Annotated in this window: 87 protein-coding genes and 1 rRNA gene (1 of these 88 running past the window's edge); 54 read left to right on the plus strand and 34 right to left on the minus strand. The window is 46.0% G+C overall.

All coding sequences use genetic code 11. The features are described 5' to 3' along the window. Together DP923_RS04875 and DP923_RS04880 are read left to right on the plus strand one after the other, a co-directional pair. A protein-coding gene (locus DP923_RS04875) for an OmpP1/FadL family transporter (RefSeq protein ID WP_112304654.1) crosses the window boundary here: on the plus strand, positions 1 to 5 show its 3' portion. It extends 1,225 nt beyond the left edge of the window; only the last 5 of its 1,230 coding nucleotides appear in the window; its start codon lies beyond the left edge, outside the window; it ends in the stop codon at positions 3 to 5. Positions 6 to 24: 19 nt separating this feature from the next. After that, positions 25 to 1,443, plus strand: coding sequence for an SGNH/GDSL hydrolase family protein (locus DP923_RS04880; RefSeq protein ID WP_112304655.1), 1,419 nt, complete (start codon positions 25 to 27; stop codon positions 1,441 to 1,443). A 252-nt stretch (positions 1,444 to 1,695) separates the two neighbouring features. On the opposite strand, the gene polA is transcribed toward DP923_RS04880, so the two are convergent. Further along, a complete protein-coding gene (gene polA, locus DP923_RS04885) occupies positions 1,696 to 4,530 on the minus strand; it encodes a DNA polymerase I (protein ID WP_112304656.1) in 2,835 nt (944 codons plus the stop codon). 319 nt (positions 4,531 to 4,849) lie between these two features. On the opposite strand from polA, the gene DP923_RS04890 reads away from it, so the two are divergent. Beyond that, entirely contained in the window at positions 4,850 to 5,254 is a 405-nt protein-coding gene (locus DP923_RS04890) for a hypothetical protein (protein WP_112304657.1), read from the plus strand. A gap of 211 nt (positions 5,255 to 5,465) precedes the next feature. Beyond that, positions 5,466 to 6,851 (plus strand): sigma-54-dependent transcriptional regulator, encoded by a 1,386-nt coding sequence (locus DP923_RS04895; RefSeq protein WP_112304658.1) that lies wholly within the window; start codon positions 5,466 to 5,468, stop codon positions 6,849 to 6,851. 89 nt (positions 6,852 to 6,940) lie between these two features. Here DP923_RS04895 and DP923_RS04900 read toward each other — a convergent pair whose 3' ends face one another. The 4 genes from DP923_RS04900 to DP923_RS04915 all read right to left on the minus strand — a co-directional run bounded on the left by DP923_RS04900 (position 6,941) and on the right by DP923_RS04915 (position 11,670). Next, the gene (locus tag DP923_RS04900) at positions 6,941 to 9,568 is read right to left on the minus strand and encodes an ATP-binding protein (RefSeq protein WP_112304659.1); all 2,628 of its coding nucleotides are present in this window, start codon (positions 9,566 to 9,568) and stop codon (positions 6,941 to 6,943) included. 210 nt (positions 9,569 to 9,778) lie between these two features. Then, positions 9,779 to 10,564: a TPM domain-containing protein gene (locus DP923_RS04905; RefSeq protein WP_112304660.1), complete on the minus strand. Its 786-nt coding sequence runs from the start codon at positions 10,562 to 10,564 to the stop codon at positions 9,779 to 9,781. A gap of 5 nt (positions 10,565 to 10,569) precedes the next feature. After that, the gene (locus DP923_RS04910; protein WP_112304661.1) at positions 10,570 to 11,007 is read right to left on the minus strand and encodes a TPM domain-containing protein; all 438 of its coding nucleotides are present in this window, start codon (positions 11,005 to 11,007) and stop codon (positions 10,570 to 10,572) included. Between the two features lie 84 nt (positions 11,008 to 11,091). Further along, positions 11,092 to 11,670 carry a LemA family protein gene (locus tag DP923_RS04915; RefSeq protein WP_112304662.1) on the minus strand — a complete coding sequence of 193 codons (579 nt, stop codon included), beginning with the start codon at positions 11,668 to 11,670 and terminating at the stop codon, positions 11,092 to 11,094. 261 nt (positions 11,671 to 11,931) lie between these two features. Between DP923_RS04915 and DP923_RS04920 the strand changes: the two genes are divergently transcribed. From DP923_RS04920 to DP923_RS04935, 4 genes are all read left to right on the plus strand, one after another. Next, positions 11,932 to 12,933: a sugar nucleotidyltransferase gene (locus DP923_RS04920; RefSeq protein ID WP_112304663.1), complete on the plus strand. Its 1,002-nt coding sequence runs from the start codon at positions 11,932 to 11,934 to the stop codon at positions 12,931 to 12,933. 479 nt (positions 12,934 to 13,412) lie between these two features. Beyond that, the gene (locus DP923_RS04925; protein ID WP_112304664.1) at positions 13,413 to 15,605 is read left to right on the plus strand and encodes a prolyl oligopeptidase family serine peptidase; all 2,193 of its coding nucleotides are present in this window, start codon (positions 13,413 to 13,415) and stop codon (positions 15,603 to 15,605) included. A 185-nt stretch (positions 15,606 to 15,790) separates the two neighbouring features. Further along, positions 15,791 to 16,543 (plus strand): acyl-[acyl-carrier-protein] thioesterase, encoded by a 753-nt coding sequence (locus tag DP923_RS04930; RefSeq protein ID WP_112304665.1) that lies wholly within the window; start codon positions 15,791 to 15,793, stop codon positions 16,541 to 16,543. A gap of 26 nt (positions 16,544 to 16,569) precedes the next feature. Beyond that, entirely contained in the window at positions 16,570 to 17,043 is a 474-nt protein-coding gene (locus DP923_RS04935; RefSeq protein ID WP_112304666.1) for a GNAT family N-acetyltransferase, read from the plus strand. A 92-nt stretch (positions 17,044 to 17,135) separates the two neighbouring features. Here DP923_RS04935 and DP923_RS04940 read toward each other — a convergent pair whose 3' ends face one another. Together DP923_RS04940 and DP923_RS04945 are read right to left on the minus strand one after the other, a co-directional pair. After that, complete coding sequence (locus tag DP923_RS04940; RefSeq protein ID WP_112304667.1) at positions 17,136 to 17,471, minus strand: DUF4286 family protein; 336 nt, start codon at positions 17,469 to 17,471, stop codon at positions 17,136 to 17,138. A 182-nt stretch (positions 17,472 to 17,653) separates the two neighbouring features. After that, a complete protein-coding gene (locus DP923_RS04945) occupies positions 17,654 to 18,211 on the minus strand; it encodes a hypothetical protein (RefSeq protein ID WP_112304668.1) in 558 nt (185 codons plus the stop codon). 211 nt (positions 18,212 to 18,422) lie between these two features. Here DP923_RS04945 and DP923_RS04950 point away from each other — a divergent pair, with 211 nt between their 5' ends. Then, positions 18,423 to 19,058: a YdeI/OmpD-associated family protein gene (locus DP923_RS04950; protein WP_112304669.1), complete on the plus strand. Its 636-nt coding sequence runs from the start codon at positions 18,423 to 18,425 to the stop codon at positions 19,056 to 19,058. A gap of 56 nt (positions 19,059 to 19,114) precedes the next feature. On the opposite strand, the gene DP923_RS04955 is transcribed toward DP923_RS04950, so the two are convergent. From DP923_RS04955 to DP923_RS04970, 4 genes are all read right to left on the minus strand, one after another. Next, on the minus strand, positions 19,115 to 19,717 hold the full coding sequence (locus DP923_RS04955) for a hypothetical protein (protein ID WP_125047639.1): 603 nt from the start codon (positions 19,715 to 19,717) through the stop codon (positions 19,115 to 19,117). Positions 19,718 to 20,019: 302 nt separating this feature from the next. Beyond that, positions 20,020 to 20,589, minus strand: coding sequence for a hypothetical protein (locus DP923_RS04960; protein WP_112304671.1), 570 nt, complete (start codon positions 20,587 to 20,589; stop codon positions 20,020 to 20,022). A gap of 55 nt (positions 20,590 to 20,644) precedes the next feature. Continuing rightward, on the minus strand, positions 20,645 to 23,044 hold the full coding sequence (locus DP923_RS04965) for a TonB-dependent receptor (protein WP_112304672.1): 2,400 nt from the start codon (positions 23,042 to 23,044) through the stop codon (positions 20,645 to 20,647). A 151-nt stretch (positions 23,045 to 23,195) separates the two neighbouring features. After that, on the minus strand, positions 23,196 to 23,519 hold the full coding sequence (locus DP923_RS04970; RefSeq protein WP_112304673.1) for a hypothetical protein: 324 nt from the start codon (positions 23,517 to 23,519) through the stop codon (positions 23,196 to 23,198). A gap of 259 nt (positions 23,520 to 23,778) precedes the next feature. On the opposite strand from DP923_RS04970, the gene htpG reads away from it, so the two are divergent. Continuing rightward, positions 23,779 to 25,602 (plus strand): molecular chaperone HtpG, encoded by a 1,824-nt coding sequence (htpG, locus tag DP923_RS04975; RefSeq protein WP_112304674.1) that lies wholly within the window; start codon positions 23,779 to 23,781, stop codon positions 25,600 to 25,602. Positions 25,603 to 25,866: 264 nt separating this feature from the next. Continuing rightward, complete coding sequence (locus tag DP923_RS16650) at positions 25,867 to 26,787, plus strand: toxin-antitoxin system YwqK family antitoxin (RefSeq protein ID WP_165838146.1); 921 nt, start codon at positions 25,867 to 25,869, stop codon at positions 26,785 to 26,787. On the opposite strand, the gene DP923_RS04985 is transcribed toward DP923_RS16650, so the two are convergent. After that, positions 26,784 to 27,146, minus strand: a complete 363-nt coding sequence (locus tag DP923_RS04985; protein WP_112304675.1) for a YraN family protein — start codon at positions 27,144 to 27,146, stop codon at positions 26,784 to 26,786. The genes DP923_RS16650 and DP923_RS04985 overlap by 4 nt on opposite strands. A 64-nt stretch (positions 27,147 to 27,210) precedes the next feature. On the opposite strand from DP923_RS04985, the gene DP923_RS04990 reads away from it, so the two are divergent. From DP923_RS04990 to porN, 11 genes are all read left to right on the plus strand, one after another. Further along, positions 27,211 to 28,206, plus strand: a complete 996-nt coding sequence (locus DP923_RS04990) for a bifunctional phosphoglucose/phosphomannose isomerase (protein ID WP_112304676.1) — start codon at positions 27,211 to 27,213, stop codon at positions 28,204 to 28,206. 11 nt (positions 28,207 to 28,217) lie between these two features. Then, on the plus strand, positions 28,218 to 28,952 hold the full coding sequence (gene lipB, locus DP923_RS04995; protein ID WP_112304677.1) for a lipoyl(octanoyl) transferase LipB: 735 nt from the start codon (positions 28,218 to 28,220) through the stop codon (positions 28,950 to 28,952). Then, the gene (locus DP923_RS05000; protein ID WP_112304678.1) at positions 28,936 to 29,340 is read left to right on the plus strand and encodes a hypothetical protein; all 405 of its coding nucleotides are present in this window, start codon (positions 28,936 to 28,938) and stop codon (positions 29,338 to 29,340) included. The genes lipB and DP923_RS05000 overlap by 17 nt, the downstream gene beginning before the upstream one ends. Before the next feature lie 132 nt (positions 29,341 to 29,472). Beyond that, the gene (locus DP923_RS05005; RefSeq protein ID WP_165838147.1) at positions 29,473 to 30,528 is read left to right on the plus strand and encodes a glycosyltransferase family 4 protein; all 1,056 of its coding nucleotides are present in this window, start codon (positions 29,473 to 29,475) and stop codon (positions 30,526 to 30,528) included. Continuing rightward, positions 30,497 to 31,684 carry a DUF4271 domain-containing protein gene (locus DP923_RS05010; RefSeq protein WP_239020939.1) on the plus strand — a complete coding sequence of 396 codons (1,188 nt, stop codon included), beginning with the start codon at positions 30,497 to 30,499 and terminating at the stop codon, positions 31,682 to 31,684. Before DP923_RS05005 ends, DP923_RS05010 begins: the two co-directional genes overlap by 32 nt. Before the next feature lie 50 nt (positions 31,685 to 31,734). Beyond that, positions 31,735 to 32,538 carry a uroporphyrinogen-III synthase gene (locus DP923_RS05015; protein ID WP_112304679.1) on the plus strand — a complete coding sequence of 268 codons (804 nt, stop codon included), beginning with the start codon at positions 31,735 to 31,737 and terminating at the stop codon, positions 32,536 to 32,538. A gap of 197 nt (positions 32,539 to 32,735) precedes the next feature. After that, the gene (locus DP923_RS05020; protein WP_239020940.1) at positions 32,736 to 33,665 is read left to right on the plus strand and encodes a PorP/SprF family type IX secretion system membrane protein; all 930 of its coding nucleotides are present in this window, start codon (positions 32,736 to 32,738) and stop codon (positions 33,663 to 33,665) included. A 232-nt stretch (positions 33,666 to 33,897) separates the two neighbouring features. Beyond that, a complete protein-coding gene (gene porK, locus DP923_RS05025; RefSeq protein ID WP_112304681.1) occupies positions 33,898 to 34,917 on the plus strand; it encodes a T9SS ring complex lipoprotein PorK/GldK in 1,020 nt (339 codons plus the stop codon). An 84-nt stretch (positions 34,918 to 35,001) separates the two neighbouring features. Further along, positions 35,002 to 35,805 (plus strand): type IX secretion system motor protein PorL/GldL, encoded by an 804-nt coding sequence (gene porL / locus DP923_RS05030; protein WP_112304682.1) that lies wholly within the window; start codon positions 35,002 to 35,004, stop codon positions 35,803 to 35,805. 51 nt (positions 35,806 to 35,856) lie between these two features. Beyond that, positions 35,857 to 37,446 carry a type IX secretion system motor protein PorM/GldM gene (gene porM, locus DP923_RS05035; RefSeq protein WP_112304683.1) on the plus strand — a complete coding sequence of 530 codons (1,590 nt, stop codon included), beginning with the start codon at positions 35,857 to 35,859 and terminating at the stop codon, positions 37,444 to 37,446. Positions 37,447 to 37,469: 23 nt separating this feature from the next. Further along, positions 37,470 to 38,330 (plus strand): type IX secretion system ring subunit PorN/GldN, encoded by an 861-nt coding sequence (gene porN / locus DP923_RS05040; RefSeq protein WP_112304684.1) that lies wholly within the window; start codon positions 37,470 to 37,472, stop codon positions 38,328 to 38,330. Positions 38,331 to 38,601: 271 nt separating this feature from the next. On the opposite strand, the gene uvrC is transcribed toward porN, so the two are convergent. Genes uvrC through porW form a run of 3 tightly spaced genes read right to left on the minus strand, consistent with a single transcriptional unit; the run spans position 38,602 to position 45,655 of the window. Then, positions 38,602 to 40,410: an excinuclease ABC subunit UvrC gene (gene uvrC, locus DP923_RS05050; RefSeq protein WP_112304686.1), complete on the minus strand. Its 1,809-nt coding sequence runs from the start codon at positions 40,408 to 40,410 to the stop codon at positions 38,602 to 38,604. 12 nt (positions 40,411 to 40,422) lie between these two features. Then, the gene (locus DP923_RS05055) at positions 40,423 to 42,723 is read right to left on the minus strand and encodes a penicillin-binding protein 1A (protein ID WP_207801934.1); all 2,301 of its coding nucleotides are present in this window, start codon (positions 42,721 to 42,723) and stop codon (positions 40,423 to 40,425) included. A 4-nt stretch (positions 42,724 to 42,727) separates the two neighbouring features. Then, positions 42,728 to 45,655: a type IX secretion system periplasmic lipoprotein PorW/SprE gene (porW, locus tag DP923_RS05060; RefSeq protein ID WP_239020941.1), complete on the minus strand. Its 2,928-nt coding sequence runs from the start codon at positions 45,653 to 45,655 to the stop codon at positions 42,728 to 42,730. Positions 45,656 to 45,879: 224 nt separating this feature from the next. Between porW and DP923_RS05065 the strand changes: the two genes are divergently transcribed. The 11 genes from DP923_RS05065 (at position 45,880) to DP923_RS05115 (ending at position 55,241) form a co-directional block, all read left to right on the plus strand. Then, complete coding sequence (locus DP923_RS05065; RefSeq protein WP_112304687.1) at positions 45,880 to 46,119, plus strand: AtpZ/AtpI family protein; 240 nt, start codon at positions 45,880 to 45,882, stop codon at positions 46,117 to 46,119. A 6-nt stretch (positions 46,120 to 46,125) separates the two neighbouring features. Continuing rightward, positions 46,126 to 46,509 (plus strand): hypothetical protein, encoded by a 384-nt coding sequence (locus DP923_RS05070; RefSeq protein ID WP_112304827.1) that lies wholly within the window; start codon positions 46,126 to 46,128, stop codon positions 46,507 to 46,509. Positions 46,510 to 46,552: 43 nt separating this feature from the next. Continuing rightward, positions 46,553 to 47,593 carry a F0F1 ATP synthase subunit A gene (atpB, locus tag DP923_RS05075; RefSeq protein ID WP_112304688.1) on the plus strand — a complete coding sequence of 347 codons (1,041 nt, stop codon included), beginning with the start codon at positions 46,553 to 46,555 and terminating at the stop codon, positions 47,591 to 47,593. 36 nt (positions 47,594 to 47,629) lie between these two features. Next, a complete protein-coding gene (atpE, locus tag DP923_RS05080; RefSeq protein ID WP_112304689.1) occupies positions 47,630 to 47,887 on the plus strand; it encodes an ATP synthase F0 subunit C in 258 nt (85 codons plus the stop codon). A gap of 174 nt (positions 47,888 to 48,061) precedes the next feature. Further along, positions 48,062 to 48,556 (plus strand): F0F1 ATP synthase subunit B, encoded by a 495-nt coding sequence (locus DP923_RS05085; protein ID WP_112304690.1) that lies wholly within the window; start codon positions 48,062 to 48,064, stop codon positions 48,554 to 48,556. Between the two features lie 55 nt (positions 48,557 to 48,611). Next, positions 48,612 to 49,169, plus strand: coding sequence for an ATP synthase F1 subunit delta (atpH, locus tag DP923_RS05090; protein WP_112304691.1), 558 nt, complete (start codon positions 48,612 to 48,614; stop codon positions 49,167 to 49,169). A 2-nt stretch (positions 49,170 to 49,171) separates the two neighbouring features. Continuing rightward, the gene (gene atpA, locus DP923_RS05095; RefSeq protein WP_112304692.1) at positions 49,172 to 50,752 is read left to right on the plus strand and encodes a F0F1 ATP synthase subunit alpha; all 1,581 of its coding nucleotides are present in this window, start codon (positions 49,172 to 49,174) and stop codon (positions 50,750 to 50,752) included. 69 nt (positions 50,753 to 50,821) lie between these two features. Beyond that, positions 50,822 to 51,712, plus strand: coding sequence for an ATP synthase F1 subunit gamma (gene atpG / locus DP923_RS05100; RefSeq protein ID WP_112304693.1), 891 nt, complete (start codon positions 50,822 to 50,824; stop codon positions 51,710 to 51,712). Between the two features lie 162 nt (positions 51,713 to 51,874). Continuing rightward, the gene (pafA, locus tag DP923_RS05105) at positions 51,875 to 53,584 is read left to right on the plus strand and encodes an alkaline phosphatase PafA (protein ID WP_112304694.1); all 1,710 of its coding nucleotides are present in this window, start codon (positions 51,875 to 51,877) and stop codon (positions 53,582 to 53,584) included. Between the two features lie 72 nt (positions 53,585 to 53,656). Continuing rightward, positions 53,657 to 54,220, plus strand: a complete 564-nt coding sequence (locus DP923_RS05110) for an inorganic diphosphatase (protein ID WP_112304828.1) — start codon at positions 53,657 to 53,659, stop codon at positions 54,218 to 54,220. A 115-nt stretch (positions 54,221 to 54,335) separates the two neighbouring features. Further along, entirely contained in the window at positions 54,336 to 55,241 is a 906-nt protein-coding gene (locus DP923_RS05115; protein ID WP_112304695.1) for a UbiA prenyltransferase family protein, read from the plus strand. Here the strand turns inward: DP923_RS05115 and DP923_RS05120 are convergent. The 4 genes from DP923_RS05120 to DP923_RS05135 form a co-directional block, all read right to left on the minus strand. Further along, a complete protein-coding gene (locus DP923_RS05120; protein ID WP_112304696.1) occupies positions 55,231 to 56,748 on the minus strand; it encodes an NAD(P)H-hydrate dehydratase in 1,518 nt (505 codons plus the stop codon). The genes DP923_RS05115 and DP923_RS05120 overlap by 11 nt on opposite strands. A 104-nt stretch (positions 56,749 to 56,852) precedes the next feature. After that, positions 56,853 to 59,267 carry a DUF5686 and carboxypeptidase-like regulatory domain-containing protein gene (locus DP923_RS05125; protein ID WP_112304697.1) on the minus strand — a complete coding sequence of 805 codons (2,415 nt, stop codon included), beginning with the start codon at positions 59,265 to 59,267 and terminating at the stop codon, positions 56,853 to 56,855. 84 nt (positions 59,268 to 59,351) lie between these two features. Next, entirely contained in the window at positions 59,352 to 60,203 is an 852-nt protein-coding gene (locus DP923_RS05130; protein WP_112304698.1) for a phosphatase PAP2 family protein, read from the minus strand. A 132-nt stretch (positions 60,204 to 60,335) separates the two neighbouring features. Beyond that, on the minus strand, positions 60,336 to 61,541 hold the full coding sequence (locus DP923_RS05135; protein ID WP_112304699.1) for an NADH-quinone oxidoreductase subunit D: 1,206 nt from the start codon (positions 61,539 to 61,541) through the stop codon (positions 60,336 to 60,338). Positions 61,542 to 61,786: 245 nt separating this feature from the next. Between DP923_RS05135 and DP923_RS05140 the strand changes: the two genes are divergently transcribed. The 3 genes from DP923_RS05140 (at position 61,787) to DP923_RS05150 (ending at position 63,327) form a co-directional block, all read left to right on the plus strand. Then, positions 61,787 to 62,242 (plus strand): DinB family protein, encoded by a 456-nt coding sequence (locus tag DP923_RS05140; protein ID WP_112304700.1) that lies wholly within the window; start codon positions 61,787 to 61,789, stop codon positions 62,240 to 62,242. A gap of 94 nt (positions 62,243 to 62,336) precedes the next feature. After that, a complete protein-coding gene (locus DP923_RS05145; protein WP_112304701.1) occupies positions 62,337 to 62,525 on the plus strand; it encodes a hypothetical protein in 189 nt (62 codons plus the stop codon). 1 nt (position 62,526) lies between these two features. Then, entirely contained in the window at positions 62,527 to 63,327 is an 801-nt protein-coding gene (locus DP923_RS05150) for an SPFH domain-containing protein (RefSeq protein ID WP_112304702.1), read from the plus strand. 203 nt (positions 63,328 to 63,530) lie between these two features. Here the strand turns inward: DP923_RS05150 and DP923_RS05155 are convergent, their stop codons facing one another. The 3 genes from DP923_RS05155 to DP923_RS05165 all read right to left on the minus strand — a co-directional run bounded on the left by DP923_RS05155 (position 63,531) and on the right by DP923_RS05165 (position 65,308). After that, positions 63,531 to 64,127 (minus strand): NADH-quinone oxidoreductase subunit C, encoded by a 597-nt coding sequence (locus tag DP923_RS05155; RefSeq protein ID WP_112304703.1) that lies wholly within the window; start codon positions 64,125 to 64,127, stop codon positions 63,531 to 63,533. 24 nt (positions 64,128 to 64,151) lie between these two features. Then, positions 64,152 to 64,721, minus strand: a complete 570-nt coding sequence (gene nuoB / locus DP923_RS05160) for an NADH-quinone oxidoreductase subunit NuoB (RefSeq protein ID WP_112304704.1) — start codon at positions 64,719 to 64,721, stop codon at positions 64,152 to 64,154. Between the two features lie 98 nt (positions 64,722 to 64,819). Then, a complete protein-coding gene (locus DP923_RS05165; protein ID WP_112304705.1) occupies positions 64,820 to 65,308 on the minus strand; it encodes an NADH-quinone oxidoreductase subunit A in 489 nt (162 codons plus the stop codon). A gap of 142 nt (positions 65,309 to 65,450) precedes the next feature. On the opposite strand from DP923_RS05165, the gene DP923_RS05170 reads away from it, so the two are divergent. Further along, positions 65,451 to 66,866, plus strand: coding sequence for a thioredoxin-like domain-containing protein (locus DP923_RS05170; RefSeq protein ID WP_112304706.1), 1,416 nt, complete (start codon positions 65,451 to 65,453; stop codon positions 66,864 to 66,866). 179 nt (positions 66,867 to 67,045) lie between these two features. Here DP923_RS05170 and DP923_RS05175 read toward each other — a convergent pair whose 3' ends face one another. Continuing rightward, the gene (locus DP923_RS05175) at positions 67,046 to 67,678 is read right to left on the minus strand and encodes a YczE/YyaS/YitT family protein (RefSeq protein ID WP_112304707.1); all 633 of its coding nucleotides are present in this window, start codon (positions 67,676 to 67,678) and stop codon (positions 67,046 to 67,048) included. Between the two features lie 357 nt (positions 67,679 to 68,035). Between DP923_RS05175 and DP923_RS05180 the strand changes: the two genes are divergently transcribed. Beyond that, on the plus strand, positions 68,036 to 68,722 hold the full coding sequence (locus DP923_RS05180; protein ID WP_165838148.1) for a hypothetical protein: 687 nt from the start codon (positions 68,036 to 68,038) through the stop codon (positions 68,720 to 68,722). Positions 68,723 to 68,838: 116 nt separating this feature from the next. Here the strand turns inward: DP923_RS05180 and DP923_RS05185 are convergent, their stop codons facing one another. Continuing rightward, positions 68,839 to 69,126 carry an acylphosphatase gene (locus DP923_RS05185; protein ID WP_112304829.1) on the minus strand — a complete coding sequence of 96 codons (288 nt, stop codon included), beginning with the start codon at positions 69,124 to 69,126 and terminating at the stop codon, positions 68,839 to 68,841. Positions 69,127 to 69,395: 269 nt separating this feature from the next. Here DP923_RS05185 and sdaAA point away from each other — a divergent pair, with 269 nt between their 5' ends. Both sdaAA and DP923_RS05195 read left to right on the plus strand, forming a co-directional pair. Continuing rightward, positions 69,396 to 70,304, plus strand: coding sequence for an L-serine ammonia-lyase, iron-sulfur-dependent, subunit alpha (gene sdaAA, locus DP923_RS05190; protein WP_112304709.1), 909 nt, complete (start codon positions 69,396 to 69,398; stop codon positions 70,302 to 70,304). 162 nt (positions 70,305 to 70,466) lie between these two features. Then, entirely contained in the window at positions 70,467 to 71,723 is a 1,257-nt protein-coding gene (locus tag DP923_RS05195; protein ID WP_165838149.1) for a pyridoxal phosphate-dependent aminotransferase, read from the plus strand. A gap of 252 nt (positions 71,724 to 71,975) precedes the next feature. On the opposite strand, the gene DP923_RS05200 is transcribed toward DP923_RS05195, so the two are convergent. Continuing rightward, positions 71,976 to 72,434 carry an Lrp/AsnC ligand binding domain-containing protein gene (locus tag DP923_RS05200; RefSeq protein WP_112304710.1) on the minus strand — a complete coding sequence of 153 codons (459 nt, stop codon included), beginning with the start codon at positions 72,432 to 72,434 and terminating at the stop codon, positions 71,976 to 71,978. 159 nt (positions 72,435 to 72,593) lie between these two features. Between DP923_RS05200 and DP923_RS05205 the strand changes: the two genes are divergently transcribed. Next, positions 72,594 to 73,550, plus strand: coding sequence for an asparagine synthetase A (locus DP923_RS05205; protein ID WP_112304711.1), 957 nt, complete (start codon positions 72,594 to 72,596; stop codon positions 73,548 to 73,550). Between the two features lie 292 nt (positions 73,551 to 73,842). Here DP923_RS05205 and DP923_RS05215 read toward each other — a convergent pair whose 3' ends face one another. The 3 genes from DP923_RS05215 to ispF all read right to left on the minus strand — a co-directional run bounded on the left by DP923_RS05215 (position 73,843) and on the right by ispF (position 77,536). Next, a complete protein-coding gene (locus DP923_RS05215) occupies positions 73,843 to 75,213 on the minus strand; it encodes a LutB/LldF family L-lactate oxidation iron-sulfur protein (RefSeq protein WP_112304713.1) in 1,371 nt (456 codons plus the stop codon). 146 nt (positions 75,214 to 75,359) lie between these two features. After that, a complete protein-coding gene (locus DP923_RS05220; protein WP_112304714.1) occupies positions 75,360 to 77,015 on the minus strand; it encodes a M28 family peptidase in 1,656 nt (551 codons plus the stop codon). A 35-nt stretch (positions 77,016 to 77,050) separates the two neighbouring features. Then, positions 77,051 to 77,536 carry a 2-C-methyl-D-erythritol 2,4-cyclodiphosphate synthase gene (gene ispF, locus DP923_RS05225; RefSeq protein ID WP_112304715.1) on the minus strand — a complete coding sequence of 162 codons (486 nt, stop codon included), beginning with the start codon at positions 77,534 to 77,536 and terminating at the stop codon, positions 77,051 to 77,053. Between the two features lie 272 nt (positions 77,537 to 77,808). On the opposite strand from ispF, the gene DP923_RS05230 reads away from it, so the two are divergent. Beyond that, complete coding sequence (locus DP923_RS05230; RefSeq protein WP_112304716.1) at positions 77,809 to 78,564, plus strand: OBAP family protein; 756 nt, start codon at positions 77,809 to 77,811, stop codon at positions 78,562 to 78,564. Positions 78,565 to 79,077: 513 nt separating this feature from the next. Here the strand turns inward: DP923_RS05230 and DP923_RS05235 are convergent. The 4 genes from DP923_RS05235 to DP923_RS05250 all read right to left on the minus strand — a co-directional run bounded on the left by DP923_RS05235 (position 79,078) and on the right by DP923_RS05250 (position 83,029). Further along, entirely contained in the window at positions 79,078 to 80,178 is a 1,101-nt protein-coding gene (locus DP923_RS05235) for an alkene reductase (protein ID WP_112304717.1), read from the minus strand. A gap of 108 nt (positions 80,179 to 80,286) precedes the next feature. Further along, positions 80,287 to 81,105, minus strand: coding sequence for an aldo/keto reductase (locus DP923_RS05240; RefSeq protein WP_112304718.1), 819 nt, complete (start codon positions 81,103 to 81,105; stop codon positions 80,287 to 80,289). A 62-nt stretch (positions 81,106 to 81,167) separates the two neighbouring features. Continuing rightward, positions 81,168 to 81,617, minus strand: coding sequence for a MarR family winged helix-turn-helix transcriptional regulator (locus DP923_RS05245; RefSeq protein ID WP_112304719.1), 450 nt, complete (start codon positions 81,615 to 81,617; stop codon positions 81,168 to 81,170). Positions 81,618 to 81,766: 149 nt separating this feature from the next. Beyond that, positions 81,767 to 83,029, minus strand: coding sequence for a M16 family metallopeptidase (locus DP923_RS05250; RefSeq protein ID WP_112304720.1), 1,263 nt, complete (start codon positions 83,027 to 83,029; stop codon positions 81,767 to 81,769). A gap of 258 nt (positions 83,030 to 83,287) precedes the next feature. On the opposite strand from DP923_RS05250, the gene DP923_RS05255 reads away from it, so the two are divergent. From DP923_RS05255 to ytxJ, 4 genes are all read left to right on the plus strand, one after another. Further along, complete coding sequence (locus DP923_RS05255; protein WP_112304721.1) at positions 83,288 to 85,267, plus strand: alpha-ketoacid dehydrogenase subunit alpha/beta; 1,980 nt, start codon at positions 83,288 to 83,290, stop codon at positions 85,265 to 85,267. 118 nt (positions 85,268 to 85,385) lie between these two features. Further along, positions 85,386 to 85,595 (plus strand): hypothetical protein, encoded by a 210-nt coding sequence (locus tag DP923_RS05260; protein WP_112304722.1) that lies wholly within the window; start codon positions 85,386 to 85,388, stop codon positions 85,593 to 85,595. Between the two features lie 27 nt (positions 85,596 to 85,622). Then, positions 85,623 to 85,937, plus strand: coding sequence for a hypothetical protein (locus tag DP923_RS05265; RefSeq protein WP_112304723.1), 315 nt, complete (start codon positions 85,623 to 85,625; stop codon positions 85,935 to 85,937). Between the two features lie 10 nt (positions 85,938 to 85,947). Further along, positions 85,948 to 86,289, plus strand: a complete 342-nt coding sequence (ytxJ, locus tag DP923_RS05270; protein ID WP_112304724.1) for a bacillithiol system redox-active protein YtxJ — start codon at positions 85,948 to 85,950, stop codon at positions 86,287 to 86,289. Between the two features lie 64 nt (positions 86,290 to 86,353). Here the strand turns inward: ytxJ and DP923_RS05275 are convergent, their stop codons facing one another. Beyond that, positions 86,354 to 86,761 carry an OsmC family protein gene (locus DP923_RS05275; protein ID WP_112304725.1) on the minus strand — a complete coding sequence of 136 codons (408 nt, stop codon included), beginning with the start codon at positions 86,759 to 86,761 and terminating at the stop codon, positions 86,354 to 86,356. Between the two features lie 74 nt (positions 86,762 to 86,835). On the opposite strand from DP923_RS05275, the gene DP923_RS05280 reads away from it, so the two are divergent. The 6 genes from DP923_RS05280 to DP923_RS05305 all read left to right on the plus strand — a co-directional run bounded on the left by DP923_RS05280 (position 86,836) and on the right by DP923_RS05305 (position 97,344). Continuing rightward, on the plus strand, positions 86,836 to 87,576 hold the full coding sequence (locus DP923_RS05280) for a hypothetical protein (RefSeq protein WP_239020942.1): 741 nt from the start codon (positions 86,836 to 86,838) through the stop codon (positions 87,574 to 87,576). 119 nt (positions 87,577 to 87,695) lie between these two features. Continuing rightward, entirely contained in the window at positions 87,696 to 88,607 is a 912-nt protein-coding gene (lipA, locus tag DP923_RS05285) for a lipoyl synthase (protein ID WP_394341170.1), read from the plus strand. A 389-nt stretch (positions 88,608 to 88,996) separates the two neighbouring features. After that, positions 88,997 to 91,915, plus strand: a complete 2,919-nt coding sequence (locus DP923_RS05290; protein WP_112304727.1) for an ice-binding family protein — start codon at positions 88,997 to 88,999, stop codon at positions 91,913 to 91,915. Between the two features lie 33 nt (positions 91,916 to 91,948). Then, positions 91,949 to 92,884, plus strand: coding sequence for a PorP/SprF family type IX secretion system membrane protein (locus DP923_RS05295; protein WP_112304728.1), 936 nt, complete (start codon positions 91,949 to 91,951; stop codon positions 92,882 to 92,884). Positions 92,885 to 92,902: 18 nt separating this feature from the next. Next, positions 92,903 to 94,879 carry an OmpA family protein gene (locus tag DP923_RS05300; protein WP_112304729.1) on the plus strand — a complete coding sequence of 659 codons (1,977 nt, stop codon included), beginning with the start codon at positions 92,903 to 92,905 and terminating at the stop codon, positions 94,877 to 94,879. 164 nt (positions 94,880 to 95,043) lie between these two features. Next, entirely contained in the window at positions 95,044 to 97,344 is a 2,301-nt protein-coding gene (locus DP923_RS05305; RefSeq protein WP_112304730.1) for a TonB-dependent receptor, read from the plus strand. A 208-nt stretch (positions 97,345 to 97,552) separates the two neighbouring features. On the opposite strand, the gene gcvP is transcribed toward DP923_RS05305, so the two are convergent. Continuing rightward, complete coding sequence (gcvP, locus tag DP923_RS05310; protein WP_112304731.1) at positions 97,553 to 100,471, minus strand: aminomethyl-transferring glycine dehydrogenase; 2,919 nt, start codon at positions 100,469 to 100,471, stop codon at positions 97,553 to 97,555. Between the two features lie 240 nt (positions 100,472 to 100,711). Here gcvP and DP923_RS05315 point away from each other — a divergent pair, with 240 nt between their 5' ends. Together DP923_RS05315 and DP923_RS05325 are read left to right on the plus strand one after the other, a co-directional pair. After that, the gene (locus tag DP923_RS05315) at positions 100,712 to 101,947 is read left to right on the plus strand and encodes an NAD(P)-dependent oxidoreductase (RefSeq protein WP_112304732.1); all 1,236 of its coding nucleotides are present in this window, start codon (positions 100,712 to 100,714) and stop codon (positions 101,945 to 101,947) included. A gap of 881 nt (positions 101,948 to 102,828) precedes the next feature. Then, positions 102,829 to 103,428, plus strand: a 16S ribosomal RNA gene (locus DP923_RS05325); the annotation flags it as partial.

Here is a 103,428-nt window from a genome sequence, read left to right on the forward strand (position 1 = left end):
TTTAATTTTCTTTCTTAGCACAATATGAAAAAGATTTTCTATAGATCAAGTATGCTGGCGCTGTTTGCCGGTGTGCTTCTTACAAGCTGCGATCCTGAGATTGATGCGCCTGCATCCAGTGCCGGTTCAGCTGATTTTACAAAATACATTGCAGTAGGTAACTCGCTTACGGCAGGGTTTTCTGATAACGGCCTAAGCCTGGAAGGGCAGGTAAACTCATACCCTGCTATCCTTGCACAGCAGTTTAAAGCAATTGGTGGTGGCGATTTCGCTCAGCCTTTGTTTACAGAAGCACAACGCAACGGTTCAGGTTACATCAGGCTGGCAGGTTTTACAGCAACCGGCTCACCTATTACAGCACCTGTTACTGAAAATCTTGCACTGCGCGCGCCAAATTCATCGCTGCTTACAAAATATACAGAGCCGGTTAATAACTACGGTATACCAGGCATCAGGGTAGCAGATATCAATACACCAGGATACGGCAGTGCGGCGGGCAATCCATACTTTGAGCGCATTACACCAGACGCTCAGGCTATGCAAACTTACCTGCAGCGCGTGCAGCAATCAACAGACCATACTTTCTTCAGCCTTTGGTTAGGTAACAACGATATTTTAGGTTTCGCAACTGCAGGCGGTTTTGCTGGTGCAATTACTGAAACCGGTACGTTTAACGCTAACTACAGCGCCATGGTAGATGCTTTAACTGCAAAAGGTGCTAAAGGTATTGTAGCTACTATTCCTGATGTAACAGGTGTGCCATTCTTTACAACAGTTGGCCCACAAGTGAAGGCAGCGCTTACGGCAGCTAAATCAGCAGGTTTTGTTGCTTTTACAGGCAGCGCCACAAATGTTGATAATACCAAAAACAGAACACTGGTACCAACCGCTACTATCAAGGATGCAACAGGTGGTACAGTATTGTTTACGCTAACAGGCTCTGCTTATGCTGGCTTAATCGGCAGACCAACCGGTAAATACTGGAAAGACCTGGCGAAGCAGCAAAGCCCAAGCCCGGCTGCTGTAAACCTGGTATTAGCAGGTTTGTTAAGCAGATATGCGATTGATACAACAAAAGCCCTTGGTGCCCCTGAAAACCCATGGCCAAGTGCACTAATTGTTGATGCTACCGAATTAAAAGCGATAGAAGATGCTACTAAGACGTTCAACGATTTTATCAAAGCACAGGCAACTGCAAAGTCACTTGCTATTTTTGATGCAAACGCTTATTTCACTTCTATCCAGGGTGGTTTCTCAAGCTATGGCGTTGCATACTCGCCGGCATTTATCACAGGTAACCTGTTCTCGCTGGATGGCGTGCACCCTACACCACGTGGTTATGCTTTCATTGCCAACGAGATGATCAAGTCTATTAACGCAAAGTATAGCGCCAAACTACAGACAGTGGATGAGACACAATACAGAACAGTTGTATTCCCTTAACCTGCCTGAAGTATAAAGTACAAAAAAGCACCTCCCGCAAGAGAGGTGCTTTTTTTATGAGGCATTAGCTATAAGTATAAATGAAGAAGCTAGCTGGCATTTTCGCTTTTAGTATATAAATTCGCTATTGTTGGTGTTTTCACCGATAATCTAAACGCCGGCTTTTGTGCTTGCTGGTGAAAACACGCAGCAAGGGCATCCAAAATCAAGTTTCATTTAAAACGCTAAATAGCTTTCAAGTATAACATTTGATTAATGCGCCTCCAGCCAGTTCTCGCCTACGCCCAGGCCAACTTCCATTGGTACGCTTAACGGCAGTGCGTTAGTCATCAGCTCCACAATTTTAGGCGTTACGATCTCTATTTCATCCGTCGGTACATCAAACAGCAATTCATCATGCACCTGCAGGATCATGCGGGTTTTCAGGCCGGACTGCAGCAGGTAATCGTGTATGTTGATCATCGCTATTTTGATGATGTCGGCGGCAGTACCTTGTATGGGTGCGTTGATGGCGTTGCGTTCCGCGAAGGCGCGTATGGTCTGGTTACGGGAGTTGATATCGCGGAGGTAGCGGCGGCGGCCCAGTATGGTTTCGGCATATTCCTGTTCGCGGGCTTTGGCAATGGTAGTATCCATGTACGCCTTCACAGCCGGAAACTCCTGAAAGTATGCTTCTATAATATCGGCGGCTTCGCGGCGCGGAATACGTAAACGCTCGGCCAGGCCAAATGCTGAGATGCCGTAGATAATACCGAAGTTAATCGTTTTAGCTTTGCGGCGCATGTCGCTGTCCACCTGGTCGAGTGGCACGTGAAACACTTTGCTTGCCGTGGAAGCGTGAATATCAAGGCCATTCCGGAAGGCTTCTTTCATGGTCGGGTCATCGCTGAAATCAGCCATAATGCGCAACTCGATCTGAGAATAATCCGCAGAGATGATCTTATGCCCGGAGTTGCGTGGCACAAAAGCTTTGCGTATTTCGCGACCGCGCTCGGTGCGTATCGGGATGTTCTGGAGGTTCGGGTTGGTAGAGCTGAGGCGACCCGTAGCGGTTACAGCCTGGTTAAAGGAAGTATGCACGCGGTTATCCAGGCCGCAAACCAGCTGCGGTAGTGCATCTACGTATGTGGATTTCAGCTTGGTCAGTTGGCGGTGGTCCAGTATCAGTCTGACGATTTCGTGCTCGCCGGCCAGCTTCGATAAAATTTCTTCGCCGGTGGCATGCTGGCCTGTTTTTGTTTTTTTGAGTTTGGAGTTGCCTTGCAGCCCTAACTTATCGAACAGTACTTCGCCTAACTGCTTCGGAGAGCCGATGTTAAATTCCTGGCCGGCAATGTCAAAAATCTGACTCTCCAGAGTAGCAATTTCAAACTCCAGTTGCTTCGAAAAATCAGCCAGTGCGTTGGCATCTATACTTATACCTTCTTTCTCGATACCGGCCAACACCTGTACCAGCGGGTTTTCAACTTCCGTGAACAGCTTCATCAAACCCTGTTCCTGTAACAATGGCTCAAAGTATAACTTCAGGCGCAACGTAACATCAGCATCCTCGCAGGCATAATCTTTTATTTGCTCCGGCTTAAGGTCAGCCATGGTGAGCTGGTTCTTACCTTTTGCGCCTATTAAATCCGTTATCGGAATAGGTTTGTAGTTAAGGTAGGTTTCCGACAGCACATCCATGTTATGGCGCATTTCGGGCTCTAACAGGTAATGGGCCAGCATCGTATCGAAGATCGGGCCCTGCACTTGTACCCCGTAATTTTTCATCACCAGGATATCATACTTGATATTTTGCCCGATTTTGGAAATGGTCTGGCTCTCCAATATATCCTTAAATTCGGAAACGATGCGTTCAGCTTCGTCTTGGTTATCTGGCGGCACAGGTACATAATACGCTTCGCCTGGCATGTAACTGAACGACATGCCCACCAGCTTCGCCGTGATCGGGTCGATGCTGGATGTTTCGGTATCAAACGAGATCTCGTCCTGCTGCTTTAAGTAGCGCACCAGGCTTTGGCGCAATTCCGGTGTATCGATCAGGTGATAATCCTGGGTGGTGGTGGCAAAAGTGCGCAGCGTTTCTGTAACAGGTTCGCCTTCCGGAAGTATAACTTCCGCAGCTGGTGCACCAAATAGTGAAGTCTGAGATTGGTTAGTTGCTTTGCTGCCACGTACCGATCTTGCTGCTGGTGCAGGTACAGTACCCGCTTGCCCCAATACACGTTGCGCCAGTTGCCTGAACTCCAGTTCAGCGAAAAGCTCGGTTAGTTGTTCTTCATTCGGTTTATCGCAGCGCAGGGCATCCTCGCTAAAATCAAGTGGCACATCGCAATGGATGGTAGCCAGCTCTTTCGACATCAGGCCCTGGTCTGCAAAGTTGACGACGTTCTCTTTCTGCTTTCCTTTGAGCTGGTCGGCATTGGCGATCAGGTTCTCGACAGAGCCAAAGCGTTGGATCAAACTTTTCGCTGTTTTCTCGCCGATGCCTGGTATACCCGGTATGTTATCGACGGCATCGCCTTGCAAACCCAGTATATCAATAACCTGCTCAACGCGTTCGATTTCCCATTTCTCCAGTACCTTGTTCACATCCCATACATCTACAGCATTGCCCAGGAAAGCTGGCTTGTACAGAAACACATGCTCCGTTACCAGCTGGCAGTAATCCTTGTCGGGTGTCATCATGTACACATCAAATCCGGCTTTTTCGGCGCGGCAGGCCATGGTGCCAATAATATCATCAGCCTCGTAGCCATCCAGGATAAGCACCGGAATATTAAAGGCTTCTACAATTTTTTTGCAGTAAGGTATGGCAATCGAAATATCTTCGGGCATGGCCTGGCGGTTGCCTTTGTAGGCGGCAAAACTCTCGTGGCGGAATGTTTTCGCTGATGAATCGAAAGCTACGCCGATGTGGGTTGGCTTTTCTTTCTGCAGCACTTCTACCAGCGTGTTGGTAAAGCCCAGGGCAGCGCCGGTGTTAAGTCCTTTGGAATTGATGCGCGGGTTTTTACTGAAAGCAAAATGGGCGCGGTATATCAATGCGAGTGCATCTAATAAAAACAGTTTCTTACGGGGTTCGCTCATGTGCTAAAGATAATTAAAATTAAGAAAACAGCTTTGCTGTAAAGCCATACAAGTATACCGGAGGTTTACAGACTGATGGTTATACGGTAAAAAGCAGAACAGAAAACAAGTGTAGAATTTTGGGGCAGTATTGGGGCAGGCTGTGGAATATATCCCCGGATAAAGTATAAACATTGAGAAGTATAAAATTTGCGAAATAATGTTTAAACGTCTTTAAATTAGGTTTTTAAATATCTCGGCTAACTTTTGGCATAGTTCTGACAATAGGCACTGCACCGTTAGTACATTTTAAAACTATCAAACGCAACGTATAGAAATTATGAAAAAGTTAACTGTTATAGCATTCGCATTTGCCGCATTCGGACTTGTATCAACTGAAGCTAACGCACAGGCCGCTACTACTGGCGCATCTACACAGGCACCTGCTGCTACAACTACTACAACACAAACTACCACTACCAGCACTACAGCAGATAAACAGAAAATAGAAGAAACGCAGTTGCCGGAAGCCGTAAAAACATCTATGAAAGCAGAAGCTTTTAAAGACTGGACCGTAGCTGAAATTTATAAAGTTGCTCCGGATGCAAGTGCTGCAGGTGCAACTACAACCTACGAAATATATTTTACCAACGCCGAGCAAAAGCGTGCCATCGCCCGCTTCGACGAAACCGGTAAACCAATCCGTAAAGCTGATAACGCAGCTTCTACAGAAACACAGCAATAAGCATTGCTCGTCCCATCTTACCTTAAGACAAAAAAAGCCTCCGCTGACCCGGAGGCTTTTTTTATACTTATAACACAGTATGTTACGTTATGGATGTATATAGTCCCGTCAGTAATAACAGGTGCACACTACTTTTACTAAACAAAAAATAGAGGTTTACCGTTACATAGGTGCCCTTGACCCAACGTGCCTGGAATAGACACGAAATACTATGCCTAAGATACTGTTAATAGACGATGACCCGGCATTTTGCTTGATGCTCCGGTCTTTTTTGCAACGACAAAACTACCTGGTCGAAACGGCCCATACCGCAAACGATGGTTTGCGCCTGCTCAAATCCGTACAGTTCGACCTGATCCTGACTGACTTCCGGTTGCCTGATAAAGACGGGCTGGAATTGCTTTCTATGATTAAAGTACTTTCGGAAGACCTTCCTGTAATTTTAATGACGCATTATGCAGATGTGCGTACTGCCGTCCGGGCAATTAAAATGGGTGCCTTCGAATACATTACCAAACCAATCAACCCCGACGAAACACTGCTGGTTATACAGAATGCCCTGCGCCGCAAAGCTGCCGTTGCAACAATACCAGATGCAGAAACCGAACCGCTTAACGGGGCTAAGAAATACGTGCGTGGGCAGAGCCCGCAGGCCGAGCAGATAGAGGAGTTTATCTCGTTGGTAGCTCCAACCAATATGTCTGTTATTATTGAGGGCGAAAGCGGAACAGGCAAAGAGTATGTAGCCCGCACCATGCACCAGCGCAGCAAGCGCCACGATAAACCATTCATCGCTATAGATTGCGGAGCCCTTTCGAAAGAGCTGGCTGGCAGCGAACTGTTTGGCTACGTGAAAGGTGCTTTTACAGGCGCTCAGAAAGATAAAGAAGGCCAGTTTGAAGCTGCTAACGGTGGTACTTTGTTTTTGGATGAAGTAGGGAACCTGCCATATGAGATACAGGTAAAACTGCTGCGCGCGCTACAGGAACGTAAAGTGAAAAAAATAGGCAGTACTGCAGACCTGGATGTGGATGTACGCGTGCTGGCGGCAACAAACGAAGACCTGGTAAAAGCCGTAAGCCGCGGCGATTTCAGAGAAGACCTGTACCACCGCCTCAACGAGTTTAAGATCAATATTTCGCCGCTCCGCGACCGGGATGGCGATGCGCTTTTATTTGCAGCCTACTTTCTGCAGCAGGCTAATATTGAGCTCGAGAAAAATGTGCTTGGCTTTAGCCCGGAAGTAGAGGCTGTGATAGAACGCTATAACTGGCCGGGCAACCTGCGTGAGCTTAAAAACGTGATCAGGCGAGCGGTGCTGCTGGCCAAAACCGATAAATTAACGCTGCAGGAACTGCCGCCTGAAATTGTATTTACCAACCCGGTACTTGAGGCTGAAGTAGCGCCGCAGGAAAGTATAACGGTCAATCACGCCATTGTAACCGACCTTAAAAGTATAACCGGCCAAAGCGAGAAAGAGTTGATCATTGGGATGCTGGAGAAAGTAAAGTATAACAAATCCAGAGCGGCCCGCCTGCTGAACATCGACCGCAAAACGCTTTACAATAAGCTCAAATTATACAATATCGAATTATAATATAGCGTACCTCCAACTTAAAACAGCGGCCCTGCATCATACTTTAACTTGATGCAGGGCCGCTGTTTTTGATTTAAACAAAAGTAAACTTACGAAGCCGATGCCTTTACCATACTTTTAAGTTGAGCAATTTCCTCTTCCAGCGCTTCCAGAACTAAAAATGTATTGTCGTTTATACTTTCAGCTAATGCTTCCAGTTCTTCTTCGCTCTGGCCCGGCTGGTGCAGTTCCTGTTCGAGTTTACTCAAATAGGGTACCACAGAATCTGCCTTCAGGTGTTTAAAAGCAGTCAGCATTTTGTGGGCGACTTCGGCAGCAGCAGTCCAGTTTCCCATGTCTTTAGCATCCAGCAATTGTTCCAGGTTGGTATATTGATCCTGGCACATCACATCCAGCACTGCTACAAGTGTTTCTGTATCGGTTCCGGTAAACTTACGGATATCAGACAGGTTATAAAGCGCATTAGCCTGGTTTTGGGTTTTCTCAGCAAGTGGTGTGTATGGTTCTGTTGCTGGCTGTGGCTCCAGTATTTCGGCTAGTTTCTGATACAGTTCCTGTTCGGTAAAAGGTTTCAGCAAATGACCTGAAATAGGCGTGTTATGGAAAAAAGCGGCATCATTGCTCATGATATTGGCCGTAAGCGCGATGATCGGAACATGTTTGTCCTGCTTCCGGATCAGGCGTGCCAATGATTTTCCGCTCATGCCTGGCAATTGGATATCAGTCAGGATAATATCAAATCTATACTTGTTAACCAATGCCAGCGCTTCTGTAGCATCGCTTGCCAGATGTACTTTAATGCCCCACCTGCTTAAAATAAGATTGCTCAGCGTCTGGCTGAAGGTATCATCGTCTATTACCAAAGCAGTGTAGCCTGCAAAAGCCTGAGGTAAGGGCAGCTGTAGTTTTGGCGCAGCAGTAGCCGCCACAACGGTAGTCGCTTTTAGGAGTGGGAGCACAATATTAAACGTAGTGCCTTTGTTGTAAACGCTGTTTACGGCAAGCGTACCACCTTGCATTTCCACTAACTTCTGGCTGATAGATAGGCCCAGACCAGTGCCGCCATACTTCCGGAGTATCGAATCATCGGCCTGGTTAAACTCCCCGAACACATGCTGCATCCGCTCGGGTGCTATACCAATGCCTGTATCTGTAACAGCGATACTTAGCACCACACGGCTGCGCCGGATAGACTTAAGCATGAACTTTACCTGCACCTGGCCTTCGTGCGTGAACTTGATGGCATTATCCACCAGGTTAAACAAGATCTGCTTAATGCGGAGCGCATCGCCCGTTAAGGCATCCGGTAAATTATGATCGATAAAAACCTCGAAATGGATGTGCTTGCTTGTCGCCTTAATAAAGAAAGCCTGTTCTATATCGGTGGCCAGCTGTTTCAGACTGAACGTAACGGGCGTGATATCCAGTTTACCAGCTTCGATTTTAGACAGGTCGAGTACATCGTTTACAATGTGCAGCAAGTGGTGGCCGGCGCTGTCTATGGCGCGCAGGTGTTCGGTTTGTTCAGCCTCTAGTGGCGCGTGTTTCAGTTGCCGGGCAAAACCAAGTATAACATTTAGCGGCGTTCGCATTTCGTGGCTCATGTTGGCCACAAAAGCTTCTTTGGCACGCGCCAACTGAATGGCCTGCTTTCGGGCCCCGATCAGTTGAGATTTATACTTGTTGCTGCGCGTGATATCGCGAAGTATAAAAAGTATGAACGCTATGCCGCTCACCAACCCGAAAATACCAACCGCCAGTAAAACCGAAGATGTTTCCTTCGCCTCTTTGCGTGCCAGCCCAGAACGTTCGCGTACTTTTACCAGCTCATGCCGCTCCAGTTTATACACCATGTTACGGATCTGGTCCATTATTCTTTTATCCTGATGCAGCAGCGCCAGTTCTTTGCTGAGGAGTTCCTGTTCTTTGCGGTCGGCCTCGCGTTGTAGCCTGGATAATATCCGGCGGACATTTGCCAGATCGGCTACCTTTTCTTTGCTGCGTTGGTTTGTTTTAGAAGTATCGATGGTGGTTTCCTGGCGCACATCCAGCTTTGGAATGGGCACACGCGGCACTTGTTGGGCATTGTCGTTCTGGTTTCTGCGTTTCGAGAAAAGCCTGCCCAGCAAGGTCTTTTTTACTTCTTTGGATTCCGGGTTTTCTTCCACAAGCTCTTCTTCCGCTTCGCCGGCAGGCTTTGCCAGATCCGAAATGGTAGTTGTGGTATACTTTCGGATGGTATATGGCGCTGGTTTTTCGGAGGAGGTATACGCTATCCGGCGCAACGCTTCTTTTGATATATCCTGTGTTTTGTATTGCTTTTTGAGATCGGCGTACTGCAGCAGGCTTTGCTCTTTCCTGTCCAGCAGCACGCGTATGGAGTCTACTTCAGCCAGTTCGGTGGGGCTGGCCGTCATGATAATATGCAAGGTATCTACCTGCGCCCGTATAGTATCTAGATGCGAAAGATAAGCGTTAAAATGGCGTTCCTGGGAAGTAAGCGTGTAGGCTCTGATCGTACTTTCGGCGGTAGCCATGGTAGCCAGCGTGTGGCGCAGCGTGCGTAATTTGTTGTTAGGTTGCGATAGCACATCCAGCGAGTTAAGTAATTGGGTAAAACTGCTGTACGTCAGGTAGATCGCAAACACGACAATACCCAGGGCTGTGGCAAACCCTACCACAACTTTCGATTTGGTGCTATCTTTAAAAATGCGCATTTATTGTTTTCAGGATAGGCGTTTTGCGTGGTATCAGGGTTGTAACGCACAAACCCACGAAAGGATTGTGCTTACCCGTTTGGAAGTGCAATTTAAGAATAAATACTTGAAACAGTGTGCCTAAGGATTTGTTCATAAAAAGACAGAGGCCTTATCCGGAAGATAAAGCCTCTGCTGTTTCAGATAATGAAAAGTATAGCTTGAACAGGTTTACCAACTGCTGCTGGCACCGCCGCCGCCAAAAGAGCCACCGCCAAAACCTCCGAAGCCACCGCCTCCGCCACCACCGCCAAACATACCGCCACCCGAGCTGAACGAGCCAAAGCCACCTGGGATAAAGACAGGTCCGCCAAAAGTTCTGGAGTAGCCGCGCCCTCTTCCGCCACCACGGCCACCGCCGCCTCCCATCCTGGAAAGTATAAAAACGGCAAGTATAACAATCGCGATGATAAAAATGAGAGAGCTGCCGCCGCCTTCGCCTTCGTAGCTGGCCGATGGATCAGCTTGGTAGGCGCCGCTGGCGCGGGTAATGATAATGTCAACAGCTTCATTCAGGCCTTTAAAATACTCACCTTCCTTAAAGTTAGGTTTGATGGTATATTCGGTAATTTCTTTGGCTTTAGCATCTGTAATGATATGTTCCATGCCGTAACCGGTCCGGAGGGTAACCTGGCGCTCGTTTTCTGCTACAAGCAGCAGTATGCCGTTATCGTTCTTTTTGCCGCCAATACCCCAAAGCTCGCCTAACTGGTCGGCGTACTGCGCAATTTCATAATCCCCGATCGAGGAAATGGTAACCACTGCCACCTGCGTGGAGGTGGTATCGTTGTAGGCAACCAGCTTTTGTTCCAGGTAAGCTCTCTCCTCGTTTGTGAGCATGTTGGCCATGTCGTTTACAAGGCGCGGCGGGTTAGGGCGCGGCGGAAAGTCTTTGCTTTGTGCCAGGGCGGCTAAGCTGAGCAGGCAAAAGTATAAAAACAGGATGGAGTGCTTCATAAGGCTTATTTACCAAACGAGATATCGTCGCTCAGTTCGTTTGTATCGCTGTGCGCTTCGTAAGGGAAGTGTTTTTTTAGTTGCTCGCCTGCCATTTTTATACCCTTTGCCAGGCCATCGGCATAGCGTTTCTGTTTAAAATCGTTGATGGCTTCGTGTGTGATATCTTCCCAGAAATGGTCGGGCACAATGGCATTAATACCGGCATCGCCCAGTACGGCAAACTGGTGGTCATCCAGGGCAATATAAAAAAGCACGCCGTTGCGGAGTTTGGTCAGGTGCATGTGCAGGTCCGCAAAAACTTCGGTCGCTCTATCCAGTACGTTGCCTTTGCAGTTGCTTTCGATGTGCACACGTATCTCGCCTGATGTATTTAGCTCGGCTTCCTGAATGGCAGCTACAATCTGCTGTTCCTCTTCCGGAGTAAGTGATTCTTTGGGCATAGGCTTAATTGGTTACTAGATGATTGTTAATTGTTGTGTTCAGAAAAACAAGCAACAACTAACAATCAGCAATTAAATTATACTTTAGAACTGTACGGAAGGGGCTTTCTGAGAAGCAGCATCTGCTTCGAAATAGCCTTTCTTCTCGAAATCGAACCAACCGGCAATAAAGTTACGCGGGAACGACCGGATGTAAGAGTTATAATCCTGTACCGATTCGTTGAACTTGCGGCGCTCTACGGCGATGCGGTTCTCGGTGCCTTCCAGTTGCGATTGCAGCTCCAGGAAGTTCTGGTTGGCTTTCAGGTCAGGATAGCGCTCCACAGAAACAAGCAGGCGGCTGAGTGCCCCGCTCAGTTCGCCCTGCGCCTGCTGGAAGCGCTGGATATTTTCCGGCGTCAGGTTATCCGGCGTAATGTTCACGCTGGTAGCTTTGGCGCGCGCTTCGATAACCTGGGTAAGTGTTTCTTTTTCGAAATTAGCGGCTCCTTTTACAGTATTTACAAGATTAGGCACCAGGTCGGCGCGGCGCTGGTAGGCATTTTGTACGTTCGCCCAGGCAGCTTCCACATTTTCGTCTTTGGCCACCATATCGTTGTATCCGCACGAAGACTGCGACAAAAGCACAACAAAGCCAATCAGGTAAAAGAATAATTTTTTCATAGGGTTTTATAATGGTTAGTTTCTATACGTTAAAGATAGCCTTTACCGGCGATATCAGTACGAATTTAGCAAAGCATCGTTAAGTTGAAGTATAAATATCTCAAAATTACGCCCCGCTTCTCTATAACTTACTAACTGCCGCCTGAAGTATAAAGTATGTTGTGTGCTGCATTATACTTGTATTAAATAATATACGGCAAGGGTATAGGCGCTTTAATATAAGGGCCAAGTTTGATATATTGCATCAAAAGGAGATCGTATATGAAGGCAATTATCCCGGTAGCAGGTATCGGTTCCAGGCTCCGGCCACACACGTACACCCAACCCAAATCGCTGGTACCTGTAGCGGATAATACCATACTTGGCCACATTATAGAAAAGCTGCTGGCGGCCGGCATTACCGATTTTGTTTTTATCATTGGCTACCTCGGCGAAAAAATTGAACGCTACGTGCGCCAGCAGTATCCGCAGATAACGGTAAAATTTGTAGTACAGGAGCCGCGCGAAGGCCTGGGCCACGCGCTCTGGGTGGCACGGCATACTTATAAAGACGACGAAAGTATACTTATTATGCTGGGCGATGCCATAGTAGATGTAGACCTGCAGGCCATACTTGCTGCGTCCTATTCGGTGCTCGGTGTAAAAAAAGTAGCTAAACCATCGATGTTCGGGGTAACGGAAGTAGGCTCCGATGAATTTATAGTAAAGCTGGTAGAGAAGCCAAAAATCCCGAAATCGAACTTTGCGCTGGTTGGCCTGTACAAGATCAACAACCCAAAACGGCTTGTAGAGTCTTTGGAGTACCTGATTACCGAGGACATTCGCACTTTAAACGAGTACCACCTCACCGATGCGCTGATGCACATGATCAAGAATGGCGAGAAGATGGTGCCCTGGAACGTAGACCATTGGTTTGACTGCGGCCGAAAAGAAACTTTACTTGAAGCGAACGCCACCTTACTGAACCGCGCCAAGCTGCGCAATATTGATTACAGCAGTCAGTTTCCGGGTTGCATTATTATTCCGCCTGTTAGTATTGGCAAAGACTGCGCTATTTACAATTCCGTGATCGGGCCCAACATCTCCATTGGAGATAATGCTACGATCGAGAATTCCATACTTCGCAACTCCATTATCGGGTCTTATTCTGAGCTGCGCTATGCCGTGATGCACGATTCTATCATCGGATCCGATGCCAGCTTTAAAGGTTTCAGCCACAGCCTGAACATCGGGGATAGCACGGAGATTAACTTCGGGCAGTAACAAAGTATAAATCAAATATACTCGCTACCGCAAGTTTGAGCGAAGCGGTAACTTGTGGTTGAGTATGGCATAAGTTTTTAACTTTTTTGCTTTGTAAAAGCAAGACCTGCAACAGCTTATACTTTGGTAATGGTTTTAGCTATTATAATTCTGCCTCACCTACGCTGTCATCCTGAAAGGATCTTGTGTGTTACTTGCAACTCATTACTAAGATCCTTTCAGGATGACAAAATTCAATAGCTTTATTCTACAAGCGTACTTTTTCTGCTATCGCAGAAAGTAAGTTACAAACTTACTTCATGCTCAACCACAAGTTACGCTGCGCTCAAACTTGCGGTATATGTGCCAGTACGCGGTACTTATCCGAAATAGTGTAGCTGCCACTCTGCTTAAAGCGATGTTGCAAAGTATAGCCAGTTTCAGGATAATTCTTTAACTTGGGTTTTTGAGTGCACCACCTAAACACCTTACTAACTAACATGAAGAAAACAACCGTATTGCTACTGGCCGGTACCCTATCGGCCATGTCGGCTTGCAAAACAACCAAAACAGATACCACCGCCACAGGCATGAATACCGAAACTAATACTGAGGCCAAAGCAACTGCTGAAACCGCCTTAACTTACCCTGATACTAAAAAAGTAGACCACGTAGACGATTATCACGGCACAAAAGTAGCCGACCCGTACCGCTGGCTCGAAACGCACAACGAAGAAGTTGATAGCTGGATAACTGCCCAGAACACAGTAACACAATCATACTTAGGCGATATCGAGTTCAGAGATAAAATAAAGCAACGCCTGACTGAGATTTGGAATTACCCGAAGTATGGCGCTCCTTTCAAAGAGAACGGCAAATACTACTTCTATAAAAACGACGGCCTGCAGAACCAAAGCGTACTGTATGTACAGGAATCTTTGGAAGCTGAGCCAAAAGTATTTTTCGACCCGAACAAATTATCTACAGATGGTACGGTAGCGCTTACGGCATTCGATTTCTCGAAAGATGGCAAGTATGTAGCGTACGGCACCTCAAGCGGCGGCTCTGACTGGAACACCTACCACGTAATGGAAGCGGCTACCGGCAAAAAACTAGACGACCAGATTGACTGGGTGAAGTTTTCAGGGCCGAGCTGGTACAAGGATGGTTTCTTTTATAGCCGCTACGATGCGCCAACTGAAGGCAACAAACTGGCTAATAAAAACGAGTTCCATAAAGTATACTACCACAAAGTAGGCACGCCGCAAAGCCAGGATAAACTGATCTACGAAGACAAGAAATTTGCGCTGCGCAACTACTACGGCCAGACAACTGAAGACGAGCGCTTCCTGATTCTGAACGTATCGGAAGGTGCCAGCGGAGCCAACGCTTTATACTACAAAGACCTGTCTGATCCGAAATCTACCATCAAGCCGCTTATAACCAACTTCGAGTCGGAGTACAATGTAGTGGATAACATGGGCGATAAATTGCTGGTGCGCACTAACAAAAATGCGCCGCGCTACCGTTTGGTTCTGATCGACCCAAAAAAGCCGCAGGAAGCCAACTGGAAAGAAGTGATCCCGCATTCTGAAGATGTAATGACCGGCGTATCACTGGTTGGTGGCCGCATTGTAGCTTCTTTTATGAAAGATGCGAGCAGCCAGGTAACTGTTTTTGATACAAACGGCAAGCAACTGCATAATGTAGCGCTTCCGGGCATTGGCTCTGTTGGTGGCTTTAACGGCGAGAAAAACGACAAAGAAGTATTCTTTACCTTCACTTCGTTTACCTACCCGCCAACTATCTACCGCTACGATATTGCCAACAACAAAGTAAGCCTGTTCCGCAAAACCGAAGTAAATGTTGATACGGATGCTTATGAAACCAAGCAGGTATTTTATACTTCGAAGGATGGTACCAAAGTGCCGATGTTTATTGTGCACAAAAAAGGCCTGAAACTGGATGGCACCAACCCGACTTATCTGTACGCTTATGGTGGGTTTAATATTTCGCTTACCCCAAGCTTCAGCATTTCTAACATGCTGTGGCTGGAGAACGGCGGCGTGTACGCGATGCCTAACCTGCGCGGCGGTGGCGAGTACGGCGAAGAGTGGCACAAAGCCGGTGTAACGCCAAACAAGCAAAACGTATTCGATGACTTTATTGGCGCTGCCGAATACCTGATCAGCAACAAGTATACTTCCTCTGAGAAACTGGCTGTAGCTGGTGGCTCTAACGGTGGTTTGCTGGTAGGCGCTTTCATGACGCAACGCCCTGAACTGGCTAAAGTAGCGCTTCCGGCCGTTGGTGTAATGGATATGCTGCGTTTCCACAAATTCACGATTGGCTGGGCATGGGTACCGGAGTATGGTTCTTCAGATGATGCGGCACAGTTCAAAAACCTGCAGGCATTCTCGCCATTGCACAACATCAAAGAAGGCGTAAAATACCCGGCCACAATGGTGAAAACCGCAGACCACGACGACCGTGTAGTGCCTGCGCACTCGTTCAAGTTTATTTCTGAACTGCAGGCTAAAGGTGCACCGGGCAATCCATACTTAATCAGAGTAGATGTGCGTGCCGGCCACGGTGCTGGTAAGCCAACCTCACTGGTTATTCAGGAAGCTGCCGATACGTGGTCGTTTGTTTACAAGAATATGGGCGTTAATCCGTACCAAACGCAACAATAAGCTGTAAATTTATACTTTAAAAAGCCGCGCTGCCTTAGTTGGTAGCGCGGCTTTTTTTATACTTGCGAAGTATAAAATTTGATTAGAAACAGAAAGCACAGCTGGCAACAGATGTGCTTTTTTGTGTTTAAGGTAGTATGGAAACGGCCGTATACTTAATTTAGCGCTGTACCAACCCTACACCTATGAAAAAAGCAACAGCAGGAACATCGGCCTTTACAGTACGCTCCAACGAAGTAGATTATCATGGGCAGGCCACCTTGCCGGCTTTGGTAAGTTACATGCAGGAAGCCGCCTGGGTCAATACCGCCACGCTGGGTATATCGATGTATGAGTTGCTGGATCGCGGACTGACGTGGGTATTGCAGCGCCTGCGCATCGAAATGTTCCGGTACCCGGGCCACAAAGAAAGTATAACTGTAGAAACCTGGGCATCCGGGCGCGAACGCGTTTTCCTGCACCGCGATTTCAGGATTTATAGCGAAGCAGGCGAGCTACTGGGCCAGGCAACAAGCGTGTGGCTGGTGATGGATGTGGTAAAAAGACAAATGGTATCGGTACCGGATTTTATTATGCAGGTAGAAGTTGTGCCCGGCCAAGAGCCGCTGCCTTTTGCCAAAGGGAAGTTGCCCACCATAAGCGAAGCTGTTTATACCCTAGAAACACCCGTACGCTGGCACGACATCGACCTGAACAAGCACGTAACCAATACACGTTATCTGCAATGGGTACTCGAAACGCTGCCCGTAACCACACCCGACCAAAACCAACTACAGGAACTCGACATTATCTTTAAAGCTGAAAGTATAATGGGTGATGTGATTAAGGGCGAGGCTGCACCTGCAACCGAAAATGCAACGTACTTACATAAACTGACCAGCACAGCAACCGGCAAAGAACTGGTACAGGCACAAAGCAAATGGAGAGTTAGAAACTAAAAACAACTAAAGTATAAATTACACACATGGATATACAGATCAGGAAAGGAACAAAAGAAGATCTGCCGCAGGTGCGCGCACTGATTGTAGAGCTGGCAGATTACGAACGGGCCGTACATGAGGTAACCAACACACTGGCCGATATGCAACGCGATGGGTTTGGAGATCATCCGATCTTTCAGTTTTTTGTTGCCGAATCTGAAGAAGGTATCGTTGGGATTGCGCTTTACTATACTGCCTACTCTACCTGGAAAGGCAAAATGCTTTTTCTGGAAGACCTGGTGGTAACCGAAAGCCTGCGCGGAACCGGTATCGGTAAAAAGTTATTTGATGCCGTAGCCCGCGAAGCCAAGGAAACTGGTGCCAAACGCTTTAAATGGCAGGTACTGAACTGGAACGAATCAGCAATTGGGTTTTACAAAAAGATAGGCGCCAACCTGGACGAGGAATGGATTAACTGCAACATGACCGAGGAGCAGATACAGCGCTATACTTCCTGAAATATACATTAGCGCAGGTATAACGTATAAATCCGGAAGCAGAGGTAAATGTTTATTACCCTTGCTTCCGGATTTATACGTTATAAAACATTTTACCCGGCCTGCTCTGTGCGCTCTACATCAGAGGCAACAATTTCGAGTGTCGAGCTGAAGGTTACATATTGGTTGGCATACCGGGCATCGTGCCTGCTTTGGATAGCGTCTGCATGTTCGTTCTGGTATTCTTCTAGGTCTTCGAGGTTGCGGCATTTGTACTGCACCGCGTATGTTACACCACCGTTATCTATTTCATCTATCATCCGGCTGATCTGGTTGTGCAGAAAAAAGCCCGTTTTCATTACATCCGGAATGTGTACTTCCTGCATCCACTGCAGCCATTCGTCGGCCACACTGTTGTCTATATTTACCGTTACGTTATATATAATCATACCCGAAATTACGAAAATATGCCTTGCAGGTATACATCAGGCTCAAAAATTACCAATGCAGTATTTCGGGATGCAATCTAAGGTCCGTATAAAAGTATAAATCAAGTAGGTTAGGCTTACCTTAAAAGCAAGTATAGCCAGCCACATAAGCATGCAGCTGGCTATACTTGCTTTGAGGCTTGTTACTTACAGCTCCAATTACCGGCTTTGCCGGTTTGCAGCTCATTTGGTTTGGTAGTATGGTAAGCCAGCACAACAGGCTCAGCGCCGGTGGCGGCACTGTGCATCAGCTGCAATTCACCATCGTTTAACTGCAGGTGCAGCATATCAGATCCGGCATAAGTAGCTTTCAGGATTCCGGCATTCTCTTCAAAAGTATAGCTCTGGTTAGAGTTAATGCCTGTAGCAGTCAGCTCTTTAATACGGTACACTTTTGTGTGTGTGATGTCACCTGATTTGGTGAGCGCCATCTGGCGGCTGCTTTCTACTTTACCACCAATCCACAGGTTCTCACCCAGGCAGCTTGATGTTTCGGCAATCAGGTCGAAGTAAGCCTCATCTTCCGGAGCTTGTATGGCAGCTACTGTAACAGCATTAGGCTGTGTTGCAACTACAGGCTCCTGTTTCGCCATCGCTTTTTCATCTCTTTCTACGCGTGTAGAGCAGGCAGAAAACAGTGTTAAAAGGGTAAAGGCAGTGAGGGTTAATTCTTTGAAGTTTGGAGTAAAAAATCTTTTCATAGGCAATCAGGAAATTTTAGAGATGGATAGTTAAGTTTGTATACTGGATTAGGGTTAACAGGTTGTGTATGAGTGCATTTATTTATTAAATATCTTATGTTTTTAATTAAATAAAGTTTTTGCCGGCTGCGCATATAACTGCTGTTATACCTTTAGTTGACAGGTAACTTCCGGCTGGTTACTTTTGATAAACCAAGCGATAGTTTTAAAAATGGCCGAGCAGTGTTTAAGACAGAAATTGCAGCTAAAACCAGGTACAGAAGTGCTGGTGTTAAATGCCCCTGAAGAGGTAAAAGCTTTGCTTGAAAAGGAGAACCTGAACATTGTTACAAACCAATCAGAAGCTGCAAGGTATAAAGCGGTACAATTAGTTGTAAGATCGAAGGCAGAGCTAATTGCCTGGGCTCCAAAAACTGTGGCTGCCTTGCTGCCAGAAAGTATACTCTGGATCGCATATCCTAAAAAAGCAGCTGGTTTCGCTACCGATCTTACCCGCGACGAAGGCTGGGCTCTTATGCAGGAACTGGGTTTTGTGGCCGTACGGCAGATCTCTTTAGATGCGACCTGGTCTTCGGTTCGTTTCAGACAGCAGCACGAACAAAAAAAGCCTTCTGCCTTTGGCCTTGACTTGCCCGGAATCGACAGGATAGCAAAAACAGCTACCCTACCTCCGGATATGCAGGCAGCGCTTCAGGAAGCAGGTTTGCTGGAGCATTTTGAGAAACTGGCTTTTACGCACCGCAAAGAGTATGTAGTAGCCGTATTGCAAGCCAAGCGCCCCGAAACCAGGGCAAACCGTATCCTGAAAACGGTGCAGGCACTGGCAGCAAGTATAGCTGAAAAATAAAAAGGAGGCATACGTCTGGTATGCCTCCTTTTCAGAAGTTTATAAACCTGTAAAGGTTAGTCGATCACAACAGGAAATATTGCGAAAAAGTCAGTTGAACCCGTGTTAACAGTTGATGTAGCACTTTTAAGAATTACGCCATCTTTTTTCATGTGCTTCAACGTTATGCGTAATGTACCTTTACTTGGTGTTGCAGGCGTTGTTGCTTCGGCTGTAAAACCAACCGGAAGCCCATTTTTGTCTTGGTCAGTTTTTAAGAAACTAACTTTAAGTCCTTGAAGCGGTGAATAAAAGAACTCGTGGTAATCCTGTGTCTTCTTTGTGTTAGCAGAAAGATCTACCGGCGGAGACTGACTTTCATCTGTCATCATAACCTTAACATCGTAAACAACTCCCGGATCTAGATTAATATCGCCTTTTACGGTTCCTGGGATATTATCAGATTGATCATCATCACCATAAGCAGCAGTGATTGGTGTAGCAGTAGGCTGGCCTTTCGGTCTGAATTCGATTCTCAGCGAGTTGATAGAACCAGGGATAGTTGTTTCTTCTTCAACTGGTGCTGGCTCGTCTTCGTCGTTGCTATCGCAAGATGATATTCCTACAGCTAAAGCGCCCATAAACAAAAAGGCGAAGTAAGGTCTAAATAATTTTTGCATAATGTCAGAGTGTTTGAACTGAACCCTATTACGCTACACTGATGCAAAAGTTCCTATATAGTTTTATTAAGTTTTAAGAAATAGTTATAAGTTATACTTTGTTATGTCTGAAAAGTACAATGTCAGCCGGTTTTAAGAACGTTATAACACAGGTTTACAGATATTGGATTAGGTATAGCGTGCTATATCTGACAAAGTAAAAAACGAGTAACAACTACTTTATAACCATATTAGTTAAAAAAGCAGCTAGTACTCGTTTTAAAGTAAGCCCTTAGAAAAAGGCAATAGACTGGGGGCGGAAATTAATTTACTACAACAGGAAAATTACCGATAAAATCTGTTTCTCCCTTTGTCTGATCCGGAGTTGTACTCTTAATGCCGGGCTGGTGTTTAAGCGTTACGCGAAGGTTACCAGTCTTATTAAGTGCAGGCGTTTTAATAGTTGCTGTTAAGCCAACAGTGCGGCCTTTGCTGTCTCTGTCGGTTTTTTCTATAACAAGGCCCAGCGCGTTGTTTACATCTTCATAAAACAACTCGTGGTCATCGCCTTCTTCGCGCACTTCCGGCGTCATATCAAGAGCTGGTGATTTGCTGCCATCTGCAAGCGATATTTTTACATCGTACGTCACATTCGGGTCCAGATCCAATGTGTTGCTAACTACAGGAGGCTGGCCGCCATCGCCGTCGTTATCGCTGTAAGTTGCTGTTATGGGCGTGTTGCTTTTTCCCTGCGGGGTAAATTCGATCTTCATGGATGTGATCAGCTCCTGCTCTTCTACCGGCTCCGGATCATCGTCGCTGCAGGCGGCAGTTGTAAAGGTTAAACCTGCTATCAATAAAAATGCTACGTAAGGTCTGAATTGTTTTTTCATAATAGTGGATACTTAAAACTGTTAATTAAAATGATGGTTCGTTAAAATTGAATGGTTAACTTTTTCTAAAATCAAGCGGAATGCTTACCCGGAACATGATCAACCGGCCGGTTTCATCGGCAAAATACCGGAAGCGGTTCAGGTAATCGCGGTAAGCTGTGTTTAATAAATTGTTCGCGGTAATGCCTATTTCCAGTGGTTGCTTGCCAAAGTATAACGTGGTGCCTGCCTCGGCATGAACTAAGAAATAGGCGTTTGGCGCTTCGGCCAAGTCTTCGTCGGCTTTAGTAGGCATTCTGGTTTGCCTGGCCACAAATAATCCTCCCAAAGAGAAGTAAGTTTCCTTCAGCTGCTTGCCAACATCCCCGGCTTCAAAGGTCAGCTTGTTGTCTGTCCTGTCTGCAGGTATGGCTACCAGCCAATCGTCAATATCCAGGTTGCGGGCCCGCACTACAGATGATTTCGAGATCCAGGTCAGCTTGTTTACTAACTTCAAATCAAAGCTAAGGTCTGCCCCTCTGAAAGACGCATCGGCCTGCTTGTACAAAAACTTCAGGAAAGAGCCCCGTACCGTCAGCTCAGGCTCCGGCTGGATAGCGGTATAAATGTATTCGTTAATGTAATTGTTATACACGCTGAGCTTGGCATTGAACCGGCGGTTGGCGTAATAATCCACAGAAGCCTCGAAGTTATAAGCCTGTTCGGGTTTCAGGTTAGGGTTGCCTACTTCGTACGCTACCGAACTATGGTGAATGCCCTCGCTGAAAAGCTCATTTGCACCAGGCGCACGCCACGCCGAAGTAGCACTTAACCCAAATGTAAGATGATAGCCCACATCGTACATGCCACCTACCATACCGGAAAGGTTATGGAAAGTATAATCCGGTTTGATCAGGGCTGATCCGCTTCCGTTATCGGTACGCGGCTCATACTTTTTTACGAGCAGGTAAGTATAATCATACCGAAGGCCGCCTTCCAGTTGCAGTTTGTCTTTCTGCCACTTTTCTATGGCAAATGCACCGGCAGTGATGCCTGTGTACTGCGGCAGAAAATCATCATACTTATAGGTGTTGTGCTTGTAAACCGTAGCCGCTCCTATTGATCCTGAGAAATTGCCAACAGGCTTGTGTTCCCAAACGGCCTCTGTCGTATGGGTGGTTAATTTGAGTTGCATAGCCGGCGTGGCAGCACTATTGCCGTGCAGTGCATACTCTTGGCGTACGTTTTGCTGCAGCCCGTATACAAACTCAAATTTACCGGCAGTTGCCGAGTTCAGGTACAGTCTTGTTTTTAGCAGATGATGGGTTACATCCTGGTAAGGCGTCCGGATATCATACGTAAACTTTACTGTATCTGCTCCGAAAGGCTTGTCGCGGTTGATGGCGTTCAGCAGGTCTTCGGATGAGCCCACATGCGACTCGCGCAAAATGCCCAGTTTGGTCTGGAAAAGGCTGTAATATACTTCGGCTCCGTAATTCTGTTTGGTATAGCCTACTGTTCCCGAGAAATTCTGTTCTTCAAATGCGGTGTTGTTCAGGTAGTAATCTTTTGCCTTTGAGAAGCCGCCTTTTTTAAGCGTACCCTGCAGGCGCCAGCTCAGCGGCCTGAGTTTAGCCACATTCCCTTCTACCATCGCCGAAATTACACCCTGCCTGTTATTGGTTGAGCCCATCAGGTTAAGCGATCCTGCTACCCCTACCGAGTCAGGCAACGGCTTTGGCTCTACGATTACAACCCCACCAATAGCATCTGCCCCATACCTTACACCGGCCGCTCCTTTTATAACGTGCATCTCTGTGGCTACAAACGGATCTATTTCCGGGGCGTGTTCGGTGCCCCATTGCTGTGCTTCCTGGCGCACGCCGTTGTTAAGCAGCAAAATGCGGCTTCCGTGCAAGCCATGGATAACAGGTTTCGAAATAGTCGGACCCGTTTGCAGGGTAGTAACGCCAGCTATACTTTTAAGCGATTCGGCTAAAGTTAAACCGCGCGCTTCGGCCAGGTCGCGGCCACCAAGCAACTCAGAAGATTGCGCCTGAGATTTTACATGGCTGCCTATTACCTGTACTGTATTTAAAGTACGGGTATCGGTATGCAATTGCAGGTCTCTGACCGAAGAAGTTGTGATCCGGAAAGTAAACGCTTCCTGCTCGTAGCCGATATAAGAAACCTGTACCGTATATGTGCCCTGGCAAATATCATGGAAATGATAATTGCCATACTCATCAGCTACAGCCGCTCTCTTTAGCTCCCGGATAAGCACAGTGGCTCCGATCAAAGGTTCGCGGTTGTCGTGGTCCAGTACCTTTCCGGAAAGCGTAAGGCCGCAATTCTGCTCAGCCTCCGGCAAAATATCCGGGCCTGTAGCGGGCATAGGTTGTGCCTGGGCCACAAAAGCAAATAAGGCCAATACTGGCAAAAGCACCAGCTTCTGCAGAAAATCAGGTATAAGCACAGGTAAAATAAAATTTGAAGAATAGAAATACAGGCTTTATAACCTCACAAAAACAGAAAGGCTAAAGCAGTATCTCTCAGAAACATTAAACTAACGTATGGCGAAGCAGCCAGTAAAAGCACTTCAGGAAACCATACAAACAGAAAAGAATTTAAGCTACGGGCGGGCCGCGTAGATGGGGAAGAAGGACGGTATTACCGTAATACCTGGCACTATATAAATTGTTAAACCTTTGCGTGTGGGTTAAAGCTTCGGGCTCGAAGTATGTTACACTACCTTGGTAAGGAGCTCCAAAAAGATCTTCTACGGGGCAGTGATTGTGTTTTTTGCCTACCTGGGCTTTGTGGCTGTCGCAGGCATCGGCGTGTACGGTATGCTCGTGCCCGTGCAGATGCAGCATAAGCGCATCGGGTACCATTGCTCTGGTAAAGAGCAACAGCAGTGTAAGGGCGATATAATTTAAGTACCGATGCATGTATCGTAAACGAGCCTAAAGCAAATATAATGTTTAAATCAGGAAAGCAATAGCTAATTTATACTTTCTTGTAGCTACAAATTAAGATGGAGGTATAAATGTGTCAGGAGTTGTACGCAAAAAACGATACTTCGGAAGTATAAAACAGCGTGTTTCTGCCAACCTGTCACGGTTGCAAGGCGCGTTTATACTTGGAACAGGATTTGAAACGCCCTCTCCCGGAAACAGACATTCAAAAAACATTCTATAAAATAATAACATGGAAGAAAGAGGCAGCATTTCGATTCACACCGAGAATATTTTCCCGATCATCAAAAAATTCCTTTACTCAGACCATGAGATTTTCCTGCGCGAGCTGGTAAGTAATGCCGTAGATGCTACCCAGAAAGCAAAGCGTCTATCATCTGTTGGCGAGTTCGACGGCGACCTGGGCGATCTGAAAGTATCAGTAGCAATAGATAAAGAAGCCCGCACCATCACCATTTCGGATAACGGAATTGGTATGACTGCCGAGGAAATTAAAAAGTATATCAATCAGATTGCTTTTTCGGGTGCAGCTGAGTTTGTGGAGCGCTTCAAAGATTCCGGCGATAAAAGCCAGATCATTGGCCAGTTTGGTCTTGGGTTCTACTCAGCGTTTATGGTAGCCGAGCGTGTGGAGATCGTAACAAAATCTTTCCAGAAAGATGCGGAGCCAGCCCGCTGGACCTGCGATGGAAGTACGGAATTTGCTATCACCAGTGCTGCTAAAGAAGAGCGCGGAACCAATGTTATACTTCATGTAGCCCAGGATTCAGAAGAGTTTCTGGAAACTGCCCGCATCAAAACCATACTGGATAAATACTGCAAGTTTTTGCCGGTGCCCGTAGAGTTCGAAGGCCAGATCATCAACAACCCAAACCCGATCTGGACAAAACAACCAGCCGAACTTACCGACGAAGATTACAAGAATTTCTACAAAGAGCTTTATCCGTTCTCGGAAGCGCCTCTGTTCTGGATCCATCTCAACGTTGATTATCCGTTTAACCTGACGGGTATTTTATACTTCCCGAAAATCAAAAACGAGTTGGAGCTGCAGCGCAACAAAATTCAGCTGTACTCGCGACAGGTATTTATTACGGATGAAGTAAAAGATGTGGTGCCTGAGTTCCTGATGTTGCTGCACGGTATCATCGATTCGCCTGACATTCCGCTTAACGTAAGCCGCTCGTTCCTGCAGGCCGATGCGAATGTGAAGAAGATCAATACTTACATCACCAAAAAAGTTGCCGACAAGCTAAACGATATTTACAAGAAAGACCGCACTACATTCGAGAGCAGCTGGGACGATATCGGGGTGTTTGTAAAGTATGGCATGCTGAGCGATGATAAGTTCTACGAAAAAGCCAAAGACTTTGTGTTGCTACAGAATACGACTGGTAAGTATAATACCATTGAAGAGTATAAAGCTTTAGTGCAGGCTAACCAGACGGATAAGAACGACCAGCAAGTATGGCTTTACACTACAGATGCTGAAAAGCAGCATGCTTATGTAGAGGCCGCCCAGAACCGCAGCTACGATGTGTTAAAGCTTGATACTGTAATTGATAGCCACTTTATTGGTTTGCTGGAGCAAAAAGTCGAAAAAACGACGTTGAAGCGTGTAGACGCGGAAATTGTAGATAAACTGATCGAGCGCGACGAAGTAAAAGAAAGCGTATTGAACGATACGGAAAAAGAAAGTCTGAAAAAGATTTTTGAGCAGGCCATTGCCAACCAGCACATGACGGTAGAAGTAACCGCACTGTCTCCGGACGATGCACCTGTAATCATTACGCTTCCGGAGTTTATGCGCCGCATGAAAGATATGAGCCGCAACGGTGGCGGCGGTATGATGTTTATGGGCGATCTGCCGGATGCTTATAATGTTACCATCAACGCGAACCATAGCCTGAACCAGCGCATCCTGAACGCGAAAGAGGATAACAAAGAACGCATTGCGCGCCAGGCATTTGATCTGGCCCTGCTTTCTCAGAACCTGCTTTCAGGCTCGGCGCTTACAGCTTTCGTGAAACGCAGCGTAGACCTGATTGATAAAGAATAGTATATTGTTTAAAGTTTAACATACTTAGAAAGGCAGCTTTTACAGAAGGCTGCCTTTTTCTTTTAACTGGCAAGTATGAAACTTAGCAAAAGCAGCTTTAGTTATAAGAGCAAATAAAAAGCAGCATATTGGCTCTTATACGATTTATAAGCATCTTTACGTTAAGTATAAATTGTTGAATGGCTGATGGCTAAATTGCTTGTTGTAAGCAATACATATACTGCCCATTAGCACATTAATCCATTAGCACATCAGCATATTAAAATGAAGCACACAATTCGGTTGGTTTATACATTTAGTCTTGGTTTGGCTTTGCTGCTGCTGGGCGGTTGTAGCAAGCCAGCCTGGAACAGTGATTATAACCTGAACCAGGCGCTTGCTAAAGGTGGCAAATTGGATAAGGCAGCTTTAGCGGATGCCGACACAACTAAACCAAGCCTGGAAAGCAAGCTACCACTCGATCAGGAAAAAGAAGAGAAAAAAGAAAAGAAGCGCCAGAAGCAGAACAGACGCTATTTTCTGGGCCATAAAGTACAGCGTGGTTTTGTGAAGACAGGCAGTGGCGAAAGAGAAACGATCGAGACATTCAGTTACTTGCCCGAGTACATAGAGCCCAGTGCCTACGCTCCCGAAAAATATTTATTCGATACCAAAAAGCGGAAACTCTACCGCACCCGCGGCGAAGCCGACCCAGCCAAGTATAAAGTGTTGCATGGCCCATACAAAAAGGAAATTGGCGGACAGGTAGTAGAAGAAGGCTATTTTTATGTAGGCACCAAGCACCTGCGCTGGGAGCGTTACCGCCGCGGCGAAGACGAAATCTTATTGGATAAAGACCATTATGAGAAAGGCTTTCAGCGTGATGCCGTATTTACCTACTACAACGGCGACCAGAGTAAGGTAAGAGAAGTGATCCCTTATGCGTTTGGTAAAGTACAGGGCATGTATTACCGGTTCTACGAGAACGGCCAGTTGGAATGGAGCGGGCAATATGAAAAAGGCCGCAAAGTTGGCGTCTGGATAAAGCACTATGATTTCAGAGGGCGCAGGCATTCCGAATATCAATATCCGAAGACTGCTTACGAAGCACCGGCAGAACCATACTTGCTAAAACAGTACGACCGCCACGGTAAGCTCATCTACGAAAAAGACAAAATGGACAAACGGTCGCAGGCCCAGCGCTAATGAAAAGCATCTTCAATGTGGTGCAAAACCTGCTTATCCGTTAATGTAATCGAAATGATATCAAACCGGACATCGTGCTGCCAATTAATTTCTTCGATGTAGGCAGCAGCAGCCTCCAGAAATAATTCTTCTTTACGCCTGCTAACAGCTTCTTCGGGGTGTCCGTATTTAGCTGTAGTGCGGGTTTTAACTTCCACAAAAACAAGCAGATCGGGCTTCTGGGCAATTATATCTATTTCTGCGCGCTTATACCTATAGTTGCGGCAAAGTATAGTATAGCCATTTTCTGTAAGGTACTGCGTTGCGCTGTCTTCGCCTTGCTGCCCGGTCAGGATGCGGTTGTAAGTTTGAGAAGCCATTGTAAACTTGTAAATTGCACCAAAGTTAGGTTACTGTAAAAAATAAGTACGCAAAACACAGCATATGAAACAACTGGTAGAAGGATTTATACAACAACTGCAGCACGCAACAGAAATAGGAGAGAAAGCTACAGTTAACTTTGCGCCTAAAAAATACAGTAATATTGTAATTGCTGGTATGGGCGGCTCCGGTATTGGGGGCAACCTGATACAAGCCTATGTAAGCGATAAAATTGAAATGCCTTTAGTTGTAAACAAAGGCTATGATATTCCTGCCTTTGTTGGGCCGGATACTTTATTTATTGCATCGTCTTTCTCTGGAAACACCGAAGAAACCCTGTCCGGTATTAGGGAGGCTTTGGCTAAAGGCGCTACGTTGGCCTGCGTTACATCCGGTGGCGAAGTGCTGCGTTTATCTAAAGAAAATAACTTTCCACACATTATAATTCCCGGAGATTCGGAGCAGCCGCGTGCGTGCCTGGGCTACTCTGTGGTAGAGATGTTATACTTGCTGCATTATGCCGGTGTGCTGAACGTGACGTTTAAAACAGAATTGGCTCAGACAATAGCACTTCTGGAAGAGCAGCAGAGCAGCATGAAAGTAGAAGCAAGCGCGTTGGCGAATGCCTTTAAAGGAAAACTTCCGATACTTTATGCCGGCGTTCAGTTCGAGCCCATTGCCGTTCGTTTTCAGCAACAAATAAACGAGAACTCGAAACAACTGAGCCATGTAAATACCTTCCCGGAGATGAACCACAACGAGATTGTTGGTTGGTTGCACCCGGAGCCGCTCTTCGAGATGATAACTGTGCTTTATATCAGAAGTGCCTACGACCATGAGCGTATCCGTTTGCGCATGGATGTTTCTAAGAAGATTTTTGAAAGCAAAGCAGGAAAGGTGTTAGAAGTACAAGCACAAGGGTCAACGTTCCTGGAGCAGGCTTTCAGTCTCATTCATATTTTTGACTGGGTGACAGTTTACCTGGCCGAACTGAACAATGTAAGCCCGAATACGATTGAGAACATCAATTACGTAAAAGGCGAACTTGCCAAAGTATAAACTTACCGCAAATGGAGCAGAACAGGAAAATACAATTTGAGCATTTGGGGCTGATCGATTACAAAGAGGCCTGGGATTATCAGGAAAAGCTTTTCAAAAGTATACTTGATCTGAAAGCCCATAACCGAACGGCCGCACCGGAAGCACAACAAGCTACGCCAAACTATTTGCTGTTCTGCTACCATCCGCATGTTTATACTTTAGGCAAAAGTGGCCACGAAGAAAATTTGCTGCTCAATGAAAGTGGCTTGGAAGCCAAAGGCGCTACCTATTATAAGATCAACCGCGGAGGCGATATTACTTACCACGGCCCCGGGCAGATTGTGGGCTACCCTATACTTGACCTCGAGAGCTTTTTCACGGATATACACAAGTACCTGCGCTTTCTGGAAGAGGCAGTTATACTTACCCTGAAAGAGTATAACATCGAAGCTGGCCGCATAGCCGGGTTAACAGGCGTCTGGCTTGACCACGAAGCACAAATTAATCCGCGCAAAATTTGTGCGATGGGTGTTAAATGCAGCCGTTGGGTAACCATGCATGGCTTTGCTTTTAATGTAAACACCGACCTGGATTACTTTAACAACATTGTGCCTTGCGGTATTTCAGATAAACAGGTAACCTCGCTGGCTAAAGAACTGGGCCATGAAGTATCCTTATCCGAAGTAGAAGAAAAATTAAGAAAGCACCTGGCTGCACTATTCGAAGCCACTATTACAGACACCTTGCATGAAGAAAGATATTGATTTTAACCCGGTAGAAGGCATTTCGGTAGCAGTTGCTACTTCTGAAGGTGATACAGGCGAACCCATCTGGAATGTATACTTGCTTAACTACAATGCTCACCCGATAGATAATGTCCTGATCTCATCGAAAGGATACGGGGTACTGGATGGGAATGAAGTAAAGACATCCGTTTTGCGGCATATGTTTGAGCAGGTAGAGGCTAAAACTTTTGTGCAGATAGAGCCTATTGATCCAGCCATTTTCCACATTAACAACGAGTACTGGGTAAGCTACTACATCGGGAAACAGATATTTGACAAGAAGTTTGTGTTTGTTCCGGATTCCATCACAGAAGAAAATCTGATCGAAATTGGAATGCTGCAAATGAAAGGCGTGTTACATTCCTGATTTGGTTTTTACCGTAAGTAAGCTTTACCTTTGATAGCGCAACATTTACAGCAAGCCGTCTGGTCAAAAGGCCATAAACAAACTTAAGAAGTATAAACTCATTTGGTTATACTTCCAGATACTGAACAATTTATGAATCAAGCGATTCTACCCCTTATACTAGCTTTCAGCTGGGCCTTTTTGATAGCCATTTTTGCTGTACCTTCTATTATAAGAGTGGCGCATCTTAAAAATATCCTGGATCAGCCTAACTTCCGGACTGTGCACGAGTCGCTTACCCCCAGGCTGGGCGGTTTGGCTGTGTTTGCCGGGTTTATGTCTGCCTTAACCATTTTCGGAGATCTGAGCAATGGGGTACAGCAATTGCTGGCAGGGTGTATTATCCTTTTCTTTATCGGCCTGAAAGATGATCTGGTAAGTATATCTGCCCTCAAAAAGTTTGCGGTACAACTGCTCTCAACGGGTATTGTAATGTTTATGGCTGATATCCGGATCACAAGTTTTCAGGGGATTTTTGGTATAGGCGAATTGCAGATCGGTGTAAGCTATATGTTTACTTTCTTGGTTATTATCGGTGTAACAAATGCTGTAAACCTGATCGACGGGCTGGATGGCCTTGCCGGAACAATTGTGATGATCATAGCAGCCACTTTCGGAATATTCTTTTATTTGTACGGAGGGCAGGCATATGGAAATTATGCAGCAGTAGCTTTTTGCATGATCGGTGGTTTATTAGGGTTTCTACGGTATAACTTTCATAAGGCAACCATTTTCATGGGCGATACCGGCTCTCTGCTCTGTGGCTTTATCGTATCCATACTTGCCATACAGTTTATAGAAATGCGACAGATGCCGGCTGCACCTACAGTTGCACTCGGTGTTTTGTTCGTGCCGCTTTTTGATACGCTGCGTGTCTCGTTTATCCGCATTCTGAAAGGGGTCTCTCCTTTTGTGCCGGATAAAAATCACATCCATCACCGTTTATTGGCCATGGGTTTTAACCAGATCACTACAGTAGTTATACTTGGTTTTATAAACCTGATGGTTATTATATTTGTAGTTAACTTTAGTGCGTGGGGTAACTTAAACCTGTTACTGTCGCTATTGGGCTTTTCAGTTGTATTAAGTATAATTCTGGGCGTTTACAAATCACGGGGTGCAAATCAGCGGTTATCTTCCAAAGTATAAAAAAACTGTATTTGCGCTTATTTTAAGCGTGCTGCTGCTCTGGTGTTGCAAAGCAGCACAAGCACAGCCTTTGCCCCTCGAACAAAAGAATACCATCACCAAAAACTGGCTCGTTTACCAATCCGAGTCTGCAGAACTGCTGCCGTATATCAGCAAGGTACACTCCGGTTACAATGCACTTCATCAATGGGTAGCCATCACAGATGTGCAGCCTTTTCTGGTAGATTTTACAGCTCCGAAAGATCTTTGCCTGCTACTTAATAACAAATTGATTTTTAAGGCAGACTCTACTGCAGTTTATACATTAGACCTTAAAAAGTATAGCGAAGGTATAAAACCAGTGAAGGGCAACTACCTGCTAACGGTCTGGCATCCAGACCAGCAGCCTGATGTAGCTTCTTTTAAAAATCATATAACGGAAATCTACGATATCACACCCCAAAGCAAGCGGCCCTTTGCTGTCAAGTTCAGGGAATACGTAAATCAAAACGCCTTTATCTTATTTATACTTCTGATCGGGCTGATCTATGGCTGGCTTAGAAGTAACTTTCCGGCAGACTTTGCAGGTATTTTTAACCTGGGTACTTTACACGACCGCGCAGGTTCTATGCAACAGGCACCGCTTATAAAGCCGATTGGCTCCTGGTCTGGAGTGTTGTTTATACTTGCGTTCTCGCTTTCCATTGCACTCGTAATAGCGGCTATACATACTAATGTGCAGCATGTGCGGTTATTTAACAGGCTTTTTCCGGTTTCGGAGGCAGACCTTACCACAAAAATCATATTTTATACTTTTCTGGTGTTTGGCTTTATCCTGTTTAAATACCTTTTCCTGAAAGTAATGGGCTTTATTTTTGGGCTGGAGCAGGTCGTGGATCTTCAGTACAGGGAGTTTCTGAGAAGCATACTTTTTCTGGGGATGTTTTTGCCGGTCGTTATGCTGCTGTATCTGGCCCTGAATGCTGCCATGCCTCAGACTATACTTTTAATATCCAATCTGGCTGTGTCACTGTTGCTTGTGTTAGCAATATTACGCGTATTCTTTGTAGTAAATACGAAAGCCCCTATACTTAATTTGCATTTATTTTCATACCTTTGCGCCACAGAAGTGATTCCGCTGGCAATTATGTTAAAGCTGATTGTCTTTAACTTTTAATTTGCGTTTAGTGGTTTCAGTGGGTGTTTATTTAATAACCGTATTATTATATGGCTGAGAGCAAAGCGACCGGGACGGCAAACCCAGACAGACACAATATTCCGATTAAAAGTATTCTGGTAACACAACCACAGCCTACTACCGATAACTCACCTTACATGGCCCTTGCTGAGAAGTATGGCGTTGAGGTGGATTTCAGGGCATTTATTGAAGTTGCGCCTGTCTCTTTTAAGGAGTTCCGGAAAGATAAAGTGGATATTCTGGCTCATACTGCCGTAATTTTTACAAGCCGTAACGCCGTTGATCACTTTTTCAGGATCTGCCAGGAAAGCAAAATTGAGATGCCTGCAGATATGAAGTACTTCTGTATCTCTGATCAAACGTCTTATTACCTTCAAAAGTATATCACGCTTCGTAAACGTAAACTTTTTGTAGGCGAGAAAACGGCGAAAGATCTGTTTGAAGTAATCAAAAAGCATAAAAACGAGACGTTCCTGTATCCTTGCTCTAATATCCGCAAAGATGATATTCCGGCTTTTATGGCTGCAAATAAGATCAAGCATACTGAAGCGATTATTTATAATACAGTAGCAGCCGATCTTTCGGATCTGGATGATGTAACCTATGATTGCCTGGCTTTCTTTAGCCCGTCCGGAATTACATCGCTTTTTGCCAACTTCCCGGATTTCAAACAAAATAATACCCGGATAGCTGCTTTTGGGCCAACAACAGCAAAAGCCGTACGCGATGCAGGCCTGGAACTGGACATTGAAGCACCTATGCCAAACGCCCCATCCATGACCGGAGCTATCGAAGTATACATTCAGACGCAAAAGCAGGCAGCAAAAAAATAAGGAGCCTATGTAACTTTTGTTTCGATATTTACATAGTAATTAAAACGCAAACGCAGGGGCTACTCCGGTATACCAGCATTTGCGTTTTAGCGTTTAATACCTATATTTAAACATTAGCCACTAGTTGCTCCGTTATACTTTACTGTTCCTCCTTGCAAGCGCTTATGAGAAAGTTACTACCGATAGTAATACTGCTAATGTTTATCCAGCTAGGTGTTAAAGCACAGCAGCAGCCTCAGTTTACTCATTATGGGTTTACCGGTCTGCAACTTAGCCCGGCATACGCTGGTATTACAAACAGGCCCGAAGTACTTTCAGTATACAGATACCAATGGTTAGGTTATGATGCATCTTTTGATGGAGGCGGGGCACCGCAAACGCTTTTAATTTCTGCCCACACCCCCGTTCGGTTATTACACGGTGGTGTAGGAATTAACTTACTTCGTGATAAAATTGCAAACACTACCTTAACATCTGCAGCTTTGTCTTACTCTTATCATATAAATATAGGTGAAACAGGTAAGCTCGGATTAGGTGTGCAGGGAACCGTTAATAATATCAAAAAAGGAAGATACCGTGCCAATGATGAAGGCGATCCAAGTGTACCATTTAACAGTTCCGACACTAAGTATGACCTGGGCGCTGGCGTTTGGTATGAATCTGAGATGTGGTACGCAGGCGCAGGTATGATTAATTTGCGAAAGGCAGAGTACGAGTTTGCTAATGAAGTAACGAGTGGTGCCAGCCAGTTTTTAAGTGAGCGCCACCTGTATGTTACAGCAGGTTATCATTTCCCGGTTTCTAACGAGTTAATTGTTACGCCCTTAGCGCTTATGAAGCATGATTCTGAAACCTTTTCTTTTGAAACAGGTGCAAGAGCAACTTATAGTGAAAAATATTGGGCCGGATTGAATTATCGACATAAAGAAGCTGTTAGTGCGCTTGTAGGAATGGCTATGTTTCAGGACAATGCGCTGCGGGTAGGTTATGCATTTGATTTTACAGTATTTGACAGAGCTGCAAAGGCACCAACCTCCCACGAGGTAATGTTAAGTTACCGATTGCCAGAGCCAGTTGTCCGGTTTCGCCCGGCTATTAGAACTCCTCGTTATTTTTTCTCTAAGTAACCTTTACTTCAAAATTGGATTAATTGAATTGAAGTCATTTGGTTTCTAAAAAAAATGCAGATAAAAATATGATATACACCTATAATATTGGAGGTGATCTATCGTTAAAAAATAATAAATAGGAGTTGTACTGAATTGTTTTTTATTTATTTCTATTTCTCATATATTTGTTACACCCATAAAAGTGTACTAAAATAACATTACAGGAAATTTACCTTTTTTAAGAGTCATCATGAACAAACTATTTAAGCTGTCTTCTTTCGCCATGGCGGTGGTTCTGCTTGCAAGCTGTGGATTGAGAAGAGGCCCGCAGGGAGACCTTGTCGGAGCAGAAGATCGTCCGGAGTACAATGCGCAGGAAGTTCCTTACGGAATGGTAGCGTGCCCTGGCGGTACATTTCATATGGGTCAGGCTGATCAGGACATAGCAGCAACGATGGCTAACCTGAATAAGCAGATTACGATCGGTGGCTTCTATATGGACGAAACCGAGATTACCAATAATGAATACCGCCAGTTTATGGATGTTATGATGACGGATTCATTGGACGTATTGGGTGAAGAAGTTGTGATGACGCAGTTATATCCTGACACGACTGTATGGGTAAAAGACTTCACATACCACATGGGTGATCCCTTAATGGAGTACTATTTCTCGCATCCTGCTTTTGATGATTATCCTGTAGTGGGTGTGGATTGGTTTGCTGCCAAAACATTTAGCGAGTGGAGAACAAAACTGAAAAACCAGGCAAACGAAGAAGATGGCCGTGCACCAATGCCACAGTTCAGATTACCTTCGGAGGCTGAGTGGGAATATGCTGCAAGAGGTGGCCGCGATATGGCTGTTTACCCTTGGGGTGGCCCATACTTACGTAATGGCAAAGGATGTTTGCTAGCTAACTTTAAACCAGGCCGTGGTGATTATTACAGCGATGGTTTTACTTACACAGCGCCGGTTGCACAATTCTTCCCGAACGACTTTGGTTTATATGACATGTCAGGTAACGTAGCGGAATGGTGCGAGGATGCCTACTCAGATGCAACAGTGCCGGTAACCTGGGATTTGAACCCTGTATACTATGATGATGCGGAACCACGCAAAATCGTAAGAGGCGGCTCGTGGAAAGACATTGCATATTTCCTTGAAACAGGTACACGTAACTTCGAATACCAGGACTCGGCAAGATCTTATATAGGCTTCCGTAACGCCATGATATACTTAGGAAGATCTTCCGGAAGAGAATTCAGATAAATTGAACTTTTCCTGAAAAATAAGCTTTATCACCGAAAACAAATCTTATACATTCTATCGTTCACAAATTAATTAAAAACAAAAATGAGCAAAGCTAAAGGTCGCAGTCTAATGAACGACGTCATCATGCCAAAGGTCTATGGTATTGGTGCTGCTGTCGTAATTGTAGGTGCACTATTTAAAATCATGCACTGGCCATTTGCAGACGTAATGCTAATAATAGGTCTTGGTACTGAGGCTATTATCTTCCTTATGAGTGCATTCCAGCCAGTACCACACGATCCGGATTGGGCACGGGTTTATCCTCAGTTAGCGGATGATTATCATGGTGAGGCTTTAATGCCGGCTACAGCAGTAGCAAACAATGGCCCTTCACTTACTGGTAAACTGGATGATATGATGAAAGGCGCCAACATCACGCCGGAAACGATCAACTCTCTTGGTTTAGGATTAAACAGATTAAGCGAAACAACTGCACAGATGGCCGATATGAGCCAGGCAACTATTGCTACGCAGGATTACAGTGTAAAAGTAAGAGCAGCTGCAGATCAGTTAGATAGTATGAACAAAGCCTATGCTACAACTGCTGAGTCTCTTTCTAAAATGGCGATATCAACTACCGATGCGCAGGCTTACCACAGCCAGGTGCAGGACATGACCCGCAATTTAGGTGCTTTGAATGCTGTTTACGAAATGGAATTACAGGATGCAAACAGCCACCTGAAAGCGATGAACAAATTCTACGGTAACTTAAGTATCGCAATGGAAAATCTGACTGATGCCAGCAAAGATACAGATCAGTTCAAGCAGGAGGTTTCTCGCTTAACACAAAACCTGCACTCTTTAAATACAGTGTACGGTAACATGTTAACTGCAATGAAAGGTTAATTCTTTCAGTAATATTTAATTTCAAGAAACAACCTTATAAGATAGTATAAAATGGCTGGAGGAAAAGAGACACCCAGGCAGAAGATGATCGGTATGATGTACCTGGTACTTACCGCACTTCTCGCCCTTAACGTGAGCTCGGCTATCCTGTTGAAGTTCCAATTCCTGGATGATAGTTTGCAAACAGTCAATCAAAAGACGAAAGGCGACAATCAAGGTGTTGTAACCAATATTCAGGCTGCCGTAGCCAAAAACAAGACCCAATCTGCTAATGACAAACGTGTACTGAAGAATGCGCAGGAAATCCGTCAGCAAACTTCAGATATGGTAGGCTATATTCAGAGCCTTCGTGCAATGCTGATAGAAAAGACTGGTGGTATGACGCCGGAGAAAACCTACAAGCAGCCGGAAGGAAATGATATAATCGCTATCAACATGCTTGGAGGTTCCAAGAATGGAAAAGGATATGAGTTAGAGCAAAAGCTTAATGCATATGCTAAATACCTGAAGCAGTACAACCCGGCAATGCCAGATAAACTGGCCATGTCAGGAAGAGAAAACCCGGTTGCTGCAAATGACCCGAACCAGAAACGTAAAGACTTTGCCCAGTTAAACTTTCAGGATACACCATTGGTAGCCGCACTGGCGGTACTTTCTCAGCAGGAAAATGAAGTTTTAAAGTATGAAGCAGATGCACTTCAGAGATTGGCAGCACAGGTTGGTGCCGACGTACTGAAGTTTGAGAAGATCTTTGCCATGGCGCGTGCTGAATCTAAAACAGTAGCTGCGGGTACAAAGTATAAAGCAGATATGTTTATCGCTGCTTCTTCTGATAACATCACGCCAACCATGACTTACCAGGGCAGACCTGTAAAAGTTGTAAATGGTATGGGTACAGTTGAGTTCGTAGCTGCTGCAAGCAACTATGATGCTGAAGGTAACTCGAAGCAACAGTGGAAAGGTAACATTACCATCAACCAGAACGGAAACGATACAACTTTCTCTGTAACCGAGGAATATATCGTAGCTAAGCCGGTTATCCAGGTACAGTCTGCTTCGGTACAGGCACTTTATTTCCAGTGTGCCAACGAACTGAACATTCAGGTGCCAGCTTTAGGTGCAATTTATGATCCTAGCTTCAGCGCTTCTGGTGGTTCAGCTATCAAAGGAGCCAAAAAAGGCCAGGTAACAGTAATCCCAAGTTCTACTGAAGTTAAGATCAATGTAAGCAGTGGCGGTAACGCGATCGGTTCAGAAACTTTCAAAGTTCGTCCGATTCCTAAGCCTTCTATTGTTGCCATGGTTAACGGACGTGAAGTAGATGTGAAACGTGGTGTGCCAGCCCAATCTTTCAGAGCAGTTGAAATTCAGGCTGTTGCAGAAGAAGGCTTCAAACAATTTTTACCACAGGAAGCACGTTATAGAGTAACACGTTGGAAAGCATACCTGGTAAGAGGTAGCAACCCGATTGATCAGGCAGAGTTTAGCTCTCCATCTGCAAACCTGACTCAATTTGCTGCTAAAGCAAGCAAAGGCGACCGCGTGGTATTAGAAATACTGGATGTGAAGCGACTGAACTATAAAGGTCAGGCAGTAGACGTAAATGTTGGGCAGCCAAATTTCAACATCCCTCTAAATTAACAAACCGAATCATTACAAGGAGTATGAAATTAGTTAAAGTAATAGGTATAGCTGCTGGTGTAATGTTCTCGATGGGAGCAGTAGCACAGCAAGTTTCTACAACCCAAACAAGCAATCCATCGGCAAGACCTATTCCTGAGTCTGATGTTCTTTTCAAGAAAACAGTATGGCGTAAAATTGACCTGCGTGAAAAGCAGAACAAGCCTATGTTTTCTGAAAACAGAGAAATCACGAAAGTAATTATTAATGCTGTGAAAAGCGGCGAACTTACTGCTTTCAAAAATGACTCTGTAAGCACACCAATTACCCGCGAAGAATTTATCACGAACATGACACCGAAAGAATCCGGTGGAGGATTAAGTGATGAAGAAGTAGCAGCTGGTTTTGGCAAGCAGGAAACACAGGACGATGGTTGGGGTGCTGCTTTAGGCACAAAAGATACCAAAACTAACGATGCTCCTATTAGTAACGAATACTTTCCTAAGCAACTTTATTTATTAGAGCTTAAGGAGAATGTTGTATTTGATAAGAAGCGTTCAAGAATGTACCATGACATTCAGACGATCAGTATTAAAGTACCTGCCACGCTTAACCCGCTGGGGTTTGAGCAGAACATTGGTACCTTTAAAATGAGCGATCTGGTACGCATTTTCAAGGCAAACCCTGAAATGGCGATCTGGTATAACGCACAGAACGATGCACAACATAAGAACCTTGCAGATGCATTCGACTTATGGTTGTTCAGCTCTTACATTACAAAAATATCTAACCCAGGCGACAGAGGCTTAGCTGACATCTATGGTGGTGGCAAAAAAGGCCTGTTAGCTGCTCAGGATGCTGCTGAAGCATTAATCGAGTACGAATACAGCTTGTGGAGCTACTAGTAAGTATAACTGCTTAAAAACAAAAAAGGAGATTCATTTGAATCTCCTTTTTTGTTTTTATACTTCCTGAAGAAGAAGCCGTTTAGCGTTTTTAAACAAATAAATTTCTGTGGCCCTTGCAGTGTATTTCACCAGCAAGTTCCTGTTGGTGAAAGTATAGTTGTCGGTGAAAACACCAACAACGGCGGGTTGAGGCCTGTAATTGAAAACTCTAAACAGCTTCAAAGTATAAAAACGATAGGCAAAGTATAACTTGTCTTAATTTTTATACTTACGCAGTTTCGTGGAAGTGCTTGTAAAGTATAGCTGCTTTTGCTTTTCCAACTTCTGATGTTAGCTCCTGTAAACTGAGCTCTTTTAGTTTTTTAACGGACTTATACTTGGCAAGCAAGGCATTTGCGATAGTTGGTCCGATTCCTTTCACTTCCGTCAGCTCCGTTTTAAGTGTGCCGGCATCTCGCTTGCTCCTATGGAACGTAATGGCAAATCGGTGTGCTTCGTTTCTAAGCCGTTGAATCAACAGTAACGATTCAGACTTTTTATCGATGTACAACGGAAAGCTATCACCGGGGTAAAAGATTTCTTCCAGACGTTTGGCTATCCCTACTACTGCAATTTTGCCATAAATATCGAGGTCTTTTAAAGCTTTTACAGCCATACTTAGCTGGCCTTTGCCACCGTCAATCACAATAAGCTGGGGTAATGGCTGGTTCTCGTTTAACAGGCGCTTATACCGGCGCGTAACGATCTCGTACATCGACGCAAAGTCGTCGGGGCCAACAACTGTTTTAATATTAAAATGGCGGTAGTCTTTCTTGCTGGGTTTGCCATTTTTAAAGCAGACCATCGACGCAACCGGGTTATCTCCCTGAAAGTTGGAATTATCAAAGCATTCAATTTGGCGTGGCAGTTCTGTTAAACGTAAATCTTTTTTTAACGTCTCCAGCACACGAATTTCGCGTTGCTCACTCAGGTCTTTGTTTTTTTCCTGGCGCCCCTCCCGCTCTTTGCGCAAGTATAAAGCGTTCTTTAAAGATAAATTCAGCAGCTTGCGTTTATCACCAATCTGAGGATAAGATACGGTTACGTTATCCAGCGGAAGGCTAAGCTCAATGTTGGTAATAATCTCCCGGGATGTGCTGTCGAACTCCATGCGGAGCTGCACAATTATACTTGCCAGGATATCAGCATCCTCCTCATCCAGTTTCTTTTCCAGCTCCACAGACTGCGTCATGATAATGGAGCCGTTCATAACTTTTAAGTAGTTAATGAAAGCACATTTTTCATTCGACGTAATGGAGAAAACATCGATATTAGTAAGCGTATTACTCACAACTGTGGACTTGGTCTGGAAATCTTCCAGCATATCCAGTTTACGCTTAAATTCATGCGCCTGCTCAAATTGGAAGTCAGCTGCAGCTGCAGACATCTGGTCTTTAAAGTAATTTTTAGCAACAGAAAGGTTGCCCGAAAGTATGTTTCTGATTTGGGAGATGTAGTAATTATACTGCGTTTCGTCTTCTAAGGCTTCGCAGGGGCCTTTACAATTACCGATGTGATACTCTAAACAAACTTTAAACTTACCGGCAGCAATATTTTCGGGTGATAAGTTATAGGTACAGGTACGTATGGGGTAAAGCGTCCGGATAAGATCCAGGATAATGTTCATGGTAGTCACGCTGGGGTAAGGCCCAAAGTAACGCGAACCATCGTTTATCTTATTGCGGGTACTGATTACGCGTGGAAAGCGCTCGTTTACAATGCAAATGTAAGGATACGTTTTCCCGTCTTTCAGGAGGATGTTATACTTTGGCTGATATTGCTTGATGAGGTTATTTTCCAGCAGAAAGGCATCTGCCTCGGTATCAACAATAGTAAACTCAATGTGCTGGATCTGCGAAATAAGCTTCAGCGTTTTTTTATTATGTTGGGCAGAGCGATTGAAATAGGAGCTGACACGCTTCCGGATATCAATCGCTTTGCCCACATAGATAATGCCTTTATCATCAAAAAACTTATACACACCGGGTTTATGCGGCAGGTGCGATATGGCATCTTTCAGTTTTTCGTTGGCAGGCATAGGTAAGCTTACTTATATATCGGCATCAAGATCAATTTCGGTTGGCAGGTTTAAGAACTCATCCTGCTGCGCAGAATCTACAGGCATACTTCCCCCGTTAAATTTAGCACAATCTAGTTCTACCGATAACGGCGCAGAAGGTTTAGGGAAAGGCTCTTTCGAGCGGTCCAATGTTCTGTCGGCGTATACTTTTTGCATGAAAGCGCCGTAAACCGGCATGGCAAGTTTGTTGCCCTGGCCCAGTGCTATACTTCTGAAGTGGATCGCACGATCTTCGCCGCCCACCCAGGTGCCAGCTACCAAGTCGGGAGTTATACCCATAAACCAAGCATCCGAATAGTTTTGTGTTGTACCGGTTTTGCCGCCAATCTCATTTTTAAGCCCATTGCGGTGGCGCAGACCATAGTAGGCAGTTCCGCCGGGTTCGGCGGCTGCTTTCAGCATATGCACCATCATATAAGCGGTTTCTTCGCTTAGTGCTTCTACTTTTTTAGGTGTGAACTCAGCAATTACATTTCCGTGCTTGTCTTCGATGCGGGTGATATAGTTTGGCTCAACCCAGGTACCTCCGTTTACGAACGTACCGTAAGCGCCTACCATATCAAACAACGTTACATCGCTGGTACCAAGTGCAAGGGCTGGTGTAGGGTCAAGTGGGGTGGTTATACCCATACGCTTGGCGGTTTTTACCAACGTTTCGGCTCCAAGTTTATTTACCAGGAACGCAGAAATAGAGTTAACAGACTCGGCTAAGGCTTTACGCAATGTAAATTTCTGGCCAGAGTACTTGTTATCTGCGTTGTTCGGGCACCACATGGTACCATCCGGGAGTGGCACACAGTTACGCGTATCAATGGCTTCGTAGCATGGGTAGTAGCCGTTTTCGATGGCGGCAGTATAAAGGAACGGCTTAAACGTAGAACCAGGCTGGCGCGCACCCTGTTTTACGTGGTCATACTTAAAGTGCTTGTAATTAATACCACCTACCCAGGCTTTAATATGGCCTGTCTGAGGTTCCATTGCCATAAAGCCGAGCTGCAGGAAGTGTTTGTAATACTTAAGTGAATCCATCGGGCTCATGAGGCGTTCCTCTTCTCCGTTCCAGGTAAACACTTTCATTTTTATTTTCTTGTTGAGGTAGAAATTGATAGAGTCTGTATTTCCATCAAAACGCTCGTTTAGCTTGCGGTAGCGGTCGGTACGTTTGATCGCTAAATCTGCGAAGTTTTTAATTTCCTGGTTGTTACGATCTACCCACGGGTTGCGGCCTTTCCAGTGCTCAAAGAAGGCTTGCTGGCGATCCTTCATGTGCGTTGCCATGGCTTCTTCGGCGTAGCGTTGCATCCGTGAGTCAATTGTTGTGTAGATTTTCAGGCCATCGGCATATAAGTCGTAGCCATGTTCGCGTGCCCATTTTAAAATGGACTTTGCAGCCTCGGTACGGAAGTATGGAGCCATACCAATGTTCTGGTTTTCGACGCTATACTTTAGTTTGATGTCTTTTTCTTTTAGAGCAGTATACTCAGCTTCTGGCAGCAGATCATACTTTACCATCTGCGACAGCACCACATTTCGGCGGCGTTTTGAGTTTTCTGGGTTCTGAATCGGACTATAATAAGTAGGAGCTTTCAGCAGGCCAACTAAAACGGCCGATTCTTCTACCTTCAGGTCCTGGGGCTTTTTGTTGAAGAATGTTTTAGCAGCCACTTTTACACCAAACGCGTTGCTTCCGAAATCTACTGTGTTCAGGTACATCAGCATGATTTCTTTTTTGGTGTAGTTGCGCTCCAGTTTGATGGCCATGATCCATTCTTTGGTTTTCAGAATGAGCATCCGCAGGCCGGGTACATCGTTTAGCAAGCCGCCATTTAATTCTTCGGAACGGGTACTGAACAGGTTTTTGGCAACCTGCTGCGTAAGCGTACTGCCCCCGCCTTTCGACTGGCCAGTAAGCACAGAGGTAACAACGCGCGCGGTTGCTTCAGCATCAATGCCGGAGTGTTCCTCAAAGCGGATATCTTCTATAGCAACCAAAGCGTTCACCAGGTTCTCCGGCAACTCATCATACTCTACAGGCGAGCGGTTTTCGCGGAAGTATTTACCGAGCAGTTCGTTATCGGCAGAGTATAACTCCGAAGCCAATTCGCTTTTCGGGTTTTCGAGGGTACGCAGGTTAGGCAACTCTCCAAACAGGTTCAGGAAGTTGGCACTCACAGCAAATACATAGAGCACAAATGCAACAAAGCCGCACACAAACAGCAGCCATAAAGTTGAAACAACTTTAGGATAAATTTTCTCTTGACGAGTAGTCATGTAATTAGTAATTGTTTTTGAAGAAAGCCAGGTACGTTTCTACATCCTTCTTCTGCATAAATTTTTGATAGTTAGCAGAAGAGATAACAAAGGTAGTAAATTCTACGCCTCTGATTCTACCTACCGGTGCCTGGGCTGTCATTTGTTTTATCCGGAAAGATTGAGCCACTTTCAGATCGGTAAAAGCGCGCATTACCAACATGGTTTTTCCTTCGGCAAAGGCGACAGATTCTACCTGCAAATTCTGGGCCCGGAAATAGGTGTTGTTATACTTGGTATACTTTGGCTGCACCTCTTTAAATGCAGGCGCATCTGTCGGGTAGATCATTACAAAATAGTAGGCCGAATCTGGCGTTGCTTGATAAGCCAGTTCATCTTCTATAGTAGCAGGCTCCTCAGCAGCAACAGTTTCCGATGATGGTGCTTCAGGCAATTCTTCTGAAATTGTTTCTGCTGGTTGCTGCGCTGGTGTTACCTCGGCTGTTGCTGGCAATGGCTGGTTCGGAGTGGTTTTCTCTGCTGCAGGCTGGGGCTTGGGGGTCGACGTAGCAGAAGCGGCCAGTTGTTGATTTACCTTTTCTTCGGGCGTTAAAGCTGCAGTTGGCTGTTGCATCGGCGCTGGCTTTGGTGGTGCCTGGTCGCGGAGTTGGTTACGCTCTTCCAGGGAAGTATAACTAGCCAGCAAGGTATTTACTTTCGGCAACAGTGTGCTGTTGGGATACTGATTCTGGAAACGCAGCAATTGCTGGCGCAGCATCTCAGGCTTTTGGGTACGGGCAACCAGCATCGCCTCTAAGTATGCTATCTTATCCGGAATATCGTTTAACGGATACAGGCTGGCAACTTTGTTCAAGAGTGCAGTTGCTTTCTGATAGTCCTGTGCCTCATAATATGTATAAGCTGAATCGTAAAGAATATGTGCGTCTAAGTTCTCCAGTGCGTTTTTCGACATATAAGCCGGATCATCAACCAAACGCGCATAAATAGAGCTTGGGTATTGCTGCTTTATCTTCGTATAGTAAGCCTGTTTCTGAGCCTCGTCATTTCTGGCGTACAGCAAGTATAAACTGTAGCTGGTTTCGGCTGCGTGCTCGGTGTTTGGGAATCTTCTGAGTAATTCCTCGAAGGTTTTGGTTGCCTTTGCCGGGTCTTTTAGTTTTTGGCTGTAAATATTACCCAGGTTAAATAACGCTTCTTCCACTTGCTTTTCGGAGCGTTGCAGATCAGCAGTAGACAGCGGAATGTTCTGTAGGTAAGCTTGCACTTGCGCCTGCATACGTGCTTCCGGGCTAACCTGTACTGTATCGGTTGGTTCAGTTTGTTCGGCTTGGGCTATAGGAGTCTGTTGTGTTGCTTCGCCCCTGATTCTTGTTCGCCAGAAATCCTGTGAAGGCCTGTTGCCCCAGCGCCGCTGAAACTCAGAACGTGCCGATGCCATAGCGGTTGGGTTATCAAAATAGAAAACACCTGTACTGTTAGCTGCTGTTGCAAAAGCATCGCCGTTGCGGTTTGCCAGGGTGCTGCTTCGGCGTTGTGGGGTATTTTGCTGCTGCAGTTGTTGGGCTGTAAACGCTTGCTGTACAGAATCCTCCCGCTGTACCAATTGCTGTACCAGCGCCATGCGTTCAGCTTCGCTTAGTTTTGCCAACCGTTGCAGGCTGTCCTGAGTTTGGATGGTAGTATAGTTCTGCACAAATTCACCAAGTATGGTGCGGCGTTCCTGTACAACTTCAAAGTCCTGGGCTTGTTGCGGGTATACTTGTACGGCACTGTCGTAATAAGCTTCGGCCAGGTCATACTTGTTCAGGTTCTCAAAGTATACTTCACCGGCCAAACAGTAACTATAAGCCCGTTGGTTTGGTAAAGCGCCGGGCGTTTTCAGGGATTGTTTGAGATAAGCAAGGCCCTGATCATATTGTTTCTGCCTGAACTCGAATTGCGCCATTTCATAATAGATCTTGTCGCGGTATTCCTTGTTCTTTTCATCTTTCAGGAGCCTTTGGTAATAGCCCGCAATGCGCTCCATGTCCTGGTTATTGGTCAGTTCAGTTACCTGCCCTAAGTTCAGCCTGCTGAAAAAGCCGAGATCGTAAGGTGGGTTGCGTTTCAGGATGGCGCTGTAATGTTGGTAGGCTTCTTTGTCTTGTTTAGTAGCTTCGTAAAGTTGGGCCAGCGTGAAACGTGCCCTCGATTCAGCATCTTTTTCTTCGAAGTTCGGAATAGAAAGTGCCAGGTTTTGAATGACAGCAGTTGTATCGCCTAAGATGCGGTGGTATTGCGCACGCGCCAGGTAAAGTTCGCGGGCGTTAGCCTTGTTGAGTCTCTCCTTGCGAAGGTATTCGGATACCGACTGCGCGTTATCCATCTCCTCTAACTTCAGGAAGGTGCGCATTAGCCAGACCAGCGCTTCGTGCTGGGTATCTTTATCCGGGCTGGATGTATTTACGAATTTAAACGTCTTGGCTGCATCGTTAAAATCAAGCTGGTAAAAACGGGCTTTGCCGATGAGCAGGTAACATTCATCGATCCACTTGCTGTTTTTGTGCCACTGTATTGGAAACGACGCTTTTTTAACGACATCTTCTAAGTCGGCAGCAGCGGCTTTAGCTGTAACCGAGTCCAGCACGGGGTAAAGTGGCAACACCTGGCTGTAATCATACACCATCTTATCCTGCACGGCCTTTTCCACGGCATTCATCTTTTCGCGGCCCAGAAAGTAGCCATTATAGTGCGCAGTAGTATTATGGTAGGCTTTGCTAAGCGGGTTCTTGCGCTCTACAGAACACGAAGAAAACAGCAGTATAAGCGCTGTAAATACAAGGAGGGCGTATTTGTTCAAGGTAGTTATAGGTGCAGGAAGTATAAATATAAAGTATAAACGTGATTGCCTGCCGGAAAAGTATGAGCCCGGAACCGTTATAAGGCGCTGCAATCGTACAATTTAACGGGTTTTCTCCTACAAAAATACAATATTCTGGAAATACTTGTATGCATGGCAGGCTGGCTTATACTTAGAACTATACTAACGGGAGTTTGGTTTCAGGATAGCATTACAGTTAAGATAACGTGAAAGTGCCGGAAATACTGAAAGTATATTGGCGCTTTTACTGCGTATACCAACTTAAAAAGCAGTAGTTTTGCAAATTGTACAGAAGTATGGAAAAGCCTTCAGAAGAAAACAAGACTGAAAAGACACAGCGCGAAAGTATAAAACCTTACGTGAAATACTCGGGACTTGCTTTTCAGATGATCGGAGCACTGGTACTGGCAGCCTGGGGCGGCAAACAACTGGATGCGTGGGCTGGCAACGATAAACCCTGGTTTATGATAAGCTTGCTTTTGCTGGCAGTTATATCAACCACGTTGCTCACCATACTTTCCATTACTAAAAAATAATTGCGCGTGAAATTTTACAGAAACCTCGTTGTACTGACTATCGTTTGTGCCGGAGTTATACTGCTGTTGCTCGAGTTTACAGGTAGTTTACTTATAAACGAGTACATCTGGCATATGCTGGGTTTCTTTGTGTTTGTAACCGCGTTTACTTATTACATTTGCAGTCTGGGGTATAAACACGATAAAGAGAACTACCAGGTATACCATTTCAGTTCAATGGGTTTCCGGATGGTTTTGTGTATAGGTGTAGTATTTGCCTATGCCTACTTTAAGGGAGAAAATAAGCTTCAGTTCGTTTTCAACTTCTTTGTGTTATATTTCCTGTATACTGGGTTTGAAATTTACAGTTTGTTGGCTAACTTGCGCCCGCATTTGAAAGAGCAGAATTAAAGGTTGATTTTGTTGATTAAAACTTGCTATTAAATCATTCTTAATGAAGAGGTTATTAGTTTTATTGTTTGCGTTTCTGACAGTAACAGCATCTTTTGCATCTGAAACAGCCGAAGGTGGCAAATTTGAGCCAGGTCCGCTTATTCAGCATCACATTGCAGATGATTACAAGTGGGAGTTCGCGCATGGCGTAGATTTGTACCTACCTGTTATTTTGTTTGATAATGGCTCTTTAAATGTATTCTCGTCAAAAAACTTCTATAACGAGAATCATGAAGTAGTGCCTTATAATGGCTATGTCATGAGCCACGGCCATATTTACCGTGCTGATGCAGCTGGCAACGCTTCTGAAGACAAAGCCGGCCTGTATGATATCTCTATTACAAAGAACGTAGCTTCCTTGTTTATTAGTGTGGCGCTTTTATTCCTGATATTTATGACGGTAGCAGGTCGCTACAAGAAAAGCGCAGGCAAAGCCCCATCTGGTATTCAGTCTTTCTTTGAGCCGATCATTATTTTTGTGCGTGATGAAATAGCGAAAGCGAACATTGGTCCTAAATATGAGCGCTACATGCCCTACCTGCTTACTGTGTTCTTTTTTATCTGGTTTAACAACCTGCTGGGCTTGATGCCGGGTGGTGCTAACTTAACCGGTAACATCGCAGTAACATTGGTGCTTGCTGTTTTAACATTGCTTATTACAGTGTTCAGCGGAACAAAATCATATTGGGGCCACATTTTCGCAACGCCAGGTGTGCCACGTTGGTTAGCTCCGATCATGATCCCGGTTGAATTGATCGGTATCCTGACAAAGCCTTTCTCTCTGATGGTTCGACTTTTTGCGAACATCACAGCAGGTCACATCATCATCCTTTCGTTGTTCAGCTTAATTTTCATTTTTGAAAGTATGGCAGTAGCTCCGCTAAGCGTAGCGTTTGCTATCTTCATGTTCTTCCTGGAGCTGTTCGTTGCATTGCTGCAGGCTTATATCTTTACGCTGCTTTCTGCTATGTACTTTGGTGGTGCAGTAGAAGAGCACGACCATGTAGATGACATGGGCCATGGCGACGGTGTACATCATTAATCTGTTTTTATTTTTTAACTCTATATATCTATAATTATGTTGTTAGCAATCTTGCTTCAAGCTGTTTCAGAAGGTGCTGGTCTTGGTATTATGGGCGCTGGTATCGGTGCAGGTCTAGTTGCTCTTGGCGCTGGTCTTGGTATCGGTCGTATCGGTGGTTCTGCGATGGAATCTATCGCTCGTCAGCCAGAGGCTGCTGGTAAGATCCAGACTGCGATGATCATCGCTTCTGCACTTATCGAGGGTGTTACCCTGTTTGGTGTAGTAGTGTGTCTTCTGATCGCTATTGCTTAATTACCATTAAAGAAATCGAAGGCTAACAAGCCTTTGCTTCTACTGATCTCTCGTCCGGGCGCATGGCCCGGACGCTGAGGTCAAAAACACAACACATAGTACGGTTATAGAATTAGAGGCTGCCCTGATAAGTGCAGTAATTATAAAAGAAACTACTATTCAACTTTATACACAATGGATTTAGTAACCCCCGGTTTTGGTTTGATTTTCTGGCAGGCAGTAACGTTTCTGATCGTTCTGTTCCTGCTTTCTAAATTTGCCTGGAAGCCAATCATGAACGCCCTGAGCGAGCGTGAAGCTTCTATCGAAAATGCATTAAGTGCTGCTGAAAAAGCTAAATTAGAAATTCAGGGCCTTAAAGCTGAAAACGAAAAGCTTTTAGCTGAAGCACGTCTGGAGCGTGACAGAATCCTGAAAGAAGCGTCGGATGCAGGTAATGCCCTCATCGAAACTGCCCGTAACAAAGCGAACGAAGAAGGTACGCGCATGGTACAGCAGGCTCGTGAGTCGATCGAAAACGAAAAGCGCGCTGCAATTGCTGAAGTTAAAAACATGGCTGCTGCACTTTCTATTGATATTGCAGAACGTATCCTTCGTAAAGAACTTGCTGACCCAAGTGCACAGCAGACGCTGGCACAGGATTATATCAGTGCAGTAACGCTTAACTAAACAGAAACGGAAGGTGCCGGCTTCAGGCAGGCACTGTTCTTTATAAAAAATCCCTATGTCAGAAATTAGAGTTGCTTCCCGCTATGCGAAGTCGCTGATTGAACTGGCGAGCGAAAAAGGAATTGTAGAGCAGGTCCACCAGGATATGCTAGCCTTCTCCAACATCGTTTCTCAGAACAGAGATTTTAAATTGTTGCTTAACAACCCGGTTGTTAAGTCTGATAAAAAGCTGGCTGTAATTAATGCCATCTTTGCCGGTAAGGTACAGGATCTAACACTTGCTTTTTTTAAGATCGTAGCGAACAAAGGCCGCGAGGCATCGCTTGAGTTTATCGGGCAGGAATTTGAGAACCAGTACAACGAAATGAAAGGTATCGTGAAAGCAAAAGTAACATCTGCTTTCCCGCTAACTACTGCTTTACGTGATGAGCTTGGTCAGAAACTGGCCGCCCAGACGGGTAAGATCATTCGTTTTGAAGAAAGAGTGGATCCATCGCTGATCGGAGGTTTCGTACTTCGTGTAGGCGACCAGCAAATAGACAGCTCTGTGCGAACAAACCTGCGCAAGCTGAGAAATAATTTTCAAGAAAACTCCTATATTAATAAACTATAATCATGGCAGAAGTAAGACCTGATGAAGTATCAGCCATATTAAGAGAGCAGCTATCTAACTTCCGCTCTGAGGCAGAGTTAGAAGAAGTAGGTACTGTTTTAACAGTGGGTGATGGTGTCGCTCGTATCTATGGCCTTTCCAAAGCACAATCTGGCGAGCTTTTAGAGTTTGAAAACGGACTGCAAGGTCTGGTTCTTAACTTAGAAGAAGATAACGTAGGTGCCGTAATGCTAGGCGACTACAGCGAGATCAAAGAAGGAGCTACCGTAAAAAGAACAAACCGTATTGCCTCTGTAAAAGTAGGTAACGGAATTATTGGCCGTGTAGTAGATACACTTGGTCAGCCGATTGATGGCAAAGGCCCTATCGCAGGTGATGTGTACGCAATGCCACTGGAGCGTAAAGCACCAGGTGTAATCTACCGTCAGCCGGTTAACGAGCCAATGCAGACTGGTATCAAAGCGATCGACTCAATGATTCCGATTGGCCGTGGCCAGCGTGAGCTTATCATCGGTGACCGCCAGACTGGTAAAACAGCTGTTGCGATCGATGCGATCCTGAACCAGCGTGAGTTCTTCGAAAGAGGCGAAACTGTATTCTGTATTTATGTAGCTGTTGGTCAGAAAGCATCAACTGTTGCTCAGATCGTAAAAGCCCTGACAGAAGGTGGCGCAATGGACTATACGGTAGTTGTTGCAGCTCCTGCGTCTAACCCTGCTCCAATGCAGTTCTTCGCGCCATTTACTGGTGCCGCTATTGGTGAGTTCTTCCGTGACTTAGGACATCCTGCTCTGGTAGTTTATGATGACCTTTCAAAGCAAGCTGTTGCTTACCGCGAAGTTTCTCTTCTATTAAGAAGACCTCCGGGACGTGAAGCTTATCCAGGTGACGTATTCTACCTGCACTCTCGTTTATTAGAGCGTGCTGCGAAGATCAACGCATCTGATGAGATCGCCCGTAACATGAACGATTTACCTGAGTCTATCAAGCATTTGGTTAGAGGTGGCGGTTCTCTTACTGCACTTCCAATCATTGAAACACAGGCTGGTGACGTTTCTGCTTATATCCCAACCAACGTGATCTCGATTACGGATGGTCAGATATTCCTGGAGACTAACTTGTTTAACGCAGGTATTCGTCCGGCTATCAACGTAGGTATCTCGGTATCTCGTGTAGGTGGTAACGCGCAGATCAAATCCATGAAGAAAGTGTCTGGTACACTTAAGCTGGATCAGGCGCAGTTCCGCGAACTGGAAGCTTTTGCGAAATTCGGTTCTGACCTGGATGCTGCAACAAAACTTACAATTGAGCGTGGCCGTCGTAACCTTGAAATCCTGAAGCAGGCACAATACTCGCCGGTATCAGTTGAAGAGCAGGTCGCGATTGTATATGCTGCTACAAACGGCTTACTGGATGCAGTTCCGGTTACAGAGGTTAGAAACTTCGAAAAAGATTACCTGCGTACGTTGCGTGCACAGCATGCAGATACACTTCAGGCGCTTAAAGCCGGTAAACTGGATGATAACTCAACCAGTGTAATGAAGCAGGTAGCAAAAGAGCTTTCATCAAGATACAACAAGTAATAAGTTCTATATCCAGGGCAGAGGCTGCAAGGTTTCTGCCTTGGATTATAAGCTCATCACAAAAAGAATATGGCAAGTTTAAAGGAGGTAAGAAGTCGCATCACGTCGGTATCGTCGACACAGCAGATTACAAAAGCCATGAAAATGGTGGCTGCTTCCAAGTTACGACGTGCACAGGATGGTATTATGCGTATGCGCCCTTATGCACAGCGTTTGGGAGGTATATTAGCAAACTTGTCTACGTTGGCAGAAGGCCCGGTATCAAATAAGTATGCTGAAGAGCGCGATGCAAACCGTATACTGATCGTTGCCATTACTTCTGACCGTGGCCTGGCTGGTGCTTTTAACTCTAACGTTATAAAAGCTGCTACTACGCTCGTAACTGAAAAGTATGCGACGCAAATGGCGGCCGGTAATGTTTCCTTTTTAACAATTGGTAAAAAAGGATTCGAGGCTTTCTCTAAAAGAGGCTATGCAGTAAACGGAACCTATACAGGTATACTTGGCCAACTTTCGTTTGATGCCGTTCGCGGAGCAGCAGAGTTTGCCATGGATGGCTTTATCAACAGAGAGTACGATCGTGTAGAGATTGTTTACAACGAATTCAGAAACGTGGCTACACAGATCATTCGTACGGAGCAATTCCTTCCTATCCTGGAAAACCAGTCAGAAGAAAACACATCATCTGCCATAATCCCGGATTATACTTTTGAACCTTCGAAAGAAGAGATCATTCTGGAATTGATACCAAAATCATTGAAAGTACAGTTCTATAAGGCTATTCTGGAGTCAAGAGCATCGGAAGAAGGTGCACGTATGACGGCGATGGAAAAAGCAACGGAAAATGCTGGTGAACTTTTAAAACAGCTGAAGTTAACGTATAACAGGACACGTCAGGCTGCCATTACCACAGAAATCCTCGAGATTGTTGGTGGTGCAGAGGCGTTGGCTGCTAAATAAAGATCCTGATACATACAAAGGCAGCGCCCATCTAACAGGTGGGCGCTGTTGTTTTTAACAGGTTGGTGCAGCATTATCAAATTGCAAAGTTTGTAACCTAAGCTCACCCTTACTGCAAATAATATAGCCTGGTTATTATATTTGTAGCAGAAACTCAAGAATATGAAAGTACAAAAGTTGTTTAAATCACACTTTTCCGGAAGTATACTTATTGCATTTCTGTGGCTGCTTACGGCATGCGCCGGATCAGGCAGTGCAGGCTCTACTGAAAACACGAACCCCATTGTAAAAGCTGATCAGCCTTTGCCAAGGCCAAAGCTGGTAGTAGGCATTGTGGTAGACCAAATGCGTTACGATTACCTGTACCGTTACTGGAGCAAGTATGGAAACGATGGCTTTAAGAAACTGGTAAGTGAAGGCTTCAACTTTAAAAATAACCAATACAGTTATGTGCCTACTTATACCGGGCCGGGGCACGCTTCCGTTTACACAGGCAGTGTACCAGCGCTTAACGGCATCATTGGCAATAACTGGTACGACCGTAATACAGGAAAATCAGTTTACTGCGCCGGCGACCTAACCGTAAATACTGTAGGAAGTACATCGGATGCAGGTAAAATGTCGCCTGTAAATATGCTGACCACCACCATTGGAGATGAGCTGAGGCTGGCTACAAATAAAGGCTCTAAAGTAATAGGTATTGCGCTGAAAGACAGAGGAGCCATACTTCCGGCCGGGCATATGGCAAACGGTGCTTACTGGTTCGATTCGCCTTCGGGCAACTGGATAACAAGCACGTATTACATGAACGAGCTGCCGGCATGGGTACAGGAGTTCAACAGCAAAAAATACCCGGATTTATACTTGAACCAGGTATGGAATACGTTGCTACCAATAGAGCAGTACACGGAAAGCACCAAAGATGATATGCCTTGGGAAGGTACGTTGGATAACGAACAAAAACCGGCATTCCCGCACAATCTGCCAGCCATCCGCGAGAAAGATTATGAATTGTTGCGCTCTACACCCGGCGGAAACACCATTACAAAAGACTTCGCACTGGCTGCCCTGAAATCAGAAAAGCTGGGTAAAGGAGAGTTTACTGATATGCTAGCGGTGAGTTTCTCTACGCCGGATTATATAGGCCACACCTTCGGACCAAACTCGATTGAAGCACAGGATGGTTTCTTAAGGCTGGATAAAGAAATTGGCGAGCTGATCTCAGAAATAGAGAAAGAAGTTGGCAAAGGAAACGTACTTTTCTTCCTGACTGCAGACCACGGTGCAGCGCACGTACCAGCATTCTTAAAAGAAAATAAAGTACCTGCAGGCATTGCCAGTTCAAATGTGGTAAGAGATTCCGTGGAAAGCTACCTGGATAAAGTATATGGCGCAGGTACGTGGGTAGATAAGTATACAAACCAGCAGGTTTACCTGAACCGCAAATTAATAGATAGTAAAAAGCTGAACCTGAAAGATGTACAGGAGCGCGTGGCAACGTATGTAGTTCGGTTTAAAGGAGTAGCAAGAGCCGTGGCCGCCGTGCATTTACAGGCATCCGGTTGGGAAGCAGGTTTGATGGCCCGCATGGATCATGGTTATAACCCGCAACGCTCCGGCGATGTCATTATTGTGCTGCAGCCCGGCTGGTTTGAAGGCTGGGAAGGCAGAGAACCAAAAGGTACCACGCATGGTTCGTATGGTAATTATGATACGCACGTGCCCCTGATCTGGTATGGCTGGAAAATAAAAGCAGGCGAAAGCTCAGCCGAAACCGCTGTGGCTGACATTGCACCCACACTGGCGTCCTGGTTATACATTCAGGAGCCGAACGGAAGCGTAGGCAAGCCCTTACAGGAATTAATGAAATAGATATAAATAAGCGTCTTCTAAAAACAGTGATACAAAAGACGCAAACAAACTTTAAAGAAGAATATGGAGAATATGGAAAACAACAATCCATGGCATAGTGTGAGCTACGGAGAAGAAGCTCCGAATGTAGTAACAGCAATTATCGAAATACCAAAAGGCTCTAAAGCCAAGTATGAGCTCGACAAAGACAGCGGCATGCTGAAACTGGACCGCGTTCTTTTCTCTTCTGTACACTATCCGGCCAATTACGGTTTTATTCCGCAAACTTATTGTGATGATAAAGACCCGTTGGATATTCTGGTTATCTGCTCGATAGATGTTCAGCCGATGTGCCTGATCGATGCCAAAATAATTGGTGTGATGCAGATGATCGACAACAACGAAGAAGATGATAAGATCATCGCTGTAGCGAACAATGACATGTCGGTGCGCCACATCAATGATATTTCTGAGTTGCCTCCGCATACGTTACTGGAGTTGCGTCGCTTCTTCGAAGATTATAAGAAACTGGAGCAGAAAGAAGTGATCGTGGAGCAATTCCTGGGCCGCGAGCATGCTTACAAGATACTACAGGACAGCATCGAACTGTACAACGCTACCTTTGGCGAACCTGTAAAAAAACAAGGACTGCTTTAAGCAACCTTACTCTTAACAAAAGCCTGGCAGAGACTTCTTTGTCAGGCTTTTGTTTTTATAGCCAGGCCATGCGTTTTGCAATACAAGCCAAATGTTCCGTTCTTGTAGCTTAAGTATGAACAAAGGAAAGCACCTAAATAAAGCGCCTATAGCTTCGGCTATACTTCCTGTTGCTATTAAAAAGCTGCTGGAAGCCTTGGTATATAGCAGCGTGTTTATTTCGTGCTGCGCCTTTGCTTTAACCCTCGAAACATACTGGTTGGCTGGGCTTTCTTCCTCTATGCCGATGGCTGTTTTTGTTTTCCTGGCAACGCTTTTCACCTACAACCTCAGCAGCGTGCAAAGCATTATCCGGCGGGCTAACCAGCAACGGAACAGGCAAAGCGAATCGTGGGTGCTGCGGCATAAACAAAGTATGGCTGTGCTGGGCGTGTTAAGTATAACTTCAGCAATAGCTGTTTATTTTGTGTTTGGGCTGCAGATCAACACGTGGTTTATACTTCACCTGGCTGTTATTTCGATTGGCTATACGGTGCCAGTCTTGTATAAAAAAAGGCGAATACGGACGTTACGCAGTGTGCCGCTTCTAAAGGTATTCCTGATTGCGTATGTGTGGGCGATGGTGACAGGCCTGCTGCCTTTGTTAGATGCCGGCTTGGCAGCAGGGCAACCCGAAACATGGCTGTTTTTTGCGCGACGTTTTTTGTTTATACTTGCGCTGGCCCTTCTGTTTGATGTCCGGGATTACCACTACGACCGCCAAATGAAAACGCTTACTTTTCCGGGACTTATCGGTGTACAAAATACCAAAATCTTATCGTTGGGCTTGCTGGTGGCGTATGTAGCCTTACTATGCGCTACAGAGGAAAGCACACTTTTACTGGCTTTAGTGGCAAGCGCTGTGGTAGCGGCGGCAGTTATTATTTTTGCTTCGGAACATAAACCCCGGCTGTATTATTTGCTTTTGGTGGATGGTGCCATGCTGGTACACGCCGGATTTGTTTACCTGGCTACGCGCTAGTGCGGGCAACCTGCAGGAAAGCTTTCGGCAAGTAATCAATTAAGTCAGAAGCGATCATCGAAACTTTGCCTACGTCCGGCAATGCCAAATCTGCTGCTAAACCATGCAGGTAAACTCCCAAAATACAGGCTTCCTCTAACGTATACTTTTGGGCTACTAGGGCTGTAATAATGCCGGTCAGTACATCGCCGGTGCCACCTGTCGCCATGCCTGCATTGCCTGTGGTGTTAAAGTATAGGTTGCCCTCGGGCGTACCGATAGCAGTCTGGCTGCCTTTCAAAACAATGTAGCAGCTGTACTCGCGGCAAAACTCCAGCATATCCTGCAGGCGGTCGTAGTCGTTTTTACTTTTACCGATCAGGCGCTCGAATTCTTTGGGGTGCGGCGTAAGTATAACTTCGTGGTTTCGGAGCTGGTTTTTCAGTTTTTCGCTTCCGGCTATGATATTGATCGCATCGGCATCTAAAACTAAAGGTTGTTTACAAGTGGCCAGCAACTGCCCGATAGCCGTTTTAGTTACCCGTTCCGTGCCCATCCCGGGGCCAACCCCTATCACATTATACTTTTCAATGTCAGAAGGCAGGTTAGCGATGTGGTTTTTATGTTTGTCTGAAAGCGCCATCGCCTCCGGCACCGAATTCTGAAGTATGGCATACCCGATAGCGGGCGCGTGTACCGTTAAGAGACCAACTCCCGCGCGCATGCAGGCACGAGCCGCCAGCACAGCCGCACCCATTTTACCAAACCCACCACAAAGCAGCAGCGCATGGCCATACAACCCTTTATGCGAGAATTTTGGCCGGGACTTCAGTAAATGTTGTATATCAGCGGCGGTTGTAAAGTATAAATTAGTGGTAGCTTCGGAAATGAAAGTAGGACTCAGGCTTATCGGAACTACATGCCATTGGCCAACATACGCTTCGTGCTGCGGCAGGAAAAAAGCCAGCTTAGGCAACTCAAAACTAACTGTATACTTTGCCCGGATGATGGCACCTTCGGTGGGCGTTTGTTTATCGGTATACAACCCGGAAGGCATATCAACAGCGGTAATGCAGGCTGCGCTTTGGTTCAGGTGATTGATTAGGGAAGCGTATAAACCCGTTACAGTCCTGTTTAAGCCGGTACCAAAAAGTGCGTCGATTACAAGGGCGGCGGCCGGAATAGCTGGGAAGTCGCTTTCATGTTCCACGTGCCGCAACGCTATTTCGGTTGGTAATTTCTGGTGATTATACTTAAAATCTTCGGAAGCATTTGCCGGATCGCCTGCCAGATAAACCTGCACGGTGTAACAACGCTGGTGCAGCAGCCGGGTAATGGCGAGGCCGTCGCCGCCATTATTGCCCGGCCCACAGAAAATATAAACGTCTTGGGTTGGCGTAAATTTGTTTTCGAACCAAGCTGTAAAGGCGCTTGCTGCCCGTTCCATCAACTCAAAAGAGGCAATGTTTTCTTCCTGAATAGTAAAGGCATCAGCAGCGCGGGTTTGGTCAGCGGACAGTATTTTCATAGCGTTTAGCAGGCGAAGTGGCTACTACCTATACTTAAATTTATACGTCAGGTTGAAGCATCAAAGTATAAAATGGCAAACAGCAGCTATACGTATTTATAAGCTTAAAACGCCAGGGAAAAAGTGAATTTGAAAACCAGGTTATCTTTTGACGAAGCGGCTGCATACGGGCCATACCGGTAAAAGGCACCCACGCCAACGCCCGAAAAAGGAGAGCGGATAATGTTATTAAACAGCAGGCCGGATTCATAATAACCTTTGTTCATAACCTGCACCGGCACATCCGGAAGTATAACTGCTCCATCCAGGTCGCCGAAACCGATGTTGGTAAGCGCTACGATATCTGGTTGGAAAAACTTGCTTCGGAATAACAGCTTACCAAAGTTCTGCTGAAAGAACAACGAGGCAAATTTATCGGAAAAGAACTCGTATGGGCGCATGGTCTCAAAGCCTTTGCCCGTGTACACGTAATGGTCGGAGCTGTAACTGCCGTAGCCGTTAAACAAACTTATGTAGGGCGCATCGCCGCTTATAAAACCGCCTGAAAGTGTCACGCTCGTCTGGCCGAATGTGCGGTGCCGCCACGAAGTAGTTGCCTGTGCCTCATACTTATGGTAGCTGTGTTCTCCTTCCAGCATAGAATTAAAGCCGCGTGTATACTGACCTAAAAGTATAAAGGGCAGTTCTGTCTGCATCGGCATCAGCTGGTTAAACTGGTTCATGTAGGTTTCGCCGGGCGCGTAACGCAGACTCAGGGCAGCCTCAGCCAGGTTAAAGTTTATGGGAGTTTCATCAGTAATTATACCTAAAGTAGGCCGGTGTTCTTCCTGGCGCAGCTGGGCATGTGCCTGCAGATACCGGAACATTCTACCCGAAACGGCTATACTTTTGTGGCTGGCATAGCTCAGCAAAGGCAGCACCACGCGGCGCAGGTCTTTTAGAAAGCCTGTTTGCTGAAAAGGAAAACGCTTGCCGCCAGGTTCCAGCACATCCTCAAAATACTCGGCCTTTACCTGCAGCTGGCTTGGCTTATGTAGTATGAAAGAGGCGTCGGCGCCATACTTTGTTTCTTCGTCCCGGAAGCCGTAAGCCCAGTAACCTCCCACCTTAAACCGCTCCGAAAGCACCTCGTTTGTATGTGCACCAATGCCCAGCCGCAAGCCTTCAAAAGCGCCAACGCGCAACAGCCTGTTCAGATCTAAGCTGATAGGGCCAATCGGAATCTGCTGCCGGAAAAGGTATTCCAGCACGCGGATGTTGCGGTCCAGTTTCTGGGCGCGGCCTACGCTATCGAGTTGCTGGTAGGTGCGTAGTTCTAGTTGGTTCAGTGAGTCGGGGCGGTATTGTTGCCAGAAGGTATCGGGTTGTTTGGCGGCGTTGGCTTTTTGCTGCAGCGCTACCACGCCAAAATCAGATTTTTTAAGCGCAGGGTTGAGGTTGATGTTGGTGATATAAGTCCGGATGCGGCCGTAGGGTTGGTGCCCGCGCAACGTAATTTTAGGAACGGTAATTTCTAAGTCCAGCTCGGTTGGGAACCACTTTTGCTGCGGGCCGGTCTGTTTAAATTGTTGCTGCAACCGCACGCCTCGCTGCGCACCATCTGCTGATTCGGCAATGATGTTTTGCACGGCCCAGCCATTGCTGGTTATATAAAGCAGGCCTTTCAGGGCATCAAAGTTTTTGCCGGCTTCCGGTTTAAATGAAATGATAAAAGTAGTGTCCTGGGCTGTAACAACAGTTTCCTGAAGTATAAAATCATACTTGCGCGTGCTTCCCGGGCTTAACGGACTCAGGTAGCGCTTCCCGAAAAACACCGGCATATCTTCGTACACCGAAAAATCGCGCGCTTCGGCAGCTACGGCTCCAAAACTAGGCTGTTGTATACCCGACACGCGTGTAGCCAGTATGGTTTCGCTGGCGTTATCGGGTTTCAGGAAAGCATAATCGGTTATACTTTCCATCATAAACAAATGCTGCCCGGCCAACAAATTGCGCATATCCAGGTACGCCGAATCCTGTTCGGATAGTTGCAACGTATCGCTCAGGTCAAATTCCTGGGCATCGGTGGCAGTAAGTATAAATTTATTGTATGTCCGGAATGTATAAGCGGGCAGGTTGCTTAAGCGGTGTTGGGTGCGGTTCTGCGTAGCCAGCCGAATAATGCGGTGCGCCGGATTTTTGCCGGAACCAAGTATAACTACCTCCTGAAGCTGCGCCACGGAAGGCGGCAGTAAAATATCATAGCGCTCAGCCGAATCCGGGTAAATAATTTTGGCATCATAGCCCACGTAACTAAAGCGCAGGCTTGTAACAGGGCGGTTGAGTTGGAGTTTATACTTGCCATCGAGGTCGGTGGTGGTGCCTGTTTCGCCGTCGTTTACGCTTATACTTACAAAAGGCAGTTTTTCAGATGAGTTCGCATCGCGCACAGTGCCGTATACCGTTCGGGTTTGTGCCTGGGTAGCAGTACAGATCAGGAAAAAGCAAAGCAGTAGCAGCGGACGGACGAATGAAAGCATCTGTAAAGGTAAAAAGAAATAGGGCTTCTTCCGAAAGTATAAAACCGGTGTATTGGAGTAAAGTTACTAGCCGGAAATTTTACGTTAGAAAGTAACGCCCATCGCCATGCCCATGCGTCCGTTTGGCAACAGCGTTGGTGTAAAATAAGTAGTATTGAGTCCTTTGCCTTTGGTAAGTTTAGCATGAACCCAGTATGCCGTGTTCACGGAAAGTATACCTACGCCAGCACCGGCCAGCACATCCGAAAACCAGTGTTTGTTATTGAGGATGCGCATGGCGCCCGTGGCGCTGGCAATGGTATAGCTGCCTACGCTTATCCAGGGGCTTTTGTGCCGGAATTCTTTATCAACGATAGTCGCAATGGTAAACGCGTAAGCCGTATGGCCCGACGGAAAAGCATGGTCCTCGCCATTCGGTCGGTCGATATCGGTTAATACTTTGGTAGGCCACACAAACGCGGATGCAAGCGCCCCGGAAGCGATCAGCAGTACTGTTTGGCGGCTGGTTTCGTGGCGGTTCTGGGATGAAAATAAGTTGAGGCCATACATATAGGCCAGCGGAATAAAAAGCAGGTAATCATCTGCTTTCGTACTGAATTCGGCAAAATTACTGTTCCGTGCATCCCGCAAATCAAAACTGCTGATAATGCCGTTGCCCTGCATGGTATAAATGCCTGCCGTTATCAAGAACGCCGATGGAATAACGGCCCGTTTCAGGAATGCTTTATTGTCGCCTTCTACACGCTGCGCTTTTACAAAAGGCTTTTTCTGGCCGGGCAGTACCGTATCGGCAGGCGCAAGTATAATAGCTGAGTCTGTTCTGATAAGTTGAACAGAATCTTGGCTGATAACAGCAGGTTGGATTTGCGCAATAGCCGGGTTCAGAAAGAAACTCAGCCAGAGCAGTTGTATGGTAAAGAGTCGATGGATTTTCAAGGCGCTATACTTTCGTTAACAAAACGGTTATGTGCTTTTAACGGAAAAGTAATAGGCAGAGATAACACGAACTGCAAGTATAAACGCAAGTATGATTTTCTGGTAAGCTAATCCCTGTTTGCAACGTATAACTTACCTGTCCAGTTCGCCCAGAACAATATCCACAGAGCCTACAATCGCAATTAAATCGGCTACCATACAGCCCTGGCTGATCTCGTGCAATACGGATAAGTTGGAGAAACAAGGCGAGCGCCCGTGGCAACGGAACGGTACATCGGAACGGTCGGTGGTGCGGTAAAAAAAGCCGAGTTCGCCGCGTGGGGTTTCGCCCCGGAAGTATAATTCCTGAGAGCCGGTAGTGCGCAGCTTTTTAGGACAGGCCGCCTGCGGATCAAAATCGGGGGTACGTTTATAGTCGCCTTCGAGCTGGTCGAGGCACTGGCGGATGATCTTCACGGATTCGCGGCATTCGAGGGCGCGTACATAGTTGCGGTCCCAGCAATCGCCGGTAGTGCCTGCCAAACCCTGCCCAACCGGTACTTCAAAATCCAGTTCCGGATAAACGCTGTAACCATCAACTCGGCGCAGATCATACTTTAACCCGGAGCCACGCAGCATCGGGCCGGAACAACCGTAGTTTATCGCCACATCCAATGGTAAAACACCTACGTTGGCGGTACGGTCAATAAAAATGGTATTCTCGATCAGGATCGTATCCAGTTCATCGAGCTTGGGCCCCAGGTAATCAATAAACTCACGGCAGCGTTTCTCAAAACCGACAGGCAAATCGTAGTATAAACCGCCTACCCAAATGTAATTGTACAGCATGCGTGCCCCGGAAACCCACTCCAGCAAACGTTGAATATGCTCCCTATCGCGGAGTAGCCACAGGAAAGGAGTGAAAGCACCAATATCGATGCCGTACGTGCCGATAGCCACAAAATGTGAGGCAATGCGGTTTAGCTCAGCTACGAGCACCCGGATATACTCTACTCGCTTCGGAATCTGATCGGTAATGCCCAGCAGCTTTTCCACGCCCATGCACCAAACGTGTTCCGAGTTCATGGCGGCCAGGTAATCCATGCGGTCTACGTACGGGATGGTCTGGTTGTAGGCCATGTGCTCGGCGTGCTTCTCGAAACAGCGGTGCAGGTAGCCAATATGCGGCGCTACGTTCCGGATGATCTCTCCGTCGGTAACCACTTCCAGGCGCAGTACGCCGTGGGTGCTGGGGTGCTGCGGGCCCATGTTCACAATCATCTCGCCTGCTTTCAGGCCATCCAGGCTAAACTTGTTCGGCTCCGATTGCAGCAGGTAGTCTTTGTAGATCGTGGACACGGGGATTAATTACGAATTAATAATTACGAATTACGAATGAGGTGCAAAGTTCGGAAAAATTGGGGAGTTATACAGGGGTTTGTGCTTCTGGTTATACTTTAATAAATTATATGCTTTCAATAATATATAGTATATTCGGTAATCCAGTTGCTGTTACCTAGCTAGCGGTGGTTGACTAAACGTAATAAGTTTAGTATATCCGGTAGTAGTTATATAGAAGTTGTAAGTAATCGTAAGAAAGTAAAATGACCTTCGATAAAATCTTTTTTGATTCATTTGACACATTTAAAGTGCTTCAAAACATGGATGTGTCAAAAGCCAGTCTTCAATATGTTAATACCCCAAAAAGCATTTGGCAAATCTTAAATCATTTAATAGTCTGGCAGGAATCCCAATTGAATAAATTAAAAGGATTAGACTCTACAGACATTGAAGAATTGGATACTTGGAAAACTGACCCTGTTGTTCGTGACCAAGGATTACTTCAGCAAATTATTAATACTTTCAATAATCAGATTGAACAGATAAAAAATGAAATTCAATCATTATCTATTGAAAGCAAGGACATAGAGAATAAGTTAAAAATAGTTCAAGACTTATCAGTTCATCTATCTTTTCACTTGGGAGAAATGATATTGCAACTGCGGCAGAATGGACATTATCCAATGCCGAGTGAAATGACAGAATTTTTAGCTAGTTAAAAACGGTTTCACCTAACAAAGTTCAGCCCTTATGCTTGGCTACGCAAGCCCATCGGCTGCACGAGTAACGTTAAAGAATCTTTAAAAGTCTCAAATGAAACCCCAATACCTGCTTATACTTTTTTTGCTGTTGGTAGCAGATATTTTCGCTTACACCGAAGTAACTGCGCTTATCCGGCAGCCTTCCGATGCTTCGGTTATACTTGGAGTGGCGCTGCTGGCTGTGCTTATACTTGTAAATTACATCACCATCCGATATTGCTTATCTAAACTTAACGCCTGATATGAATAACCGATCTATTTTAAGCTGGAGCATCTCTTTTATACTTATAATCCTGTTCTCGATCACCGCCATGAAATCCTGTACCCGCATTGATGCAGGCCACGAAGGTATTCTGGTTAAATTGTATGGCAGCGATAAAGGCGTGCAGGACGTGAGCCTTGTAACGGGCCGTGTGTGGTACAACCCGCTTACCGAAGACGTGTACCAGTTTCCGACGTTCGTGCAGACGATAGATTATGCGCCGTTCACTGTTAATGCCAAAGACGGTTCGGTGTTTACCGTAGATCCTACTATTTCATTCAGGGTAATAGCAGGCCAGAGTCCGAAGATTTTTGCCAAGTACCGCAAAGAGATCGGCCAGATCACCGAAACAACGTTGTACAACTATACCCGCGACGCATTCCGGATCCAGTTTAACCAGTACAGCACCGACAGCATCATCTCTAACCGCCAGTCGTTTGAAGATAAAGTACAGATGGCTTTAGGCGATGCCCTTAAAAGAGAGGGGTTTGACCTGGAGCAGATGACCAGCGGCCTTCAGTACCCGGAAGTAATTGTACAGGCCGTAAACCTCAAAAACCAGGCAGTGCAGCAGGCCATGCAAGTAGAAAACGAACTGAAAGTAGCCGAAGCGCAGGCCCGCAAAAAAATAGTAGTAGCCGAAGCCGAAGCAAGAGCCAACGATCTGCGCCAGCGCACACTCACGCCCTTACTTATTCAGCAGCAGTTTATCGAGAAATGGGATGGCAGCACGCCACTTTATGGTAACTCTCCGGTCTTATTCCGGAACGTAGAGAAGTAAACCCCTCCCCAACCCTCCCCTAAAAACAAGGGAGGGTGATGTACTTACTACTTTATACTTCATCAAGTATAAATAAAGCTGATACTTTTAAAGCTCATACTTTATTAGCCCTAAAAAAGCACGAACTATATTGCTTATACTTAGCAGTAATAAAAACTCCCCGCCTTGGATAAGGAGGGGCTGGGGGTGGTTGGACCCGGTTGCTACTCCGGTTTCTCGCGCTTATCCGGGAATTGTTCGGCAGGCGGCTCTGTCAGGAAAACAGATTCGGATTTGAAGCCGTTGTGCTCGTTGTGGTTATCATAGGGTACTTTGATGCCGTGGTAATAATCCTGCAGTTTGTAGTCTTTCCGTAGTGGGTGGCCTTCCCAATCGGCGGCGCAGAGGATGCGGCGCATATCCGGGTGGCCTTCGAAGTTAATGCCGACCAAGTCAAAAATTTCGCGCTCGTGCCAGTCGGCGGTGCGCCAGATGTGGCTGACGGTTGTCACTGTGGGCAGTAACCCATTTTCCGGATTGCGCGGCACCTGCACTTTCAGCATCAGGTGGTGGTTATACGGGATCGAATACAGGTTATAAGCAACTTCCATCGTGCCGGCTTCCGGGCCATTGTCTATTCCAGTCAGGCACGATAGAAAATCAAAGTATGTTTCTTCGTTATCATGCAGTTCCAGGCATACTTCGGCTAGCCTCTCCGGTTGCAAAACCAGGTAAGATTGCAGCGCATCAGCCTTCTCCGAAAGTATAACTCCGGTTCCGAAACGTGCTTCTATAAATTGCTTTAGCTCCTCGAACAACACCTTTTTATAATTACGAATTAACAATTAAGAATTACGAATGTCTGCGGATGAAGCTACTATTTCAGCCACAGATGCGGGTTGCGTTCGCTTTGCCATAAGTTCCTGCACAGCGCGCGGAGCACGAATGGTTTCTTTCCGGATCACTTCCTGCAATTTCAGGAAACCACCGATCAGCGCTTCGGGTCGTGGCGGACAACCAGGCACATAAACATCAACAGGAATGATCCGGTCTACGCCTTTTACCACATGGTAACCGTGTTCCCAGTAGGGGCCGCCACAGTTAGAGCACGAGCCCATCGAGATCACATAACGCGGCTCGGCCATCTGCTCGTACAACCTCCGGATGCGGTCGGCCATTTTAAAGGTAACGGTTCCGGCCACAATCATCACATCCGACTGGCGCGGCGAAGCTCTCGGGATTACTCCAAAACGGTCCAGGTCGTAGCCCGAACTGTACGCGCCCATCATCTCGATGGCACAGCAAGCCAGCCCAAAACCCATCGGCCATAGCGCCGACAAACGTGCCCAGTTCAGCACATCATCCAGTTTTGTAATTACAACGCCGCCTTCTCCGGTTTTATCCAAGATAATTATAAATTAAAATTTATGAATAGAGACGCTTTATACTTGGTAAGATCAAAAATATCTAATCTTGCGTCCTTAGTCTTTTGTCTAATGTTCCTTTGTCAAAACTAGCTTCGCTTCTGGTCCTGCTGCTGGTTAAACTTCTGGTATACTTCCAGTGGTATTTTAGAACGGCTTTTAGGTATAACAGGGTTCGGTTTTATCCAGTCGAGGTGGCCTTTTGCCCATGCATACGCCAATCCTAATACAAGTATGCCGATAAAAACAAACATCTCAGCCAACGCAAACCAGCCCCAAACGCCATTGGTAGCTTCAATCAGATCGCGCCGCCCAAACACCACTGCCCACGGAAACAAAAACGCCAGCTCCACATCAAAAATAACGAAGATAAGGGCCACCACATAAAAACGCGGGTTAAACTGCACCCACGAGTTGCCAATCGGTTCTTCTCCGGATTCGTAAGTAGCCAGCTTTTCAGGATTAGGCCGGTGCGGGCGCAACAGTTTGGCCGTAAACAAACCCACCACCACGAAAAGTGCGCCACCGATCAGGTAGAGCAATATAATTCCGAAATCCGATAGGTAGGTTTCCTGCATAGTTTAGCGCTGTTCATGCAAATTTACTATAAAAATTAACCTGCTGCTAACGTGGCCTGTTTATACTTAGCAGCGAAGCAAGTATAAAAACTTTTACGAAACAGATCAGTTAATAAGTCATACTTCATCAAACCAGAAAACCATGCTGAACGGACGTGTAACTGCCCCTGAACTAACTACGCCGCATGGCTGGCTGAACACCGACCGTACCTGGCAGCTAAAAGATTTTAGAGGGAAAATTGTTTTACTTGATTTCTGGACGTTTGGCTGCATTAACTGCCAGCACATTATACCAGACCTTAAACAACTGGAGCAGGAATTTGCGGATGTGTTGGTGGTAATTGGCGTGCACTCGGCTAAGTTTGATGCCGAAAAACAGAAAGACCCCATCAAGCAGGCCATCCGGAAATTTGGAGTCGAACACCCGGTTGTAAACGATGCGGATTTCAGGCTATGGGACCAGTATGGCATTAAAGCCTGGCCAACAGTAGTGCTGATTAACCCGGAAGGCAAAGTAGTAGGGCAGCATGCCGGCGAAGGCGTGTACCAGACTGTACAACCGTACATCCAAAAAATGAAGGAAGAATTTGCTGCTACGCTAAACCATGAACCACTGCCTTTTCACGTGGAAAAACGCGAAGAGACTGCTTTATACTTTCCCTCTAAACTTACCCCAGATGAGGAAGGAAATTTATACTTGTCGGATAGCGGGCATAACCGCATCATCAAACTAAACCAACAAGGGCAGGTGCTGGAAGTGATAGGCTCCAGAAGGCAAGGCGCAGACAACGGAAGTTATACCGAAGCCAGCTTTTACGAACCACACGGCCTGGCAATACTTGGTACTGTACTTTATGTTGCGGATGCCAAGAATAACATGATCCGGAAAGTGGACCTGGTGCAGCAACAGGTAAGTACGGTAGCCGGCACCGGCGAACTCGATTACTATTTCATGGAAGATAAGCTGGATGAGCCCGTTAACCCGAACAGTCCCTGGGATTTGCTGATTGCAGGAAACGACATGTACATTGCCAGCGCCGGCAACCACCAGATTTTGCGCATGAACCTGGCCACTGAAAAAGTATACCGCTTTGCCGGAAACGGCCGGGAAGCCTTAGCAGATGGCCCGTTGCGTGAAGCCGCCTTTAACCAGCCCAGCGGACTTGCCCGTAATAATCAGGTACTGTATGTGGCAGATGCCGAAGCCAGCGCCATCCGGACAATTAATACGGAAACAGGTATGGTGCTTACGCCGCTTGGCCGTGGGCTTTTTGATTTTGGCGATGTGGACGGGCACGTAGACGATGCGCTGCTACAGCACTGCGTAGGCCTCGAAGTAATAGACAGCCACGTATACATCGCCGATACTTACAACGGTAAAATTAAAGTGCTGGATTTGCAACGCAACAAAGTTTATACTTTAGCTAGCGGCCTGAGCGAGCCAAACGAGGTCCTTTACCTGAACGGCAAACTTTGGGTAACCAGTACCAACAGCCACCAGCTTTTTAAAGTAGACCCAACAACCGGCGAAAAGGAGGAAGTTATACTTCAGTTTTGATGTTATTCTTTAAGAAACACCCTCCTGTAGCAGAAAACTGTTTAACACTGATGACCTACCCCAAACCCTTGCGAGGAGGGGAATCAAAACTATTTTTTGTGATATAGTTCTTTGATTACTCATAGCAAACAATTCCCCTCCCTGGAGGGGTTAGGGGTGGGTAAACTCCGATCCAAAAATTATACTTCGATTTGCGGCTGCCTTTCTATCAGGGAAATACGTAGCTTCTGGAAAAACTTTAGCGTAACCTGGAAAATCGGGCTCTGGATCAAGGTATAAAAGAAAGACGCAATAAATGCTGGTCCGCCTAAAGCATAGCCGATAGCCAAAACGATACATTCTGTTATAATTCGTGCCTGGCTAACGGATAATTTTGTACGCTCAGACACAGAAAGCATAAAGCCATCGCGCGGGCCTGCTCCAACGCCACCTGCCACATACATACCACCCGCTATACCGGCAATAACCATCGTGCAACCCAGGTTAATATAATCCAGTGGGGTGTTGGTAGCCTTGGGTAAGAAATCAAGCCAGAGAAACAAATCAGTAAATGGGCCTATCAGGAGGGCATTCAGAAAAGTACCGATATTGATATACTTACGGTTCATGAACCACGACAGGCAAACAAATATCAAACCCACCAAAGTGCTCCAGGTGCCAATTGTAAACCCGAATCTCTGAAAAAGGGCTACATTCAGTACTTCCCAGGGGTGCAGGCCCAGGTACTTAACCTGTACGGCAATAGCATTAGCCAGCCCGAAAAGCATTAAACCGGTAAAAAAGAAAGTATAGTTGATAAGTTTTTCGCGCATTCTGTTTCTGTCTGCTGCCAGTAAGTAAAAGTTTAAACAGCAAAAGCGACGCAAGAACGCGAAATTTCAGCAAACCCACAGCAGCATTTTACAGATAAATATTAAACTGTGTTCGGGTTATACTTTTGTAAGTGAGTATGTTAGGCTTGGGAAGTCTCCTCTTGAATGGATTCCTGTAATTTACTTTATCATAAATGGATGTAGACTACAGTTGGATTCCGGTAATGTAATATAACCGTTTTGCGATATATAGTTGTTCCATATGAGCCAAAACTGAAATTTAAAGTATAAGCAGCCCTCCATAATTAAATAAAGATTAATAGATATTTTGTTATATTGGGATGATATAAACGATAGATGATGAAATCAATAACGTATAAATTTATACTGATAGCCTTTCTACTTTGTATGGGAGGTAAAAGTGCTATCGCTCAGTTTAATATTCAGGATCTAGAAGGTAGGCCCATCTTAAAAAAAGCTTACACGAATATAGAAGGCTCGCCTTATTTACATGCTGATTGGGGGAAAGGTATGGTAAAGTTATCAGACGGTACCACGTACAAACAGATAGAGTTGCTTTACGACCAGGTTTCAGACGAACTTCTGTTTAAAGGGCCTGATGGCCAGATGCGTAGTTTTGTGGATACAGTAAAAGAGTTTGAAATACAATTGCCATCAGAAAATGCCGGTCTCACCTCCCATATCTTCAGAAGAGGATATACTTCTCTAAATAGATCAGCAGATGGTGCATTCTATGAAGTACTCACGGATGGTGCAACGCAGTTACTGAAACGAACTACAAAGGCTATTCTGGAAGAAACTACTTATAGTTCTGCTACTAAAATAAAGCGGTTTCATGAAAACGTAACCTACTACATCAGTAAAAACGAAAAACTTACAAAGATCAAACCGGATAAGAAAGCTGTCATTGCTGCCTTAAGTGATAAGGCACCGGAAATAGAGAAGTACCTCAAAGAGAAAAAACCGGATCTTAAAAAAGATGCAGAATTAGCAGCACTGGTAACATATTATAATACATTGTAAGTATTCAGTTTGATCCTGGCTTTTAAGTTTAGTGCCATAGCCTATAAAATCTAAGTGTTTTACGGGCTATGGTATTTTTTATGCGTTAGGTCTTATTATTTATAATACATTTCTCCTTACCGCCGCTGCTCAAACGTATCGAATACACCAACCCCTTCCAGTTCCTGTACTTCCAGGTTCTCTACACGCGCGTGTATCGGTCCTTCCTGTGCCCATTCTTTTAGTTTTTGCAGTGCATCAGGTTCACCTTCAGCTTCCAGGTACACGGTGCCGTCTGGTTCATTCTGTACAAAACCGGCGAGGCCGAGTTCGCGGGCTTTTTCCTGGGTACTTGCCCGAAAGAACACGCCCTGCACCTTGCCATGTACCCGGATCGAGATTCGTTTCTTTTCGCTGTTTTCCATACTTGCTGAAGTATAAAGTCCTGTAAAATGTAATGTATACCGAAGAAACGTATAGCAAAGCGGCAGGTTAGCCAAGTTGTAAATTAGCCTATCATCCAAAGCGAAAAAACAGAACCATCTTACCGCTGCTGCTTGTTTAGACAAAGTATAACGCGCACATAAAAGATATTGCAGTTGCATACTTTTAAAGCGTGGCACGTTCCTTAAATTTGAATTATCTTTAACAACTTCTTCGCGCAGCACAGCGAACAGGTTTAGCAAGTATAACTATGTCATTATTATTCAACGATTTTAAGAGCTGGGAAAAGCATTGCACCGAAACCGGAGAGCCGCTTTACCAGCCTGTATTAGATTACGAAATAGAACAGAAAGGCCGCACCGAGGACTTTATCTGGGAAAATATAGCCAAAGCCTACGACGTAATGAAAGACGCCGTGCAAACCGGCCTGACCGAAGACATGCGCTCACGCTCGGGTATGGTAAACAACGGTGCCAAAAAAGTAGCAAAATCGCCTGTTACGGTACTATCGCCGGAGTTTAAGATGCTGGTGTCGCGTGCGTTAGGCGCCAAAGAAGTAAACTCGTGCATGGGCCGGGTGGTGGCAGCCCCAACAGCAGGCGCTTCGGGTATATTGCCTGGCACATTAACTACCCTGCAGGAACTCCATAACCTCCCCGACAGAAGTATACACGAAGGGCTTTTAGTAGCAGCAGGTATTGCGTTAATTATCGAGCAAAACGCCTCTTTAGCTGGTGCCGTAGGCGGTTGCCAGGCCGAAACCGGAAGTGCCGCAGCCATGGCCGCAGGCGCTATCGTGTATTGCTTGGGCGGAAATATTGAAGAAGTGTTTACAGCCGTGGCCATTACCATACAGTGTATGCTGGGTTTGGTTTGCGATCCGGTGGCTGGCCTGGTAGAAGTGCCTTGCATTGTGCGTAATGCCAGTGCGGCCGCTATTGCCTTCTCATCAGCGCAAATGGCAATAGCCGGCGTGAATGCCGTGATACCGGTAGACCAGTGCGTGGCAGCCCTTGGCGAAGTTGGCGAAAGTATGGAACGCAAGTATAAAGAAACAGCCGAAGGCGGACTGGCCAACACACCGCGCGCCCGCGAAATAGAAAGTTTTGTGCTGGTGCAGGATGTGGAAATACTCCCCGACGAAACCGAAGAAGTATAAAAACAAAGTATAGCAAGTACAAAAGGCAGAAGGATTTACCTTCTGCCTTTTTGTTTTAAGTGCCTTATTTGTTAAAGTATAAATCGATCTTGGAAATTATACTTTAGCTGTATGGTAAAACTACCGTATTTAAGTATTTTCACGTGACCAAACTTCTACTGCATGATAGTATCTAAAATGGCTCAGAACCTCATCGGCTCCGAAATTATACGGGTAGCCGGCGAAGTAAACGCGATGATAGCCAATGGCGAACAGATCTGTAACCTCACGATCGGCGATTTCGACCCATCTATTTACCCGATTCCGGAGAAACTGAAAACCGAGATTACCAAAGCCTATGAGCAGGGGCACACCAATTATCCGCCTGCAAATGGCGTGGCTGTACTTCGCAAAGCAGTAGCAGCCTTCACGCAAAAACATCTGGGGTTAAGTTATCCAGAAAACGATATTCTGGTAGCAGGCGGCTCGCGCCCGTTAATTTATGCCACCTACCTGGCCATCGTTGATCCGGGTGATAAAGTGATTTTTCCGACGCCATCCTGGAACAACAACCACTATTGCCACTTGTCCGGTGCAACGCCTGTGATGGTGGAGACTCAGTCTGAAAATAACTTTATGCCGACGGCTGCCGATGTCAAACCGCACCTAAAAGGCGCAACCTTGCTGGCACTTTGCTCGCCGCTTAACCCCACAGGCACCATGTTCTCAAAAAAAGATCTGGAAGAGATCTGCGACCTGGTGCTGGAAGAAAACAAGAGCCGCTCCGAAAACGAAAAGCCGATTTACATTATGTACGACCAGATCTACTGGATGCTGACCTTTGGCGCTGCCGAACATTTCGATCCGGTTAGCCTGCGCCCGGACCTGCGCGAGTATGTGGTTTATATTGATGGAACATCCAAAGCATTTGCTGCAACCGGCGTACGCGTTGGGTATGCGTTCGGGCCGGCCAATGTAATGGATAAAATGAAATCCATACTGGGCCACATCGGTGCCTGGGCACCAAAAGCAGAACAAATGGCAACTGCCGCCTTCCTGAACCAACAGGAAGAAGTGGATAGTTTCTTAGAAGAGTTTAAGCCGAAAGTAAAAGAAAGCCTGGAGGTATTATACAAAGGTTTTAAAGACCTGAAAGCCGAAGGCCATGCTGTAGATGCCATTGTGCCGATGGGTGCTATTTACCTGTCCGTGAAAATGGACTTAGCTGGCAAAACAACGCCGGAAGGTAAAACGCTGCAAACCAGTCAGGATATTACCATCTATATTCTGCACGAGGCAAAACTGGCGGTGGTTCCTTTCTCGGCGTTTGGCTCTGGCAGCGATGTGACCTGGTTCCGCTTATCGGTAGGTGGGGCGTCTTTAGAAGCTATTCAATCTTCTTTAACTACGCTCCGTGCGGCACTTCAGAAATTAAAATAAATAACAATTTATACTTTATACTACATCGCCCGCTCTGTTCTGCAGCAGCGGGCGATTTGTTTTATACCTGATCAGAAAGTATAAAGTATGATTTACGCGGCAATTGTATTCATGCACCCCTAACCCCTCCGAGGAGGGGAATTTTCTGCACAAGTGATTGTATAACAAATTCTGAATGTGTGATTTTGATTCCCCTCTTGGGAGGGGCAAGGGGTGGGTTATTATGTATAAACCGGATTTATACTTTGCAGATTACACCAACGCAATCTGGCGGCTTATACTTTCTTCCAGCGAAATAAATGTTTCGGTGCGCTGCACGCCGGGGATCACCTGGATCTTTTCATTCAGTACTTCGCGGAGGTGTTTGGTGTCCTGGCAAATTACTTTCACGAACATGCTATACGAGCCGGTGGTATAGTGCAACTCTACAATTTCGGGGATGGCCTGCATCTGCAAAACCGCATCTTTGTACTCCGAGCCTTTCTCCAGAAATACGCCCAGAAAAGCGCATACATCAAAGCCAACCGCCACCGGATCGATGAGTAATTGGGAGCCTTTGACAACGCCCATCTCCAGCAGTTTTTTCATCCGGACGTGTATCGTGCCACCCGAAACATTAAGTTCTTTGGCAATATCGGTGTAAGCGCGGGTCACATCCTGCATCAGTAGCCTTAAAATCTGTCTGTCCAGATTATCAATTTCGTAATTCATATGCCCGTAAATTTCTTAATTTTATCTATTTGATAATTTAAAAGTTTAAAAATTATTAATAATTCAAATTTATAAAATATTTATTAATAAATTAGCAATAAAAGTAGCTATTTTTTACTTTTGAACAGTTTAAAAATCAACTAAATTATCAAAAGTAACATGGAAGACACCCTCACTTTACAGCAGCCAACCATACTGGATGCCACGCTGCGCCAGCTCTCACGCCCGATGCTCCCTAAAATACTGCAGGTGCAGCAAGGCATCATACGTGCAACACACGGTTTTATGTTCAGGAAAGGTTTAACGCAGCTTATGCCGCTGATGCTTTCGCCAATAACCGATCCGCTGAACCACGGTGTGGTAGATGCTACCATCAGTTACGCCGAGCAGCGCTGGAGCCTCACCAAATCGATGATTTTTCATAAGCAATTGGCGCTCGTTAACCCGGAACTGGAAAGCCTGTATATTGTATCGCCGAACGTGCGCCTCGAGTTTGCTGACCGTGCCGGTACCGGCCGCCATTTGTTTGAGTTTACGCAGGTAGATTTCGAGTTCCGGAACAAAGACCGCTTTTTTGTGATGGATTTTATGGAGGAACTTGTGAACTATATTTTTGCCCAACTGAATGCCGAACTACCGGAACTGTTGCTGGAGTTGCGTGGGGAATTGTTGCCGCAATACGAGAAATGGCCTGTTTACCGCACCGAGAAATCTGAAGCGCTGTATGGCCCGGACTTTGAAAAAATAAAATCGGAAGCCGCTACTGTTCCTTTCTGGCTAACCAACCACAAACGCGAATTTTACGACAAAGAAGACCAGAAAAAACCGGGCACTTATCTAAACTATGATGTGATCTGGCCCGAAGGATTTGGCGAAGGTTTATCCGGCGGAGAGCGCGAGCACGAGTACAACCAAATTGTGAAGCGGATGGATGAGATCGGAACTAGTAAAGAAACATTTAAGCATTACCTGCAGGTAGCCAAAGACGGCCTGTTGCCAAAAACTGCCGGAGGCGGCTTTGGCGTGGAGCGTATGACCCGTTTCATCTGCCGCCTGAAAGATGTGGACGAAACTACCGTATTCTCGCGTAAACCCTTTGCGCCTGCTATTTTCTAAAAGTATAACGTATGAATGACCAACCCGATAATAGTGATAATATAACCTAAAACGGCCTGCAAGAAGTATTGCAGGCCGTTTTAGGTTTAAAATCATTCCTGCCGCGGGTTTTCAACTCGTGGCTTATTATAGAGCAAGCTTTCAGCTTGCGTGCTACAGAAGAAGGCTCCATTTATACTTACTTACGCAAGTTGAAAACTTGCTGCATTGGAGAACCACGAGTTGAAAACCCGCGGCAGCGTTGGTTGGTATTTCCGCCCAATTACAAACCCATCTGAATCACAGTTTAAAGCTATTTCCGTTCCTTCCAGAGTTGGTTAAACGATTTAGGAGCCATTTTTACGGTTTCGCGGTGTTTGCCCCAGGTATTTTGCGTCGCTTTGCGCACAACAAAGTTTTTTATACTTGCCGGAGCCAGGTTCATAAGCTTGCGGTTTTTCATGGCCATCAACCATAATTTAAACGCGGTTTGCTCATTTTTATCGGCCAGGCCTTCGTCTACGCTTTGTTTGCGGTTTAGCAGCAGCAGGTTGTGGATGTTTATCTTAACCGGGCAAACAGAAGTACAGGCGCCGCACAGCGAACTGGCAAAACTCAAATGCTTGTTCTCGGCCATGCCGCTGAGATGTGGTGTAATAACCGAACCGATCGGGCCGCTGTAGGTGCTCTCATACGTATGGCCGCCAATGTTTTTATACACTGGGCAAACATTCAGGCAAGCGCCGCAACGGATACAATTAAGGGCTTCGCGTTTCTCGGGCAGGGCCAGTAAATCGGTGCGGCCGTTATCTAAAAGTATAACATACATTTCATCGGGGCCATCGGGCTCGTTTGGCTGGCGCGGACCGGTAAAAATGGTATTGTATACGGTCAGGTTTTGGCCGGTGCCACTGGTACTTAAAAGTGGCCAGAACAAGTCCAGGTCCATCACCGACGGAATCATCTTCTCGATGCCTACGATGGCAATATGCGTTTTCGGGAAGGCAGTGGAAAGACGGCCGTTTCCTTCGTTTTCGGTTACGGCCACACCACCAATATCTGCTAGCAGGAAGTTGCCACCCGTTATCCCTACCTCTGCGGAAGTATACTTATCGCGTAAAAGTTTGCGGGCCACACCTACCAGTTCCTCGGCATTATCGGTGGGTGGGATGTTCAGTTTGCGGGTAAACAGTTCTGCAATATCTTTTTTAGACATGTGCATGGCCGGCGTTACAATGTGGTAGGGGCGCTGTTCGGCCAGTTGTACAATGTATTCGCCAAGGTCGGTTTCTACGGTTTCGATGCCGTTCTTTTCGAGGTAATCGTTCAGATGGATCTCCTCCGTCGTCATCGACTTTGATTTTACCACACTGCGGGCACGCTTGCGTTTCATGATCTCGCCAACTTCCTTCAGAGCTTCCTGGGCATCGCGCGCCCAGATTACCTTACCGCCACGTGCCGTAAAGTTGGCCTCGAACTCCATCAGGTACTTATCAAGGTTATTGATGGTGTTGGTTTTTATATAGGAAGCGCGCTCGCGGGCAAGTTCGTGATCAGAATATTGGGTAAGGCCATTTTGCACAGCGGTGTTATACTTACCGATGTTAAATTTGATGGTGGAACGGTGGCCCTGGTCGAATGCTTTTGTTTCCGCGTCCTGCAGAAACTGTTTTAGTTTACTCATACTGTATTTCGCCTACGTTTTTCTGTGCAACAGCAACACAATCTGTGGGTATAGGCACAAAAGAAAAACACCCTTAAAGTTAGGGTGTTTTTCCTGAAAGCTATACTTTATTTATATGTAACGGCATTATAAGCCGATCCGATATATTATTTCTTATTGCTGTCTACTACAATACGATTATCGCGGTTGGCCAGTTCCCAGGTAGTATAAAAAGCAAGGCGGGCTACTTTCTCAGCACTTTCGAAAATGATCTTATCTACCGAGTCAGAAGCTTTGTGGTAATCTGCGTGTACGCCATTAAAGAAGAACACAATCGGAATACCTTTTTTAGCAAAGTTGTAATGGTCAGAACGATAATAGAAACGGTTCGGATCGTTCTCGTCGTTAAACTTGTAATCCAGTTTCAGTTTGGTATACTTCTGGTTCGCTTCTTCGTTTATCTGGTGCAGCTCCGAAGAAAGCTTATCAGCCCCAATCACGTAGATATAATTGCTGTCGTTGGTCTTTTCATAATCAAAGTCCATACGGCCGATCATGTCGATGTTTACGTTTGCTACCGTGTTTGCCAGCGGGAAAATCGGGTTCTCAGAATAATACTCAGAGCCTAACAAACCTTTTTCTTCAGCAGTTACTGTCATAAACAACACGCTACGGCGCGGGCCGTTTCCTTCTTTTTTAGCTTGTGCAAAGGCTTCGGCCAGTTCAATTACAGCTACCGTTCCCGAGCCATCGTCGTTTGCGCCGTTAAAGATCTTGTCGTCTCCTTCAGCGTCTTCTTCCATGCCCACGTGGTCGTAGTGTGCGGTTACGACAATTAATTCGTCTTTCTTATCAGAGCCTTCTACATACCCCAGTACGTTTTCGGTAGGCAATGGCTCACTGATGCGCTCAGTCTTTACTTTGATGTCTTTTGGAGCTGTGAACTTAGCTGCCACCGGTTTTCCTGCTTTGGTTACATCGCCTGCGAAGGCCAGCATTTTTTCCGGAGTAACACCTGTTAACGCTGCTCCAACTGCCGGCGATACGAACATTGTGGCGGCTGCAGGTGCCTCGGCGGAGCTTTTCAGGCCCAGCGACGGACGTGATAAGTAAGCTTTGTAGCGTTGGGTCAGGCTGTTAAATTCAGTTGCATTGCCGCCCATTACAATCGCTACGCCTTTTGCGCCACGCTTGGTAGCAGCATTTCTTTTCTGGCGATAGTCGTTGCCCCAGTCAGATGTTTTATCGGTACCACTTAGCAGATAGTTGCCATTGCTGCCTTTTGGCTCGCCTGCCAGCACTACCACCAGTTTGCCGTTTACATCCAGGTTATTGTAATCAGAATATTTATCGCTGTCGATACCGTAGCCGGCAAATACCACCTCAACTGTCTGTTCTGCCTGGAACGGGGAGCCGCCCAGTACATAAAAGTTCTGGCCCATCAGGAATTTTTGCTTCCCGATAGTGATGTAGCCTTCGCCCCACTGGCTTTTCTCCAGGTCAAAAGTTTGGTAATACGGGTTGCTTCCAGTTTTTACCGGCCCTACCAGGCCATCTTCCCTAAACTCGCGGGCAATGTACTCGGCTGCCATTTTCTGGCCTTTTTCGCCGGTATTGCGTCCTTCGTATTCATCAGAAGCAATAATATGCAGGTGCTTCGATAGGTCGGCGGCTGTAATGGTGTTGCCATACTTTTCGGCCACTTCGCGCAACTGGGCTGCATCTGTAACAGGGCCAGCGGGCGTAGAGGTTGTAGGGGTTTTTGCACAGCCTGCACTAAACGCTGCGATCAGCGCAAAAGCATATAATGGATGGTGTTTCATTTGTTTTAAGATGAGTGGTGTAGGTAATAGTTAGGTTATTGTTTGTGGATTAGTACGGTTGCAAAAGCTGCCACGCCTTCTTTTTTGCCAACAAAGCCGAGTTGTTCGGTGGTCGTGGCTTTAATGGAAATATCATCTTCGGGGATGCCCATTACCTCGGCCAGGCAGGCTTTCATGGCCGGGATGTGCGGGTTTACTTTGGGCTCCTGCAGGCAGATGGTTGAGTCGATGTTGCCGATCTCGTAGCCTTCGCGGGAGAGCAGCGCCATCACTTCTTTCAGTAAAATTTTGCTGTCGATACCTTTATACTTCGGGTCTTTATCTGAAAAATGGAAGCCGATATCACGCATATTGGCAGCGCCCAGCAGGGCATCACAAATCACATGTATCAGTACATCGGCATCCGAATGGCCTAAGGCGCCATGTGTGTGCGGCACTTTAATACCGCCCAGCCAGAAATCGAGGCCTTCCTGCAGTTGGTGCACATCGTAGCCAAAGCCGGTTCTTATTTTAAGTTTCATAGTTTAAAAGATACTGTCATTTATACTTTGCGCAGCCTGTTGTGGACAGGCATAAAAAGTAAATATACTTTTTTTACAGCTTGCAGAAGTATAAATGTGCTTCCTTTTTGCTTTTTATACTTTGTGTTGATCGCTGGTCAGGAGCAAGTATAAACCACAGTGCATGCAATTCGTTATTTTATAAAAACCTGTCGCCTGCTGTTTGTAGACTGAAATTGGTGTATAAGGTTTAATACTATTTCTGATCCGGACTATTTTTTAACGTATAAACTATGAAATCGAAAACTGGAATTAGTGTACTTACCAGTATACTGCTGGTAAGCTGCGGCGGCGAAAACACAGGCTCTAACGTGCAGGCACCAGGCGCCGAGAAATCAACCAAGACAGAATTGCTGGAAGCCGGCGCAAACATGCTGCAGGACAAAACGCCGCTCTCTAAAGTGAGTGCTTACCTCGATGGTTTTCATTTTTACAACGGCAACATGGAAGGCCAGATGGAAGCGCACCACTATGTAACACAACTAAACGAAGATGTGCAACAAGCCATTATTTACGATGGCAACGGTGAAAATGCCAAGCTGATGGGCGTAGAGTATATCATCACAGAGAGGCTTTTTAAACAGTTGCCAGAAGAAGAAAAGAAGCTCTGGCATAGCCACCACCACGAAGTAAAGTCGGGAACGTTGATAGCGCCGGGCATACCCGATGTGGCAGAACACGAACTGATGGAAAAGCTGGTATCAACTTACGGCAAAACGATTCATACCTGGCACACCGACCGCGACCTGGAACTGCCTATGGGCGGGCCGCAACTGATGATGGGCTTCACCAAAGACGGACAATTAAAACAGGAACTGGTAGCCGAGCGCGACGAGCGCTTTAACGTATCGACGGCAGAAAAGAGAAAGCAGCGCGAAGACATACCAATGCCAGAAGTTGTGCCCGGAGCAAACGCCTGGGAAAAGGGCGAAGTACGGCAGCTTATTATTTCTGATAAAGCGCCGGATTTAAAAGGGCATGGGCATTAAGGTTTTGGAGTAAAGCGTTTATACTTTGCTGTTGGCGTTGAAGGTGCTTTTCGAAATTTCAAAGTATAAGTTTTCTTGTTAGCTTTTTCGCCGCGATGGCTGGGCTTTTGTGCGATTAACCACCCCGCCTGCGGCTCCCCTCCTTGAAAAAAGGAGGGGAGTTGACTTAACCAAAGACATTTTCTCTGAATAGAAGTATACTTTATACTTTCTGTAGACTATAAATCAGGTGATTGAAGAAAAAAACCTATCCCAGTTCTTGGGTTGAGCGCCTTGTGAGTTTCCGGTGCGCAGCAGCCGTAAGGCAGGAAATGAACACAGCGCGATGCCCGAGAACGAGTCCCAGCGGACTTGGAGCGCGAAAGCCAACTATACTACAAGCATTTATAAATTAAGCTAGGAAGAAGCTACGTCAGCAAAGTATAAAATCAGCAAAACTTAGAAACTATAGATCACTACAAATAAAAAGAGCCGGTTACTTTTCAGTAACCGGCTCTTTTTATACTTCTAAATCTAAGCTTGCGCTTCCTCCAGTATAGGATAATCAATATAACCTTTTGCGCCCGGAGAATAGAAAGTGTTCTGGTCAGGCTTTTGCAGTTCGGCTTTTTTAGCGAAGCGCTCTGGCAAATCCGGGTTTGAGATGAAAGGTACTCCAAAGGCTACCATATCCGCATCACCGTTTTCGATCACGTCGTTACCGGTTTCTCTTGTAAAGCCACCGTTGATGATCAGGTTCCCTTTGTACATCGGGCGGTAACGTTTGGCAATGTTTGGCTCGGCGTGCGGCATTTCAGAGGCGTTTTTAGGTGCTTCGGTTAAGTGCAGGTAGGCTAAGTTATACTTGTTCAGGTGCTCGATGATATAATCGAAGGTCGGGATGGTGTCTTCGTTCAGCGTCATTCCGAAGGTGCCGAACAGGCTTGGGTTCAGGCGCACGCCTACTTTCTCGATCGGCATCACTTCTTTTATTTCTTCGAGGATTTCGAAAAGGATACGCGCTCTGTTTTCGATGGAGCCACCGTACTCGTCTGTACGAATGTTAGAAGTGCTCGCAAAGAACTGGTGTAGCAGGTAACCGTTTGATGCGTGTACTTCTACGCCATCAAAACCAGCTTCCATTGCATTCTTAGCAGCATTCTTGTAATCCTGGATTGTTTGCTTGATCTCTGCGATGGTCATTTCGCGCGGGGTAACTGTATCTTTAAAGCCCTGTGGTGTATACGATTGGCTGTTCGGGTTAAAGGCAGAAGGGGCTACCGGTAACTCTCCGTTATGGAAATCCGGGTGCGACATACGGCCCACGTGCCACAACTGGATAAAGATTTTACCGCCTTCGTTGTGCACCGCTTCTGTTACTTTTTTCCAGCCGGCTACCTGCTCCGAAGTATGAATTCCGGGCGTGCTGATATAACCAACAGCCTGCTTCGAAATCTGGGCTCCTTCTGTAATGATCAGGCCCGCACCGGCGCGCTGCGTGTAGTATGTTACCATCAACTCGTTGGGCACGTTGCCTTCGTTATCGGCGCGGCTTCGTGTCATGGGTGCCATAATCACGCGGTTCTTCAGTTCGAGGTCGTTTAATTTTATAGGATTTAAAAGTGCTTGGCTCATAGAAGTAGTTTGATAATTTTAAAGTTAAATAGTTAAAGAGTTAGAAAGTTATACTTTGAATATATTTCGTTTCCATTCTTAACTCGTAATTCTTAATTCGTAATTAAACTAGTCCCAGTCTGGTGCGAAAGCCGGATTTACAACGCGTAGGTTCTGGGCGTTCAGGGCATCTATCTGCGCGATTTCCTGCTGGGTAAGCTCGAAATCGAAGATGTGGATGTTGGCTTCCATGTTCGCCTCTTTGGAGGAGCGCGGAATGGCCAGCACCTGGTCCTGCTGCATCAGCCAGCGCAGCGTAACCTGAATTTCGTTTTTGCCATACTTTTCAGCAATGCTTTTCAGGGTTTCGTTGCCCATTACTTTGCCTTGTGCAATAGGGCTGTAAGCGGTCAGGCTGATGTTATGCTGCTGTAAGTAGCTTTTTAATTTTTCCTGGTTGATGAGCGGGTGGTACTCTACCTGGTTGGTAATGATATCGGCGCCGGTTGCCAGCACACGGTCCAGGAGGTTGATAGGGTGGTTGCTGACGCCAATATATTTGGTATACCCTTTTTGCTGCGCCAGCATCAGCTGTTCGATGTATTCTTCTACCGGTACTTCCGGGTTTGGCCAGTGAATCAGCAGCAGGTCCACGTAATCGGTTTTCAGTTTGCGCAGGCTTTCTTCTACCGATGGCAAGAACTTGTCTTTGCGAAGCGGGTCACGGTGTACTTTAGTAGTCAGGAAAATTTCGTTGCGGGCAATAGCTGCCTCTTGTATCGCTTGCCCTACGCCTTCTTCGTTTCCGTAAACTTGGGCCGTATCGATGTGGCGGTAACCTGCTGCAATAGCGGCTCCTACCATGTGTGTGGCAACCGTGTTATCTAACTGGAAAGTACCAAAGCCAAGGGCCGGAATAGTTGCGTCTTTTATTTTTATCTGTTTCATGTTATTTAATTCAGGTTTATACATTACTTGTATGCACAAATTTATATATAAAAATTTTTGGGTTAGCCTCTCAGTTTATCCAACAGGTTGCTTGCCAGAACAGCTTCCTCAGGGCTAAGGTTATCGAACTGATTAAATAAATGAGGGAATTTGCTATCTACCTGTTCTAACACGCTCAAGCCTAATGGGGTAACGCGTACATCAATCATACGGCGGTTTTCCTGGCAGATATCGCGTGTTACAAATCCTTTCTCAATCAGTTTATCAATCAGGCGGGTAACATTGGAGTTGCGCTCCACCATCCGCGACTGTATATCGCCGAAGCAAACAGGTTTGGGGTGCTGACCGCGTAAGATACTAAGTACATTGTGCTGCTGCAGCGTCAGGCCGAACTGCTTAAAGAAAGGCAGCAACTGTTGGTTAAGCCAATTATTGGTAAATAACAGGTTTACCAGCAAACGACCATAATCACTCTTAAACTCAATCTGCTTTAACTCGTCTTCTATCCGCATGCCTTCTGATTTGTGCTACAAAGTTATTTATAATACTTGTATATACAAAACTTGTAAATAAAAGTTTCGGTTTTCCTGAAAAACAAAGTCCAAAGTATAAACCGTGCACGCCAGCACCGGTTTATACTTTGGTAAAACAGCAGTATACTTTATTCCGCTTCTACGGTTTCTTGCTTTTTCTCGGCTTTGTATAGCAACGTAGAGCAGTTGTTCGGGCTCAGTACCTGTTTAGCACAGCGCAGGATATCAGCTGGTGTTACGGCCTGTACTTTTTCGCCTTCCAGGTTTATGAGGTTAGCATCGCCCTGCAGTTTGCTATAGGCCAGGTTCATGGCACGGTTCAGGAGTTCGATCTCAGAGAAAACGATGGTAGCTTCCGCCTGGTTTTTTACCTTGTTCAGTTCATGGGCCTCAATTTGCTGCTCCATCAGTTCCTGCGTTATTTTCTCGATGGCTGCGTTGGCAACTTCCAGGTCAACGCCTTCTTTTAATTTGCCCTGGATGATCAGCAAACCATTTTCCAGAGAGCCCGAAACCGAAGCACCGATCGAGTTGAAAAGCTGCTGCTCTTTTACCAGTTGCTCATATAACCTGCTTGATTTGCCACGGCCCAGTATATCACTGATCAGATCGACGGCATAATAATCCTGGTGGGTGCGGGCTGGCATGTGGTTCGCTTTGTAAATGGCGCTGAGCGGCACATCGGCGCTAACCTCCAGTACGCGCGGTTCTGTCTGCGGCGGTTCCGGTTTTATACTTCGTTCATACTTTTCGCCTGCCGGAATAGGGCCGAACCATTTTTCTGTCAGTTCTTTTGCGCGCTCAAAGGTTACGTTACCGGCAATTACAAGTATGGCGTTGCTTGGCGAGTAATGCTTCCGGAAAAAGTTCTTCACAATATCCATGGTAGCGTCCTCGATGTGGGCTATTTCTTTGCCGATAGTCGCCCATTTGTAGGGGTGCTCTTTGTAGGCCAGCGGGCGCAGTTTCAGCCATACATCGCCATAAGGCTGGTTCAGGTAGTTCTGCTTAAATTCTTCTACCACTACTTTGCGCTGCACTTCCAGGCCGTTCTCGCTAAAAGCCAGTTCCAGCATACGGTCCGACTCCAGCCAGAAACCGGTTTCGATGTTCTGGGCCGGCAACGACAGGTAATAATTCGTGATATCAGGGCTGGTAAACGCATTGTTTTCGCCGCCTACGCGCTGCAAAGGCTCATCGTAGATAGGTATGTTTTTAGAGCCGCTGAACATCAGGTGCTCAAATAGATGGGCAAAACCGGTATGGGCCTCTTCCTCGTCGCGCGAGCCAACATTGTATAATATATTGAGCACGGCCATCGGGCTGGTGTGGTCTTCGTGCACAATTACCTGCAGGCCGTTATCAAGTGTAAATTCTTTAAACTGTATCATATCTTAGATGGACGTTAGCTACTGGATATTAGACATAAGACTTTAAAAGTTAAAGTATAAACATGTAATTTCTTCCTAACAAAATGCGTCAAGTTACTCTTAAGCTGCATTCCTAATTTATCGAAATTAAACTTGGTGTCTTATGTCTAACGTCTGGTGTCTGATTTTTATCAAATTTAAAAATAAGGACTGATAAATTTCAAGGTTGTTTTGAATACCTTAACTTGCCTGTCTTAAACAATGTTTTGTTTTTTGAAGATGAATTACAACCGCAAAGACTATACAGACGACGAACTGATTGCCCTTTACAAAGGTATCCTGAAACCCCGCATGATCGAAGAACGCATGCTGGTGCTTTTACGGCAGGGCAAAGTAAGCAAATGGTTTTCAGGTATCGGCCAGGAAGCCATATCAGTAGGCTCTACCATGGCACTGGATGCGGATGAATATATTTTACCGCTGCACCGCAATTTGGGTGTTTTTACAAGCCGCCAGGTACCTTTAGACAGGCTGTTTGCCCAGTTTCAGGGTAAGCGCACCGGCTTTACTAAAGGCCGCGACCGCTCTTTCCACTTCGGCTCAAACGAGCACCACATTGTTGGGATGATCTCGCATCTCGGGCCGCAGCTGGCTGTAGCCGATGGCATTGCCTTATCCGATCTGTTGTCTAAAAAAGAGAAAGTAACCCTGGTTTATAGCGGCGATGGCGGTGCCAGCGAAGGCGATTTCCATGAAGCCCTGAATGTAGCGGCTGTGTGGGGGCTGCCGGTTATTTTCATGATCGAGAACAATGGCTACGGTTTATCTACGCCAAGCAACGAGCAATTCAAGTTTAACCAGTTTATCGATAAAGGCCCTGCCTATGGTATGGATGCCTTGCAGGTAGATGGCAACAATATTATAGAAGTATACGACACGGTACGCCAGGCGGCCATCAGTATGCGCAAGAACCCGCGCCCGATGCTGATCGAAGCCATGACGTTCCGGATGCGTGGCCACGAAGAAGCCAGCGGCACCAAGTATGTACCACAGGAACTGTTCGAGAAATGGTCTAAAAAAGATCCGGTAGAAAACTTTGAGCGCTTCCTGTTAAGTGAGCTTGTGCTGTCTCAGAAAGCAGTTGATGCAATCCGGGAAGAGATGAGAGCCGAAATCGAAGATGGTTTGCAGACAGCCTTTGCCACGCCGATGCCGGAAGCCAACCGCCAGGAAGAACTGGAAGACATGTATCGCCCGCACTACCAGGAAGTAATTAAACCTGCCTCCGGTGCAAAAACGGAAAAGCGTTTTGTAGATGCTATTTCGGATGCGCTGCGCCAAAGTATGGAACGCTACCCGGAACTGGTGCTGATGGGCCAGGACATTGCAGAGTATGGTGGTGTGTTTAAAATTACGGAAGGTTTTGTTGAGAAATTCGGGAAAGAGCGTGTACGTAACACCCCTTTATGCGAGTCGGCTATACTTGGTATTGGCTTAGGCTTATCTGTAAAAGGCCAGAAAAGTATGGTAGAGATGCAGTTCGCGGATTTTGTGAGCGCAGGCTTCAGCCAGATCGTAAATAACCTGGCCAAAAGCCATTACCGTTGGGGCCAGAATGCCGATGTGGTGGTGCGTATGCCAACAGGCGCCGGCTCAGCTGCCGGTCCTTTCCATTCGCAGAGCAACGAGGCCTGGTTTTTCCATACGCCGGGCTTAAAAGTAGCATATCCGTCTTCGCCTTACGATGCCAAAGGTTTGCTAAATGCGGCCCTGGAAGATCCGAACCCGGTAATGTATTTCGAGCACAAAATGCTGTACCGCTCTATTTCGCAGGAGATTCCGGATGATTATTATACCGTAGAAATCGGTAAGGCGAAAGTAGCCGCCGAAGGCACAGACCTGACCATTATTACCTATGGCATGGGTGTGCATTGGGCAAAACAATTGCAACAAGAGTTAACCGATATCAGCCTGCATATACTGGATCTGCGTACTTTGCTGCCCTGGGATAAAGAAGCTGTGCAAGCTGCCGTTGCCAAAACAGGCCGTGTGTTAATTTTGCATGAAGATACCATGACCGGCGGTATTGGTGGCGAGATTGCAGCCTGGATTGGTGAAAACTGTTTTGAATTACTGGATGCGCCGGTTGCGCGTGTAGCTAGTTTGGATACAGCCGTACCGTTTGCGCCACCACTCGAAGCCGACTTTCTGCCAAAGCAACGCCTCCGCGAGAAAGTAGAAGCGATGCTGGTTTATTAGTAGTAATCCCAACTTGGCGTTTATAACTCATTTTAAAACCAGAAACCAAAGTATAAATTCTGAATTACAGGCCGTTTATACGTTGGTTTTACCTGATTTATACTTTAAATTATAGGTTATGCTTTCTTATCGGTACGCGTGTATTTGTCTGTTTGCGGTTGTGCTTTTGCTGAGCGCCGGTTGTGCTAATAAAGGCATTCCGTGCCCCAAGCCTTCCAAAAATAAATCGTTGGTTAAAAGCATTGGCGGCGGAAAAGACTTTGAGTCTGTGAGCGTGCCCACCGATAAAAACGGCCGGGTGAAGAAGCGGAAAAAACTACTCTTTTAGTTTCTCAGTATAAGATAAACGGCACGTATGAGAAGTACCTTAGCACCATTTATACTTTCTGCCATGCTGTTTCTGGCTGGGCCCGGGTTTGCACAGATCAGCCATACGTCGGAAGAGCAGCATGCACAGGAACAGGAAGTTGCTTTGAAAGAAGCAAAAAAAACAAAAGCATCTTATAAGAAAACGCACCTGAACACAAGCAAGTATACTTTCAGGAAAGGCGAGGCACCGTATAAGCAAGTTAAAGAGAAAGAGAAATTTAAGTTTGATGAGTACGGCGACCCTGTAAAACCTAAAAAGAAATTCTGGAAGCGAAAGCGCACACTAAAACAAACTATTTAAAAGTATACTTATGAATTGGCACCCGCTTACAACTACCGACCAGCTAAACGAAGTGATAGAAGAATCAAAAACTTCACCTGTCATCATATTCAAACACAGTACTTCCTGCTCTATCAGTGCGACCGCTAAAAGCCGTTTCGAGCGCCAGTGGGATGGAGCCGGTTTAGACAATGTAAAAACTTACTACCTCGATTTGTTACGCTACCGCCCGGTTTCAAACGAAATTGCAGAGGTACTGCAGGTGCGCCACGAGTCGCCTCAGCTGCTATTAATACAGGATGGCATGTGCACCTATGATGCCTCCCATTTAGGAATCAGCATTGATGCGCTCAAGAAAAATGTAACGGCGTAACGCGCCAAGTATAAAATCAAAAAAGTCATCCTGAGAAATTGGGATGACTTTTTTGATTTTATACTTAGTAGATAAAGCTTACCGTCTGCTTAATGTCCGGGTGCAGGCTTAGGGCCACCGGGCAGGTACGGGCCGCATTCTCCAGCATCGCTTTTTCCTTATCCGTATAGGTTTTGCCGGCCGGCATTTTAAAGTTGAGAACCACTTCTGCAATGCGGCGCGGCTCTGCAGACATAATTTTGGTCGTTTCAATTTCCATACCCTGGATATCAATAGCGCTGCGGTTAGCCACAATGCCCATAATCGTCATCATGCAGGAGCCGAGCGCTGCGCATACCAGGTCTGTTGGCGAGAAAGCCTCGCCTTTTCCGTTGTTATCAACCGGGGCATCGGTTATAATAGAGTTGCCTGATGCCACGTGCTGGGCCGTAGTGCGCAGATCGCCGATATAATTGCTTTGGATAGTAGCCATATATGTATTAAACTATAGTTTTGAATAAGCGTAAATTTACTTACTTTTAAACAAAGTCTAAACCCGAAATTGTTGTGATAAAATACCTGGCATTTATACTTCTGGCAGCAGTAGGTGCGGCTATGCCCGCTGCCGCGCAAAACAATGAAGAAGAAAGCTTCCGGAACGAGCTGAGCTATGGTATAAATTTTAACTCGAATGGCGGGTTGATAGGAGGGGCCTTTATCCGGTCTTCTTTTTTTGTAAGCGAGAAGATGTATCAGTTTGGCGGCATAGAGATTGTAGAAGTAAAGCACCCCAAAGAAAACCGCCTTTACAGCAGCCAGACCGGCGATTTTTTTATTGCAGGCAAACAGAATTACCTTTTCGTAGTTAGGCCGCATTATGGCCGTGAACTGGTGTTATTTAAGAAAGCAGCAGAATCCGGGGTGCAGGTAAATGCGGTTGGGGCCGTTGGTCCGTCGTTAGGGTTGTTGGTACCGTATTATATCAACTTTAATTATGGTGGCCGGGGCGCTGGCGCAGATGATATACGCACCGAACAGTACGACCCGGCGTTGCATGGCCGTTTAGAATCGGTGCAGGGCAGTGCAGGCCTTTTTGAGGGAATTTCTGAAACAAAGATAAACGTGGGGCTGCATGCTAAAGCAGGCCTTAGCTTCGAGTATGGCCGCTACAACGAAAGTATAACCGGCATCGAAGTAGGTTTCCTGGTAGAAGCTTATCCAAAAGATCTGATCATCATTCCGCAGGCAGAAAACAGGCAGGTTTTCTCATCGGTTTACCTCAATTTATACTACGGCCGCCGTAAATAGCTTTTCAGCGAACAAATAGCACTTCCACGCTGTTATCCTACCACTATTGCCTGCAGTTTGCTTTCACAAAACTTGGGCAGAAGCTAACCTGTTACCCTATAACTTCCTATCTTTGTGGCATGGATGATTTAATAATACTTCCGGTAATACAGCCAAACGCTATGCCCGAGGGGCTGAACGCATTAGGCAAACCCCGCAAGCCGAACTGGCTTCGTGTAAAACTGCCGGTAGGCAAAGAATATACTAAAGTTAGAAGTATAGTTGACGAATATAAACTGCATACCATCTGCGAAAGCGGCAACTGCCCCAACATGGGGGAGTGCTGGGGAGCCGGTACTGCAACCTTTATGATATTGGGCAACGTGTGTACGCGTAGCTGTTCGTTTTGCGCTGTTGCTACGGGCCGCCCGAACGAGTATGACGAAGATGAACCGCGCCGTGTAGCAGAAGCCATCCAACTGATGGGTGTAAAACATGCCGTACTTACCTCTGTTAACCGCGACGAATTAAAAGACCGGGGTGCAGCCATCTGGCACAATACAGTAAAACTGGTAAAAGAACTATCGCCTGCCACTACCATCGAAACCCTTATTCCGGATGTGAAAGCTAATTGGGACGCCCTGATCACGATGATTTCGCCGGGCCAGGAAGTGGTATCGCATAACATGGAAACCGTGCGCGAGCTGTACCGCCCGGTTCGCCCGCAGGCCAAGTATGAGCGCAGCCTCGAACAGATCCGCCGTACTAAAGAATATGGCAAACGTACCAAGACCGGCATTATGCTGGGTTTAGGCGAAACGCGTGAGCAGGTGTACAGAGCGATGGATGACCTGGCTGAGAACGGTTGCGATATCCTGACACTGGGGCAGTACTTGCAACCGACCAAGATGCACCTGGAAGTTGCCGAGTTTATTCACCCCGATCTGTTCGACCACTACCGCGAAGAAGGTCTGAAAAAGGGACTTAAATATGTAGAATCAGGGCCACTGGTAAGATCATCGTATCATGCCGAGCGCCATGTGCATGTATAGCCAATAAGCTTATAACATAAGATAACATCCTGTTGCATTAAGTTGTGGCAGGATGTTTTTTTATGCCTTATGTTTTTTTGAGCAGGCTGTTGCGCCTTAAGCGATAAGTGTATAATTATCAGTATCAAAAAAGCAAAAAAAAACTGCAGAATATTGAAATCTTAGTTATAAATTGCACTGAAATTCAGCCATAATTAAATTAAATGTGAGCTTTGCTCTATTTAATCAATAGGATCTTCTTTATAAGAAATCGCGATTTAAGAATAATTTATTGGATTATTCTTTCTTATCTAAACTTTTATACAGCTTTAGAGTACCTTACATATGTTGCTAAATAGCTAAATATCTATATATACTGATCTGGTTAGCGTCTTCTTTACCCAATTTATATGAATAAATTTTTACTCTCCATTTTCCTTTTGCTCACCTTTGCAAGTCCTTTTAGCAGGGCGCAAACAAACCTGGACCCGGAGTTAGGGCAGGCTGGTGATTTTGCTGTTCTGGCCGCAAACAAAGTCAGTAATGTTGGTATCTCTTCCGGTATTACAGGCAGGCTTGGCATCTGGCCAGGGCAGACCCTTGAAAACACAGGCGAGCTTTTCGTGTCTGTATCTACAGAACTGGGCACTCCTATAGCGGAGCAGGCCCAGAAAGATGCGGCAAAGGCTTACGCTTCTTTTGCTGCCAAAACGCCCACAGGGTCGCTTCCTCCGCAACTTATCAATTACCTTGTAAGGCCGGGTGTTTATACAATAAACGGCGATGCCACTTTGAGCGGGATTTTAAACCTGAACGGCGGCGGGAACCCGAATGCTGTTTTTGTATTTATTATCAAAGGAGATCTTATAAGTACAAATCCTACACCGCCCGCTCCGAGCGCAGGGCTTTTGCTGGAGGATGGAGCTCAGGCAAAAAATGTGTACTGGGTTGTAGAAGGAGACGTTAATCTAAGCAAACTGACGCTTTTCCAGGGTACCATTCTGGCAAAGAAAAATATCACATTGGATAAAGGGGTAAGTATAATTGGCAGAGCCATATCGCTTCAGGGAAATGTTAACCTGGATACAAACCCTATTTACCTTCCAAGCTCTGTAATTTCAGATCTGAGCGTATCTAAAAAAGTGAAGGCCGGCGACTTTAATGTGGGCGGACAGGTTACTTATACTATAAAAGTGCGCAATGCTGGCCCTGCCACATCGGCTAATGTGGTCGTAACAGAAAGATTTCCGAAACAATACCTGGAATATGTTAAAACCTTACCAGCCAACGCAGACTTTAGAAATGAAGGCGAAAGCGGCAATTTCAGGATATACAGGTGGTATGCAGGCGAACTGAAAAACGGGGAAGAAAAAACACTGGAAGTAGTATTTAAAATACTGGCTGTTGGAAATGGCGTTGTGAACAATGTTTCTGTGGGCGGCGAAAACCCGGACCCTAACCCAGATGACAACAACGGCGAAGAGCCGATTGATGTAACCTGCGCAACAATAACGCCTGTTATAACAGGAGAAAGTGATTTCTGTGATCCGTTACTGAACATTAACAAAACTTATACTTTACCTGAGGTATTTGGTGTAAACTGGAACTTTACATTGCCATTAGGTTGGACGGAAGTTTCCAGAACGGCAAACTCGATTACAGTAAACGCACCTGTTGGCGGTAAACTGGTGGCAACCGTAACTGATAAGTGCGGGAAAGTTTATACAGCAGAGAAAACAGTTAGCCTGATAACCAATCCAGGTGAGCTTACTATAGACGGTGCAGTGGATGGCATCTGTATCAATACAAATGACCTGACCTTTACAGCAAATGGAGCACAAGGTAATGTAACCTACAAATGGAAAGCAAGCGGCGGCATAACCATAATAGCTGGCCTCGATAATCAGCAAACTGTAAAAGTAAATGTTGGTACAAGTGCAGGCACCCTGGCTGTAATTGCTACAAACCGTTGTGGCGTCTCAACTGCAGAAAAAATCATCACTATTACGCCTACCGGCGAACCTGTTTTACCAACTGCCATACTTGGCAAAGACAAAGTATGCGCCGGCCTGGAAGAAGTGTATGAAGTAACTGCAGTACCAGGCCAGACTTATAACTGGACTCTGCCTGATGGCTGGAGCTTTATCGGCGATGCTACCGGAGCTAAGATCAGAGTGAAAATTGGCGACAAAGTGGTGGTAGGCAACCTTTCTGTAACAACCAAAAATGCCTGCTTAACCAGCGCAGAAGTAATATTGCCAGTACAGATATCCGGTAAATTAGCAGCGCCTGCCGGTATTACCGCAACAGCCGGCACTTGCCCGGGAAGCGAAGTTACTTATAGCGTAGTCAACCCGATACCAAACGGATCTTATAGCTGGATTATACCAACTGGTGGTGGCTGGGAAGCAATAACAGATCTTAATGCTGGTAACAGCAGCATTAAAGTTAAGATCGGAACAACAAACGGAACAGTGCAGGTAGCTTTAGTAGGAGCGATCTGCGGTGCCGGGCAGTTTGCAACATTGGATGTAACCCCAACACCGGTACCAAACGCGCCGAGTGCTATAACCGGCAAGAAACAAGTATGTATTATCTCCGGAACAACAACATACTCAGTACCTGCAGTTAGTGGCCTTACTTACAACTGGGAGTTACCTGCGGGCTGGAACTTTGTTTCCGGGCAAGGTACGAACAGCATCACCGTAAGACCAGGCGCAACAGGTGGCACCATCTCAGTAACAGCAAAAAATGTTTGTAATGCGGTAAGCGATGCCACTACGCTGCAAGTAAGCATTACGCAGCAGCCAACTGCTACAGGGTCTGTCATAGATAACAGCAATGTATGTGACGGCTTACGCTACAGTGTGGAGGCAGTGCCAGGTGCCAGCTCTTATTTCTGGACTGTGAGCGAAGGCTTTACTATAACAGAAGGCCAGGGCACTACCAGCATCAAAGTAAAAGCAAATAATCCGAAAGCAACCGGAACTGTAACAGTAGCAACCGTTACCAACGATTGCGCCAGCCCGGTAACAACAGCAGCCATCGATATTACTAAAGTTGATGGCGAACTAAGCTTCCCGAAAGCATTCAGCCCGAACAACGATGGCAAAAACGATACGTGGGTGATAACTAACCTGGAGAAATTCCCTGAGAATGAGATTACTATCATGAACCGTTGGGGCTCTGAAGTTTACAAGGTGAAGAATTACAACAACACCTGGAACGGGCAAGGGCTGGAAGCTGGTACTTACTTCTACAAAGTGAAAGTGAAAGTATGTGCAGGCGTGGAGAAAGAGTACACAGGCTACGTTTCGATTTTCCGCTAAGCGGTAGCCTTATTAACAGAAAAAATTAAGCATATGAGAATACTTTATACCCTGCTGGCCCTACTGCTTGCCTTTACAGCTAGTGCCCAGCAAAACCCCCAATATTCGCAGTACATATTTAACAGTATGAACCTGAACCCGGCCTATACCGGAAGTAAAAATGTACTGAACTTAAACGTGTTCCATCGGTCGCAGTGGACGGGCATTGATGGCGCACCCACCACACAATCCCTTAACCTGGATGGTGTAGTGGCAAACGACAGACTGGGCCTTGGCCTGGGCATTACCAGAGATAAAATAGGTGCACAAAGTACGCTGTCAATTTATGGAAATGCCGCTGTAAAGTTGCAGGTAAGCCCAACAGGTATCATCAGCTTAGGTATTGCACCCGGCCTGATCCAGACTTCGGTTGACGGTTCAGAACTGGGCATTTCTGATGACCCGTCTATACCGGCTACAGATGATAGCTACATTAAGCCGGATGTGAAAATCGGAGCCTATTACCACACCGATCGTTTTTATGCAGGTGTTTCAGCATCGGATCTGCTTCGCTTCGAGAAAACAACTGTATTGGAGCCGGAGCGCACTTACTATTTCACGGCAGGTTATGTGTTTGATATAGGTACGTTCGTGAAATTGAAGCCAAGCGTGCTGGTAAAAGAAACGTTTCAGGCCCCGGCAAACATCGATTTTAACGGCTTTGTGTTGCTGGCCGATAAACTTTGGTTAGGTGCCTCTTACCGCACCAGTATGAATGTGTTTAACGATAATCCGGAAGAAGAAAGTGTTAGAAAGCGTACGGCGCTGGCGCTGATCGCAGAGCTGCAGATCAGCAAATCGCTGCGTGTAGGGTATTCTTATGATAAGATGCTGAATGCGCTGGACGGTTTTAACACACACGAAGTTTCTGTGGGTTACTACTTCTTTAAGAAGAAAGAAACCAGGATGCTTACGCCACAATACTTTTAATCTGAAGGTTTTAGTAATATGAAGAAGAATTACAAATTATTATATATAGCGTTTGCTGCTGTGCTGGGTTTTGCACCGGTAGCAGAAGCTCAATCAACGCTTCGCAAAGGAAACAAGCACTTCGAGAACTACGAATTTGCTCTTGCCCTTAAAGAATACCAACACGCAATAGAAAAACGCACGCCAACTTTACAAACCACACAGCGCATAGCAGAAGCTTACCGTTTAACGCGCCAGAGCCAGCAGGCCGAAGTATGGTACGGCAAATTGGTAAACATGCAGGGCAGCGAGCCCATGAACCTGTTCCATTTTGCGGAAGCACTTCGTAACAACGGCAAATACGCCGAAGCAAAAGAGCAATACATGCAGTGGAGCGAAGCCATGCCTGAAAAAGAAGCAGAAGCGCAGCAACTGATGGCTGCCTGCGATATGGCTATAAAGTGGATCAATAGCCCGGCGGTAGCAGAAATAAAGCCATTTCAGCGTGTAAATTATGCGGAAGCTTCTGATTTCGGACCAATGCCCTTTAACAAAGGCATCATCTTTACATCAGACCGCGGCGCAGAGAAAGCAGACAAAAAACAAAAAGTATACGGCTGGACCGGCCGGCCATACTTGCAGCTGTTTACAGCCGAGCAGGATGTACAAGGCAACTGGAGCAGCCCGGTAGCGATGCAGGATATAGTAAACGCTGATTTCCATAACACAACTGCCTCCACCAATAACGACAAGTTATACTTTACGCGCACCAATATGGTGCTGAAACGTGGCCCTATCAACGCCGACCCTACCAGCTGGGTAAACAAGAAGGAAGTAAACGAATACGTAAACCGACTTGAAATTTACACAGCAGAGAAAAACGGAACAGAGTGGAGCAACATTCAGCCTTTCGCTTATAACAAAGTAGAAGCGTACTCAGTGGGGCATCCGGCTATTTCTCCGGATGGCAACATTTTATACTTTGTATCTGATATGCCAGGCGGTTTAGGCGATACAGATATCTACTATGCGGTTAAAAAATCGGATGGCACGTGGGGCAAACCGGTAAATGCAGGTACTACCATCAATACACCACGTCGCGAAAGCTTCCCGTATGTGGATGCGAACGGTAAATTATTCTTTGCTTCGGATGGCCATGCAGGCTTGGGTGGCTTGGATGTATTTGCTGCGGAAGGCGAACACGCTAACTGGACAACGGTGAAAAATGTTGGTTTCCCGGTTAACTCTTCTAAAAACGATTACGGCATCATGTTTACAGAAGCAGGAAAAAAAGGCCTGATCTCTTCTAACCGCGATGCTGAAAACGGAACAGACGATATCTACGAATTTAAAATGCTGGGCAGGCCGGTTGTCATTGCCGTCAGTACGGCAGAGCGGGCACAAAATGCCAAAAAGCGCAATGTATACCTGCCACTAGCAAATGTAAGACTGGCTATACTTCAGCAAGGCATCAAAGACTCTATCGTTGTCATGTCCGATAACAAAGGCCAGTATACATTCAAAGCCCGTGTTGGCGACAACTATACGACGATCGGAACCAAACCAGCTTACCTGAAGCAGGAAGCGATCACGAAAGTAGAAGAAGCAGCCGGCGATACCATTAAAGTAGCCATGATCTTTGATAGGAATGAGTTGCAGAAGCCAGTTGTGTTAGAGAATATTTACTACGATCTGGATAAGTGGGCGATCAGACCGGATGCAGCGAAAGAACTGGATAAACTGGTGATCGTACTTAAAAACAACCCGGCCATCAACATCGAGTTAAGCTCGCACACAGATAGCCGCGAAACTAAAAAGTATAACCAGTTGCTTTCTGAGCGCAGAGCAAAAGCCGCTGTAGATTATATCATCTCACAAGGTATAGACAAGGCCCGCTTAAAGTCGAAGGGCTATGGCGAAACAAGGTTACTGAATGGCTGTAAAGACGGCGTCAGATGTTCGGAAGAAGATCACCAACTGAACAGGCGTACCGAGTTTAAGATCATCCGCAATTAACAAAGTTTTCAGTAGCTTACATTATACTAAAAGGCCTCACAGTTTCTGTGAGGCCTTTTCTTTTTAAAGTATAAACTAAAGTATAAGTTTTGTGTTGATGGCTTTATACATTACAGGCTAACTCAAACGTCGTTTTCACGTTTCAATGCCGATAATACTCTTCTATGAAACCCTATTTACGATTCTTTTTTTTTAGTCTGCTGCTCAGCTTTTTCCTGTTGCCTGGCCTTACGCTGGCACAGACAACTATAAACGGGCAGGTATTGGATGCGCGCACAAAGCAACCGCTGGAAGGCGTAAGTATAACAGCAAACTCCGGAGAGCAAAGTATAAGCAGTTCGCAAGGTCAGTTTACGCTTTCTGCTGACGAAGCCGAAAGAGTCACATTAACATTGCTGGGATACAAATCTCAACAGATCAGCCTGACAAATAACAGAGCAAACCTGCGCATTTTGCTGCAGCCCGAAGCCACGCGCCTGCAGGAAGTATTGGTAACGGGTTACGAAAACAAACGCCCGCTACTCGAAACAGCCGGTGCCATTAGTGTTATAAACCAATCTGTTTTGCAGCGTTTTGATGAAAGTTCGGTGGTGCGGGCGGTAAACACAGTGCCCGGCATCCGGATGGATGAGCGTGCGCCAGCCAGTTACCGCATTTCGATCAGAGGGAGTAGTTTGCGCTCGCCTTACGGCATCCGGAACGTAAAACTATACTTTAACGGCATCCCACTGACAGAGGCAAACGGCACCACATCGCTCAACACGCTGGATGCAGCCAATATCGGAAGTATAGAAATTCTGAAAGGGCCAACCGCCAGCATTTATGGCGCAGGTACCGGCGGCACAATCTTACTTGAATCGAGGAGGGCGGCTGTTGGCGAAACGCAGTTACAAGTGGGCGCGACCACAGGTTCTTATGGGTTCAGGAGATATCTGGCCTCGGTAAGTACAGGTTCAGCCAAAAGCAATGTGCTGGTGCAATACACGCGGCAGCAATACGACGGGTATCGGGAGCAATCTGCAGTAGACCGGCATGTGTTGCTAGTTGCCCCGGAGTTTTATGTGTCACCAAAGCACACCATCGCAGCCAGCATTATTTATTCTGATTTATACTACGAGTTACCCGGCGGCATTACCAAAGAGCAATACGACCAGAACCCACGGCAGGCGAGAGGTGGCATGTTTGGCAGTGTCGCGCAGAATGCGTCTATGAACCAGGATGGTTTTAATTTTGGGTTGAAACAGGAATACACTTTTAACCAGAGCTGGCAGAACACGACTTCCATTTATACCTTACACCGCTTCCGCGATCATCCTTTTAATACAGATTACGAGCGCAATACTAACCTGGAACTGGGCGGAAGAACCAGTTTTAAGTATAAAACGCAACTAGGAAGTATAGCTACCAACTATACTTTTGGCGGCGAAGTACAGCGCGGCCTGGAAGCTGCCCGCACTTATGATAATATCGGTGGCCAACCCGATAGCTTACGAACCGATGATGAAGTAACTGCAACTACCGGCTTTGTATTCGGGCAGGCAGAATTGGAGTTGCCGAGCAATTTTATACTTACTCTCGCCCTCAGCGCCAACGATACAAAGTATGAAATTGATAGGTTGGCCCAGGCTACATCTGGTGCAGCTTATACTTATGTTAAGGATTTTAAAACGGTTCTTTCCCCGAGAGTGGCGGTTCTTAAAAAGTTATCAGATCAGATTTCAGCGCACGCAAGTATAAGTTCAGGGTTTTCGCCGCCTACCGAGGAAGAAATCCTGACATCAGACGGTGAATTGAATGAAGATCTGGAAGCAGAAAAAGGCGTGAATTACGAAGCAGGCGTCCGGGGTTATACTTTAAACAACAGGTTGAGCTTTGATGTGGTCGGGTTTTATTTCAGGTTGAGCGAGACAATTGTAAGCCAGCAGCAGGTTTCGAGTGTAGCCGTCTTCCGGAATGCAGGTGCTACTTCCCAGAAAGGAATCGAGACGGCGCTTAGTTATACTTTGTTTGATGATCCTGAGAAGGCGCTAAGTCTTTTTAAAGTATTGGGAAGCTATACCTATAACCATTTCAGGTTTAAAGATTTTACAAAAGGCGAAGCAGATTTAGCCGGAAACGAAATAACCGGCGTTGCTCCCCACACCGCCACGGCTGGATTAGATCTGGCCACAAAGCTTGGTTTATACTTCAACTTAACCGCAAATTATACTTCCGAGATTCCGTTGAACGATGAGAACACGATCTATGCTGATAGCTATTTTATACTTGGCTCCCGCGTAGGCATCAGAAGAAACCTGGGCAACCACCTGAACCACCTGGCGTTTGAGGTTTTTGGCGGTGCAGATAATTTAACAGACCAAACGTATAGCTTAGGAAACGATATTAACGCATTTGGCACGCGCTATTACCAACCTGCTCCGGACCGCACGTATTATGGCGGCCTTACATTGAAGTATAGATTGTAAGTATAAAAGTATAATTACACTGAGTATGAGTGGACCCACCCCTGACCCCTCCAAGGAGGGGAATATTCCGAAGTCAAAGTATAAATTCCCCTCCCTGGAGGGGTTAGGGGTGGGTAAATCGTACCTTAATTTAAATCCATCTTTAGTAAAACAAAAAGCCCTGTAGTGTTTGCTACAGGGCTTTTATACTTAAAGGTAATTTGCGGGATTAGCCTACAGCTACCATTTCGTTGTTATTCTCGTTATACGATTCGATCGGGGCGCAAGAGCAAACCAGGTTACGGTCGCCGTACGCGCTGTCGATGCGGCTAACAGTTGGCCATACTTTGTTTTCGCGCAGGTAAGCCATCGGGAACACCGCTTTTTCACGAGCGTAAGGTCTTTCCCAGTTTTCTACCATCACAGCCTTCATCGTGTGCGGCGCGTTTTTCAGCACGTTGTCTTTCTGATCTGCCTTGCCTGCTTCAATCTCACGAATTTCTTCACGGATCGAGATCATCACATCACAGAATCTGTCCAGTTCTTCCTGTGCTTCCGATTCGGTTGGCTCCACCATCAGGGTACCTGCTACCGGGAACGATACAGTTGGCGCATGGAAACCGTAGTCCATTAAACGCTTCGCGATATCTTCCACTTCAACACCAGCCTTCTTGAACTCACGGCAATCCAGGATCATCTCGTGTGCGCAACGGCCGTTTGTACCCACATAAAGTACAGGGTAGTGGCTTTCAAGGCGAGTTTTAATATAGTTAGCATTCAGGATAGCGATCTTGGTTGCTTCTGTTAAACCTTCGCCGCCCATCATCGCAATGTAAGCATAAGAAATAGGCAGGATAGATGCAGAACCCCAAGGCGCAGCCGAAATAGCAGTTGTTGCTTTCTCTCCGCCTGTTTTTACCACGGCGTGGCCTGGCAGGAACGGTACTAAATCTGCTACCACACCGATCGGGCCAACACCAGGTCCGCCACCACCGTGAGGAATACAGAATGTTTTGTGCAGGTTCAGGTGGCAAACGTCTGCGCCGATGTTAGCCGGAGAAGTTAAGCCAACTTGTGCGTTCATGTTCGCGCCGTCCATGTAAACACGGCCGCCGTTGTTATGTATGATCTGGCAAATTTCGATGATGCTTTCTTCGTATACCCCGTGCGTAGACGGATAGGTAACCATTAAGCACGAAAGCTTTTCTTTATACTTTTCAGCTTTGGCGCGCAGGTCTGCTACATCAATATTTCCTCTTTCATCGCACTTCACAATTACTACTTCCATACCTGCCATTACTGCAGAAGCCGGGTTTGTACCGTGTGCCGAAGAAGGAATAAGGGCTACATTGCGGTGATGATCGCCGCGCGACTCGTGGTAAGCACGGATAACCAACAAACCGGCATACTCGCCTTGCGCACCAGAGTTAGGCTGAAGCGAAACACCATCAAAGCCTGTAATTTCGCATAACCAGCTTTCCAGCTCCGTAAATAATTGCTGATACCCTTTTGTCTGATCGGCTGGAGCGAATGGGTGAAGGGCACCAATTTCTGGCCACGTAACCGGAATCATTTCGGCAGTAGCGTTCAGTTTCATGGTACAAGAGCCCAGCGCGATCATGGAGTGCGCCAACGAGATATCCTTGTTCTCGAGGTGCTTCATGTAACGCAGGATCTCATGCTCGGAATGGTGTCTGTTAAACACTTCCTGCTGCAGGAACTCGCTCTTACGGATCAGGCTTTCAGGCCAAGTTATTTCGGCTTCTTCCGGAAGTGCATCTATACTTAATACGTCAGCAGCTTTGCCGGCTACTTTTGCAAATACAGCCAGTATGTTTTTCACATCTGCCAGGTCTGTATTCTGGTTGATCGAAATACCAATAGTGGTTGCATCAGCATAACGGAAGTTAATACCGGCAGCTTCAGCTTCTGTACGGATGGCATGCTGCATGTCGGCACTTTCCACAGTTATTTTCAGCGTATCGAAATACTGCTCGTTCTGTTGCTCAAAACCAAGCGCTTTTAAACCGCTCTCGAGTTGCTGCGCCAGTACGTGCGTGTTCAGTCCGATATACTTTAACCTGCGTGGGCCATGGTACACAGCATACATACCCGCAATAACAGCCAGTAATACCTGTGCTGTACAAATGTTGGATGTTGCTTTTTCGCGGCGGATGTGCTGCTCGCGTGTCTGCAATGCCATGCGATAAGCTCTGTTGCCGGCTGCATCCACTGAAATACCAATGATACGACCCGGAATAACACGCTTAAAGGCATCTTTTGTAGCAAAATAACCTGCATGCGGGCCACCAAAACCCATTGGTACGCCAAAACGCTGGGTAGTTCCTACCACCACATCGGCTCCCATTTCGCCTGGAGGCGTTAATAAAGTAAGCGAAAGTATATCAGCAGCTACTACTACCAGTATATCCTGCGCGTGCGCCTTTGTTATAAAATCGGTGTAGTCAAAAACTTCGCCGTCGGCTGCCGGGTACTGAAGTATAGCGCCAAATAGAGTATCATCTTCAAGATTCGCTTCGCGGTGGTCGCCGATCACCAGCTCTATATTAAGCGGTGTAGCGCGCGTAACCAGTACATCAATAGTCTGTGGCAATACCTGGTCTGATACGAAGAAGCGAGTAGCGTTTTTGCGCGAGCCTTTGCGCTGTGCAAAGAACATGGCCATGGCTTCGGCGGCGGCAGTACCTTCATCCAGTAAAGAGGCATTGGCTATTTCCATACCTGTCAGGTCCATTACCATGGTCTGGTAATTGATCAGCGCTTCTAAACGGCCCTGCGCAATTTCAGCCTGGTATGGCGTGTAGGCAGTATACCAGCCCGGGTTCTCCATAATGTTACGAAGTATAACCGGTGGCATAATGGTATCGTTGTAGCCCAGGCCAATGTATGATTTGTATACTTTGTTCTGTTTTACAATTTTACCGAACTGGTTTAAGAAATCTCTTTCAGAAAGAGCTTTCGGTAAATTAAGTGGTTTTTTAAGACGGATGGCGGCCGGTACGGTCTCCTCAATCAGTTGGTCCAGTGAGTTAGCCCCAATGGTTGCTAGCATGTCCTGTATTTGCTCTTTGTCAGGGCCATTATGGCGCTCTTTGAACACATCTGCAGGTTTGATTTTAAATATCATAACTGTAAGATATTGATTGGGAATATGGATTTACAAAGTTAGCGTACAACAGGCTAACCGCCTGCAGACTTAAAATTTATGCAAAAGTAATAGTAAATGTTTATTATATTGAAGCATCATCAGGTAAATAGTTGGCAACTGTACCTTATTATAGAAGTATAGTATCGCCAACTCCGAAGTAGGCTGCTTTTAGCTTTGCTGATAACACCAAAATGACCTTAACAATTCAAGAATAGGTAAATGAGTAAGCTCAAGATAGGAATTATAAAGGAAGGAAAAATACCCGTAGACAAGCGTGTTCCGCTAACGCCAAAAAAGTGCAGAGAAGCGCTACAGGAATTTCCGGAAATGGAGTTAGTAATAGAGCCAAGCGATATCCGTTGTTTCACAGACCAGGAGTACACCGAGCTGGACATCCCGCTACAAAGTGATCTAAGCGACTGCGATATCCTGATGGGAGTAAAAGAAGTACCAGTTGATCAGCTTATCCCTAACAAAACATACTTTTTCTTTTCGCATACGATAAAGAAGCAGCCTTATAACGCAAAACTCCTCCGGGCCATACTTGATAAGAACATTACGTTAATAGATTATGAAACGCTTACAACACCACAAGGCCAGCGAGTGGTGGCTTTCGGGCGCTATGCCGGAATAGTAGGTGCTTACAACGGTATACTTACCTATGGCCGTAAATGGAACCTGTTCGATCTGAAGCCTGCCCACCAATGTTATGATATGGAGGACATGCAGGAAGAATACTTTAAAGTAAAACTGCCTCCTATCAAAATTGCCGTAACCGGTGGCGGGCGTGTAGCCGGCGGTGCCATGGAAGTCCTGAATAAAATGGGTATCCGAAAGGTAAGCGTATTCGACTATCTCTATAAACAGTTTAATGAAGCCGTATACACCCAGCTACACTCCAGCGATTACAACACGCGCCCGGATGTGGAAGTATGGGACTCGCCTGATTTCTACGCCAACCCACACTTATATATATCTACCTTCCGGAAGTTTACAAAAGTAACCGATCTGTTAATGGCTTGCGCCTACTGGCACCCGGAAGCACCAAAGTTATTTACAGAGGAAGAAACCAGGGAAGCCGATTTCAGGATAAACACCATCGCAGATATAACCTGTGATGTAGATGGCTCGATCCCGACCACGAAAAGGGCAACTACTATTCCGGAACCTTGTTTTGATTATGTGCGCGAAACCGGAGAGATTAAAGCAGCCTTTACTGATAAGGAGAATATAACCGTAATGGCCGTTGATAACCTGCCGTGTGAGTTACCGCGCAATGCTTCCCGCGATTTTGGAAGGCATCTTATAGATAATGTGTTTCCACACCTATATAATGGAGACCAGGACGGCGTACTGGAAAGAGGAACAATTGCCAGAGCAGGCGCCTTAACCAAACCATACACCTACCTACAGGATTATGCTGACAGCGTAACAGATCAGAAACAGCTTATATAAGAAAAGAGCACTTAATATAAGAGTAATAAGAGCCATACTTGCAGTATGTTTTGCTGCAAGTATGGCTCTTATAGTAATGAAGTATTGCCAGTCCCACTTTTTTTCAAATGGATGACCTTTACATTCAGGTAATTACTAAAGGTTGTGAAAAAACCTTGTACAAGCTCCTTGCATACTCAGCAAGTTTTTTTACTTTTGCAACCCGGTTCGGCAGGAGCTGGGGAGTAGGCTAGAAGCTAACACAGGCTGTAAAATAAAATTTGGGTTAGGTGTTGCAACTTTAAAAAAGGGTTGTACCTTTGCACTCCGCTTCATAAGGAAGGGGTTTTAGCTGCAGAAAAGCTTTAAGCGAGAGTTGCTGATTGGTTTTCGGGCCGGTTGACAGGGTTAGAAAAAAGAGCAGAAATTTAATTTTAGTTCTTGTAAGTTTGAAACTTCTGCTTACCTTTGCAACCCGCTTGAGAGTGAGCGAAACAAGTACTTCTTCAGGCGGCAGGCCGGGAGAAAAAAGAAAAAAAACTTTTTTAAAAAGGTATTGCAAAAGGGAAAAGAGTTTGTACCTTTGCACTCCGCAAACGTAGCTGACAGGGCTACGGAAGCGAAAAAAGAAAGTTTAAAAATAAATCAATTAAAGTTTGGAAGTTAGAAAATAACTACCGACCTTTGTTCCACGGCACAGAGAGTGCTAACGGAAAAACATCGAAAGATGACAGGCTAGAACAACAGGTTCTAGGTAAGTTCTTTGAGTGATTGCTTAAGATAGAATAAAGAAAAAGAATAGGTAAATCCGGGCAGGCTGATTTGAAAAGATCACCTGCTTAGTTTCTCTTCGGAGAAAAGGAAAAAGGCCGGGATCGGACAGACACATTTAAAATTTTTTTACAATGGAGAGTTTGATCCTGGCTCAGGATGAACGCTAGCGGCAGGCCTAATACATGCAAGTCGAACGAGATCAAGAGCTTCGGTTCTTGGTTTAGTGGCGCACGGGTGCGTAACGCGTATGCAACCTACCTTCTATTGGGGGATAGCCTTCCGAAAGGAAGATTAATACCGCATAACACCATGACCTGGCATCGGGATATGGTTAAAGCTGAGGCGATAGAAGATGGGCATGCGTGCCATTAGCTAGTTGGCGGGGTAACGGCCCACCAAGGCGACGATGGCTAGGGGTTCTGAGAGGATGGTCCCCCACACTGGTACTGAGACACGGACCAGACTCCTACGGGAGGCAGCAGTAGGGAATATTGGGCAATGGTCGAGAGACTGACCCAGCCATGCCGCGTGCAGGATGAAGGCCTTCTGGGTTGTAAACTGCTTTTATCAGGGAAGAAAACGCTCTTGCGAGAGTAACTGACGGTACCTGATGAATAAGCACCGGCTAACTCCGTGCCAGCAGCCGCGGTAATACGGAGGGTGCAAGCGTTGTCCGGATTTATTGGGTTTAAAGGGTGCGTAGGCGGCCCGTTAAGTCAGCGGTGAAA

Origin of the sequence: Pontibacter arcticus, from assembly GCF_003284895.1 — a bacterium.
Taxonomy (GTDB): Bacteria; Bacteroidota; Bacteroidia; order Cytophagales; family Hymenobacteraceae; genus Pontibacter; species Pontibacter arcticus.

Excerpts from the sequence above, each read along its gene's own strand:
- DP923_RS04880 (WP_112304655.1), top strand. The coding sequence starts at position 25 with ATGAAAAAGATTTTCTATAGATCAAGTATGCTGGCGCTGTTTGCCGGT.
- polA (WP_112304656.1), bottom strand. The coding sequence starts at position 4,530 with ATGAGCGAACCCCGTAAGAAACTGTTTTTATTAGATGCACTCGCATTG.
- DP923_RS04890 (WP_112304657.1), top strand. The coding sequence starts at position 4,850 with ATGAAAAAGTTAACTGTTATAGCATTCGCATTTGCCGCATTCGGACTT.
- DP923_RS04895 (WP_112304658.1), top strand. The coding sequence starts at position 5,466 with ATGCCTAAGATACTGTTAATAGACGATGACCCGGCATTTTGCTTGATG.
- DP923_RS04900 (WP_112304659.1), bottom strand. The coding sequence starts at position 9,568 with ATGCGCATTTTTAAAGATAGCACCAAATCGAAAGTTGTGGTAGGGTTT.
- DP923_RS04905 (WP_112304660.1), bottom strand. The coding sequence starts at position 10,564 with ATGAAGCACTCCATCCTGTTTTTATACTTTTGCCTGCTCAGCTTAGCC.
- DP923_RS04910 (WP_112304661.1), bottom strand. The coding sequence starts at position 11,007 with ATGCCCAAAGAATCACTTACTCCGGAAGAGGAACAGCAGATTGTAGCT.
- DP923_RS04915 (WP_112304662.1), bottom strand. The coding sequence starts at position 11,670 with ATGAAAAAATTATTCTTTTACCTGATTGGCTTTGTTGTGCTTTTGTCG.
- DP923_RS04920 (WP_112304663.1), top strand. The coding sequence starts at position 11,932 with ATGAAGGCAATTATCCCGGTAGCAGGTATCGGTTCCAGGCTCCGGCCA.
- DP923_RS04925 (WP_112304664.1), top strand. The coding sequence starts at position 13,413 with ATGAAGAAAACAACCGTATTGCTACTGGCCGGTACCCTATCGGCCATG.
- DP923_RS04930 (WP_112304665.1), top strand. The coding sequence starts at position 15,791 with ATGAAAAAAGCAACAGCAGGAACATCGGCCTTTACAGTACGCTCCAAC.
- DP923_RS04935 (WP_112304666.1), top strand. The coding sequence starts at position 16,570 with ATGGATATACAGATCAGGAAAGGAACAAAAGAAGATCTGCCGCAGGTG.
- DP923_RS04940 (WP_112304667.1), bottom strand. The coding sequence starts at position 17,471 with ATGATTATATATAACGTAACGGTAAATATAGACAACAGTGTGGCCGAC.
- DP923_RS04945 (WP_112304668.1), bottom strand. The coding sequence starts at position 18,211 with ATGAAAAGATTTTTTACTCCAAACTTCAAAGAATTAACCCTCACTGCC.
- DP923_RS04950 (WP_112304669.1), top strand. The coding sequence starts at position 18,423 with ATGGCCGAGCAGTGTTTAAGACAGAAATTGCAGCTAAAACCAGGTACA.
- DP923_RS04955 (WP_125047639.1), bottom strand. The coding sequence starts at position 19,717 with ATGCAAAAATTATTTAGACCTTACTTCGCCTTTTTGTTTATGGGCGCT.
- DP923_RS04960 (WP_112304671.1), bottom strand. The coding sequence starts at position 20,589 with ATGAAAAAACAATTCAGACCTTACGTAGCATTTTTATTGATAGCAGGT.
- DP923_RS04970 (WP_112304673.1), bottom strand. The coding sequence starts at position 23,519 with ATGCATCGGTACTTAAATTATATCGCCCTTACACTGCTGTTGCTCTTT.
- htpG (WP_112304674.1), top strand. The coding sequence starts at position 23,779 with ATGGAAGAAAGAGGCAGCATTTCGATTCACACCGAGAATATTTTCCCG.
- DP923_RS16650 (WP_165838146.1), top strand. The coding sequence starts at position 25,867 with ATGAAGCACACAATTCGGTTGGTTTATACATTTAGTCTTGGTTTGGCT.
- DP923_RS04985 (WP_112304675.1), bottom strand. The coding sequence starts at position 27,146 with ATGGCTTCTCAAACTTACAACCGCATCCTGACCGGGCAGCAAGGCGAA.
- DP923_RS04990 (WP_112304676.1), top strand. The coding sequence starts at position 27,211 with ATGAAACAACTGGTAGAAGGATTTATACAACAACTGCAGCACGCAACA.
- lipB (WP_112304677.1), top strand. The coding sequence starts at position 28,218 with ATGGAGCAGAACAGGAAAATACAATTTGAGCATTTGGGGCTGATCGAT.
- DP923_RS05000 (WP_112304678.1), top strand. The coding sequence starts at position 28,936 with ATGAAGAAAGATATTGATTTTAACCCGGTAGAAGGCATTTCGGTAGCA.
- DP923_RS05005 (WP_165838147.1), top strand. The coding sequence starts at position 29,473 with ATGAATCAAGCGATTCTACCCCTTATACTAGCTTTCAGCTGGGCCTTT.
- DP923_RS05015 (WP_112304679.1), top strand. The coding sequence starts at position 31,735 with ATGGCTGAGAGCAAAGCGACCGGGACGGCAAACCCAGACAGACACAAT.
- DP923_RS05020 (WP_239020940.1), top strand. The coding sequence starts at position 32,736 with ATGTTTATCCAGCTAGGTGTTAAAGCACAGCAGCAGCCTCAGTTTACT.
- porK (WP_112304681.1), top strand. The coding sequence starts at position 33,898 with ATGAACAAACTATTTAAGCTGTCTTCTTTCGCCATGGCGGTGGTTCTG.
- porL (WP_112304682.1), top strand. The coding sequence starts at position 35,002 with ATGAGCAAAGCTAAAGGTCGCAGTCTAATGAACGACGTCATCATGCCA.
- porM (WP_112304683.1), top strand. The coding sequence starts at position 35,857 with ATGGCTGGAGGAAAAGAGACACCCAGGCAGAAGATGATCGGTATGATG.
- porN (WP_112304684.1), top strand. The coding sequence starts at position 37,470 with ATGAAATTAGTTAAAGTAATAGGTATAGCTGCTGGTGTAATGTTCTCG.
- uvrC (WP_112304686.1), bottom strand. The coding sequence starts at position 40,410 with ATGCCTGCCAACGAAAAACTGAAAGATGCCATATCGCACCTGCCGCAT.
- DP923_RS05055 (WP_207801934.1), bottom strand. The coding sequence starts at position 42,723 with ATGACTACTCGTCAAGAGAAAATTTATCCTAAAGTTGTTTCAACTTTA.
- DP923_RS05065 (WP_112304687.1), top strand. The coding sequence starts at position 45,880 with ATGGAAAAGCCTTCAGAAGAAAACAAGACTGAAAAGACACAGCGCGAA.
- atpB (WP_112304688.1), top strand. The coding sequence starts at position 46,553 with ATGAAGAGGTTATTAGTTTTATTGTTTGCGTTTCTGACAGTAACAGCA.
- atpE (WP_112304689.1), top strand. The coding sequence starts at position 47,630 with ATGTTGTTAGCAATCTTGCTTCAAGCTGTTTCAGAAGGTGCTGGTCTT.
- DP923_RS05085 (WP_112304690.1), top strand. The coding sequence starts at position 48,062 with ATGGATTTAGTAACCCCCGGTTTTGGTTTGATTTTCTGGCAGGCAGTA.
- atpH (WP_112304691.1), top strand. The coding sequence starts at position 48,612 with ATGTCAGAAATTAGAGTTGCTTCCCGCTATGCGAAGTCGCTGATTGAA.
- atpA (WP_112304692.1), top strand. The coding sequence starts at position 49,172 with ATGGCAGAAGTAAGACCTGATGAAGTATCAGCCATATTAAGAGAGCAG.
- atpG (WP_112304693.1), top strand. The coding sequence starts at position 50,822 with ATGGCAAGTTTAAAGGAGGTAAGAAGTCGCATCACGTCGGTATCGTCG.
- pafA (WP_112304694.1), top strand. The coding sequence starts at position 51,875 with ATGAAAGTACAAAAGTTGTTTAAATCACACTTTTCCGGAAGTATACTT.
- DP923_RS05110 (WP_112304828.1), top strand. The coding sequence starts at position 53,657 with ATGGAAAACAACAATCCATGGCATAGTGTGAGCTACGGAGAAGAAGCT.
- DP923_RS05115 (WP_112304695.1), top strand. The coding sequence starts at position 54,336 with ATGAACAAAGGAAAGCACCTAAATAAAGCGCCTATAGCTTCGGCTATA.
- DP923_RS05120 (WP_112304696.1), bottom strand. The coding sequence starts at position 56,748 with ATGAAAATACTGTCCGCTGACCAAACCCGCGCTGCTGATGCCTTTACT.
- DP923_RS05125 (WP_112304697.1), bottom strand. The coding sequence starts at position 59,267 with ATGCTTTCATTCGTCCGTCCGCTGCTACTGCTTTGCTTTTTCCTGATC.
- DP923_RS05140 (WP_112304700.1), top strand. The coding sequence starts at position 61,787 with ATGACCTTCGATAAAATCTTTTTTGATTCATTTGACACATTTAAAGTG.
- DP923_RS05145 (WP_112304701.1), top strand. The coding sequence starts at position 62,337 with ATGAAACCCCAATACCTGCTTATACTTTTTTTGCTGTTGGTAGCAGAT.
- DP923_RS05150 (WP_112304702.1), top strand. The coding sequence starts at position 62,527 with ATGAATAACCGATCTATTTTAAGCTGGAGCATCTCTTTTATACTTATA.
- DP923_RS05165 (WP_112304705.1), bottom strand. The coding sequence starts at position 65,308 with ATGCAGGAAACCTACCTATCGGATTTCGGAATTATATTGCTCTACCTG.
- DP923_RS05170 (WP_112304706.1), top strand. The coding sequence starts at position 65,451 with ATGCTGAACGGACGTGTAACTGCCCCTGAACTAACTACGCCGCATGGC.
- DP923_RS05175 (WP_112304707.1), bottom strand. The coding sequence starts at position 67,678 with ATGCGCGAAAAACTTATCAACTATACTTTCTTTTTTACCGGTTTAATG.
- DP923_RS05180 (WP_165838148.1), top strand. The coding sequence starts at position 68,036 with ATGATGAAATCAATAACGTATAAATTTATACTGATAGCCTTTCTACTT.
- DP923_RS05185 (WP_112304829.1), bottom strand. The coding sequence starts at position 69,126 with ATGGAAAACAGCGAAAAGAAACGAATCTCGATCCGGGTACATGGCAAG.
- sdaAA (WP_112304709.1), top strand. The coding sequence starts at position 69,396 with ATGTCATTATTATTCAACGATTTTAAGAGCTGGGAAAAGCATTGCACC.
- DP923_RS05195 (WP_165838149.1), top strand. The coding sequence starts at position 70,467 with ATGATAGTATCTAAAATGGCTCAGAACCTCATCGGCTCCGAAATTATA.
- DP923_RS05200 (WP_112304710.1), bottom strand. The coding sequence starts at position 72,434 with ATGAATTACGAAATTGATAATCTGGACAGACAGATTTTAAGGCTACTG.
- DP923_RS05205 (WP_112304711.1), top strand. The coding sequence starts at position 72,594 with ATGGAAGACACCCTCACTTTACAGCAGCCAACCATACTGGATGCCACG.
- DP923_RS05215 (WP_112304713.1), bottom strand. The coding sequence starts at position 75,213 with ATGAGTAAACTAAAACAGTTTCTGCAGGACGCGGAAACAAAAGCATTC.
- DP923_RS05220 (WP_112304714.1), bottom strand. The coding sequence starts at position 77,015 with ATGAAACACCATCCATTATATGCTTTTGCGCTGATCGCAGCGTTTAGT.
- ispF (WP_112304715.1), bottom strand. The coding sequence starts at position 77,536 with ATGAAACTTAAAATAAGAACCGGCTTTGGCTACGATGTGCACCAACTG.
- DP923_RS05230 (WP_112304716.1), top strand. The coding sequence starts at position 77,809 with ATGAAATCGAAAACTGGAATTAGTGTACTTACCAGTATACTGCTGGTA.
- DP923_RS05235 (WP_112304717.1), bottom strand. The coding sequence starts at position 80,178 with ATGAGCCAAGCACTTTTAAATCCTATAAAATTAAACGACCTCGAACTG.
- DP923_RS05240 (WP_112304718.1), bottom strand. The coding sequence starts at position 81,105 with ATGAAACAGATAAAAATAAAAGACGCAACTATTCCGGCCCTTGGCTTT.
- DP923_RS05245 (WP_112304719.1), bottom strand. The coding sequence starts at position 81,617 with ATGCGGATAGAAGACGAGTTAAAGCAGATTGAGTTTAAGAGTGATTAT.
- DP923_RS05250 (WP_112304720.1), bottom strand. The coding sequence starts at position 83,029 with ATGATACAGTTTAAAGAATTTACACTTGATAACGGCCTGCAGGTAATT.
- DP923_RS05255 (WP_112304721.1), top strand. The coding sequence starts at position 83,288 with ATGAATTACAACCGCAAAGACTATACAGACGACGAACTGATTGCCCTT.
- DP923_RS05260 (WP_112304722.1), top strand. The coding sequence starts at position 85,386 with ATGCTTTCTTATCGGTACGCGTGTATTTGTCTGTTTGCGGTTGTGCTT.
- DP923_RS05265 (WP_112304723.1), top strand. The coding sequence starts at position 85,623 with ATGAGAAGTACCTTAGCACCATTTATACTTTCTGCCATGCTGTTTCTG.
- ytxJ (WP_112304724.1), top strand. The coding sequence starts at position 85,948 with ATGAATTGGCACCCGCTTACAACTACCGACCAGCTAAACGAAGTGATA.
- DP923_RS05275 (WP_112304725.1), bottom strand. The coding sequence starts at position 86,761 with ATGGCTACTATCCAAAGCAATTATATCGGCGATCTGCGCACTACGGCC.
- lipA (WP_394341170.1), top strand. The coding sequence starts at position 87,696 with ATGGATGATTTAATAATACTTCCGGTAATACAGCCAAACGCTATGCCC.
- DP923_RS05290 (WP_112304727.1), top strand. The coding sequence starts at position 88,997 with ATGAATAAATTTTTACTCTCCATTTTCCTTTTGCTCACCTTTGCAAGT.
- DP923_RS05295 (WP_112304728.1), top strand. The coding sequence starts at position 91,949 with ATGAGAATACTTTATACCCTGCTGGCCCTACTGCTTGCCTTTACAGCT.
- DP923_RS05300 (WP_112304729.1), top strand. The coding sequence starts at position 92,903 with ATGAAGAAGAATTACAAATTATTATATATAGCGTTTGCTGCTGTGCTG.
- DP923_RS05305 (WP_112304730.1), top strand. The coding sequence starts at position 95,044 with ATGAAACCCTATTTACGATTCTTTTTTTTTAGTCTGCTGCTCAGCTTT.
- gcvP (WP_112304731.1), bottom strand. The coding sequence starts at position 100,471 with ATGATATTTAAAATCAAACCTGCAGATGTGTTCAAAGAGCGCCATAAT.
- DP923_RS05315 (WP_112304732.1), top strand. The coding sequence starts at position 100,712 with ATGAGTAAGCTCAAGATAGGAATTATAAAGGAAGGAAAAATACCCGTA.